We start from the raw sequence: 110,446 nt of genomic DNA, 5'->3' as shown, positions 1-110,446 counted from the left end.
GCATCACCGCGACCCAAGGCCCCCAGCGCGCCGCGGCCTACGGTGACCTGCAGGACCTGCTGATTGATCAAAGCTCGGCGTTCCCGGTGTATGAGCGCGTGTGGCAAGCGGCGACCTCGGCCAAGGTGAAAAACTTCCGCTGGACCGCCGAGGGCTTCGCGCTGCTGGGTGATATCGAGGTCGGCACGCCATGAGCCGCTACCTGATCGGCCGCGTCGGCCAGGCCCTGCTGGTGCTGTGGGGGGCCTACAGCATCACCTATTTCATTTTGTACCTGCTGCCGGGTGACACCCTGTCGATCATGCTCAGTGCCTCGGGCATGGAAGCCGATTCGCTGTCGGTGGCGGACCTGGCCAAGGCGCGCGCCTACTACGGGCTCGACAAGGGCGTGTTCGAGCAATATTTCGACCTGCTGCTGGGCGCGCTGCGCGGCGATTTCGGCCAATCCCTTTCGCTCAACCGCCCGGTAGCCGCGTTGCTTGCCGAGCGCCTGCCGCAGACGTTGTCCCTGGCCGGCCTGGCGATTGTGCTGTCGCTGATCGGCGGGGTGGGCCTGGCCTACCTGACCGCCTACATCCGTTGGCAGCCGTTGAAAAAAGCCCTGGCGCGCCTGCCGTCCCTGGGTTTCTCGGTGCCGGTGTTCTGGATGGGTCTGCTGCTGATCCAGGTGTTCGCGTTCGGCCTGGGCTGGTTCCCCGCCACCGGCAGCCGGGGCGTTGAAAGCCTGGTGCTGCCGGCGATCACCCTGGCGATTCCGAGCGCGGCGGTGTACGCCCAAGTGCTGCAGCGCAGTTTCCAAGGGGTGTGGCAACAGTCGTACATCGTCACCGCCTACGCCAAGGGCCTCACCCGTGGCCAGGTGCAGGCACGGCACGGATTCAAGAACGCCGCCCTGCCGATCCTCACCCTGATCGGCCTGCAAGTGGGCAACACGGTGTCCGGTGCGGTGCTGGTGGAAACCATCTTCGCGCGCTCAGGCATCGGCCGCCTGGCCCAGGAAGCTGTACTGCGCCAGGACATTCCGGTGGTGCTGGCAATTGTCGCCGTCTCGGCGGCGGCGTTTGTACTGGTCAACCTGTTGGTCGACCTGCTCTACCCCTGGCTTGACCCGCGAATCTCCCACACGCCAAAGGTGTCGTAGACCATGACCATCCTCGAGCAGAATCTTGGCCGCAAAACCCTCGCGGCCAGCCCCGTATGGCGTCGGCGCAGCCGCCTGCAGCGTGCACAAGCCAGCGTGTTGCCGTTGTTGCGCCGGCCGGGTTTCAGCCTGGCGGTGCTGATCGTGCTGTTCGCCCTGGTCGCGGCCGTCGCGCCGCACTGGCTGACCCACTTCGACCCTTACGCCACCGCGCCGGCGGTCAAGCTCAGCGCGCCGAACCCGACGCACTGGTTCGGCACCGATGAGCTGGGGCGCGACCTGTATACCCGCGTGGTCTACGGCTCCAGCCTGTCGGTGCTGGCGGCCTTCCTCGCGGTAGGGATCGCGTTGCTGGGCGGGCTGGGCCTGGGGATTGTCTCCGGCTTTGCCGGTGGTCGCATCGACGCAGTGATCATGCGCTTTGTCGACGTACTGTTGGCCCTGCCGGGGCTGTTGCTGGCGTTGGCGATCGTCACTGCGATCGGCTTCGGCACGGTGCCGGTGGCCATCGCGGTAGGCGTGGGGATTATCCCCGGCTTCGCCCGTACGACCCGCGCCGAGGTGCTGCGGGTCAAGACCCTGCCCTACGTCGAAGCCGCACGCCTGGGCGGCGCCAGTTGGCGGCGTACCTTGCTGCGGCACATCCTGCCCAACGCCTGGGGCCCGGTGGCAGTGTTGGCCACCCTGGATTTCGGCGCGGCCATACTGGCCACCGCCGGCTTGAGCTTTCTCGGTTTCGGCGCCGCACCACCTGCGGCGGAATGGGGCACGCTGATCGCCAACGGCCGGCACTTCCTGATCACCGCACCGTGGGTCTCGCTGCTACCCGGCCTGTTCCTGGTCGCGGTGGTGTTCAGCCTTAACCATATCGCCCGCACCTTCGAGGAGATCCAGCGATGAGCGCCCTTCACCCGTTAGTCGATGTGCGCCAACTGAGTGTCAGCTACCGACACGGCCAGACGGCGGTCAATCGCCTGTCGCTGAGCCTCGCCCAAGGCGAGACACTGGCGATTGTCGGCGAGTCCGGCTCGGGCAAGACCACCCTGGCCAATGCAATCCTCGGCCTGTTGCCGGACAACGCGCAGATCAGCGCCGGCGAACTGTGGATCGACGGCACCGATCTCACCCACGCCAACGAGCGCCAGAAACGCCACCTGCGCGGGCGTACCATCGGCCTGGTGCCCCAGGACCCGATGGTCAGCCTCAACCCGACCCTGCGCGTCGGCCGGCAGATCGGCGAAGCGCTGGTGTTGGCCAAGGGCAAGCGCTACCCCGGGGTTGACGCCGACATCGTCGAGTTGCTGCAACAGGTCGGTATCGACAAGCCGGTGCTGCGCGCACGCCAGTATCCCCATGAGCTTTCCGGCGGCATGCGCCAGCGCGTGCTGATTGCCATCGCCCTGGCCGGCAACCCGCGGCTGATCATCGCCGACGAGCCGACCAGTGCCCTCGACGTCACCGTGCAGCGCAAAATCCTCGACCACTTGCAGCGCCTGGTCAGTGAGCGCGGGATTTCGCTGCTGATCATCACCCATGACCTGGGCGTGGCGCTTGACCGCGCCGACCGCATCCTGGTGATGCAACAAGGCGAAGTGGTCGAGCAAGGCCCACCCCGGCAGATCCTCGTCGCCCCCCAGCACGACTACACCCGCGCGCTGATCGCCGCAGCGCCGGCGTTCGCCAGGCGCCGTGAGCCGCCTATCCATATTGATCCCACCCGGCAGCCGATCCTGCGCCTGCAAAACGTCGGCAAGACGTTCGTGCTGCCCAAGGTCAAAGGCGAAGACCCAGCGTTTGTAGCGCTGGAAGACCTGACCCTGCAGGTCTACCCCGGACAAACCCTGGCCATCGTCGGTGAGTCGGGCTCGGGCAAGAGCACCGCGCTGCGCATCGCCCTGGGGCTGGAGAAGCCCAGCCGTGGCCGGGTCTGGTTCGAGCAACAGGACGTGACCGACCTCAGTTGGCGCGACTTCCGCCCGCTGCGCCAGCGCCTGCAGCTGGTGCAACAAAACCCGTTCGCCGCGCTGGACCCGCGCTTCACCGTGTTCGACAGCATCGTCGAGCCGCTGGTGTCGTTCGGTCTGCTCAAGGGCCCCGCCCTGGAACAGGCCGCGCGCGAGTTGATCAGCCGTGTGCACCTGCCGGTCAGTTACCTCGACCGCCTGCCCCGCGAGCTATCCGGCGGCCAGTGCCAGCGGGTGGCCATTGCCCGGTCGTTGGCGCTGAAACCCGACCTGTTGCTGCTGGATGAGCCGGTCAGCGCGCTGGATGTGTCGGTGCAGGCGCATATCCTCGACCTGCTCGAAGAGCTGCAGCGGGAGATGGGCATTGCCTACGTGCTGGTGTCCCATGACCTGTCGGTGGTGGCCAACTTTGCGCATCAGGTGCTGGTGTTGCGCAACGGCCGGGTGATTGAACAAGGCTCGGTGGAGCAGATTTTCAACACGCCGGCCAGTGACTACACGCGTGAATTGATTGCCGCCATCCCAGGGCGGCAGGTCACGGCGACGGCGGCGTGATCAGCCGCCTGACCGCTCACGCAGCAAACTGACCCTGGGTGTGAGGTTGATCCGCACCCGCTGCCAGTCGACGAATTGAGCCGCCTTGCCGGCCCAGATCGACCTTGCCGTCGGCGGCGCATGCAGGCTCATCTGCGGCGGCATGCGATGGACCCGGCTGGCGCGGGTGAACCAGCAGAGTCTGGTGTAGCGCGGCAGCTCATGAAGTTTGGCCGCGTGCACAGCTACCGGGCAAATCAGCAACAGGTCGCCGAATGCAAACAGCTGGTACGCGTCCACCTGCACGCGTGCGTCGTCGCGCAGGTGTGTGTGCCATTGGAGTGAATCCAGATCGCCCAATTTGACCTGGTCTTCCAGGATGAATCGGGCGGCGTGGTTCTGGCGGATTTCCAACGTGCCCGCGACGATGTAAGTAATGCTCGACATCGGCCCGCGCGCGGACAGCAGGAACAGGACGAAGAACATCACTACCGATGCGGCCACTGTGGATACCCGGCGCAACAGGCTGCCCTTGACCACGAAAAACAACAGCGCCGGGATCAGGCTGAACACAAAGGAACCAATCGAGAACAGCGCGACAAACCTGACCGCCGCGGCATCGTCCTGGCCGACATAGCTGTCCAGGATCAACAGTGTCGGCAATGTCCCGGAGACCACGGTAAACAGCAGCATGATGGCAAGGGGGACGTACACCCACTTCCGATGACCACGGGGCGCCCCTTGCGCGATCAGCACCCGCACCCGCCTGATCCGATTCAGGCCGAACAGCGCCAGCAAGGTCATGCCCGAAACAATCAGCAGGGCCTGCCCGGCGCCGACGGCTTCGTTCCAGTAAAACGCCAATGCCATGAAGGTGGAGAACCCGACCACCAACGGCACCAACAGGCACAACGCGATGCATCGGGTGCTGTCGCGGCGGCTATAAAGCAATGAAACCGACATGCCATACAACCACGCCGACACCATCAGCACCGCCAACTGCAGGGTCATCATGAACATCACGACGAGCACCCACACCAGCAGGGCCTACTTGGCATCCAGCGTGGACATGAAAATATCCGCGCGGCCAATGGCCTTGGTGTAGATGTAAAGGCTGAGCATGCCAAAGCCTGTGCCCAGAAAAATCACCGTCACCGTAAACGGTGTCCAGTGCTCAAGCAGGTGCTTGAACCCTCTGCGAAAAAATACCTGGAACGTTGAAGCGGTCGCTGCGGACATCAGATCTCCTTGAAGTAAACCATCCCGGGGGGGCTGTTTTAATCCACAAAGCGCTGCACCGCAAACAGTCTCGACCTTGCATCCTTGCCGTGGGCCGTCGGCGGCCGAAGCCTTCAAGGCCCAATCAACCGTTGATAGGCTGACGCAGCCCGCATGCCGATATTGCCGGTGGCCTCACCCGCCAGCCGTAACGGCTTGAGCGGCTGCCGGTTGGTAAGCGCGCCACTGGCGGGCACTTGCACGTATCTGCGCATCCAGCGCCTGGCAGTCGGACTCGCTGCCCGGCGGCTGCCCTGGAAGCAGATGCGGCAGTACCAGCTCGATGGACACATCGCCGCTGAAACCGTTGGCCACCAATGCCTGGTACTGGGCGGCGAAGTCGATGTGCCCGGTGCCGATAGCGCCTCGTCCGGAATCCGAGATGTGATAGATCGCGGTGAGGTGCGCGCAGTCACGCAGCGTCTGCACCGGGTCGGGTTCATTGATGTTCATGTGGAAGCTGTCCAGCACCATGCGCAGGTTGTCACTGCCGACCGCGCGGATCAGCTCCCGGCATTGCTGCGCCGTATTGATCAACGGCAATTCAAAATGGTTGCACGGCTCGTACAAGGTGGGCACGCCGCGGCGTTGGGCATAGGCGTCGATGACCTTGCAGCACGCCAGCAGTCGCGCGTACGCCGAGGCAGGATCCGGGCAATTACGTGTCCATAGCGACAGGCCTTGCAAGGTCACGGGCACGTTGCCCAGCTCGGCTGCGAAATCGATGACCTTCCGGTAGTAATCCACGGCCAGGTCCTGCGTGGCGTCGGCGCGGTGCTGCGGCCCGGCTTTGATCGGGTCGACCGCGAGAATCGTGATGCCTGCCCGACGTGACTGCTCGCGCAGGTCTACCGGGCAGGCGTCGCGGTGATCACCTGAGTACTGGATGCCGTCCAGCCCCAGCGCGAGCGCCTTGGCCAGCACCGCTTGCGGCTCGCTGAGCCCGAGTGTCCAGGTCACTACAGCCAGTTTCATAGACATCCCCTCAGCCTTTTGGATGAAACTCGATTGCCAGCCAGATCGCATCCGAATCCGACCAGTAGCGATGCCACGGATAGGTAGGACTGCCCTCGCTATCCACAAGGGTGAAGGGGTCGTGCGTGTAGCCCGGCGCCATGCTGATCTGCCGGTACAGCGTGCTTGCGTCGCGCTCGCGGAATAACTGGATGCGCCCTGCCCCGTGGATCTGGGTATGAATTTCCACAAAAGGGTGTTCATTGTGCAAGTAACAGTCGGTGTTGGTCGGCGCCCACCACAGGTTGAGGCGAATCGTGTACTCGCGTGCATCCACCACCGCCTCGCGCTGATTGGCGAAGGCAAACGGGTCCAGGTGCACGGCGCCAATCTCGTCGTAGCGCGAGATGTACAACGGCGTGGTGCGCGGAAACTTGGCAAAGCGGTTGCCAAACCAGTCCCACTCCCCCAGCACGATGCCGCCCAGGTCGACCTCGCTGCGCACGCGGAACACCGCCATGCGTGCGGCCTCGGCGACCACGGCGTTGAACAGCATGGTGGATTTCCACGCAGGCACCACACTCGGTACCGGGCCGCCGATGCTCATGGGGCGGTGATCGAGGTTGACCACCACGCCCGCCTCGACGGTAAAGTCTTTTACGTTCTCGACCAGGTAACACTCGACGAACTGGTCACTGAATTGCAGCGCTCGCTGTTGATTGAATCGCATCACTTCGCAGGCCCTATCGGTTCTGGAATAAAGCCCCGCGCTCGTCCATGAGCGCAGGGAGTTGGCATCAGCGCATCAGAAACCGCGGTTCTTCACATACTCGTCGCGATACTCGCCCAGGTAGTCGGGCACGGTGATGTCCCACCAGCCGGTGGGGTGCATGTTGCTCCAGGGGCGCTCGATCGAGCAGATCGCCTCGATCACGTAGGGCTGATTGGACGCGAGTGCGCGGTCCACTGCGGCGCCGATCTGCAGCGGGTCGGTCACCCGCTCGGCGGCGGCGCCCAGCGACTTGGCGAAATCGGCAATGTTGGCCGACCAGGACGCGCCGTCCGGAGTGCGGAAATCGGTGATGATTTCGCGGTCCTCGCCGAACATGTTCAGTTGCAGGTTGCGGATCGCGCCCCAGCCACCGTTGTTGATGATCAGGAAAATCGCCGGTACGCCCATCATCACCGCCGTCGCCAGCTCCTGGCCGGTCTGCAGGAACGCGCCGTCCCCGCAAATGGCAACCACCGGCTGATTCGGCGCGCCCATCTTCGCGCCAATGGCGGCTGGCAGCGCAAACCCGATCCCGGAGAAACCACCCGGCGTGATGTGCTGCTTGGGGCCATACACCGGGAACTCGTTGAACACCTGGTTCTGCGGGTTGCTGGAGTCGGTCACGACAATGGTGTTGCGCGGCAGGATCTTGCGCGCTTCGAACAACACCTGGGACACCGTCATCGGCGACTGATTGCAGGTACGCAGCGGCGCCAGGTGTTCCTCCCACTTGGCCTTCAGGTGCTGCAGGCGCTGGAACATCGGCGAGGTGCTGTAGTCACGCGCCGCCCCGTTGTCACGCAATGCGGCCAGCAGCGCCTGCAGGATCGGCCCGGCGTCGCCGACAATGCCGACTTCCACCGGGTAGTTCTTGCCCAGCTCGAAGCCATCGATATCGATCTGGATCAGTTGGGTCTTGTTCGGAATATCGAAGGTCACGCCGGGCCGGTAGGAGGACGTGATTCGATCACTGAAGCGGCAACCGACGGCGAGGATCACATCGGCCTCGCGGGTCATCGCATTGCCGGGGATCGAGCCGAGGTCGCCGCACGGCCAGGCATACAGCGGATGGTCCTCGGGGATCGAGCCTTTGCCCATGAACGAGGTGGTCACCGCGGCGCCCAGGTGTTCGGCGATGGCGACCAGGTCGTCACTGGCGTTCGCGGCGATCACGCCGCCGCCCGCCATGATCACCGGACGTTCCGCCGACATCAGCAGGTGCACGGCACGCGCGATGTCGGCCGGGTCGCCGTGCAGGCGGCCGTGGCCACGGTGCGTCTGCGGCGCTGGCAACTCGATTTCCGCACATTCGGCCTGCAAGTCCTGCGGCAGGTTGATCAAGGTAGGGCCACGGCGCCCTTCGAGCATCACGTTGAATGCTTGGGTCATGACCCCGGGCAACTGCGCCACCGTGCCCGGTTGCCACCAGCGCTTCACCACGGGTTCCGCCATGCGCGGGAAGTTATCGCCGTGGGGACGGTCGAGTTCCTGCAGCACGCCTTTGCCCAGCATGTAGGTGTGCACACCGCCACTGATCACCAGTTGCGGCAGCGAGTCGGCGAACGCAGTGGCGATCCCCGTCAGGGTATTGGTCGCCCCCGGACCAATGGAGGCGCAGACAGCCGCGATTTGCCCGCTGGAGCGGTAGAAGCCGTCAGCCATGTGTGACGCACCTTGCTCGTGCATGGCCGGCACCAGGGTGATCTCATCCTTGCGGTCGACAAAGGCGTCCAGCAGCGCGGTATTGCCATGCCCCGGGATCCCGAAGACATAGGGCACTTTCTCGCGGATAAGGTACTCGACCACGATTTGCCCACCGGTCATTTTTTTTGTTTTCGTATCAGTCATGCTGCGCTCCTGCTATGGCGTAAAGAGAGAGTGTCGCGGCCTGTTGTTCATCAGGCCGCCGGATAGAGGTGATGCCGAATTCCGTCGCGAGAATATGTTCCGCAGCCCGCAGCGCCTGGGCGGCGATGGTCAAGGCCGGGTTGACCGCGGCGGACGACGGCATGAATGACGCATCGATCACGAACAGGTTCGCGTGGTCATGGCTGCGGCAATAGATGTCCAGGGCCGAGGTCGTCGGGTCGCGACCAAATCGCACGGTGCCGCACTGGTGAGAGGTGGAGTGCTTGAGCAACGGCTTGGTCAATACGATCGGGTAACCGCTGGCACGCAGCAGCGCCACCATCTTCTTGATGAAACGACGGTGGGGGCGCAGGTTGTTGCGGCGGATCGCCATCTGGATCTGGCCGTCCTTGATCAGGATGCGGCTGTCGGGGTCCGGCAGGTCTTCCGAGAAGGCAATCCAGTCCATGCTGTGCTTGGCCATGGTGGCGCCGACCACCTTGGGCATGAACGGCACATTGGCCGAGAGCATCCCGCCCTGGAGTTTGCCGAGCATCTGCGCATGGCCCAGTGGGAAGGGATAATCCGGCGCGCCGAAGTAGAACTCGTTCATCGACACGGTTTTCTGGAACACCGTGTCGTTGGGGCGCAGCGACAACCCCATCAATGCGGTCTGGTTGTGTGCCATGTAGTAACGGCCAACTACGTCCGAGCTGTTCGCGACGCCATTCGGCGCGGCTTCGCACGCCGACCGCAGCAGCAAGGCCGCACTGTTGACGGCGCCACAGGAGACCACGATGAGCCGGGCGGTCAGTACTTCAGTCTGGCCGTCACTTTCCACCACGACCCCGGTCACTTGCTTGCCGTCCTGGCTGAGCAGCAACCGCTTGACCAAGGTGTTGGTACGCAGGGTCACATTGCCCGTTGCCAGCGCAGGCTGCACCAGTGCGGTCTCTGCCTCCATTTTTGCCGAAATCCGGCAAGGAAAGCCGTCGCAGGTCTTGCACAGGGTGCAGTGGCCGTCAGCCGAATAATCGACCGCCAACGGCATCGCCGAGGTGCGCGCGCCCGCCGCCCGCATGCCCTTGCACATGTGCTCGACGATAGGCGCCGACGCCACCGCAGGGTACGGATACGGCTTGCTGCGCCACGGCGCCGACGGATCGTCGCGGTCGTCACCGTGCACTTTGAAAATCTGCTCGGCCTGGGTGTAATACGGTTCGAACTCGGCGTAACTGACCGGCCACGCCGGCGACACGCCCTCCTCGTGCTGCAGCACCTCGAAATCCCGCTCGCGGTAGCGGATCATCGAGCCGCCGTAGAACTTGGTACAGCCGCCGACGTTGTAGTAGATGCTCGGGCGAAACGGCTTGCCTTGGGCATCCAGCCAGGTGTCGTGGGCGGTGTATTTCTTGTCGAAGAACACCGAGGCCACGCGCCAGTTGTCGGCTTCCTTCGGCACCCAGTCGCCACGCTCGAGCATCAGCACGTTCACCCCGTGTTCGGCCAGGCGGCGGGCGGTCATGGCGCCGCCGACACCGCTGCCGATCACAATGACTTCAGGAGTGGCTTGCATTTAAATCTTCGCCTCACTGTTGTTGGCGGCTGCGGGTGCAGCCGGATGGCCCGCCGAGGCGCCGGGTTTGACCCGCATCAACAGCGGGCCGAAGATCGCGATCAGGCTCATGAGCACCAGCGGCATGTAGAACAGCGCGCCGATGCCGTAGGTGCTCACCAGGTACGAATAGACCGCCGGGCCACCGAGCATGCCGCCAAACCCGATGCCGTTGACGATGCCGACATTGCGGCCCGAGTTGGCCGGGTCCTTGCGCCCCGCCGCCGACAGCATGAGCGGCGCGATACAGGCGAGCCCGAGCCCCAGCAGGGCAAAGCCGGCCATGCCCATCACCGGGGCGTGGCTCAGGGTTGCCAGGAAGATGCCGACAATCGAGATGGCGCCGCAGCAGAACACCATCGCCGCCGCACCGATACGCTCGGCCAGCCAGTCACCGGTCATGCGCGCGATAAACCCAGCGCCGGTAAAGAAGCTGATGGCCAGGCCGGCGGTCGAGATGGTCATGCCGGTCTCGCGCACCAGGAACTCCTGGCCCCAGTCGCTGACCGAGCTTTCACTGATCATCCCGGCAATCAGCAGCGCGCCGAAAGCCACCATCAACATCAGCACTTTCCAGTTACGCGCGGTGGGCGCGGCGGCGCTGCGGGTCGGTTCGTGGTTGACCGGCAGCAGCTCGTCCTTGCCGAGCATGAACTGGCTGGTCAGCAGGCTCAGCAGCGCCAGCGAAACGCCGGCCACCGTGAAGGGAATAATCGCGCTGTCGGAAGAAAAGCCGGCGAGGTAGCTGGCCAGGATTCCAAACAGAAAGCCGCCCAACGAAAAGTACGCATGAAACGCCGACATGATGGAGCGTTGATAGAACCGTTCGACCTGCACACCGTGCGCATTCAGGGCGGTATCGACCGACCCGCGCAAGGCGCCCAACAGGCATCCGAACATCAGCGCGAAGGTGTATTGCGAGGCGAACCCCAGGGCGATGAGCGAGAGTGGATAGGCCAGCAAGGTGGTGCGGATCACGGTCCGTGGGCCGAAACGGTCGACGAAATACCCGACGATGAATGCACCGAAGGTGCCGCCGATGGCAATCCCCAGGGCGACCATGCCGAAGTTCAGGTCGCCGAGGCTTCCCTCCATGCCTAAATGGTTTCGAAACGCGCTCACCCCGACCGACCAGGTGTAAAACAGCGCCCCCATGATCATGAAGCCCGCGAACGTGGCCATTCGCGCTTTCTTGATTCTGGGCGTAACCAGGGAGTTGTCGCGTTTGCTCGATAACATGGATCACCTGTCGAGGGGCTGAGGCCCCTTCGTTATTGGAATTAATGGCCGCTGGCCATCAGTATTTAGACAGTGATGTTGCAAGGTGCCCCACGTGGAAGGTCGCTCTTGATGGCTGACATGCACGCGCTCATAGACTGCCGGCGAGCAGGCCACGTGGACGTTTCGAGTATCGAGAGATCGGGCGCGCGGCTCAATTTCGCAGATGGCTGTGGTGTGACGCAGACCGACGCACATGTGCAGCAGCGACAGTCCGGCAAGTGCGTGCTGGACGCTCGGTTGCAGACTATCTAGCATGCTCGGCATGCAGCTCACGCCTGATCCGCTGCCCGAAAAAAAACTAAAAAAGCCGCTTGCGAGGAGATCCACGCCCCCATGTCAGTTGTAATCGCCCCCTCCCATGGAGAGCGCCATCAAGTGCGCAATGACCTGCAAGGCAACGTGCAGAGAAACCTCGCCACGCTGGTGGAGTCGTGCCGGTCAGTCGCTGACATGTGCCGCAAGATCGATGTGAACCGCCAGCAGTTCAACAAGTACCTGGCCGGCCAGCATGTGCCGTCGCAGAAGATCCTGCAGAAAATCGCGCGGTATTTCATGATGGAAGCCGAGGACCTGTTTCGTCCCCCGGCCGACTTCAAGCAGTTCTACGAAGGGTTTGAAAACGAGCTGCCGATCGGGCTGCGTGCCTCCGCGCAGTTCAATCATTTCCTGCCACTGGCCAAGGCTTCGGCGCACGCGCTGGACGACTACCTGGGCGTGTATTACCGCTACCACAACTCGTCGATCTATAAAGGCCGGATCCTGCGCTCGGTGACGTGCCTCTACCGCGCGGACACGATGGTGCAGTACGTGACCGTCGAGCGCTTCCCATTGCAGGATGGCAGCGGCAAGACCGGCTACTCGTTCACCTATCACGGTTTCTGCCTGTTGCTGGGCGACCGGTTGTTCATGGTGGATTTCGAGGGCAAGCAGCGCAACGAAATCACTTTCTCGATCCTCACGCCGCAGCACCGGCGGCCCATACGCTTTCTGCACGGGCTGGTCACCGGGGTGGCGTCATCGTCCTATCGCCAGCCCTTCTCCACCCGGCTGACGTTGAACTATGTGGAAAAAGGCCTGATTCGCAAACGGCACCTGCGCGCGGCAACAGTGCTGCTGCCCGACGACCTGTCACTGCCGGTGGAGGTGCGCGAGTACATGACGGGAGACAATGCGGCGATTGTCTGGGGTGGGCAGGACTAAAAGCAACGCCGCCCTGCTGCCCATTGCGAGCAGCAGGGCGTGACTCAAGCGGTGGTCTTGTAGCGACGGATGCGGATATCCGCCTGCTCCTTGTGGCCGGCAAACCCTTCCATCGCGCAGAGTCGCGAGCAGTATTCGCCCACCAGCACCGAGGCCTCATCCGTCAGCACGCGCTGGTACGTACAGGTCTTGATGAACTTGCCCACCCACAACCCGCCGGTGTACCGCGCAGCTTTGGTGGTCGGCAGGGTGTGGTTGGTGCCAATGACTTTATCGCCATACGAGACGTTGGTGCGCTCCCCGAGGAACAGCGCGCCGTAATTGGTCATGTGCTCGAGGAAATACAACGGATCACGGGTCATGACCTGGACATGCTCGGAGGCGATGCGATCGGCCTCCTCCACCAGTTCTTCAACACTGTCACAGAGGATGATTTCACCGTAGTCACGCCAGGCGATGGCAGCCACCCCGGCCGTCGGCAGGACCGCCAGTTGGCGCTCGATCTCGGCTGGAATCGCCTCGGCGAGTGCACGGCAGTTGGTCAGGAACACCGCCGGAGAGTTCACGCCATGCTCTGCTTGCCCCAGCAGGTCGGCGACCACCAGTTCTGCATCGGAGGTTTCGTCAGCGATAACCAGGGTTTCGGTGGGGCCGGCGATCAGGTCGATACCGATCTTGCCGTACAACTGGCGCTTGGCTTCTGCCACATACGCGTTACCGGGGCCCACGACCATGTCGACCGGCGCAAACGTGTCGGTGCCCAAGGCAAGCGCGGCAATGGCCTGCACCCCGCCGAGGCAGTAGATCTCGTCAGCGCCCGCCAGGTGCATCGCCGTGACGATGGCCGGATGCGGGCGGCCATCGAACGGCGGCGCCACGGCCACCACGCGCTTGACGCCGGCGACCTTGGCAGTCAACACGCTCATATGCGCCGACGCCAACAGCGGGTATTTGCCGCCGGGGATATAGCAGCCCACCGAGTTCACAGGAATGTTCTTGTGCCCCAGGATCACGCCCGGCAGAGTCTCGACCTCGACATCCACCAGCGCAGCCTTTTGCACCTGCGCAAAGCGGCGCACCTGCTCCTGGGCAAAGGTGATATCGCCGATCTCTTGCGCCGAGAGGCTGGCGACGCAGGCGGCAATTTCCTCATCGGTCAGACGAAAGCTGAGCGGGTCCCACTGATCGAACTGCCGGGAATACTCACGGACGGCGGCATCCCCCTGGCGACCGACGTTGGCAATGATGTCAGCCACCACATCGCGAACCTGGCTCGCGATCTCGGCCTGTGCAGCCACCGGTTTGGCAGTCTTGAGGTATTGAATCATGTCTTGCTCCAGTTTAAGTACGCGTCGTCAGCCAAGCCTCGAAGCACGGGCGTGCTCGACAGATACCTGGCAACTGGAGTCGATTTTCCGGGCTGCACGGCCCTGTCCACAATTTCGCACTGACGACCCAGGTGACGCACGATGACGCACGGCGCCCACGGCAACAGGCGCGCCTGGGGATGACCGCCTCGCACAGTCCGGCAGGTAGCAATTGATAACATTCCGCTGTCGGAAAATTGGAATCAAACCTCACGGTGACTCACTCACGCTACGAGCCCAGTCGATAAAACCCGCGCTGGGTGACTCTGCCTGAACCAGACCGCGAGATAACACTGCATGAGCCTATCAGCGACCGTCACCCAGCCGACTGTCACGCCAGCACGCCCTCTTCCGCCAACAACCGCCATCCCCCCTCTCCCGGCAGCCGGCACCGGCAACGCGGCACACACCGCCGATCAAGCCCCGGACGCCCGCCCCGAAGCCAAGGGCGACAAAGCCCTCGCGCTGTTATTTGCCACGGCCGCGCAGACCATCGCCCGGAACGGGCCTTCATTTGACGGTACGGACACTATCAACGGCATACCGCCGCAATCGACATTCGGCCAGTGGTGGGGCCACCTGCACAAACTGCTTGAAAACCCCCAGTTCGTGGAATGGGCGAGCGCCAAACATATTGATCTGTCCAAGCCGCTGTCGATCAGTTCCTTCGGCCATCTCACCGCGACTGCCAGTGGCCGTCGCGAGACGTTCAGGGCCGCGGATAAAGACCCGTTATGGGACACGCTCGTTGCCCCCGTGCTGCGCGCGGCAGGCGTTGTGGCGGCAGGCAACAACCCCTTGATCGTCACCCCCGGCAGTCACTCATCCGCGCCTCTGTTTGTCGTGGCGAATTTCTATGGAGAAGACGCCAATGGCAATGCGGCGCGAGCCAATGAGTTGGCGCAGACCCAAGTGTTCCGGAAAAACGCGGCTAACGATCCAGACAGTCAAATGGCACCTGCAGCCGACCTGGGCATACTTGACGACGAAAAAACTGCGCGAGGTGATCTCGCCGATATGCATGGGTTGTCCGCCAAATTGACGCACCTGGTGAACAGTGGGTTTCGCCAGGTCGAAGAGGCCTTGAAGAACACCACGATGGCGGTGGATCCCGACTCGTCGTTCAGCCAGCAGAGACAATTGGGTGACACCACGGCGCCGACCCTCGAGCAGTTTATGCTTGCGAACAATTGGATCCTGCCAAAAACCGTGGCAGAACTCGAGAACGTCAGGAACGTCATCAGCAGCGCACCGCTGCCGGTCTCGAAACTCGGCAGCCTCGGCGGAGCCTTGTCCTGGCCCGTGCCGCTGGAGAATTACGAACAAAAAACCGTCTACAGCCACTTCAACTACAACCTTAACCTGCCGACCCTGAGCAACGATGGGACGTCACGTCCGGATCGACGCGGTGCGCTGGGCTACCTGGCGAAAAACATGCAATTTTCCACCAGCGAATTGCGCAATCCTCTGCAAGTCATAGAAAAAATAGTCAATACGCCCAAGGCCCGCGAACTCGAATCCGCCCTGAAGGCCAAGATGGGCGACACCTGGAAAACCAGCACGCCCCATGACTGGGTCCTGACCGCCATTGCGACCACCCTGGACAAGGAAAGCCTGTTTCATCCAAAGCCAAACCATGTGGCGGGATACAACCTGGCAGACGACCGTTTCAGTGGAAAGCCCCTGGTGACGATCAAACAGGGCCTCGCCGACCATCTCGTCCAGCTCAACCGGGTATCGCCCGAGTTGGCACCCGTGGCCGCGCACCTGCTGCTGGCGCGGGCGGCGCCTGAGCTGCTGGTCCAGAACATTCCCAATGACGTGAGTTACGGCTCGACTGCCTGGGTCGCGTTCAAGGCCGCAGTGGCGCGCATTGAAACCTACAGCCCTGGCGCCACCGCAGATATGACCTTTGCCCAGGTGTTTGCGCAGGATGCCAAGGACCCGATTACCGATTTCGGCCAAGCCATACAGGAGGGGACATCCCGCCTGGCGTTGATCGAATGGGGGAAACTGCACGGTACGCTCCCGCCCCGGGAGGACGGCGACTATCCGCAAGCGCAGATCGATCAGACGAAAAAAGCATTCAAGGACAAAACGTCGACGCTGGAAACAACCCTCGGACACCTTGCCGCCAAGGTGCCGACCCAACGAGAGCTTGCCTTGGAGGCGCTGAAGAAAAAATTCGGTGTCGAATTGCCTTACGAACTCAAGTGTTTCCGGGATAACGGGCCTGCAGGGCGAGCCCACGGTGCTCATGCCTATCTCACCCCAATCAGATACTCATTGGTGGATTTCTATCTTTCAAATCCTGAGTCAAATGTCTTTTCACGCTGGATTTCCGAAGACCGCCGGTTCCCCACCAGCATGCTCACTCAACTGGCAGACCGACCCGACCCAATACTCGAGCATAAAAACAAGTTTACTGCCTACAAAAACAACCTCATCGGCGCACACGCCACCGTTATAAAAAACCAGATATCCAGGCTGCCTCTGGAAGATCGAAAAAATCTCGAGTTCGGGAAAATTCGAGTGTTCGTCGAAGGCCAAGTCAGTAAGACAACGGTGTTCACTCGCGCAGGCAGACAAGAAGATGAAGATCTCACGCCGGCGCAACCCATGGACAACCGCAGGCTGATTGTCCATACCCTGCGTGACGGCAACCCGGAATTCTATGAAATGTCATCGCAGAAAGGCCAAATAACCAAGCGCGACGACCTGAAAGAAAACTTCAAGGAAGGCCTTCAAGGCGAATGGGTCGAAACCCCCACTGATGTTGGCCAAGCCTGGGAAAGCTCGGCGATCCAAGAGCTGACCCCTTCGAAGGATCAAGCCGCCAGGCAAGCAGCCAGCCCATTACCCGTCACCATCCCGGCGTCCTTCACCAGCGCGCGCAGCAACTATATTGCCGAGCGGGTTTCCAGCCATTCCCTCCCCTCCTTCAGCTTCGATAAGCTGTTCGAGTTGACCAAGACAACCAGCACATTCGAGGACGAGGCGGCCAAGGACAAGGCCAGGCTCAAATTCATCACTGGCCTGGCACCCGGTGGATCCGCCGCCATGAACCTTGTCAACGGTGATTGGCTGGCCGCGCTTAGCGATGTGATATTCGATGGTGTCATGTACATGACAGGTGCGGCATTCGGCAAAGGCGCGGGGGCGCTGCGTGGGGCAGGACGAAGTGTGCCGGCCGGGGCTGCCCGCGGGGTTGGACGGGCCGGAGCGGCAAGCAGGCCATTTGGTCGCGGTGTACTGGGGAAGGCACCCGGCCTGCCAGCCAGCCAAGTGCCAAATGCCGCAACCGGAAAATTCCCCACTCTGCGCAAGTTGCAACAAAGCGGGATGAACAATGCGCAGTTCAATGAGTTCGTCAAAAGAGCGGATATTGCTGAAGGTACCTATAAAGTCGGCACGCGCACTGAACGGATCAAAACGACTGCCATACAGGATGAGAAAACCGGTGATTGGTTTCACTACGACGCTGCCAGGAACCGTGCCTACGGGGCAAAGATAGAGCACTTCGCCGCTCAGGCAAATGACCCGGTCTCGGCCACCGCTTCCGCGTCTGCGTCCCCGGGCAATAACTTCCAGAAAAGCCTGGCCAAAGACAAAGCCATTAAGCCGAATCACATGCAAGACCTCAAAATGATCGCCAACGAAGTGCATACCTATGTTGACAACTACAAGGGGCCGCAGCGTCTTAACATTGTGGCCCACGGGCATGGGCGCGACTTTGTTGACAAGTTGCTGAGACAAGGCACCCATGTGGTTATCGACCAAACGCAGTACTCCGCTAAAGAGTTGGTTGCGTTATTAAAAAGCAAGGGTGTTGACCCCTCGAGTTACGACAACATCAGGTTGTTGATTTGCCACTCCGGTGAGGGCGGAAGTCATTCGTTTGCTCGATTGCTACAGCAAGAGATCAAGCGCCCCGTCAAGGCTTTCGAGGGCACGGTGACCATGAACTATGGTTCCACCTATATGACCCAGAGGCGAAACGAGCTGGCAATCGGCCGTCAAGATAAGTTACCTGGCCTTTCTGCCGAAGGTGCCGAAAGATGGGCGAACGATAAGCTCAAAAATGACCTGATTAACAAGATCACCCCAAAAGTCACCAAAACGCATGGCGTGAAGCAAGAGTTTAATGTGGCAGGTTTAGGCGAAGAGCCACGCTACGTGACCAAGACAATTTCCTACAAGCCGGTGTATTTCCAATAGGGCCGGCCGCTCACTCGGGCGATTCATCACCCGCTGCTATGCCCGGTCCCGGCATACTCGGCGGGTTTGGCGTCGATCAATCTGGTGCCACTCGACTTCCAATGGGCATCACAGGCCTATTCGCCCAGCCGCTGTGGGGCCACCTATTTAGCGCTTCCATGCGCACGCTGCACGGAACACCGAAATCTACCCCCCAGAAAATCCTGAGTTGCACCGCACGCAATAGTGTTTTGTCATCAAGCCCATTGATAGCACCCTAACGAAACCCCCATGCTAGAGGGCTAATCTCGCGCTTATATCATTCCGAATGATAGTTACCTTTGCTTCATTCGATTCGTGACATAGCACAGCGCCGCGCATGATCCGCCCATCTCAAATACATTGGCGGATGCACCTCATGGAACAGTCACTCAAACATTTGCGCTTTCCCCTGGCGATTTTGGCCGTGGTGGTGATGAGCGCATGCGGCAAGACCCCGGAACAAGCGGCCGCCATGCCACCTGCAAAAGTCAGCGTGGCGAAGGTGCTGGAGCAACCGGTCAACGAGTGGGACGAATTCACCGGTCGCCTGGAAGCACCGGAAACCGTGCAGATTCGTCCACGCGTCTCGGGCCAGATCGATCAGGTGGCCTTCATCGAAGGCGCCCTGGTGAAGAAGGGCGACCTGCTGTTCCAGATCGACCCGCGTCCGTTCCAGGCTGAAGTGCGCCGCCTCGAAGCCCAGCTGGCACAAACCAAAGCCGCCGCCTCGCGCAGCGACAATGAAGCCCAGCGCGGCGAACGCCTGCGCCAGAGCAATGCGATCTCCGCCGAACTGGCCGACTCGCGCACCACCGCCGCCCAGGAAGCGCGCGCCGCCGTCGCCGGGATCCAGGCGCAGTTGGACCTGGCCAAGCTGAACCTGAGCTTCACCCGCGTGACCTCGCCGATCAGCGGCCGCGTCAGCCGTGCCGAAATCACCGCCGGCAACCTGGTGACCGCCGACGTCACCGCGCTCACCAGCGTGGTCTCCACCGACAAGGTCTATGCCTACTTCGACGCCGATGAGCGCGTATTCCTCAAGTACACCGAGCTGGCTCGCCAAGGCCGTCGTGGTGCTACCACCCCTGTCTACCTGGGCCTGTCCAACGAAACCGGCAACCCGCACCTGGGCCAGATGAACTTCGTCGACAACCAGGTCAACCCGGCCACCGGCACCATCCGGGGTCGCGCCGTGTTCGACAACAGCAAGGGCGAATACACCCCTGGCCTGTATGCGCGCCTGAAACTGGTCGGCAGCGGCACCTACTCCGCCGTGCTGATCAACGACGAGGCCGTGGGCACTGACCTGGGCAAGAAGTTCGTGCTGGTGATGGACGGCGACAAGCCGGCGTATCGCTCGGTGGAACTGGGGCCGAAGATCGAAGGTTTGCGCATCGTACGCAGCGGCCTGAACAAGGACGACACCATTATCGTCAAGGGCCTGCAGCGCGTGCGCCCTGGGTCGCCGGTCGCTCCGGAAACCATCCCGATGGCCAGCAAGGAAACCCTCGCGGCCTTGGCACAACAACGACAAGCGCTTGAAGCCAGCAACCTGGAGCAAGTGGCGCCGGAAAAAACCGCGCCCAAGCTCGCAGCCGTTGCGACTCCACGCGGTTAAGGGATACGACTCAAGATGAATTTTTCCAAGTTCTTCATTTCGCGGCCGATCTTCGCAGCGGTGCTCTCGCTGTTGATCCTGATCGCCGGCGCGATCTCGCTGTTCCAATTGCCGATCAGCGAATACCCCGAAGTCGTGCCGCCGACCGTGGTGGTGCGCGCCAACTTCCCGGGCGCCAACCCCAAAGTCATCGGTGAAACCGTGGCCGCTCCGCTCGAGCAAGCCATCACCGGCGTCGAGAACATGCTGTACATGTCCTCGCAGTCGACCGCCGACGGCAAGCTGACCCTGACCATCACCTTCGCCCTGGGCACCGACCTGGACAACGCGCAGGTGCAGGTACAGAACCGGGTGACGCGGACCCAGCCGAAACTGCCTGAGGAAGTGACGCGCATCGGTATCACCGTGGACAAGGCCTCTCCCGACCTGACCATGGTGGTGCACATCACCTCCCCGGACCAACGCTACAACATGCTCTACCTGTCCAACTACGCCATCCTCAATATCAAGGATGAGTTGGCACGCCTGGGCGGCGTGGGCGATGTGCAGTTGTTCGGCATGGGCGATTACTCCCTGCGTGTGTGGCTGGACCCGAACAAGACCGCTTCGCGCAATCTGACCGCTACCGATGTGGTGACGGCCATTCGTGAACAGAACCGCCAGGTGGCCGCCGGTGCATTGGGCGCGCAGCCTGCACCGAATGACACCAGCTTCCAACTCTCGGTCAACACCCAGGGCCGCCTGGTCACTGAGGAAGAGTTCGAGAATATCGTCATCCGTGCCGGCGCCAACGGCGAAATCACCCGCCTCAAAGACATTGCGCGGGTGGAGTTGGGCTCCAGCCAATACGCCCTGCGCTCGTTGATCGATAACCAGCCGGCCGTGGCGATTCCGATCTTCCAGCGCCCTGGCTCCAACGCCATCGACATCTCCAATGAAGTGCGGGCGAAGATGGCGGAGCTCAAGCAGAGCTTCCCGGAAGGCATGGATTACCGCATCGCCTATGACCCGACCGTCTTCGTGCGCGGCTCCATCGAGGCAGTGGTCCACACCTTGTTCGAAGCACTGATCCTGGTGGTGCTGGTGGTGATCCTGTTCCTGCAGACCTGGCGCGCCTCGATCATTCCATTGGTGGCGGTGCCGGTATCGTTGATCGGTACGTTTGCGGTGATGCACCTGTTCGGCTTCTCACTCAACGCCCTGTCACTGTTCGGCCTGGTATTGGCCATCGGCATCGTGGTGGACGACGCCATCGTGGTGGTGGAGAACGTCGAGCGGAACATCGAATTGGGACTCGAACCGTTCCCGGCCACTGAAAAGGCCATGAGCGAAGTGACCGGCCCGATCATCGCCACCGCGTTGGTACTGTGTGCGGTGTTCGTTCCAGCGGCCTTCATCAGCGGCTTGACCGGACAGTTCTATAAGCAGTTCGCCTTGACCATTGCGATCTCGACGGTGATTTCGGCGTTCAACTCGCTGACCCTGTCGCCCGCGCTGGCAGCCGTGTTGCTTAAAGGTCACGACGCACCGAAGGATCGCTTCTCCAAGTTCCTCGACAAGTTGCTCGGCGGCTGGTTGTTCAAACCGTTCAACCGCTTCTTCGACAAAGCCAGCCATGGTTACGTCGGCACCGTGCGCCGGGTGATTCGCGGCAGCGGCATTGCGCTGTTCCTGTACGCCGGCCTGATGGTGCTGACCTGGTTGGGCTTCGCCCACACGCCGACCGGTTTCGTTCCGGCCCAGGACAAGCAATACCTGGTGGCCTTCGCGCAATTGCCGGACGCCGCGAGCCTGGACCGTACCGAAGACGTGATCAAGCGCATGTCTGACATCGCCATGAAACAGCCCGGTGTGGAAAGCGCTATCGCCTTCCCCGGCCTGTCGATCAACGGTTTCACCAACAGCCCGAACAACGGCATCGTGTTCGTGACCTTGAAGCCATTCGAGGAGCGTAAAGACCCGAGCCTGTCCGCAGGTGCGATTGCCGGTGCACTGAACGGCAAGTACAGCAGCATCGAAGAAGCCTACATGGCGATCTTCCCGCCGCCGCCGGTACAGGGCCTGGGGACGATTGGCGGCTTCCGCCTGCAGGTCGAAGACCGTGGCAACCTGGGTTATGACGAGCTGTACAAAGAAGTGCAGAACATCATCACCAAAAGCCGTGGCGTACCTGAGTTGTTCGGCCTGTTCACCAGCTACACGGTCAACGTGCCCCAGGTCGATGCTGCCATCGACCGTGAAAAGGCCAAGACCCACGGCGTGGCGATCAGCGACATCTTCGACACCCTGCAGATCTACCTGGGTTCGTTGTATGCGAACGACTTCAACCGCTTCGGCCGTACTTACCAGGTCAACGTGCAGGCTGAGCAGCAGTTCCGCCAGGATGAAGACCAGATCGGCCAGCTGAAAGTGCGTAACAACAAAGGCGAGATGATCCCGCTGGCGACCTTTATCAAGGTCAGCGACACCTCGGGCCCGGACCGCGTGATGCACTACAACGGCTTCATCACCGCAGAAATCAACGGCAACGCCGCACCGGGCTACAGCTCCGGCCAGGCCCAGGCGGCGATTGAGAAACTGTTGAAGGATGAACTGCCCAACGGCATGACCTACGAGTGGACCGACCTGACGTATCAGCAAATCCTCTCGGGCAACACCGCGCTGTTCGTGTTCCCGCTCTGCGTACTGCTGGCGTTCCTGGTACTGGCCGCCCAATACGAAAGCTGGAGCCTGCCATTGGCGGTGATCCTGATTGTACCGATGACGCTGCTGTCGGCCATCACCGGGGTGATTATCTCGGGCGGCGACAACAACATCTTCACCCAGATCGGCCTGATCGTACTGGTGGGCCTGGCGTGTAAGAACGCGATTCTGATCGTCGAGTTTGCCAAGGATAAACAAGCCGAGGGTCTCGACCCACTGGCGGCGGTACTCGAAGCATGCCGTCTGCGTCTGCGGCCGATCCTGATGACCTCGTTCGCCTTCATCATGGGTGTAGTGCCCCTGGTGTTGTCCAGCGGTGCCGGTGCCGAGATGCGTCATGCCATGGGTGTGGCGGTGTTCTCCGGGATGATCGGGGTGACCTTCTTCGGTCTGTTGCTGACGCCAGTGTTCTACGTACTGATCCGACGTTATGTGGAGCGCCAGGACGCGCGCAAAGCGGCCAAGGCCTTGAAGCTGGAGACACAGCAATGAGCGTGAAAATATTCCTGCCGAGCCTCCTGGTACTGGCGCTTGCCGCCTGTGCCGTGGGCCCGGACTACAATACCCAGACCCCGGAGGCGGCCAATATCACCGCCGCCGTGGACGCCAAGAACTACGACCACGCCAAGTTCGAAGGCATCTGGTGGCAGCAATTCGAGGACCCGACCCTCAACCAGTTGGTGACTCAGTCGCTGCAAGGTAACCGTGACCTGCGCGTCGCCTTTGCCCGCCTGCGTGCTGCCCGTGCGATTCGCGATGACGCCAGCAACGACGCCATGCCGGTAATTACCAGCCGCGCCAGCAGTGACCTGGGCAAAGGGCAGATCCCTGGCCAGACCACCAAGCGCGTCAACAGCGAGCGTTACGACCTGGGCCTGGACATGGCCTGGGAACTGGACCTGTTCGGTCGAATCCAGCGCAACCTGGAAGCCACCGACGCCGACCAGCAGGCTGCCGAAGCCGACCTGTACCAACTGCAAGTCACCATGATTGCCGAACTGGTGGACGCCTACGGTCAACTGCGCGGCGCACAATTGCGTGAACGCATTGCCCTGGACAACCTCAAGAACCAGCAGGATTCGCGCACCATCACCGTCAGCCTGCGTGATGCCGGGGTCGGCGACCAACTCGACGTCGAGCGTGCCGACGCACGCCTCGCGGCGGTGGAAGCCAGCGTGCCGCAACTGCAGGCCGAACAAGTGCGCGAGCGCAACCGCATCGCCACCCTCCTCGGCCAGCGCCCCGACAAGCTGACCGTCGACCTGAGCCCCAAAGACCTGCCGGCGATTGCCAAGGCGTTGCCGATCGGCGACCCGGGGCAACTGCTGCAACGGCGCCCGGACATCCTCAGCGCCGAACGCAAACTGGCCGCCGCCACCGCGCGTATCGGCGTGGCCAAGGCCGACCTGTTCCCACGGGTCAGCCTCAGCGGTTTCCTCGGCTTTACCGCCGGGCGGGGTTCGCAGATCGGCTCATCGGCCGCCAACGCCTGGGCCCTTGGCCCGAGCATCACCTGGGCCGCATTTGACCTGGGCAGCGTGCGCGCACGTTTGCGCGGTGCCGATGCACAGGCCGATGGCGCCCTGGCGACCTACGAGCAGCAAGTCCTGCTCGCACTGGAAGAGTCCGAAAACGCCTTCAGCGATTACGGCAAACGCCAGCAACGCCTGGTCTCGCTGATCCGTCAAAGCGAATCCAGCCGCGCCGCCGCCGACCTCGCGGCAATCCGCTACCGCGAAGGCACCGTGGACTTCCTGGTACTGCTCGACGCACAACGTGAACGCCTGGCCGCCGAAGACTCCCAGGCCCAGGCCGAAGTAGACCTGTATCGCGGGATTGTGGCGATCTACAAGGCGTTGGGCGGCGGCTGGCAGCCGGATACGGTGGTAGCAACCGCCAAGTAATTCAAGCGCTCCTTTGGTTGGTCGCATCCAGCCAATTTTTAGCCCCGTGGTCCATTCGGTCACGGGGCTTTTTTTTGTTTGGAGGGTCCTAAAATGTTGAAAGTTATCTCTGTAAGACAAGCAAGTAGTTCTTCGTAGGAAACATCCTAACATCGTACTGTGCCTGACAATCAGAATTAATTTTTTTGTAGCAGCGGCTATTCCCTCTAGTACGAAGGCACTGAGACGTAAAAAACCATGGAATGGCTATTTGCGTAATGCTCGCAAAATGATCTTTACTCCAGAGGCGCTGATTGATTCAGCAATTCCGAGGCGCTTCTCTCGTCAATGAGTAGCTGCGCATAGCTCTAGAGAGATCGGAATGTGGGATTAGTCAGTTACTGCTAAATCCAAAGCAGTTATTACTCACAAACCCAAAGCGAGAATACAAAATGAAAAACGATGAAGTGATCGAATCTGCAGTTGAAACAGACATTGTTTTTGCCGTGACCAATGAAAGTGAAGATATATCTTTCTTCTTAGATTCGGCAGATGATGAATTGATGCTTCAAGCCGTTTTTAGCCGTTGTTAACAGCACGCTAGGAAGCTCGAAAAAAGGTCATTCATTAGTTTGACCTTTTTTCAAAGAACGATAGCAACTCATCAATGAGGATTATCCATTTGCTAAACAAAAATATAATTTTTCTTGATGAAATTGATGCCGACGAAACAGCACTATTTCAAGAAAAATATCTGATGAATGAAACGCCAGTCATTCTAAAAGGAATGGGTAAGGATTGGCCTGCAATTAAACGGTGGTCTGCCGACTTCTTCAGAAACACTTACGGGCATGTTGAGGTTCCTGTCTGCCACTACAAGACAAAAAAGCAAGAACTTTATAAGAATCAACGTAAAATGCTTCTAAACGTCTATTTAAACTTAGCAGAAGGAAATTACCTTTCAGATGAAGTCAATGACCCACCCTACCTGGGAGGATGGATCTATCACACAGAGTTCCCTGAACTCTTAGATGATATAGATATGACGCTCCCCTGTTTCCCTGACAACTGGCTATACAAACTGCCTTCTTCGATTTCAATACCGCCGACGAATTTACTTATAGGCTACCAACAGGTATCAAGCCCTCTCCACACAGATTCTTTTTTTGTGAACTCTGTGTTAACCATGATTGTGGGCGAAAAAAAAGCACGTTTGGTGTCACCCTCTCACACATTTGCAGTTTCGAATGGACAAGACTTATTTAATCCTGACATTGCTAATAACGTATTGGAGCAAGGGGCCGAAATTTTCGAAGGTACGATATTGGCAGGTGATGCCATTTATATACCCCCGGGATGGTGGCATAACGTAATCAATTGCGGGTTCACTATCGCCGTTCAAAACTTACATGTAGACACCTGTAGATTTCTGCTCTTCGAACAGCAAATGCGTGCGCTCGTGCTACCCATGTTAAGAAAAATTGATGATCTAGGAACGGCCGCCAGGCAAGAATTGCTTAGCGCAAAAACAACAATGCCTTCCCTGCTATCCCATAAGATTGGCGGCTTTATTGAGCATGAAAAAAAATACATTTTACTCCTTAAAAAATCCGCCAAAAAATCTCAAGAACACTTAAAAATCTACTGCATGCAAAACTCTAACACCGAACAACAAGAGCATCCATTAATCGGTGATTAAAAGCGCACAAATCAAATGCTATTGCACTGTTCTAAGCAGCCTACCCTTTAATAAAATTAGCACAAAACAACTCGACCCATAAAAACATCACCCTCTAATTTTTTACAAAACTTCCATCAGGGTGTCAGGAGGCTATATGGCGGAGCATCATAAATTGATTAGAATTGCTGTGGATGCACCTCCTGGACCATTAAGATCTCCTCGCAACTATGGAGCTCTGCAATTAGCGAGTTTGGGAGCGCTTCCTCCACGCTCACCGCTGTCTGTACCACTCCCAAACGTAAGTGTGGAAGGCGGCTGTGACATAAGTATTGAGGATGATGGGTATACGTACATTCTTTCCCCCAAAGCCAGTGGAAACTTCAGCCTGCGTGATATTTCAGGGGCGGATTATTTGAATGGGCTTAATTATCTAGCCAACCATGATTTGATTGTTCGTCATCTAATCTTACGCAATGCGAATTTAGCGTTAACACGAGATGGAAGTGCGATTATTAGATTTCAAAATAAAGTCCCGGCTTTTGAAGGGTTGCTATCATCTCCCGCATGGATACCATTTCGTACTGATAAATGGCCAGGAGCACGACAAATCTCTGAAATTGCTCCTAATCGCTGGGAAGCTTTTTGCCCTTACAACACTCTTCCCACTATTCTTGTAGAAGTTGTGCGCAATCCTGAAGAAAATATCACTCTTTACGAAAAAGGAATTATTAATCAAACTGCAGATACCGCCACCCCATTTAACTCAAGCACAGCCAATGGACTGCGTATTATTAAGAAAACATCTCTAAGAAGTATTCTTGTATTTTCAGGCGAGCTTATTGAAAGCGACAAGAATTCACTTCGCAAAGAAATTAGAGATATTTTAAAAGAAATCAACTGTGCAGAACATGTAGGTTGGGCAAAAGTTTCTGCACCATCTGATGATCCGTTGCCATTGAAAAATTTGGTACATCTGGATTGGTCGCCTATAGCGTCGAGAAGTGGCCTTACTCTAGCATTCTCCGATTATTATCCCAACGCCATAGTAGCGTGGTCTATTGCGACAATCCTTCATAAAAATGGCATACCCTGCACGCCCGTATCTGATAGCTATTCAAATCCTAAAGTCAAAGCTTCTATGCGACTGATGATCGTATCCGGCCCCACCAATGACGCTTGGGGCAGATATGCATCGCTAATATTATGCCCAGCTTGGAGAAATGCGCCACACCTCCAAAAACTATATATTGATATATTAAACTCCCCCATATTTAGTAATGCGCGCCAACAACTGCTTGATGACCTGTTAGACGACTTGTGTCCAAGCGTGACAATTGGTGCCATCCCGAGCATATGTCTTAGCAATATCAATCATAAAAACTGATACGCCCATTATAGTTAATAAGCCGAGGCGAACCGCTCTATGAATATTATAAATACAAAAGTAGACATACATATCCCACCACCGAATAGCTCAAACAAAGTATGCCAAGACATAATTAAAACCTTTGGCTTATCTGAAGACGGGTGGTGGGAGTCGTTATCAAATCTAGAAATCCCACGAAACGGAATTACCCTGATAACAGGGGCAAGTGGGGTAGGTAAAAGCCTGCTATTGAAAGATATTTCTCGACAGTTCTCAGCCATAAAACAAACACCAAGCCATGTTGATAAAGAGAAGTCGATAGCGGAAATTATACCTTACGACGATGCCGGCGAAGTTATCCGCTATCTTTCAAAATTCGGATTGGGAGAACCGCGCATCCTTATAGTTCCTTATTCTCACCTTTCTGATGGGCAAAAAGAGCGCTTTCTTATTGCGTCAGCCTTACTCCACGGAATGGGGCCTCTAGTCCTTGACGAGTTTACTACACGACTCGATAGACGCACTGCTCAAATAGTCGCTATAAACTTAGGAAAAATTCTTCGCACCAGCAGACAAAGTGCATTTATCGCGACTTGCCATGAAGATATTGTCGACTATTTAAAACCTGATGTTCATATTGAGCTTTGCACGGATGGAAAACACCGCATTTCAAGTAGAAAAACAAAAAGTACGAACATATTAGAAAGTTTAGAAATAACAATCAAGAAAGGCACTATAGACGACTATAAAAAACTTTCACGCTATCATTATGAAAATGACAATCCGAATGACATCGATATTTTAGCGCCGTTAGTTGACCATGTTGTGGCTGCTTACGCTAAAGGAGTGTTGGTCGGCGTTAATTTGTGTATTCGGCCGTGGCCAAAAGCCTTTGAAGTATTTCCTGAGTTCTCAGAGATCAATAAAAAAATCTTACAATCATTTCGAGTTATTGTACATCCACAATATCGTGGCATTGGATTGACTAAAGCATTAGATATCATTCCTGACTCAGATACGAAAACGCTATTATCTTGGTCTGCATTTTCTATATATTACTCTTTTCCTGTTCTCGCAGGCTATCAGCGGGTGAATAGCCCGTTTGAAATAATGAGCCACGCGGAGATTTTGCTTCAAGCTTTCGTTGAACCACGACAAAAAAACAAAAGGAAATCGCTCCACCTCCTCAAAGAGTGCAGTCAACTCTGGCAACACCTGACAAATAATGAGAGGACATTATTGAAGACACTACTCGTCGATGCCGCGAGTGAAAAAAGTTTGCGTCTGACTGTATTTCAAAGAAAAGTGTCTGGCTTGGATACCTCCACTGAATCAATAAATCTTATCAAATCTATTTTTCTAAAGCTGTACTCCAAATCCAGTAGAGACGTTCTACCTATGCTATTGGCTGAAACCGTTTATAGACCAATGGCTATGTTTGTGAAACATATAAACGATATGCATATGACAAAGGATTCTTCCAATGCTAAAAAATAACAGCCATTGGATATTACGTAGTGACATTGTCATTCTCAGTGATGAGGATCAAGTGAAACTTATCACAGAGAATGGTATAAAAATCATCAAACCCCATAACCCCGATATTGTGAAACTGCTTCACTTGCTTAGTACAACAGGCGTGATGTTCGAGTTTGATAATGAGCCACAAAAAAGTCTTCTTCGAAGATTGAAAGACGCTAATCTCATTCATGCTGCCCCGCCCTCCGGAACGACTCCACTACAAACGATACATTGGCTTTGGAATGAAGCTGTCGCACCCAATCAAGACGTGAGTCAACGGCTAAAAAACTCCTCAACAGTAATTGTTGGATGCGGCGGTACTGGATCATTAATTGCACAAAGCCTCGCAGGCTCCGGTGTTGGTTCTTTTACCTTGATTGATTTCGACAAAGTGAACTCGAGCAATCTTAATCGTCAATTTGTTTTTAGCGCACGCGATATCGGACAATACAAGGCGGATATACTTGCAAAGCGATTGATAGAGAATCAAAAAGTCGTCGAAGCCAAACCCGTAATAGCCGAGATAACTTCCAGTCGCCAGCTAGCAAAGTTAGCCAAAGGGGCGGATTTAATAATTTGTTGCGCTGACGAACCCAAAGGCGCCATTCAAAATTACGTAGCTAACGCAGCAATAAAATCAGTCACACCAGCACTGTTTGGTGCCGTTGGTATTAGCAACGGTATAATTGGGCCGCTCCTTAAAGATAGTTCCTCATTTGCAGCCTATCTAAACTGGATTAGAGAGGTACGCCGCGCGTGTAAAAAAATAATCGTTCCTGCACGGTTTCCGTCCAATGGAATAACAAATTCGATTATTGCTAACCTCATCGCTTGGGAAGCTTTTCAGCATTTGGCAAAAACCGGTCCCTCAAAGACAGAGTCATGCATTTTAAACTTTGACTTCAAAACTTTTGAGCTTACCAAAAAACAGGAGTTTAAATGAAAACCAACCTGTTTAAGTCATTAAAAAATAAGAACGACAACCTATATTATACCCTATCGATATTCATGAATCTGGATGTTCAAAGAAGTTTGTTCGTGCTTTACCTGCTGCAGCTAGGTATCACACAAGGAGAGATAGGCATCCTTCAATCTTTTTTATTCTTTTCTTGCGTAGCCCTAGAAATTCCCTCTGGTTTACTTGCAGATAGATACGGTCGAAAGCTTTCTCTTGTCATCGGTTTTTTAGGGCTATCGATCAGCGGCGTTGGCTTTTTGCTATTTTCCTCTTTCATCCCTTTCGCAATCATTTTTTGCTTATTCGGCGCCAGTATTGCTATGGCCTCCGGTTCAGACAGAGCATTATTGTATGATAACTTATTAGCCGAGCATCGAACTGAATACTACCCTAAAATATTATCACGCGCCCGCGCTATTGGTGCAATTTCACTAGGCTTCTCTATGCTTCTTGGTGGTGTATTACAAGACAATTGGTCTTGGGACATTGTTTATATTTCCTTTGCAGCCTCAAAGCTTATTGGAGCTTTTGTTGTGACATTAATACCTGAAATGACGCCCCCACCAACGCCACTAAACCACGACAAAAAAAGCAGCATCGACAACGATAACGCAAAACCTATTTTTACTTCACTAATAATTTTTTTCCGCTCTAAAAGAGGCGCCTTTCTTATACCTTTATTTATTGGATATGCTTTATTCGAGCTTTCGACCGTCCCTTTGTTTATCTATGGCCAGCCATTTTTCTCTATACAGGGTTTGGAGGTTTCATTAATCGCTGGCATTTATGCTGCAGTAGAAGCGATATCGGCAGTGATGTTCATCGCTGCTGGTTTTATTTGCTCTAGATTCTCTCTCGGCATCATTGCTTTCACTACCACAGCCATTGTTGCGCCCCTTCTTTTTATTCTATCATTAAACATCGGAGTCATTACCTCGACTATAAGCTTTTTACTAATTATGTCGATACCCGCCATATATGAAACCTCATATGAAACATATATTCACCAAAACATTGAGTCACACATACGAGCCTCTTGCATCTCTGCTGCAAATTTAGTTAACTCAGTTATCATTGGCATCTCCTATACTGCTTTCGGCGGATTATTAGAGGCTTACGGTTTTTCGCAAACTTTGATTATAGTTGCAGCCTGCTGTTTTATTGGTTTACTTTGTGCAAGCGTAACGTTGATACTAGGCGGACAACAAATATTTGAAAAAAACACGCCTGGATAGTTATGGACTCACTAAACATTCCGCATGCTCGCTGCGTAACACTATTCAAACTTCATCGGTGACAGCTGATTATTGAAAAGTATTTCATCTGCGCCCTTACGTGCTATGTAGGATCACCCACAATCAAACTCCGATAATGCCCCGGATTCGATCCGCTCCATTTACGAAACGCCTTATAAAACGAACTGGTATCGGCAAACCCCAGCCGCTCGGCAATCTGCGCGAAGCTGATCTGCGGTTCTGCCAGCCAGACAATCGCCAGCTCCTTGCGCACGCTGTCCTTGAGGCCTTGGTAGGTCTGCCCCTCTTCCGCCAGGCGCCGGCGCAGGGTTGATGCAGAGATACACAGGCTGATAGCGAGGCCCTCGGTTTCCGGCCAGGTGTCGGGGGGCATTCGGCGCAGGTCGTGCTTGATGCGGTTGGCCAGGCTGTCGGGGTCGCGGTATTTGACCAGGATGTTGGCCGGCGCATGGGCCAGGAAGCGTTTGAGTTCCTCTGCGCTGCGCTTGATCGGCAGGTCCAGGCAGTCGGCGGAGAAAATCATGCGGGTGCGTGGCCGATCAAACCGTAAGTTATCGGAAAACATCACCTGGTAGTCATCGCAGAAATCCGGCCGGGGGCAGCGCAGTTCGATGGCCAGGATCGGTATCCGTCGCCCTGCCAGCCAACAGGCCACGCCATGTACGATCATCCAGTAGGTGAAGTAGGTAAACGCCCGCTTGGGCTCGACCTCAGGCTCCAACAGCACGATCTCGGCCAGGCTTTGCTGGCGCACCAACTGGGCGGGCAGTTGCTCGAACATCAAGGATAAAAACCCCAGGCCGGTTTCCAGGCTGGCGTCCAGGCTCGTTTGCGCCATGGCTGCGCGACACAGGAACGCCAGGCTGCCGGATTTGAGCTTGCGTGGGTCCATGCCGAAGAACTCATCGTCCAGGCGCCGCGCCAGCAGGCGCCACAAACGTGCGTAGGTGGTGGCCGACACCCGTGCAGCGGGCTGGTCGAGCAGTGCCGGGTCGATGCCGACTTTGTTCAGCACTTCAACGCTGGCCGCACCCGGCGCGCAGCTCTGCAACAAGGCTTCGCGCACGAGGTGGATGGAAATGGTGTCTTTTTCCGACATGGGAGGTTGGGCAATCCGATCGCGCACAAGATGGCCTGCATCATAAGGGCGGTTGCGCTTCGCCACCACCGTTCAGCCGCTGTTCAGCAAACGTCAATATTCCTTGTTTAGTAATGAGTATCATTATGTTACAACTTAGCCTCCTATCTAGTTATGATGCGGTGCCGAATGCTTGTTCCTTTTCTCATCATGCTGCGCGAAGGCATTGAAGCCGCGCTGATCGTCGGCATCATCGCCAGTTACCTGCAACAGACCGGCCGCGGCCAGTGGATGCCCGCCGTCTGGATCGGCGTCTTCCTCGCCGCCGCGCTCGCGTTGCTGGTGGGTGGTGGCCTGGAATTGGTCAGCGCCGAATTCCCGCAAAAACAGCAGGAATTGTTCGAAGGCATCGTCGGCCTGGTCGCCGTGGGCATCCTCAGCTCCATGGTGTTCTGGATGCGCAAGGTCGCGCGCTCGATCAAGCACGCCCTGCATGAATCTCTCGACCACGCGCTGGCCGGCTCCAGGCACCAGGTCACGGCGCTGATCCTGATGGTGTTTTTTGCCGTGGCCCGTGAAGGCCTGGAAACCGTGTTTTTCCTGCTGGCAGTGTTCCAGCAGAGCGAAGGCCCGGGCGCTCCGATTGGCGCCCTGCTCGGCCTGATCCTGGCGATTGTCGTCGGCTTCCTGATCTACTCCGGCAGCATGCGCCTGAACCTCGGCGCGTTCTTCCGCTGGACCGGCCTGTTCATCCTGGTGGTGGCTGCCGGCATCCTGGCCAACTCGGTGCAGGCCCTGCACGAAGCCGGCGTGTGGAACCACTGGCAGACCGTCTTGTTCGATTTCAGCGCCGTGCTGCCGATGGACAGCCCGCTGGGCTCGGTGCTGGCCGGGATGTTCGGCTATCAGGAAGCACCGACTATCAGCACGCTGGGCGCCTACCTGATTTACCTGGTAGTGGCCCTGGTGATGTTCTTCCTGCCTGCGGCACCGGCCAAGCCTGCCGCCACCTCCTCTTCCGTTTCCAGCCATTAAGGACCGTCTCTTGTCCAACCCAACTCCTCAACCGGCTTCGCCACCCCGCGCCTTGCGCTGGGCCGTGGCGGGCTCGGTGGTCGTGATGATCGCCGCCGGCGGCCTGTTCTATTACGCCTCGCAGCTGGCCGCCAGCAAGCGCCAGGCCAACCACAATGAAATCGCCGTGACCATTCATGGCCACGCCTGCGAGCCCAACGAGCTGACCGTACCGGCTGGCCGTGCGAGCTTTCGCATCATCAACCGCTCGGACCGGGCGGTGGAATGGGAAATACTCGACGGCGTGCTGGTGGTCGAAGAGCGCGAAAACATTGCGCCGGGCCTGAGCCAGGTGATCAACGCCAACCTGTTGCCCGGCGATTACGCGATTACCTGCGGCTTGCTGAGCAACCCGCGCGGCACCTTGCATGTGACGCCAACGGCGGAGTCCGATGCCCAGGCCAAGGCCAAGCCGTCGATGGTGGCGTTTATCGGCCCGCTGTCGGAGTTTCGCGTGTACCTGAGCAGCCAGGGCAGCGCGCTGGTCAAGGCGGTGACCGCCCTGCAGCAGGCAATCGACGCCGGTGACCTGGCCCAGGCGCAGGCCCTGTATGTGCCGGCCCGCGAGGCTTATCAACGGTTGGCGCCGGCGTCACAGCGCCTGGCCGAGTTAGACAACGCCATCAACGCGCGTGCCGATTACTTCGAAAAGCGTGAACAGGACCCGGCCTTCAGCGGCTTCCACCGCCTCGAATACAGCCTGTTCCAGCAACGCACCGTCGAGGGCCTGGCCCCGGTTGCGCAGCGCCTGCTTACCGACGTCACCACCCTCAAGCAGCAGTTGCTGGCCCAGTCGCTGCCGCCGGAGCAACTGGTGGGCATCGTGGTGCGCAACCTCAACAGCCTCGCCGACGTGCGCGCCCTCAGCGGTGAGGAAGAGCGCTACAGCCATATCGACCTGAATGGCTTTGCCGCCAACCTCGAAGCCGCGCACAAAGTGGTCGAGCTGATGCGTCCGCTATTGACCAAATCCGCCGCTGACTTGCTGCCGAAAGTCGACAGCGCCCTCGCCGCCTTCGATGCCGAGTTGCAAGGCTTCAAGGTCGACAAAAGCTACGCGACGTATGACAGCGTCACCGCCGATCAGCGCAAGCAGATCGCCGACAAGGCCAAGGCTCTGGCCGCTGCACTCGATGGAATTGACCCAGCCCTTGGCCTCTCCGGCCTGCAGTGAAGACGAACGTACCCATGAGTGATTCAGAACAATTTTCCGCACAGCGCCGCCGTGTCCTGCTGGGCATGGCCGCGACCGGCGCCGCGATTGCCGGCAGTACCCTGACCTGCCCGGCCATGGCGGCCGCCGCCGAGCAAGTCACCACTGCACCGCGCAGTGACAAGACCCAGGACCACCACGATTATTTCGGCAAGCACCAGAGCGGCATCGTCACCCCGCGCCCGGCCTGCGGCATGCTGGTGGCATTCGATGTATTGGCCAGCGACCGCGAGGACCTGGAGCGCCTGTTCCGCACCTTGAACGAGCGCATCAGCTTCCTGATGACCGGCGGCACTGTGCCGCAAGTCGATCCGAAGTTGCCGCCCATCGATTCCGGGATTCTCGGCCCGGTGGTCACCCCGGACAACCTGACCATCACCGTGTCCGTTGGCGAATCGCTGTTCGATGAGCGCTTTGGCCTCACCGCCGCCAAACCCAAGCGCCTGAGCCGCATGGTCGGTTTCCCCAACGATGCGCTGGAACCGGCGCAGTGCCATGGCGACCTGAGCCTGCAGTTCAGCTCCAACACTCCGGACACCAATATCCACGCCCTGCGCGACATCGTGAAGAACCTGCCTGACCTGCTGCTGGTGCGCTGGAAGCAGGAAGGCAGCGTGCCGCCCCAGGCACCGAGCAAACCCGGAGAGCCCGCGCAGAGCGCGCGCAATTTCCTCGGTTTCCGTGACGGCTCGGCCAACCCGAACTCCAACGACGACACGGCGATGAACCAGATCGTCTGGGTGCAGCCTGGCAGCGACGAACCCGCCTGGGCCGTGAATGGCAGCTACCAGGCCGTGCGCATCATCCGCAACTTCGTCGAACGCTGGGACCGCACGCCGCTGCAGGAGCAGGAAAGCATCATCGGCCGCGTCAAGACCACGGGCGCGCCAATGGACGGCCATCAGGAAACCCAGGTGCCGGACTACAGCAAGGACCCCGAAGGCAAGTTGACCAAGCTCGATGCCCACATCCGCCTGGCCAACCCGCGCACCCCGCAGACTCAGGCCAACCTGATCCTGCGTCGGCCGTTCAACTACTCCAACGGCGTCAATAAAAACGGTCAGCTGGACATGGGGCTGCTGTTCATCTGCTACCAGGCTGACCTGGAGAAAGGTTTTATCAGTGTGCAAACCCGGCTCAACGGCGAGCCCCTGGAGGAGTACCTCAAGCCGGTCGGCGGCGGGTATTTCTTCACCTTGCCAGGCGTCACCGGGCCCAAGGATTTCATTGGGCGCACGCTGCTCGCTGCAACGCATCCTCAAACCACTGCCAACACCTAAAACAAACCCAGAGCGGAAACCGTCCCATGAAAAAGTCGACCCTCGCGTTGTCGTTGTTTATGACCCTCTCGCCGCTGGCAGCCTTCGCCGCCACGGCGCCGTTGGACCTGGTAGGCCCGGTTTCGGACTACAAGATCTACGTCACCGAAGAAATCGGCGAACTGGTGACCCAGACCCAGGCGTTCACCGACGCCATCAACAAGGGCGACCTGGCCACCGCCAAGAAGCTCTACGCGCCGACCCGTGTGCACTACGAGTCCATCGAGCCGATCGCCGAGCTGTTCAGTGACCTGGATGCCTCGATCGACTCCCGTGTCGACGACCACGAGAAAGGCGTGACGGCCGAAGACTTCACCGGTTTCCACCGCATCGAGTACGTGCTGTTCTCGCAGAACACCACCAAGGGCCTGGAGACGCTGACCGCCAAGCTCAACACCGACGTCAATGACCTCAAGACCCGCGTCGATGGCCTGACCTTCCCACCGGAAAAAGTCGTCGGCGGCGCCGCAGCGCTGCTGGAAGAAGTCGCCGCGACCAAGATCTCCGGCGAAGAAGACCGCTACAGCCACACCGACCTCTACGACTTCCAGGGCAACATCGACGGCGCGAAGAAAATCGTCGACCTGTTCCGTGGCCAGATCGAGAAGCAGGACAAGGCGTTCCTGGCCAAGGTCGACAAGAACTTCGCCACCGTGGACAAGATCCTGGCCAAGTACAAGACCAAGGACGGCGGCTTTGAAACCTACGACAAGGTCAAGGAAAACGATCGCAAGGCGCTGGTTGGCCCGGTCAACACCCTGGCCGAAGACCTGTCGACCCTGCGCGGCAAGCTGGGCCTGAACTGATCAGGCGCACCTGACCTCCCGCGCCGGGCGCGGGAGGTCGGCGGCTCAACGGGCCGGCTGGAACCCGTTCAGTGGTGTGCCGAAAGGTTTGCCACTGCGCGGGTCAATCGCATACCAGCGGCCATTGTAGGGTGCCGCGTGCACGTCCACTGCCTCATAGCGCCCAGCCCTTCCCTCTGTCGGCATGCCGCCAGATGCTTCAGTACTGCTCGCCTGCCCGGCAGCGATGAGTAAATAGGCGCGGAGCTTCTCCTCGGCCGTGACCATATGCGGCATCACCTTGCCCCACTTCAACGCGCCCCCGGCCAGCAATACCGGCAACTTCACCACCCCCTTGATCGCGGCATTGATCAACTGCGGGTAACCATCCAACGGATTCAGCGCCGCACTGCTGAACAAAGCGGACTGCCGGACGAAGTCGAACGCACGGTCGCTGAAGCTTGCTGCAGGCTTTAGCGGCGCCAACGTTACAGCAGCAGGCTTGAACCGCGTGCCCAGCCGGCTCGGCACCAGGGCCTTGGCCGAGCGAATCAGCCCACGCGCTTGCCCGCCCGCACCAATGGCCACGCCGACAACATCCAGCGCCAGGTTAGCCAGGCCGGCACCGATATTGCCTTGCTTGAACTCCTGATACGCGCCCACGAAGGGTACGAACCCCAACAGAAATCCATGCTCGCGGGCCCGCTCTTCGCGGCGTCGCTCCAGTGGCAGCGGTTCGCTTGCGCGTTGCAACATCGACTCGGTAGATTGGTAAAAATTGTCCTGGGCGATCCTGTCGGCAATGCTTTGCGTCTTTCGTGAGGCATAAGTGTCCGGCACGTAGGATTGCGCCGTATGGTTGGCGGGCAATTCGCGCGCAGGAAACTGAGGTCCCAGCCGCTCCACGATGACCGTCGAGGGCTTCACATTGGGTCCCGTCGGAGCGCCGCCGGCATAGGCCTCGAGATCGAAAGGCATCCGCGTAGCGCGCACCACCGGCAAATACACAAAGCCACGCGGAGATGGATAGCGCTCATGACGAATGACGCCATCCAGCTCGATGGTCTTGGGCAAATCCGTGCGCTTGATGATCTTGCCCTGGGCGAACAGCTCGAAATACACCACCTCGGGTCCATGCTCCACACGCATCAAGGTGCCTTGTCGCGCCCTGCGCGCGAGTCTCAGCGCTGCGGTTTCGCTGTGTTCGGTCACACCAGTTTCGGCACGCAAGGTGAACAGCTCGACCTTGCCCAGTTCCAGCAACCTTCGATCATCCAGCGGCAATTCGGCAAGCATCAGCTTGAGCTTGATGGCATAGGCCTGCTGAAGCTGATCCTGATGCTGGCCGATTGAAGTCTTCAGCGCCCCGTCGAGTTCAGGCAGGCGACGAATAAGCGTGTCGAGCCGGGTGCGCGCCGCTTCGGGAATCTGCGGTGTGCTGGCGGGCTGGTAAGGTGTCCTGGTCGCAGGCGGCGATGCGGGCATGTCTTCGCCGAGCACCCATTTGCCCGGCGTGAGGTCGCCCGTCATGTAGGTTTCGACCAACGAGCGGGTGCGCGGCTCCGAGATCGGCAGGTTGCGCCGGTCCTCGGCGCTGGCCAGTTGCACACTGAGGTTTTCCAGCTCGGCCGGGGTGGTGCCAGGAAACACACGCTGCAGCTCCTTGACGGCCAGGGCCCTGCGCGTCGGCAGCGGCGCGCTCGCACGCGTGAAGGCGCCGGCGGCCTCTTCCCGCTGTTTGAAAAATGCCCGCGCGGCGTCCTCGATATCCGCCTGCGAGTATTCACCGTCACTGCGCTGCCTGACGCTGCCGTTCAACACCCCCCAGTCCGCGAGGATCTTCAGCGCATTGAGTTGCATCAGCGTGGCCTGCTCGTCGCTGGTGGGCGCCAGCGTGGTCAGGGCACTGACCTGTTGCTCGTTCATCCTTCTCGACGTCCCCGGCGCGTGGTGATCCGCCAGTGCGCAGCCCAGGCGCAATTCCATCCAGGCCGGGGTGCCGAGGTGCACCGATTCCGGCACATCGTGCACCAGCATTTCCGGCGCTGCCTGGGCCAGGCAGAGCTGGGTCGCCACGACCGCCAGCTTGGGGTCCAGACCTTTGTGCTGCAGATGAAGCTCGATATCACGGCGCACGGCGCTGAAACTGCGGCCCATGTTCGAGGGCTGGTAGATCGAATAACCGCCGACCTCGCCAGGCTTGCCGGGCATCGCGGGGTCGACCTGCAGCTTGATCGCGGCAATCACCAACTGTTGGCGCAACACCTTGGGCAACGCCACGGCACCGCCTGGGCCGACCGGCCACTGCAGCGCGCTGGCCAGCTGTTCGGCGAATGCCAAGGCGTCCTCGCTGTCGAGCAGCCTGTCCAGGTGGCTCTGCGGATCCGCCTGCAGCGCTTGCAGCGTGACATTCGACAGTGCACGAAACTGCGCGCCGCCTAGGCGGGTACTGGCCATCGCACTCACATTTTGTCGGTCCTGCTCGGTCAGGGCGCCGGGCGTCCATGGCTGCGTGAGCAAGGCGCCGTAGTCCCCCAGGGGTGGCGGCGTCGGCAAAGAAGTGCGTAGCCAGGCAATCACATTGCGGGTTTCTTCCACGTTGCGCGGCGAGCCCAGCCCCTTCAGATCCAGCAGTTGGCGAATATCCTGACGGGGCGTCGAATACACGCTATTGCCCAACGGCACGCTGAGTGCGGTCAGCGCCTTGAGTTCCTCGCCCAATGCACGCTCTGCGTCGATGTGGTGGGTCAGGTCCAACCAGCCGCCGACCGGGCTCAGGCATTCCAGGCGGCCTTCAGACACTCGAAACAGCGCGTCCGGCCAGGCGACACCTTCGCGCTCAAGCAGGCGGGTCATGTCTGCGCGCGCGACGAACTGCTGCAAGCACTGCGTGGCAGCCTCGCTGTTCCGCGGCAAGGCCGAGGCCGGTGCGACGTCGCTGGCATGGCTCGACCAGTCCGTGCGCGCTGCCGGCGGCAGATGCTCAAGCTCGGCTTCAAGGCGATCGGCCAGGTCATCGCGCTCCTCCAGTTCGCCGATCACCTGCCATGTCTGCTCAAGGGCACTGGCGTTGACGTGGCTGACCAATGGGTGCGGCAGCCATAGCGCGTCGTCTTGCCCGATAAAAGGCAGCCCCTGGTCGGTAGGGTCGAGCAGTTCGCGAAGCGGCCGCAAGGTGCGCGAAACCTCGTTCCAACCGGAGTTGTCGGTCAGGCTGAAGCGGACTGCGCTGCGCACGCCCTCATGGTCGGCATAACCCTCGACATGGTCACGGTGGAACGTCAGGGTTGCCGGTTCAAGGCGCTGCTCGACCATCCACTGCTGCAACAGTGGGCGATTGAGCAACTGCTGGTACAGGCGCAGCGCAGGGCCCGGGCGGCTGTCCGGCGGAACCTCGACCAAGATGTGGCCGCTGATTTCAGCGGCAGCGATGCGCTCAGTCAACTGGGCGTCGGCAGCGGCGGCACGGCCGCGATCCTGGGCGGGTAATCGCGTCCACTTGTCATCGGGTATGGGCGGCTGCGCGACGGCGGCGCGCCGCCGGCGGGGGCTGGAGGGTTGAGCCCAGGCGGGCTCAGGTGCAGCAGTCACTGCGCTCGGAGGCAGCGCAGCGTGAGGAATGGGAAAAGGATTGCTCAGCGACATCAGCATAGGACAGGGCTCTCTCGGATACGGCCATAAGGACCAGGTCCGCCCATCCGTGAACGGTGAGAGCCACTGTAGGGACGCTACGCGCTAGCTGACTGTAAGCGCTATCCGATGCCCTTTACCCGTGCATTGCTGATGATTTCAGCGCGGGCCTACAGGATTCGGTACAACAACCGCTCGATCCGCACGCGGCTGACGCGACGCAAAAACTTGCCCACCGCTTCCGGATAATCCACCAGTGTCTGCAGATCCTGATAACGCTCGATCCGCGTGGTGTGCTGGAAAATCTGCGCCAACTCTGTCCGCCGTGGGCCGAGCCACTGGCCTTGCGGGTCGTCGAGCAGCAAGGCGTTTTCCAGGTCGAGACGGAAGGCCCGTGGGTTGAGGTTGTTGCCGGTGAGCAGGGTGTAGCGCTGGTCGATCCACATGCCCTTGAGGTGGTAGGTGTTATCGCCGTCTCGCCACAGGTGCAGGTTCAATTGGCCGCTGTCGATCATCGGCTGATGGCGCTTGGCGAAACGGCGCAGGCTGATTTCATACAGGTAAGGCAGGGCCGAGATCACCTTGAATGGCTCGCTCGGCGGAATGTAGAAATCGTTGGCGGTCTTGTCGCCCACGATAATGTCGACCTTGACCCCGCGCGCCAACGCACGGTTGATTTCCCGGGTGACCGGCAAAGGCAGGTTGAAGTACGGCGTGCAGATGGTCAGTTGATGCTGGGCGCTGGCGATCAGCTCGAGAATCACCCGGTTCAGTGGGTTGTTCTTGCCCACCCCCAACAGCGGGCTGACAGACAGGTGGCCATTGGGCAATTGTCCCGCCGTGGTGTCGTAGGCCGCGTGTTTGAGGCGGCTGCGCAGGTCGCCGATGTCGTTGCGCAGGCTGCGCGTCGTCGGCGGGTTCGGCAGGTCCAGGCGATGCACGGCCTTGGACGCCACCAAGCCATGCTCCACCAGATGTTGCATGGAGTCGGCCAGCGGTTGGCTGTGGATCAGGTGGTAACGGTCGAAGCGGTATTTGTCGAACTTGTGCAGGTACACGTTGTTGAGGCTGGCGCCGCTGTACAGCACGCTGTCGTCGATCACAAAGCCCTTGAGGTGCAACACACCGAACAGTTCGCGGGTTTGCACCGGCACGCCGTACACCGGTACTTCGCTGCTGTGGCTTTGCGTCATGGCCTGGTACCAGGCGCTGTTGCCCGGTTGTTTGCCGGCGCCGATCAGCCCGCGCTGCGCGCGCAGCCAGTCGACCACCACCACGATGTCCAATTCCGGCCGCGCCGCCTTGGCGGCGTGCAGGGCGTCGTAGATTTCCTGCCCCGCTTCGTCCTGCTGCAAATACAGCGCGACGATGTAGATACGCCGGGTGGCCCGGGGGATCTGTTCCAGCAGGCAGCGGCGGAAGGCGTCCGCGCCGGACAGCACGTCGATAGCGTCGGGAGAGAGAGGAAAACCGCGCAGTTTGGGCAACAGGGAGCGTTTGAAGAACGACGGCATAAGGCTCGCAATGGGTCGAATCCGAAGAGGCCTCGAGCTTACACCATGGGGGTGCTCAGGTCTCGTCGTCGCCGATGGAAAAAATTTAATTGATTAAGAAGAACGATCGTTCTACTGTCCGTCACATGAACGACTCACTGCGCAATGATACCCACGACATTATCCTCGACGTCACCGAGAAGTTGATCTATCGCCATGGCATCGCCGCCACGGGCATGGACTTGCTGGTGAAAACCGCCGGGGTCTCGCGCAAAAGTATTTACCGTTACTTCGCCAATAAAGATGAACTGGTCATTGCCGCCCTGCACCGCCGCGATGAGCGCTGGATGCACTGGTTGCGCACTGAAGTGGAACGTACGGAGGGCAGCGGCGAACGTCTGCTGGCCGTGTTCAGCGCGCTTGAAACCTGGTTCGGCTCGGCGGACTTTCGCGGTTGCGCCTTTATCAATACCAGTGGCGAAACCGGCGACCCGCAAGACCCGGTCCGCCTGCTGGCCAAAGCGCACAAACAGAAACTGTTCGAGTACGTACTTGAACTGTGTGAAGCACATGGCACCCCCGACCCCGAACGGCAGGCCGCGCACTTGCTGATCCTGATCGATGGCGCCATTACCGTGGCATTGGTCATGGGCGATTCAACGGCTGCCGATAACGCGCGCTGCATGGCGCGAACGCTACTCGGGCTTTAATCCCCCAGGTCCGCCACTTTCGATCAATCCGTCCAAAGAGCTGCCCCCATGTCTTCTGCCGCAGAATCACGCCCACCGTTGCCACCGTTCACCCATGCCTCGGCCATCGAAAAGGTGCGACTGGCTGAAGACGGCTGGAACTCCCGGGACCCGCAACGCGTGTCGCTGGCCTACACGCCGGACACCCAATGGCGTAACCGCGCCGAGTTCGTGCACAACCGCGAGGAAGCCCAGGCTTTTCTCACGCGCAAATGGGCCAAGGAGCTGGAGTATCGGCTGATCAAGGAACTGTGGGCTTTTACTGATAACCGCATCGCCGTGCGCTATGCCTATGAATGGCATGACGACTCGGGCAACTGGTTCCGCTCCTACGGCAATGAGAACTGGGAATTCGACGAAAACGGCCTGATGGCCAACCGTTTTGCCTGCATCAATGACCTGCCGATCAAGGCAAGCGAGCGCAAGTTCCACTGGCCGCTGGGCCGGCGCCCGGATGAGCATCCGGGGTTATCGGAGCTTGGGTTGTAGGCCCGACGCTGCCCACCTGTGGGAGCGGGCTTGCTCGCGAAGGCGATGGTTCAGCCAACACTTTAACGACTGACGCAGCGCTTTCGCAAGCAAACCCGCTCCCACATTGGTATATGCAGTGTCCGTCAGTCCTGGTTCAGCCCCACCCGATACAACACGCCGTTATCTTCATCCGTGAGCACATACAGGTAGCCATCCGGCCCCTGCCGCACGTCGCGAATCCGCGCCTTCAAGTCGCCGAGCAAACGCTCTTCGTGGATCACCTTGTCGCCATCGAACTGCAGCCGGATCAACTCCTGGCTGACCAGTGCGCCAATAAACACGTTGTGCTGCCATGGTTTGAAGCGATCGGCATCATAGAACGCCATGCCGCTGATGCCCGGTGATTTTTCCCAGACGTGATGCGGCGGCACGGTGCCTTCCACGGTCTTGCCCTGGGCCTCGGGGATCGGTGTCAGCGAGTAATTGATGCCGTGGGTTGCCAGCGGCCAGCCGTAGTTCTTGCCGCGCTCGATGATATTGATTTCATCCCCGCCGCGCGGCCCGTGCTCGTTTTCCCAGATCGTGCCGCTCCACGGGTTGAGCGCCAGGCCCTGAGGGTTGCGCTGGCCGTAGGACCAGATTTCAGGGCGTACCCCGGCTTGGCCGACAAAGGGGTTGTCGTCCGGCACGCGGCCGTCCGGGTAGATGCGCACGACCTTGCCCTGCAGTTTGTCGAGGTCTTGGGCGGTCGGTCGATCGTTGTTTTCACCCAGGGTCACGAACAGGTAGCCATCGCGGTCAAACGCCAGGCGCGAACCGAAATGGTTGCCGGTGGAGAGCTTCGGCTCCTGGCGCAGGATCACCTTGAAATCGGTCAAGCCGCTGAGGTCTGGCGCCAGGCGGCCACGGCCGACGGCGGTGCCGGCTTTACCGTCCTTGCCGCCGCCTTCAGCGTACGAAAGATAGACCAGTCGATCCTGCTTGAAGTCCGGCGACAGCACCACATCGAGCAAGCCGCCCTGCCCCTTGGCCCACACCTGCGGCACGCCCGTCAAGGGTGCCGACAGCTTGCCGTCCGGGCTGACAAAGCGCAGGTGGCCTGGCCGCTCGGTAACCAGGAAGCCTTGCTTATCGGGCAGAAACGCCACCGCCCACGGATGGTCGAGGCCCTTGGCGATAGCGGTGGCGGTGATGCTGCCTTGTTCGCTGGGGAACTGCTGGGCATCGGCCGCATACACGGCGGTCAGTGGCAGCAAAGTGGTTGCGCACAGCGCGGCTAACAGGGTTTTACGTACAAACATAAGCAGAGTCCTTACCGGCGATTGCCGTTGGCATCATAGGTGGGGGCTTTGGTTTCGGTGGCCGGACGGCTCGGCGCGGCGTTGCGCTGGGGATAGCGATTGCCGATGCCACCATTTTCCAGGGTCGGGGTGCGCTGGGTCGGGCCGGTCTGGATACCCCGGGTCAACGGCGCAGTGGGCTGGGTGCCCTGCATGCTGTTGGGGTTGGCCCGGTGAATCGGGCTGTTATTGGAGTCGCTTGAGCCGGGCAGGCTTTTCGCCTGAGCCAACGGCAGCAGTGCCAGGCCCAACGCCAGCACTGCGAGGTGACGCACACAGCTGTTCATGACAAAGCCTCTCTGGGGCGAGGGTTACGTGCTTTCGATAACACGCTACGCCTTGGGTTCGGCTTTCGACACTAAATACTTTCTCATCAGGTGTAACACGATCTGTCCGCGTATCTGGCGGGGGAAACTTTTCCCGCGACCTTCGAGTCACCAGAACACAGCCCCTGCTTAAGGAATCGTACGTATGCCACGCTCTATCTGGAAAGGTGCCATCAGCTTCGGCTTGGTACACATCCCGGTGTCACTGGTCTCGGCCACTTCCTCCCAAGGTGTGGATTTCGACTGGCTGGACAAGCGCAGCATGGACCCGGTCGGCTACAAGCGCATCAACAAGACCACGGGCAAGGAAGTCACCAAGGAGAATATCGTCAAAGGGGTGGCCTTCGAGAAAGGCCGCTATGTGGTGCTCAGTGAAGACGAGATCCGCTCGGCCCACCCCAAGTCGACCCAGACCATCGAAATCATCGCCTTCGTCGACAGCGACCAGATCCCCCTGCAGAACATCGATACGCCCTACTTCCTGGCCCCGGACAAACGCGGCGGCAAGGTCTACGCCCTGCTGCGCGAAACCCTGAAGAAAACCCGCAAGGTCGCCCTGGCCAATGTGGTGCTGCACACCAAGCAGCACCTGGCCGCGCTGATGCCCCTGGAGTCGGCGCTGGTCCTGGTGATGCTGCGTTGGCCCGCCGAAGTGCGCAGCCTGGATGAACTCGAACTCGGCAGCGACGTGACCAAGCCCAACCTGGCCAAGGGCGAGCTGGACATGGCCAAGCGCCTGGTGGAAGACATGAGCGCCGACTGGCAGCCCGAGGAATACCGCGACAGTTTCCAGGAAAAAATCATGGCACTGGTGGCGAAGAAGGCCAAGGCCGGCAAGATCGAAGATGTGGAATCCCAGGAAGGCAGCGAGGAGCGCAAGTCTGCCGACGTGATCGACCTGACGGAATTGCTCAAGCGCAGCCTGGCCGGCAAACCGGCGGCGAAAAAACCGGCCGCGAAAAAATCCACCAAAAAGGCTTCTTGAGCCTGCCATCCGCTGGAGCACGCCATGGCAAAGCCTTTGAGCGAATACAACCGCAAGCGCGATTTTGAAATCACCGCCGAACCGTCAGGCAGCACGCCGACCGGCAAACGCAAGGCCTCGGCGCTGAGCTTCGTGATCCAGAAACATGCCGCGCGCAACCTGCACTATGACTTTCGCCTGGAACTGGACGGTGTGCTGCTGAGTTGGGCGGTCCCCAAGGGCCCGAGCCTGGACCCGAGCCAGAAACGCCTGGCGGTGCACGTTGAAGATCACCCGCTCGGCTACGGCAGCTTCGAGGGCAGCATCCCCGCCGGCCAGTACGGGGCCGGCGATGTCATCGTATGGGATCGCGGCGTGTGGCAACCGCATGACGAGCCGCGCAAGGCCTACGCCGCCGGCAAGCTCAAATTCACCCTGGTCGGTGAAAAACTCTCGGGCGACTGGACGCTGGTGCGTACGCGCCTCAAGGGCAGCGGCGACAAAGAACAATGGCTGCTGATCAAGGAAAAAGACCCGCAGGCGCGCCCCGCCGCCGAGTACGACATCGTTGCGGCCGAGCCTGACAGCGTACTCAGCAACGCATCCCTAGGCACTCCCAAGCCAACCGCAAAACCCAAACCCAAGGCCAAGGCCAAGCCGAAGAAGGCTGCAACCGCCCTCCCCGAGCAATTTTCCCCGCAGCTGGCGACATTGGTCGACCGCGCCCCCGAAGGCGACTGGCTGTATGAAATCAAGTTCGACGGCTACCGCATGCTGGCGCGCATCCGCGATGACGAGGTGCGCTTGTTTACACGCAACGGCCACGACTGGACCGAGCGCCTGCCGCGCCAGGCCAAGGCCTTGCAAGCACTCAAGCTCAAGGACAGCTGGCTCGACGGCGAAATGGTAAGCCTGAATGGCGACGGCCTGCCGGACTTCCAGGCGTTGCAGAACGCCTTTGATGTCGGCCGCAGCCTGGATATCGTCTACTACCTGTTCGACGCGCCATTCCTCAACGGCGCGGACCAACGCGAGGCGCCGGTGGAGCAGCGCCGGGCCGCACTCAAGGCTGCGTTGTCCGGCAGCCGCAGCAAACTGCTGCGTTTCTCCGAAGCGTTCGCCGCCAACCAGCGCGATATTTTCGAGAGTGCCTGCGACCTGGCCCTGGAGGGCGTGATCGGCAAACGTGCGGGCAGCCCGTATAGCTCCAGCCGCAATGCCGACTGGATCAAGCTCAAGTGCCGGCTGCGCCAGGAGTTCGTGATCGTCGGCTACACCCGGCCCCAGGGTTCGCGCAGCGGCTTTGGCGCGCTGCTGCTGGCCGTCAATGATGACAGCGGCCTGGTCTATGCCGGGCGCGTCGGCACCGGCTTTGACCAGGCTGCGTTGAAAACCATCTACGCCCAGCTCACGCCCCTGGAACGCAAGGCCTCCCCATTGGAAAAACCCCTGACCAGTGCCCAGGCGCGTGGCGTGCACTGGGTGGAGCCCACACTGGTCGGCGAGGTGCAATTTGCCGAGTGGACCCGCGAAGGCGTGGTACGCCAGGCTGCGTTTGTCGGGATGCGTAGCGACAAGCCCGCGGCACAGATCATCCATGAGCAGCCGCGCACGGCGAAATCGCTGAAAGCCCCCAAGGCCTCCAGTGCCAAAAAAACCAGCGACGGGGTGAACATTACGCACCCCGAGCGGATCATCGACACCCAAAGCGGCACGCAAAAGCAGCAGCTGGCCGCGTTTTACCAGAGCATCAGCGAGTGGGTCCTGCTCTTCCTGCGCCACCGGCCCGTCTCATTGCTGAGGGCACCCGAAGGCGTCGACGGCGAGCAGTTCTTCCAGAAGCACTCGGAGCGCCTGGCCATTCCCAACATCAAGCAACTTGACCCGTCACTGGACCCAGGCCACGCCCGCCTGATGGAAATCGACAGCCCTCGCGCGCTGCTCGGGGCCGTGCAAATGGGCACCATCGAGCTGCATACCTGGGGCGCCACCACGGACAAGATCGAGACGCCGGACCTGTTTGTGCTGGACCTCGACCCGGACCCCGCACTGCCGTGGAAAACCATGCTGGAAGCGGCGCAGCTGACCCTGTCGGTGCTTGACGAACTGGGCCTGGAGGCCTACGTCAAGACCAGCGGCGGCAAGGGCTTGCACCTGATCGTCCCGCTGGCGCGGCGCGATGGCTGGGACACGGTGAAAGCCTTCGCCAAGGCTGTCGCGCAGTTCATGACCGCTCAACTGCCCGAGCGTTTCACCGCCACCTCCGGGCCAAAGAACCGTGTCGGCAAAATCTTTATCGATTACCTGCGCAACGCGCGAGGCGCCAGTACGGTGGCGGCCTATTCCGTACGGGCACGCCCGGGCCTGCCGGTATCGGTACCGGTAAGTCGCGAGGAGTTGAAGGGGTTGCGCGGTGCGCAGCAATGGACGGTGGCCAACCTGCAGGAACGCTTGAATAGCCTGAAGAGTGACCCGTGGGCGGGCTATGCCAATCGGCAGAAGATCACCCGCAAGATGTGGGACAAGCTGGGCGCGACACCACCGGAGTGAGTCGTGCCCTTGCGCGGTGTCAGATCAGCACGAAGATCAACGCCAGTGCAGCGAAGATCGTCCACTTTTCCAGGTAGTAGCGCGTACGGTTGCGCTTTTTCAGTTCCTTGCCGCGCAGGCGGATCTTGTACAGGCGCGTAAACGCACGGTTCAGCCCGCCGGTCTTGTCCCCATCGTCGTTGGGCGAGCCGGCGGCGGCCATCACGTTGCGGCTGAACCAGCGATTGAAGGCGGCGGCCCAGCGGTATTTCATTGGCCGCTCGATGTCGCAGAACAGGATGATGCGGTTCTGCTGCGTGGTGTTTTCGGCGTAGTGAATGTAGGTCTCGTCAAACATCACCGGCTCGCCATCGCGCCAGTAGTAATTCTCGCCATCCACATTGATGTAGCAGCCAGGATCGTTCGGCGTCTCCAGGCCCAGGTGGTAGCGGTACGACCCGGCATACGGATCACGGTGACGCACCAGTTTCGAGCCCGGTGGCAGCTCGGCGAACATGGCCGCCTTGATCGAGCCGATGCTCTGCACCAGTTCGGTGGTGCGCGGACACAGCTTCATCGCCGACGGGTGGCTGTCGCCATACCACTTCAGGTAGAAACGCTTCCAGCCAGACTTGAAAAACGAGTTGAAGCCGACGTCGTTGTATTGGTCGGAACGCTTGATTTCGCCGGCCCGCATCAGGTTCTGGCCTTCCTGGCGGATTTCCTCCCAGTGCTCCTGCAACGGGCTCAGGTCGGGAAAATCACTCGGCGACAGGTACGGTCGGCTGGGCAGCTTCGAGAAGAGGTAGAGAAAGCAGTTGATCGGTGCAAGGAAGGTCGAGTGATCGCTGAGCTGACGGCCCAGCTTGTGCCGTACTCGACCGCGCAGGTGTACATACGCGATGGAGGCAACGTAGAGAACAACAATGATGAGTTTCAAGGGATTTCGTCACAAGTCAGAAGAGAACAGGCTGCTCCTGCGCGCCCACAACGGCCGAGGATGGATAGCAGCACCTGAAATCACAATTCACACAATCGGCACCAAGCCTGGTTGACAACCTGGTTCGTGGCCATTGGCAGTTATTTAGCCACAAGTTGTAACCAAAAGTTAACTAAGAATTGTGAAAAGCTGTCTTGTGAATGTGATGGGCGACGACCTCGGCGGGCAGGCTTTACAGCGCGCCCGCGAGGTTTCTGGCCCGTGCTAGCGCAGCGGGAGACGGCGATCGGCGGTCACCGAAAAAGGCCCGTTTTCACGTCGCACCTGCGCGAAGTGGGTAATCAATGCCAGCAATATACCCAGCAGCAGCCCGGCCACCACGCTAAGGGCGATAATCAACGCGCCCTTGGGTTTTATCGGGTTCAGCGGTTCCTGGGCCTGGCGGTCCACCGTCACCAATTTCAACGTACTCATGTCGATGTTGAGGCTGCGCAGCCGGGCCTCTTCTGCCCACAAGGGCTCCACGTTCTGCAGGAATATATCCTCATTCTTGCGATCGTTGAGCACCTCGACCTCACGATTCACATCAAGCATGCGCAGTTCCTTGCTGATCTCGGCGACACGACTGTTGGTGAAATCATCGTTGGTACGCCGTTGCAGTGCCTTGCGCTCAGCTTCCAGGACTTCCGTGCCCATGAAATACAGCGGCAGCTTCTGGTTGGTCACCACGGTGCGCATGACCTGGCTGGATCTACCGGAAGCATCAGCGCCCATGGCCGAGGGCGCAGTGGGAGTCCGGATGCCGACAGCCCTGGCAATCGAGATCGCCTCGTCGAGTTCCGCCAGGTGACTGGTACGCTCCATCTTCAGTTGCAAGTGCAAGGCGCTGAGTTCGTCCTGCAGTCGTGCGCGCTTGACCTTATCGTCCTCCAAAAGCCTGGCGATTTTCGCCGCCTTGGCGGTTTCGTAATTGCCCCGCGCCGCGTCAATTTTGCCCTTGAGCTCATTGAGACGGTTGTTGACGATCACCTTGAAATCCGCGCCCACCTGGCTGCGCTCCTGCGCAATCGCGTAGTCGACGAATCCGTTGAGAATCGCCACGCCGTCAATGCCCGTGGGGTACTGCATCTCCACCCGGATCGAACTGTTGAGGGGTTCGGATTTCTTCGGATCCGGCAACATCAGGTTGATGGCATTGCGATTGAACGCTTCAAAGCTCTGCTCCAGGCTTCGCCCTGGACGCTGGAACGCTTCGAACAGTGCCGGGTTAGCCCGGAAAAAACCCAGGCGGGCCTCGTAAGAGTCCAATTGCATGCCCACCTTGGCCAATGCCTCGGCGGGCGGCAGCCGGTAGACGTCAGAGCGATTCAGGGCATCCAATTCATTGATCGCTGCAGGCCGAAGCACACTGCTCACCTGGTAAACCCTCGGTGCCAGAAACGCGTAGCCTACTCCCAGAAGGCCCGCCAGAATCGTGCAACCGATGACCCGTTTCTTTTGCTTCCAGATCGCGTGAAACAGTTCAAATAGATCAATCTCGTCCGACGGTAAATGTTGATGAAGCTGGGGAGTGTTATTCAAGATTCATACACCCTGATGAGTTGAAATCCAGTGCCCAAAAAATCAAACCTGGATAACGACTGAATAAACAGGGGGCAACGTCCGGGCACACGATACACATGGCCCTCTGCCGGCAGAGGGACCACCCAATTGATTGAACCTTCACACCTGACGGCGTGACGTTTCATTTCAGTTACCCGGGTGTCATGACTGGCAGACACCCGGAGCATAGACGGTCCGTTACGAGACGTTACCCGGCGGCCAGGCAAAGTAACGCTAATTGCCTGTCGGGAAAGGAAAAATTACATTTAAACCTGAAAAATAAGACAATTCCTACACGCGGTTAAGCTTCTGGTACGCAAACCTGCCACATTGTCCCTAACGATCAGCGATTGGTCCTTCAGCAAAAAGGAATTTGTATGTCATCCATTTCAGACCCGGATTTTCTAGCCCTGCAAGGTGCCTGGGAGCAGACCTCACTCGAAGACAACGGCGTGCTCAATCCCCCCGACGCCCACACCGCTCCTGGAGCAATCACCACGATTACCGGCGAGCACTTCGAAGTGAAGACCGTCAGTGGCGAGGTGTTGCTGGCTGGACGGTTTTCCCTGGACAGCACCACGTCTCCCAAGAGCATTACCTGGGTGGACTCCATGGGAGAGGATGCCGGCAAGCAATTGCCCGCCAGTTATCGCCTCGAAGGGGATGAGTTTGTGTTTATTGCCGCAGATGAAAGTATGCCCAGGCCCCTCTCGTTCAGTACTGGCCCAGGTCAAACCATGCGCACTTTCGTACGCCGTACTTGACCCCGGTTCATCCGAACTTGCGACAGCATTTTCACAAAGCCTTCACTTGCGGGTCTATAGGGTGAAGCCTACCTACTCCAGTGATTCCCTTAGCCCGCCTCTCCTCGCGGGCTTTTTTTGGCCGGTCGGAAAGCCCCGACTCAGGGCGCACGCTTGGTCGCGGCGAGGGTAAAACACAGGGGTAATTGCGCAGGCTGGTGCTCGTACTGGTCGTAGAGTTCTTCGCGATTGGAGTGGGCGTATTCCTGCAGGTGGTTGATCTGCAGCTGCGCGTCAATCGCGGCACTGACCACATCCCCCAGCGTATGCACATACCAATAGGAGGTCGGCCCGGCCACTTCGCCCTGCCCTTCATAGACAATCGACTCCTGCAGCACAAACGGCTCACGCTGGAAGTACGAATGGGCGGGCAGCAGCGGATTTTGCGCGCGGGGGTCGAACACCTCCAGGAACGGATGGGTTTCATACATCACCAGCGTGCCGCCAGGCTTCAAGGTGTCGGCGACATGATGCATGAACAGTGCCACATCCGGCATCCAACCCAGCACACCGATGGTCACCAGGGCAATATCAAATCGCCCGTGCAGATGGTGCGGCAACTGGTGAATATCGCTTTCGATAAATTCCGGGCTGTGCGGAGAAACCGCAGCCAACTCATGGGCCTGCTGCAAAAACGCCCGGGATTGGTCGACTCCCACTACCGAACGCGCGCCGAGGCCGAACAGTGAGAGGCTTTCGCGACCGTTGTTGCAGCACAGTTGCACCACGTCCTTGCCCGCGACGCCGATGTCGTGCAGCAAGCCGGTGATGGTGGGGTCCAGGCAGGAAAAATCCGCAGCGCCGACCCGGCTGAGCAGCGCGTTCCAGGTGTCGGTGGTCTTGTGCAGGCCGGCGGATTGGTCCCAGGCATCCTTGTTAGAGGTGATCGCCTGCTGAGCTGAGGGCATGTCCATTGCGTCTCCAGATAATTGTTACAGCGAGGGACTGAAAATAAGCCAAGAGCTTGCGGATTAAAACCCCGGAAGACGTACGAAACTTAACGCAAACCTTGCAGGTCACTACGCCATGCAGTGTTCAGCCGTTGAACACCCTCTGCGAAGACCGCGCCATGGCCAAGCCCTCCGATCTGCGTAATACCCTATCCCTGGACGGCCTGAATTTCTTTCTGGCAGATGTGCGCGACGGCCTCGGTCCGTACCTGGCGATTTATCTGCTGGCGGTACACAAGTGGGACCCGGCCAGCATCGGCGTGGTCATGACGCTGGCGGGGATTGCCGCGCTGATCACTCAAGGTCCGGCGGGCGCACTGATTGATCGCACGCGCAGTAAGCGTGCGGTGATTGCAGTGGCGGCGATTTTGGTGACGGTCAGTTGCCTGCTGCTGCCATTTGTGAGTTCTTTCAGCCTGGTGGCCGTTACCCAGGCGGCCAGCGCCATTGCTGCCTCGGTCTTCGCCCCCGCCATCTCTGCCATCTCTCTGGGAATCACCGGGCCGCGCGCCTTTACTCGCCGCACCGGGCGCAACGAGACCTTCAATCATGCCGGCAATGCCGTGGCCGCGTTGCTGGCCGGGGGCCTGGCGTATCTGTTTGGTCCGGTGGTGGTGTTTTACCTGATGGGGTTTATGGCGGCAGCCAGTATCGTTGCGGTCAGTTGCGTCTCGGCGAAGGCGATCGACCACGAGGTCGCCCGTGGTTTCGACCCGGCCCACACCAATGACCACGAACAGCCGTCTGGCATTAGCGTGTTGTTGGCCAACCGCCCCCTGCTGGTGTTTGCCATTTGCTGTGCGCTGTTTCACCTGGCGAATGCCGCCATGCTGCCGTTGGTCAGCCAGAAGCTGGCGCAAATCAACCTGCAGATGGCCACACCACTGACGTCGGCCTGCATCGTCGCGGCGCAATTGGTGATGGTGCCAATGGCGTGGCTGGTGGGCCTCAAGGCCGATGTGTGGGGACGCAAGCCGCTGCTGCTCGCCGGTTTCCTGATTCTGCCCTTGCGCGCAATGCTCTATACGCTGTCCAACGACCCCTACTGGCTGGTGGCAGTGCAGATGCTCGATGGCATCGGCGCAGGGATCTTCGGCGCGCTGTTCCCGGTGATCGTCAAGGACCTGACCCAGGGTACCGGACGCTTCAACGTCAGCCTGGGCGCGCTGTCGACTGTTTTTGGCCTGGGCGCGGCATTGAGCAGCAGCCTGGCCGGCCTGGTGGTGCAACAGGCTGGCTACAACGCGGCGTTCCTGACCCTCGCGGGCGTGGCTGCGGTGGCCTTGGCGCTGGTCTGGCTGGCGATGCCGGAGACCTTGGTGAAAGCATCTTTCGCCTGCCATACAACTGTCGCCTGACATATGCGACAATGCGCGCCAAATTCCAACACACATCCCCCATTTTTTGCTCAGCGACCGGGTTTCGCGCCTTGATGTCGCTGTTGATGCATGCCTGAAGGCTCCTGCCGCCACGCTCGCAACCCATTGATAGGTAAAGTAATTGATCTCCACAGCTAACATCACCATGCGGTATGAAACGCATCATGGTGATTAGCGGTGATCAGTGTTTGCTGGGCCAAGTCGGCATGAGTAATCACCCGTAACGCACCGAAATGCACCCGTTGGTTCCAGACCTGGTCCCAGCGGGAAATTTCCAGGCCATGCCGCAAATGCATAACAACCTCCCCCGGCGTCCAGCCGACCGAACACAAATTACTAAACTGCCCACGCTTCATGAGGTATATCGTACGGCCGCGTTCGGCCAAAAGCGGTCGTTTTCCAACGTCACAAATAGGTTAATTGAGCTGTCATCTTTCACTACGTAATTCCTCCTCTAGCCACCCGATCAGCGCGCCCACCTCAAGCCGATCTTCCCCTCCCTGTCGTCTAAAAACGGATATCGCATCAGCTAAAGGGACACTTTCTGCGCAAGGTCTCACCAGCGCACCGCTTTCAAGAAGCCTCGCGGTGGTTCTGCGCCACCCCATTGCAATGCCGTGCCCCTCGACGGCGGCCTGGAGCATTAAGGGGTAACTATCAAACACCGAGCCCTGGGGATAACCATCTGATGTTTGTCCAAACGCCTGCAGCCAGCTATCCCACTCCATGAAGTACGGTGGCGTGGTGCGATGGTGTAATAGCGTATGGAGGCGAAGATCGCTGATATCGAGCGACTGTCGGGCAGTCAGGTAATCGGGACTACACACTGGAAACACTTCATCAGCGGCGGTGAACGCCAGAACATGCAAGCCGCTGGGGCGTCCGGTGCTTTGTAAGGCCACGTCAAAATGATCATTGAATTCCGTCAGCGGTCTAGTGGACGTCGCGACCTGGATCTCGATTTCCGGGTGTAGCTGGTGGAACGTCGAAAGACGCGGCATTAGCCAATAGAACGCTTCGCACAGCTGACACAGTAAAACGACACGGTTTTTGCGAGGTGATTTACGAAGGGTGACGGCACTATCGCTGATACTTTGCAAGGCGGTACTCACGACGCGGCCTAGCTCGCGCCCCTCCTGCGTCAAAAATACTGCGCGGTTGCGGCGGCAAAAAAGCTTCAATCCGAGATTCTCTTCAAGCCCACGGATCTGGCGGCTAATCGCCGCTTGCGTGATGTGCAATTCATCGGCGGCCTTTGAAAAGCTTTCCAGTCGAGCAGCAGCTTCGAAGGGCAGCAAACTGGCAAGCGGCGGCAATGACTTTCCAAGCGTATTCATAATCAGACGTTATGCATCCAAGACTGAGAACTCGTTTGTAGCATACCCTTGACGCTGTGCAACATGGGCTAAACACCTAACGGATACGTCTGATGGCCACTGCTCACTTAAACATCATCACCGGAGTGACCCTTGCCGTGGTCGCGACCCTGAGCTGGGCTCTGAATTTCGTGGCGCCTTACGTCACCGGCCCCTACAACATCTACGATTTGTTGGTCATTCGGTTTCTGATTGCCGGTGCGCTGGGTGTGGGTGTCGTGATGCTCTATCGAACCCAACTTCGGCTCCTGCGTCGCGATCAGCAGTTTCTCGCCGCAAGTCTGGGTGTTATCGGATACCTCGGATACAGCACCTGTATTGCCGCAGGTGTCATTTTTGGCGGGCCAGTGCTGACTCCAGCGTTTATTGGAATGGTGCCCGTCTTGCTTGCACTGCTCAGCAACGCTAAGAAAAAAACGATTCAATGGCGCAGACTGACAATACCGCTGACTTTTTTGACGGGTGGGCTTTTACTGTCGAACATCAGCAGTATCAATCAACCCGTGAGCGGCGACGGTTCGTGGTTTATGGGGTTGGTTTTTTCGATCAGTGCCGTTGTCTTGTGGCTCGTATTCAGCTTGCTGAACCAGAGTGCCCTAGGAAAACTCCGCGGCAATGCGTCAGGTATCTGGACAGGTCTCATGATGGCGGGCGCAGGAATGGGCACCTTGTGCTTGTTACCGGTTGTGCAAGCACTCGACCTTCTCAAGCTGCCAACCCTTGGTTTCAGTGTTTCCCTGGCAGGAAATCTGTACGTCTGGGGCTTCGTTATTGCAGTGACGTCCTCACTAGTTGGGGCCTGGGCGTGGAACGCAGCGTCTCGTCGCCTTCCCATGGTGCTTTCCGGGCAACTAATCTCCCTTGAATCGCTGTTCGCTACGATACTCGGCTTGGTGTTTCATAGCCGGTTGCCAACGCCTATAGAAGTGTCAGGTCTTGCCGCCGTTCTCGTAGGTGTGGTTATGGCTGTGCGTATCATCCTAACTTCAGTCGATAACCCGCCCAGCACGATAAGAAAAATCCGCTCCATTTGCTCCTGACAGTCGTTATCCAGCACTGAAACGGTCTAAAGAAGATAACCATATTGGATTTAGCTGACTGTTTTGGGTCTAGAGCGGACATTCATAACGTTGAGTGGGCTCCCACGCGTCAAATGCTAAGCTGTTCACTCCACCAGAGGAACGCCGATGCCCAACTCAGACCTGCTCCCTTCCCTGCTCTCCAAACTGTACGAAAACCAGCTAGCCCTTGAGGCTTCCATCATGGAGCTATCTAACTGGGTCGAGCAGCGCGGATCCGCTGATGTGGCTGAGAACATACGCGGCGCTCTGCATACGATCGACGAGAACGAAGAGTTCATCAAGCTGACTCTGGCCGTCCTCATGGCGCCTGACTGATCGTCGGGTAAACGTGCAGTTCGTCGGCGAACGACTAGCGCATTACCGCGCCTCGATTACTGTATGTACATACAGCATTCGGAATCACACCCCATGAACATCGACGAAGACACCTGCGGGTGGCTTGGGATACCCACGCCTCTCGAAATGCACAAACAGCACGCCCGCTTACTGGAGAATGAGATCAAGGAACTTAACCTGCAGCTACGCAAGGCCAGGGCGGACATCTTCGGCCTGGTCGCGATGCTGGCTGAAGCGCAGGCAAAGAAAGACGAATTCTCAGGATATCTAAGGCAGCGCGGCGCCGAAGCAGCGGTCATGCGTAAGCAGATCGACACCCTCACAACATCAGAAAGAGTCAACGTGCGCGAAGTCGAGAGGCTGCGCGGGATGCTGAACGACCTGATGTCCCGCCCGAAAACCATCGTCTAAGCTCAGGTTTCAGATTGAGGGCTTGGCCATGTGCGGAAGACTTTCCCAGTACAGCGGCATTCACGACTTCGTTGCAGCGCTGAGCATGCCCAATGCACTGGCGAACTCCGTCGGTGAATTGCCGCTCGAGCGCTACAACGTCGCCCCGACAACCCAAGTCGCCCTGCTCCACCTGCAGGGCGATCTGCTGCATGCCGACCTGGTGCGATGGGGATGGCGGCCGCACTGGGCCAAGGACCGCGCAGCGCCGATTAATGCCCGCGTCGAGAAGGTGGCCCACGCCCCGTTCTTCAGGGCGATCTGGCCACACAGGGCAATCACGCCGATCGATAACTGGTTTGAGTGGGTGGACGAAGGTGGACCGAAGAAACATCCCTACCTAATACGCCGGTGGGATGGCGAGCCCGTGCTGTGCGCCGCCATAGGCCAACTGCCCGACAGCGATGAAGGCCCAGGCGAGCATGACGGCTTCGTGATCATCACCGCCGACAGCGCCGGCGGAATGGTGGACATCCACGACCGGCGCCCGGTAGTGCTGACGCCAGAGTTCGCGCGGGAATGGCTGGACCCTGCCACGTCGAAGGAACGCGCAGAACAGATGGTGCTGCACCAGGGTGAGCCGTCGGATGTTTTTGAGTGGTTCAAGGTCGACAGTGCCGTTGGCAATGTGAAGAACAAGGGCTCGAGCTTAATTGAGCGATCAGGTTGACAGTGGCACTTTGCCTTACTTATAGTTTTGCTACTCCGTCTTGCACGGTAAATGGGGATTTAGCTCAGTTGGTAGAGCGGCGGCCTTGAAATCCGCGCGTCGGGGGTTCGATTCCCTCAGTCCATTCAGAAGCCCTGGCTAAAATGCCGGGGCTTCGCTTTTTCGGGGTTAATTTTTGGTCAAGGGACTTATCGCTCTGACGTAAGCCTGACACGCCCGTAGCGCGATCAGTCCTTGGTCGCCTGCGTCGGTGATGGCGATAATTCGTTGAGCATGCGCTGGGTCAAGCTGGGCTCGACGGGCAGCATGAACCACGCCGACGGCGCCGGGGGTGGTAGGCACGTTGCAGCCAATGGCTGGATCCTCGGCAAGGAGGACTGACAGGCGCACATCAGCAGTGGCAAGGCGATCGCGCAGAAGAGCCTGGCTGCGTTGGGCATCGGATAATTCCTTGGTGTGTTGTTGGTCTTGGGCGGCGAGCTTCTGCTCTGTGGCCAAGCGCTTGTCCTGCTCGGCGCGAGCCCCCGCCGCTGCGGCATTGCCGATTGAGGTCAGGTCAGCCTCAAACTGGGCGCCCTGCTCTGCCAGTAACTTCCCGAAGCGCCAGTCCTGCACCTGCCAGGTGCCCGCGGCGCTGATCACCATCGCCAGCAGTATCGCGGCCAGGATCTGCCCGGGCGTCATGCCAGCACCTTCAGTGCCTTCTCGTACAGCGCCTGACGGTCGGCCAACCCATTCAGGCCGCCATTGATGCGACGGGTGATCTTCACGAACTCGCCTTGATCCGCCAGCGTGTTCAGGCCTTTCGTAGACCAGAACCAGGCCGCCGACATCGCAGCGTACTGCGGCTGTTCCAACAGTGTGGGTTGATTGATCAGGTCCAGGCCCAGCGCCTCGCCGCAAGCCGCATTGTTCGCACGGCCCGTGATCTGGATCAGGCCCCGCCCACGGTATTTGGAGCCATCACCCGGCACGGTATTGCCAAGGTCAACGCGGCCTTCGTAGCCGGCCTGCTGCGCCGTCGGCCCCCAGATCTCACGCACGTAGCGCAACTGGCCTGACTCATGCCCGGCCTGGGCGATGAATGCGGCGATACGCAGATTGGTAACGATCCCATACTTGCCCATGGCGGCGTTGAGCACAGGAACAAAAACGCCGGCTTGGCGGCCGGCGTTCGGTAGAATCTGCAGCAACTGCTGCTCAGTGATCGGCATGCTTTTCTCCAGGCAAAAAAATACCCGCTCATGGCGGGTGACGGTGTTCTTGTGGCGATCAGCTTGGCGCCACTGGACGCTTGCTGCTATCTGGAAAGTCGGGGTTGGTGTCAGTCCACTTGCGCAGGGCCAGCCAGTATTTCTGCCACTGCTGCGCGGTGCCGGGGATGCCCTCCTCGCCGTACTCAATGGCCGTTACGTTCTGTTGGGCCTTTGGCATTTCCGAATCACGCCAAGCGTTTTCGGTTGGTGCCAATTTGGCGTTTCGCGTTTCCAGTGTGACGCTCCATGTACCGTCTACCTGGGCTGTGTAATCGAGTGTATTTTCTCCATCAGGCCTGGCTTCCGACATCAGGATGTATCCATCAGGAGAATCACCTCCGGTCTCGTCAACGATTTGGAAACTTTCACCAACCTTTGCAAAAACCCTCATGCTTTAACCCTCCATACGCGCACGCGACAAGGCAAAGACGACACACCAGAACCCGTGTTTGATGATGTTGAGCCCCCACCCCACTGATACCCGATCAGAAGAGAGCCAAGCCCTGTAGAGGTCCTGATAGCGTCCACACCCTGTGCCGACCGTACGCCTGATGCGCTGCTGTTATTGCCATACCATCCAGGTGAAACCCACTCTCCAGCATGCAGCACTTGTGCTTCGCAAATTACCGGATGACCCGGAAACGGGTTTGGGTTGGTGTACTGGGTAGATACAGCAACTACGGCGGGGGATGCTTCGTTACCGCCATTTGGATACACATACGCAAACCCCAGAGAGGTATCCAAAGTCTGAATCTGACTCGACTGATTACTCACCGTCGTAGCCAGCGCCGTCACGTCTACCGATCCTGGGTTTACCGCCTTGCCCGCCCCGACCGTACACCAGATAACGGTTTCGTTTGATCCACGTGTTTCAGTGCCTGTGCGGGCAACACGAGATGCGTCAAATCCCCATGTATACCCAGCCGCCGAAACTGGCGATGGGCGGGCTCCTACAGAAACGGCATTTCCTACAAACGCTCCGGTTGCATCCGTAGGATTGATCATTGCCACCGAGCTTGAGACAACCGAGCCCGTAATATTTTGCAACTGGTCTGTCTGGTGCAACCCTGGCGTGCCCGCCGAGTTCTTGCCATCTCCCCGCAATACCATGGCCGCAGTCGTGTTGCCGTCGGCGTGCCTCGCATTGGTGTCCGGCATGCGGAATGTGGTCGATCCATCGCCGCTGGAATACCTGCCGCGGGACGTGTAAGGCGACGCAAGCCAAACGGCATCCGTCACTGAGCTTGCAGAAACCAGCGCCCAAAGATCAGGCCAATCGGCCCGATTGAGCAGTTGGCCATCACGGGCAATCCAACCGGCAGGTATTGTCGCCCGAGAAACGGACCATGGCACGATAGATCCAACAGGAATTCCTCCGCCTGCTTCCTTGTATACGCCTCCCGCAGTTAGAAACTTATCCTGGTCGCCAGAAACAGCAGCGGGAACCAGCCCCTTTTTGCCCGCGACAGTTGCCGTGGCGCCGACCATAGTTGCGATGCCTTGACGCAGCTTGTCGAATCCGTCCGTAGTAATCGCGAGAAGCGAAGTGATGTCGTTATTATCACCGCTTGCTGCTTTACCTTCAGTGACCTCCTCAGCGCGATCTGCTGAGTCTTTAGCTGCAGCCGCCGAAGCTGCCGCCGCTTGCTCCGACTGGATAACAGAATCACGCGCTGTTTCAGACCGTTCGGCAGCCTCACCGGACGCCTGGGCCGAGTTCTGGCTTTGCTGAGCCGCCAGTTGCGCGGCGTTCTTGTTGTCGGTGGATGCCACAGCGGCAGCGGTTGCGATGTCCGCCTGCTCAGTGGCCACAGCCTTCGACTGCCCTGCTGACTGTGCCGCCTCGGTTGCAGCCGCAACCTGCTCCTGCATGTCAGCAACGCCACTGGCGATCACCTTGGTGGCGGCTCGCAACGCGTCAGCTGAGTCTTTGACGTAACCCTGCATCGGCGCGAGGGAGTAGCCGCCCGCGGTCACAGCAAGGCCCTGGTAATCTGGCGCAATCGAGAGCGCCGTATTACTGGCGATATTGATGACTTCGTACCACTCACCGTCAGGCCCGCGGAACGCATCACCGACGCGAGCGTTCGCGATGAAGGATGTGCCGGTGCCGAGCACGGCATTGCTGCCAGGTGTCACAGCAACTGTGCCTGTTTTGTACCAGGTCATATAAATCCCCTAAGAAATAGGCTTGGCAAATACAATAGGAATGAAGAAACTGACCGAGTTATTTACACCAATAATGTAAGGCTCAAGTCTATTAGTGCCGTAATTCCACACAACATATAGCTTTGCTGCTCTCGTCGAATTGCCCCCTACATCCATGCCCACATTATTTATAAGCATGTAATCTCCAGTATCTAATGGAGAATATGCTGTCCAATTAGATCTGGTCGTACCCTGCCCCGTCTGACTCGAACCCGTATATGTCCAACTGGTAATTGTCCGTGTGAACTGCGCACAGGGGGTTCCGCTATCGAATAGTAAATTGGAGGCGCCATCCCATAGCCGAAGACCATATTTTGCAAGCTCACGCGATTTGAAGGCGGCACAAAAGTAATTACCAGCACCTGAAGACAAGAATGAAAACCCAGTCCAATTTCCCGGTCCGCCACTGATGGTGGTGTACTGGAAGGTAGTGCTACCGTCTGGACGGACAAATACCAAAGGAGGCTCAGTCGTTGTAATGGCGGGGGAGAATACGGCGCCACCCGAGTATCTGCCAGACTGTACAATCACAAGCCTGGAGAACTCAGAGTCGAGCGTTACCACGTCGTTATTGTTGGTAAACGTCAAGCCGAATGTCATCTACCTATCCTTCATAACTAACAACCGCTGAGGACCAAGTCCATTAATTGCATTAACTGCCCCGGTACGATTGCCGAACCAAACTGTCACCCCGCCAGAGTAAACCGCTGGCTCGTACTGAACTGCGTAGTTGTTTTGGGCATTTGGGTCTTGGGGGTAAGCGCCGATCGGGATACAGACTGCGGAGTGTGTTGCTGGCGACACGCCAGGGATAGAAATATTGATGTACCTCTCACCTCCTGTGATGAATGCAACTACTGCAGAATAAACAATCCTCACGGTGAATGAGTTCTCATCCAGTTCCAACTTCCCTGTTGGCCCCCAAATTCTCATCCCAAAGCTCATGCCGTCAGATCTCCGAGCTGTACGCGCTTAACGTTGTTTTCGTCATAGACCTTGATCGCGCGATTGGTCATCGTCAGGCGCCCACCACCAGGTGCGGGTCCGTTGAACTCCAGGTTGCCCGCCTTATCAAGACGCCAGCCTTTTACCCCCGCAACGTAATCGTCGGACTGCAGCGCCTGTCCGATCTTCAGCATGGTGATGCTGCCGTCCTGGATGAAGGCCGAGCGCATGAAGACTTGCCCATCCTGCACCGTGAACGGCGTGAACACCTGGCCTCCGGCCAACGTGCTGACAATGGCGAAACGATCGGCACTCACGAGGAACTGGCTTTGAAGCACACCTTCTTCATCCTGCTCGATACCCAAGCCAAAGCCGGCAGCAACCAATTGGCCGTCGGCATTCACCTGCATCTTCACGGAGTACATCGTTTTGAACTTGCCGTCGGTATCGGCCTGGGCCTCGCTCACGACCTGCACGGCCGCCGAAGTCTCTCCGATTTCTGCCCTGACCTGCTGAATTGCCTGAGAAGTCGCCTCGCGATCCGTAACCACCACGCTTTCAAGCTCGCTCACCGAGCCACTGACGTCGCCCACCTCAGCAGTGAGCTCGGTCTGCCGCTGCACCATGGCCGCATTCTGCGAGGCGCGCGTCTTCACTTCTTGCGCAAAGCTCGCCGAAGCGTTGTAGCCCTGAAGCGCATCTGCGAGGTCGCCCTCCCCGGTGTCATCCCGATATGCCGCCTGCAAAGCCTGAAGGCTCGACGCGGCCGCCGTGACCACTCCATCCAGCTCGGTGATGCTGGTGGTGTTGATCTCAACCTGGCGCGCCAGTCCGTTGGCAGTGACAAGCACCTGGCCCACGTCCACCCAGTACGCAGCGTTCGGCGGCGAAGTATCGACCGGCACTAACTGCGTGGCCTGGTAGATCCGCTTGCCAACCACCACCAGGTCGCCTTCGAGGTAGACAGACTCAGGGTCGTAGGCCGACAGCCCATCAAGCGCATCGATCTGCGCCTGCAAGCCTGGGATCTTGTCGATCTCATCCGTGATGTCCTGGCCGAGCTCCGTGCGCCCGATCTGGCCGGCGATCAGGTCCAGCACCGGCGCCGCATCGGCGCTGGCCATTCCCATTACACCGTTGCCGACTGGATAGAACGGCCCGATATTCCCAGTCCGGTCCACCAGGCGCGCCCAGAAGAAGAACTGCGCGCCGGCCTTTAGGGCCTGCATGCTGTAATCCGACTGGGGGTAGGCCAGGTCTGCCAGTTTCGATGCCACGGACAGGTCATTGGCCTGGCCGTACCACAGCTCGGTGCGCTGGGTATCTTCTGCACCTGGTGGAAAACCAACTTTCAAACCGATGCCGAACAGTTCGCTGCTGGTGGACAGGAACGCTACCGCCGGCGGCAATCCAACCTTCCCTTCCAGGTTGGTCAGATTGGAGTTCTTCCAGATCGAAGAGATCTCGAAGGCGCTCACCGAGCGCACCCGGGCCAGGTAGGCGCCCGAGTAAATGCCGGTGACATCAACGCTCGTCGCGCCCGTACGCTGCAGCTTGATCCAGTTGCCACTGTCCTTTCGCCACTCCACGTCATACGCGACAGCGCCCGCCACGGCAGGCCATGAGATGTTCATGGTGCTGATCGCCAGGCCCTGATCCACGGAGTAGTTCGACGTGATGTCGACGCTCGCCGGCGCCGGTACTACGGTGATAGGCACAACGCTGATTGGCCGCTCTTCCAGCCGGGCGCCGGTGTCGATGTGATCGAACTTGCTCGGGTCGTACTGCACAGCAGAGATTTCGAACACCCCAGGCTCCGGCCGCGCCACGCTCACAACGCGATAAAGCGGGATGGCCAGGTCGTCAGCGTCCAGCGCCCACACCAGTTCGCGCTCAGGCGGCACGGAGTAGGCAACGGTCACGGTGACCTGGCGCCCACTGACCAATTGCACGGTGCGGCCCTCGCACTTGCCGTCGGGCAGGTTGAGGATAAGCCTGTCGCCGGGCTTGGCCTGGGTATCGCGGTCCAGGGTGATGACCTTGCCGGTCACCGCTGAGATACGCCCGCCCACCGGCCGGCCGGCCAGCAGTTCGTCTGCGATGGGGATCACGTATCCAGGCAGCGGGATGCACCCGTCGAGGCCGACCTTGAAGGTAACCGCCCGATCCTTGGAGTTCGTGAGCAGCGCCCACTTGCCCCGGCGCTGGGCCTCGGATTCGCGGGTGCAGCCAATAGCGCTTATCTCCAGCGGGTTGTCACCGTAGCGCCGCTGCAACTTGGCATCGGTCACAGCTGTGACGTCAGTGTCGAAGTTGTTCCCCGGGTTGTCGTAGCTGATCAGCGCCCGCGTGTAGCGGGTGCGCTCCGATGCGCTCGAGTAGGTGAACTTGCCATCGATGACATTCGCCCGGGTGTAGGCAAAGTCGAAGTCGGTAGCGCGCGGCATATCCGACAGGGTGAATACCTGGCCCTGGGCCCAGTAAGTCATGCCCCGGTAGACGGCCGAGATATCACGCAGCAGCGACCAGGCGTCGGCTTTGCTCTGCAGATTCAGATTGCAAATGAATCGCGGCTCCTGGCCACCCTTCCCGTCCGGCACCAGTTGGTCGCAGTACTGCGAGATGCGGTAGAGCTCCCACTTGTCCACCATCCACGGCTTGATACGACGGCCAAGGCCGAAACGGTCGTTCGTGGTGATGCCGTAAGTGTGCCAAACAGGGTTGTCGGTCCAGGCCTCTTTGAATGTTCCGTCCCAGACGCCCGTATAGGTTCGCGACCTGGTGTCGTAGTTGCTCGGCACCTGCCATTTCCGCCCATCACATTCGATCGTTACCGCAGGGATGCTGCGGAACTGCTCGGCGGAAAACTCGATGTAAAGCAGCGCGGTGTTCGGGTATCGAATCTTCGCGTCGATCACCTCGGTGAAGCCGGCAATCTGCATGGTGTCCGAGATTTTGTTGTTGTTCTGGTTTGCAGTCAGTCGAGTGATGCGCAGCAGCCACCCGGTTGTCGCGCGAGGCAGATTGATGCGGCGGGTTCGCTCGTACAGGCTGGTGGTCTTGCCGGATACTGCCTCGTTCAAAACCTCCTGGTAAGTTCCCCCATCCGTTGCCAACTCGACCTTATAGCCGATCGCGTAACCGTTGATGTTGCCGCCGGCGTCCACCGATTGGAGCGCAGGCCAGGCAAAGCGCACTCGTACAGCTGAGAGCTGGGTATTGGTAATCGCTCGAACCCACGGCGTTCCGCTGCGGAGCTCGGTGCTGATGGTAGTTTCGTTCTCGACCGATGGGATGCCCTGAATATAGGACTGATCCACAGCCCCGCTGCGCCACTCCCATTTCACGTTCGGGAAGTTCATGTTTCCCTGCGGGTCTTGCAGCGGTGTGTTGTCGAGAAAGATGTCTTTGGCGGTGGGGGCACCGTCAAACTCACCCTCACCCACCGCAATGAGCATTTTCGCAATGGCGACGGAACGCAGGCTGTCTGGTGCCTCGGTTGGGGTTTTAGGCTTCTCGGAACCGCCCTTGGCACCATAAACATCGATCTTGCGTGCTGCGCCCATGCTTTTCTCCAGGCATAAAAAAACCGCCTCTTGGGCGGCTTCAGTTTTTCGGGTGTTGGCTACATCTGGTCTTCGGCGTAAATGGCGGCGCTGATGATCGCACCACCCCAGCGTCGCCGGCCTGCACACAGTGAAACAGGATTGCCGGAGGCCGTTGTGTTCTTCGCGCTGCCGAAGGCGTAGCCGGGGGTGTTCTCGGGCGCTGCGCTTGTCTTGAGTCCGCCGGCCTGGGGGCTGAGCATCTGGATCACGCCACCGGCTACAAGGCCGATACCCGCGCCAATCAGTGGCGTACCGAAGGGTGTAGCGGAAAAGATGACACCGACAACGATCAGGATCGCGCCGACGATGGTCTGAAGCACGCCGCCGCGCTTGCTGCCCACTACCACGGGGGCAATACGAATGTCGCCGGCACCGTTGTAGCTCAACTCCTTCTCACCAATGTTGCGTTTGTCGCGAAATACAGCGAATTCCAGCCCTCGCGACTTGGCGTTTGATAGGAAGCGCTCAAAACCGGGGATCTGGATACACAGCGCCTTGATTGCCTCTGCCGGTGACTTCACGGCGAGCCTGAAAGACTTCCCGAACTGCCGTAACTGCCCGTGCAGACGAATTGTTGTCATCGGTTGGTAGTTGATCGCTGACGCATGCATCTTTTTCTCCAGGCGATAAAAAACCGCCCGGAGGCGGCTTTATGATTTTCGTTTTTCAGTTGTAGTCGACATAGGGTCCAATGTAGAAACCGGCCATATCTCCGCTGATTCGATAAAGGCTTTCCTTACCTGGCTGCACCGTTGCTGCGATGGTGCGGATTGCGGCACCTGCGCAGAGACCTGATCCGGCGAGGCCGGCGCCTATATTTGGCGAGCCTGGCGGAAGATAAAAGGTCGCTCGCTGACCCGTACCAATTTTCGCAGCCTTGCGCCCATCTACATAGACAACGATATCGCAGCCAGAACCTACGGCGCCGGAGTCACGCACAACAGTAATTTTCCCGCTTTCGCCAGATGGCTTGGTCTGGAAAGCATAAACCTCATCAGCCGGCACCGGCTTTGCGTCTCGCACTGAAATTGCCGTGGAGGCGCACCCCGCCAGCATCGCCACTGCTACAGCCGCTATCAAAATTCGCATGTCATTCCCTCTTTGGTTTGGCGGGACTATTTCGTTACGCTGGGCTTATGGCGAATGATGATCTCTACTTGGTCGGGGTCGACACCATAAGTCTCGGATAGACGGACAGCTGCACTTTTGATACTCAGAGGGCCATAGCTATCAGTGCGAGGGATAGACGGCAGGAGCTCACCAATGGTGAAGAAAGAGTCGTCCTCAAACGTCGTCAGCTTGGGGTTGGCTGTGTCACCCCGATGAGGTTTAAATGCCGCTCCATAGTTAGGATCAGTTCCCTTGCCCCAGACGTCCCTGATCTCAGAGAACTTAAAAATCAAATTTCCATCGTCTTTTCTCGAAAGGGCAATATCTTCGATCTTTGCGACCCACATCGGGATGTGATTTTGGCAGAGGATTACATAGTCGACGTCTATCCAATTTCCAAAGCTCGAAGCAAGAACAGAGCGCTTAATGCACCTATCAGTCGGAATAGACTCTACTTCACCATTCGAAAGCGTGAATGAGATTGCGTTGACCATGGTGTTCCCTCACTGGGTAAAACACAGAGCGTACCGCGTACCTGTCCAGGCATCCAGCGTGGATGGAATGCCAGTGGCGGCTGATCCGGGAGCGATAGTAGCCTCCGCCAACTCAAAGTCGGCCAGGAGGCCCTATGTCCTCGCTTTTGTTCTACACGGATGAAAACGAAGCAATCGTAGCCACGGATACGCTTTTACATTATTCCGTCGACACGCCCCCAGGGTTCGCCAGCAAAGCGATCTCGATCCCGCACATCCGTATGATCATTGCCGGCACCGGATCGGCCCTGCTTTTCAGTCGATGGATCGGCCTTGTGAATAACCAAGGTTTTGCCCTCGATGTAGATGCGGTCGATGCTCATGCCACCCAAGAGCTTCAGGCCCTCTGGAGCGAACTGAATCGCCATGTCCCCGCCCTCCAAGACCAAACTGCAACGATCTATCACTTCGGGATTTCCGACGATTCTGGAAAAATCCATGGATTCGCTTACCGTTCTGTGTCGGATTTCAAATCCGAGCGTTTAGATTATGGGCTTGGCGTAAAGCCAGAGCTTATGGACAAGGCGGGAATCGACCTCAATTCGTTCCCCGCATGCGCTCCCGATATGATGCGCGCCCAGTCACGACAGGAAGAACAAAAGGCCCGAGATCGCGTTTATATAGGCGGGTCGGTACAAGTCACCCATTTAACCAATCACGGGTTTTCCATTTACTCATTGGGCGATCTGGACTGAGCATCTCCGTGCCTGAGAATCAGACGGGTCCGGTCATGCCAAGGACCACCGTAGACGATGATCTCGGACGGCCTGCCATACAGGTGGTGCAGCAGGAACGGCCCGGGGCCGAAGGCGCCCGACACTTCGCCAGGTAGCGCCGGATCAGTGCCCAGGTAGATCCCGGCATGGTTCGGGTGAACTGTCCGACCCACATGCATCACGATCAGATCACCGCGCTGCGGCTTGTCCACCCGCACGAAGCCCGCGGCCTCGTAGTGCTGCTCGTACAGGCTCGCGTTCTCCGCACTTTCCCACCAGCCATCGGTTCGCTGGAAGGCTTCGAACTCAATCCCCCATTCGCGCTGGTACCAGTCAGCGCAGACCTGCCAGCAATCCCAGGCGCCGTGCACGAACGGACGCCTTAGCAGCGGCGTGCTATCGGTTGGAGTGATCGTGCGCATGTCGCCCTCGGGCCAAGACAGAATGTGCCAGGGCAACGCCGTGGCCTCGCACATGGCCAAGTCATGGGGTGACGGCCTGCTGGTGGCGTCCGGGTGCGAGTGAACGATGCCGATCACTTCACCCAAGTCTTCCGCCGCGGCGTAGTCCTCGGGGTCGAGCCGAAACTCTTCGTTTGGCTCCGTGGAGATGTTCGTGCACGGGAAGTACTTCTGCTTGCGCCCGATGGCCAGCAGCAGGCCGCAACATTCTTTCGGGTACTGGGCCGCCGCATGCGCCTGGATGGCCGCAATGATGTGTTTACGCATGGTCAGCTCCGGGCGATGAGGGAAACAGCAGGAAAGCCGCCGAAGGCCAATTCGTTGTTCTCGCCGTAGCGCAACTTGCAGGACGACAGGCACCCCTTGCACTGGTCCAGCGCTGGGTCGTCCGTGGGGTTGTCCTCGTCGTCGAACATCGCCGTGCCGGTGTACCCACAGTCCGGCCCTCTATACCCATTGGTCATGGCCCAGTGGCAAAAGGTTGTCATCTGCCGGCCGGGCAAACCGTGGTTATCGATCTCGCCAGGGGAAGACAGCTCCCAGACCACGGCCTCGCCGTCCTCACTGGTTTTCTGGTCGATGTACCAGATCTCCAGCGCTTCCTGGGTTGGGTCTGCGGTCGGGTTGCCTTCGGGGAAGTTCGCCGCGTCCAGGTACTGGGCCAGCGTCTCGCGAACCGTCAGTTTGAACTTGAGCATGTCTTCGAAGGCCAGGCAAAGCGCAGTGACACGCCCATTGACGTTGCCGGCGGCGAAGGTGGGTCGAGAGGCGGTGCCGTCGCTGCTGGAGGAAATACCCTCAATCTGCACCGGCCAGGCCGTGTACTCCTGGCCCTGCCAGATAATCGACTTTGCGGGAAGATCCTCTTCGGAGCCCTCATAGGCCAGCAATTCCTCTGGCGTGTGCGGAATCGCGTGACCGTGAAAGCGCAGGTAATCCGCGCCGTACTCGGTCCCGTCAATTTCAAACAGGCGAATCTCGCCGCCGGGCTCCAGTTTCTGGATGTCCGTGATCAGTGCCATGGGCGGTAATCTCAGGGATGAAAGGTTTGCTGGAAAGTAGCGGTGATGGCGTAAACCTGGCCGCCGCGGTGGACTGGCTTGTAACCGTTGCACTTATAGAGCCCCAGCTCACCGAGGGGCGGCTCCCAGAGGAAGCCCTTCGCCCCTTTGTGCCGGTCCAGGAACGCCATGATGTCCTTGATGCGCTCCTTCAAACCGGTGAAGGTCACCGGCCAGGATTGCGACCGGTTGTTGAGGCCGTCCTCTACCGACTGTTCGTATCCATCGCCGAACTGCTTGGAGCGGACGCGCTGGGCAATATCGCCCTCAGCGCCCTTCTCTGTCGCCCAGGTGAATCGTTCGATAGCCATCATCGCCCCTTGATTGCGTTGTTGATCACGCCACCCTGGCGCATGTCCCTACTCCGCAGCTCCTGATACTTCTGCTCAACGAACGTCGCCAGCTCCTTGCCGAAGAGGTCATAGCCAGGCGCGTCAGCGGTTGACGATGCGTTTCCGTCGCCGTCAATATGTACCTCGACATTGATCTGCGTTCCGCCAGCCCCGCCGCCGCCCATTGCCATAACCCCAAGCTTGCCGCTCGACGTCCGGGTCAGCGGCATGATCGCCTCCTCACCAGCTTCACCCATGACGCCGGTCTTGCCGTTGGCCATGCCAAACGCCGTGGGTTTGCTGACGATGGAGTTCGTGAATGCGCCGCCATCGGCAAACAGCTGCACGCCACCCGACCATGCGCCACCGTTGGCTTGCGGAAAGTAAGTGTTGGAGTAGCCGGCCGAAGAGGCGCCGAGGTTTGACGATGTGGCGCCAGCAGACCCGGCAGCCAGTCCATTGCCGCCGCCAGCAGCACTACCTCCGAGGTAGCTTGCCGCCGCGCCCACGAGACTGCCCAGCAACGCGGAGCTGGCTTGGCGGGTCGCGATGCGCGCCATGTCGGCCAGGATCGATTTGGCGAAGTCCGAGAACGACGCCTTACCGGTCACGGCAAAGTTGACGATGGAATCCTCCATGGAACTGAAGGCGTTGCCGAACAGGCTTTTGGTTTGCCCGGCGATGTTGCGCGCCGAATCCAGGTAGTTATCCCAGGCTGCCGTTGCGCCCCTCGTCCAATCGCCCTGGGCATTCTCCACATCCGCATAGTTCTGCCGGATCTGGTCGGTGGCGGCCTTGTTCGCGTCTGCGAGCGCCTGCGACTTGCGCTTGAACTCTTCCTCCGACATGTTTCGGGACGGATCGGACTTCTGGTTGGCCAACTCCAACGACTGCTGAGCAAACCGGTCTTGCTGGCTGTTCAGCTCGCCGCTGAGCGCGTTCTGACGATCTCCCTGCCCTACGCCGATAACTGCGCGCTGGCCGGCCAGTTCCAAGGCCCGCTGTTGCTGCCCCAGCGCCTGCACGTAAGTGCTGATCGCCCTCTCCTGCTTGGCTAGGCGGCCGGTCTCGTTGGTCGCCAGAACCTCCAGCTGGCTATCGGCATCCTTCTGCGCCTTGACCATGCCTGCGCGCGCGTCAGCGATTTTCTGGTCCAGCTGGATGCTTTGCGCGGCCGACGTACTCTTCTTGCCCTTCGCGGCCTCCAGCGCAGCAATCTCGGCCTCGTAGGCCGCTGTCGTTTGGTCGAGTTGGTTGCCGATCAGCGCCTGGCGCCGTAGCAGATAGTCTTCCTCAGACAGCAGGCCAGCCTTCTGCGCCGCTTCCAGTTCCTTCTGGTAGTTTTTATAGGTGTCGGTGATCGCCGCCAGGTCGTTCTTGGCGTTGTTGAAGCCGGTCAAGTCGACTTGCGTGCCAGCTGCTTTCGGGTCCTTGTTCTTCTCGGCGATGTTGGCCAGGCCTTTGGCGACAGCCGCAGGGGTGACGTTCTCGTCGTTCGGGTTGGCTTTCCGCAGCGCCTCAACGTCGCGCAGGTACTCCTTCTGCAGCTTGTTGCGCTTCTCTAGAGGCGTGAGATTTGCGTCGTTCTGAGCTTTCAGGCGAATTGCCGCCTCAAGACCTGCCTTCTGAGTCTCACCCTCAAGCTGATGAGCAGATCCAATCGCCCGTTCGGTATCCAGTTGCTGCTTGCGGAATGTCAGCTCCTGCTCAATGTCCGCGATGCGCTGCTTGGCGTCGCCGTCCTCGAAACCAGTGCCCACCGTCGATTTCAGATAAGCGAGCTTCTGAGTCAGATCAGTGATCTGCTTTTGAGCGCTCTCTGCACGGCCGATATCACTCAGCGCGTCCAAAGTCTTTTTGGTCTCGTCGCCGACACCTTTCCACGCCCGCTCCCACAGACTTAGGTTCTGGATGATCTGGCTAGATCGGTCTTTGATCGTGTCTGCGTAGGTGTCGGTCAGCAGCTTGGTAGCGCCGATCGTGTCGCCCTGCTCCTTCAGCGCAACGATCTGCGAGTAAACCGAAGCTGTCAGGAAGTGGTATTGGTCGTTCAGCGACTTGGCGGCAGCTACCGGGTCGTCTGCGATCTTCACAAACTCGGCGATGGTTGAATCGACTGACTTTCCGGTCGCCTTCTCCATCTCCAGTGCTGCTTCGGTGATCTCCTGGAAGCTGCCGCTCGCGATCTTGCCTGATCCAGCCAATTGGGCCAGAGCCGAGGCAGCCGCGCCAGTGGTACCCACGGTTGCACTGACCTGACGCGCTACATCGGCGAGCTGGCCAGCGCTTGTACCTGCGTAATTTCCGGTCAAGATCAGCGATTTGTTGTAGTTGTCCTGCTCCTCGCTGCCCTTGTAGTAGGCATATGCGAGGCCGCCAACAGCAGCCGTTGCAACCGCCATCGGCCCCAGGATTGCGAGCAACCCGGCGGCGCCTGCTCCAGCGCCGGCACCCAGTTGAGCAACCGCACGCACACCGCTACCCCAGTCGCCCGAGGAGAGAGCATTGCCCAACTGCACTACGTTTTCCTGCGCCTGGCGGGTGCCGAGGCGAAGTTTGTCGAAACCGGTGGTGGTCTTTTCGAGTTTGGCGTAGTCCTTGTCGATCTTACCCAGGGCAGTGTTGTATTGGTCCTGGCTGATGCGGCCGGCATCCAGGTGTTTGCCCAGTTGCTCGACCTGTGTGTCCAGCTTGGCCAGCGCCGCGCGGGCCGGGTCAATCGCCCCCAGCAGGCTGTTCAGCGCTTTCTGCTCATCCATCGCAGACTTGGCCAGGGCGATTTGCTGCTTATCGAGCTGCGCCGAGATCTTCGCGGCCTCGGCCTCGCCATAGGCACCGGTCTTGGTCAGCTTCGCCAGCGCGTCACGCTGCTTTGCCAGGTCCTGTGTAGTCTTGGCGCTGCTGGAAAGCGATTTCTCCAGCGCCTGCATTTCGTTCATCAGCGAAACGGCGGACTGTTCGGCCCGGCCGCCGGCCTTCGCCATCTCATCCAGGCTCGTTTTCGCCTGGATTGCATCGGCCGAGTCGATCTTGACGCCGAGTTCTGCAATGTTCATCGACTCACCTTGAATAAGTGCCCGTGGTCACGGGCTGTTTTCCCTTTCCTCCGCCATAACGCGCAGGGCTTCGCCTTCCAGCACCTGAAGGTCAGGGAAGATTTCAGCGAGTTTCTTTTTCTTGATGCCGAGGAAACCGGCCACGTCGCGTATGCAGCTGTAGTCGAGACCGATCGCGCCGCCGGCGCCTGCTCGCCACTGGGTGGACATGCGGTTGAAAAGGAGGAAGGCCGGCCAGTTGCATGGCCAGACCTCCACTTCCTCAACTAGATCACCAGGGGCAAGGCCGAACATGCCGATAATCGCGTCGGGCACGCTTGGCGAGTACATGGCGCGGGCGGCGTCGGTCAGTTTCCCAGGCGGGCCTGGCTATATGCGCCCTCATGAGCCTTAACGACAGCCTCGGCGGCACCCTGGCAGGACTTCACGAATGCGACGATGTTGTCGTCGTTGTATTCGTCGTCAAAGCCCCAGCCGACTACCAGGTCCTTGATCTGCTGAGTCTGCTGCTCGGTATCCACAGCCACAATTTCCGACCATGACGGCTTATCGCCCAATGCGGCCTGTGCCTTCTTCCGCTTTTCGTTCCATTCATCGAAAAGAGCGGCAAGCTCGGCGCGATCCCGGTACTTGAAGGTGAACTCGACCTTCTCGGGTGCGCTGCCGACGATCGGAATCAGCACCGGCGCATCGAACGTAGCGTTCTGCGCAATACGGATCTTAGCCATGGGTTAAACCACCGCAGTCAGGTAGCGGGTCGGCTCGGCCTGCAACGCCAAGCTGACGGTGCGGGTCAGCAGGTTGTTACGGGACACCGCTGGCTGTTTGGAGAACGACGTGTAGGTGCCGTACAGCAGAGTGTCGTTGCCTGGCAGGTTCAAGCGCGCGGCTTCGATCTGCTTGCCGGCGTCAGCCTTCAGCAAAACGCTATTGAACGCCTGGGCCGGATCGTCGGCGATGGTGAGCACCATGCTTGCCGCCGATTTGTCGGTGGGGATCTGCTTGCCCTGGTCATCCTCGAGGAACACCACATCCAGATAGTTCTGTTCGCCTCCGGAGAAGGCCACGTCGGAGATTTGCGGGATCTGCACCCAGGTCAGCACCTTGCGCATCGTGCCGGAGCCGCCCGCGACCGGATAGACCTGCGTGTCGGTAGTGTCGATGCCTTCCAGGGTAATCGCCGTTGCCGTGGCTGCCTTCACACGCACCACCTTGCTATCCAGCTTGCTCCAGCCAGACGTCAGCAGAACAATATCGCCGGCAGCGATGGTGCCACCTACAACGGTAACCACCGCTTCGGCAGCGTTGCTGATGGCAGTGAACGCCAGTGCGGTCGCGTAAGTTGCGGCGTGCTGGAAGGTGCCGCCGTTCGGGAGTTTGTAGCCCATGGGGTATTTCCTCTTTGCAGATGTGAAAAAACCCGCTCAGTGGCGGGTCTCTGGGTTTGCCCAATGGGCGGGATCAGTTCGTGTCGGCTCGGTACAAGAACGAGACCGGCACGGTGTAGGTGGAATCTCCTGTGATGCCAGGCCCTTGGTCATCTGGCGACATTGTCACCACGGTCACCGCGCCCTTCGTGTCCCGCGCGTACAGAGGGAACAGGTTGGTCAGTTCTGCTGCGATAGGATTCGTCTTGGCCTTGCCGGTGCCGGCCGGCGCAATGATGCTCACCTGGAACACTCCGGTGAACAGACGGTGATCACCGCCGAGCGTGTTGCTCGCCGTGTCGCCCGGGATAGTGAAGGCTCGCATGTAGGTCTCGCCCGCCGCCGGCGTGTACGCCGTGTTCTCGAAAACGATCTTAAGCTTCTCCGACCTGGCAGCATTCCAGGCGATCAGCTTGGCCTCATAGATCGAGGCGATGATTGCGTGACTCATACCTGGTTGTTCCTGATGGCCTCTAGCACGATCTGCTGGAAGCGAGCCACAGTGACCCGGACCATGCCGCCGGGGGCCTGGGTGGAATGGCCGAACTCCAGCGGGATGGCATAGGGCAAGTTGTTGATGATGTAGGCCATCTGGCCGGCAGTGAAGTCGCTCATTGCAGCCACCAGTGCGGCAGTGGTTTCGGCACCGCTCGGGTCTACATCGTCGAAGGTGACACTCTCGACAACGCCCAGAGAGATGTGCCAGTTCGCGCGGAACCGGCCACCGACGTAGGCCTCGGGCGCTTTTACGTCCATGCCGTCGTTGAGCTTACGGCCCTTCTTCAGCCTGCCACCCTTCGTGAGGTTGGCCGGATCACTGCGCAGCGCGCTGTTGTGATCGTCGACGGCCTTGTTGTACTGCGTCGCCTCTGCGTTCTGCGCCCAGATCTCCGGGTTACCCACGGGGGACATGCGAATCAGGCTGCTGCCCACCTCGATGATGATCTCGCGCACGCTGGCGTCGATCGCTTCGCTGGTCTGGGCGGCGAACTCGGCCAGGCTCAGGGCGAAGCTGCCGGACTGGGTCGCCATGTCATTTCCTCAGTTGCGCGGTCCAAGTTGCATCAGCCGGGTCGGCGGACACGTTCATCACCCGCAGCCCGTTGACGATATCGCCAATGGCTGGGGCAGCCGGTACCGCCGTCGGAACGCCGGCCTCCGACACGAACAGCTCGTTTTGCAGTACCAGCAGCTTCTTGTCGCTGGTCTGGATGAGGGAGCCGTCGATTTCTTTGGACAAGTAGCTGCCAAGAACGCCGCGGCCCGAGTACTTCACGGTGGTCTCAGGCGTTTCGCCACCTAGGTCGGGGTCATACTCACCCGCCACCTTGCGCAAGCCTGTGAGCGGTTTGACTGCGTCGGCGAGGCCATCAGGATCGTCGAACGCTTCGGCCATTTCTGCCTGGATATCTTCGCGCATGCCCATGATCAGATCCTTTTCAGCATCATCACGCCGGAGCGCTTGATCCACGGCTCCAGCAGGGCCAGGGCGAAGTTGACGCCCGCCGACTGATCGGTAGAGCCCGCCACGTAGGTCTTGCTCACCGACGTGCCGGATTGAGCCGAGACTGTTTTGCTCTGCACTTCCTTCTGCGTGGCGGTGTACAGCCTGCCCGCTGCCGCCTCTTTGGCAACCTGGGCGCCGGCTGTTTTGATCTCGGCCGGGACCGGATCTGGAACAGCCCGCTTAATCTTGGCTGTGAGCCAGGCATTGGCCATGGCCACAGCAAGGACCGGATCACCGGTGCCGGCCCAGTCAGGACCGAGCTGAGCGTCAACATCGGCAACGGTGATGAAGTCGGTCATGTGCTTGTCCTTATTCCGCCGGCACCAAGGCCTGCAGGTCTTCTTTCTTGGCGGTCGCGTCGAAGGCAATGCCTTTGGCGGTCAGCCACTCTTTCAGTTCGGGGACCTTCATTTTCAGAGGGTCGGTTTCCGGGGCTTCCTGCTCCTTGCCGTCGGAGACCTTGATGCCTGCCGCCTGGTAGGCATCGAAGATATCAGGTGCATCGCCATCAACGACCACCTCGGTAGCAGAGCCGATGACACCGAAGAATTCGCTCAGCAGGCGGTAGCACACGCCGCGCTCTTTGCCCGGCTTGTCCGTGTAGATCACTTTCATGAGTCACCTCAAAAGCATCCCGGCGTCCATATAGACGCCAGGTTGTGTGGGCCGGATTACGGCGTGGTGGTACCGCTGATGACAGCAGCGAAGGGAACCTGCTTGCGGTTGAAGACACGCTGCCAGTTCGCAGCCGCGGCGTACTGAGTGGCGGTTGGGCTGAGGTTCTGAGCATCGGAACCCTTCCAGCTGAAGCCGGCAGGCTGGAGGATGTAGGTCTTCCGCTCCCACAACACTTCGGCACCGCCACCGTTACCGCCGCCAGGCTTGCGCTCCAGCTCTACCGGCACCTTCGGCGTACCCTCGCCGTAGCCGAAAGCGCCTTGGCCGAAGAACACGGACAGGTACTTGCCCGCGCCATACACCAGGGCATCGTCCATGAACACTGGCTTGCCGAGGTAGGTGGCCAGGATGATCTTGCCGTCAGAGTCACGCAGGTACTCGATGAGGTCCTGCTTGACCATCTGGTTCATCACCACCGAGTGCACGCCGATCGCTCCGAACTGGTCGGCCGCATCACCGGCGGTGAACGCAGCGTCCTGGAAGGCGTTCGCACTGATGGTTGCGCCCGCGTCGATGACCATGTCACCGCCGTTGTTCGCGATGTTCGAGGCGATGATGCCGCGAGCCGCGCCCAGGGTGTAACGCTGCCACTGCCTGGTCCAGTAGGTGCCGAAGCGGTTGCGGATCTGCTGCTGAGGCTCGGTGTTTGCCAGTTCGGCGGTCAGGTCGGTTACGCCGTAACCTTTGTTGAGGTACAGGACGCGGGCACGCATGCTGTCCTGGGTGACCTTGCCGACTTCGCCCTGGTCGTTAGGGTCGTCGTTGCTGATGTTCGGGTCTTCATCAGCGTTCAGATCCTGCCAGTAGCTGATCTCGGCGGTACCCTGGCTGTCGGAGGCAATCGCGTCCAGCACAGGGGAGCGAGTCACGATGCCCGACTCATAAACAGCGGTCTTTTCCGGGCTGTTAACCGGCGCCAGCGAGGCGTAGTAGTCACCGACGAAGATGTCGGTCAGTTGGGTAGTTGCCATGGATTAGGTTCCTTTGGTGGCCTGGATTTTCTTGAAGAGCTCAGGGTTGTCACGGGCGATCGCAGCGCGTTCGGTTTCCGTGTACTCACCCCACTTTTTCGTGGCCTTGCCACCGTTGTCGCCGGTCTGCCCGGCACCCTGAGCCCTTGGCCACAGGTGTGTTGCTGTTTCACGCAGAGATTCCGCCCATTCGAGCGGCGACAGCGGGGTCTTCCCGTCCTTCCCGTAAACGACCTCGCCGTCACGGTCGGTGGCGATCGCTTCGCCATCTTCACTGAGTTTGAAAGTGCCCCGGGCGCGCAGGATGATGTCCTCGGCAGCCTCAGGGAGCGCGCCGGCCTTGATGGCAGCAGCGCGGATGGAATCGGCCAGCACCTTGTCGCTGTACTTGGCGGCGAATTGCTCGGCCTTGTCGGCGCGGGTCTTCTCGGCGCTCAGCTTGGTGTCGTAGTCGCTGCGCAGGCGCTCGGTGCGGCGAGTGATCACCTCGTCCAGCTTGCCTTCAGCGATGAGCTTGGTTTCTTCGTCCTGGCCAACCTTCGCAAGCAGCCCCTTAACCGCTTCGATGTCCAGGCCTTCGAACTGCCCCTTCAGCTTGTCCAGTTCGGTTTTGATGGTCCGGTTTGAGCCCAGCAACTCCTGGTTCTTGGACTTGAGGCCGGTTACTTCCTTGTCCAGATACTCCTGAACCTTTCCGCCTAGCGCCTCCTGAAGGGCTGCGGTCTGAGTTGCGTCGAGGGTGAGGCCAGCGGCGGCCGGGTCAAATTCAAATGGCATGGGTATCCCCTGGGGACTTGGTTGGCCCGCCTGACGGGCATAAAAAAACCGCCCATTGGGCGGCTTGGTGTGAATTATGTGGTTTATCGGACTATCGAAAGCCCGCGCATGACCAGGTAATCAGCGAACTGCGTCCTGCTCGGGGCATATGGTGGCGGGCGCATGCGCAATCCGGGCGTATCGCGGTTCAACCGTGTGCGCCGGCCGTTTGGTTCAGTGCAGTGAGTTGGCTCTTCGAGCTGGAAGCCCTGCTCGGCGGCGTATAACTCGACCGCCAGCCGTACTTGGCCCCATTCCAGCTCAAAGGGCACGAATGTCTCGGAAAGCGTTTGGTATTCGATCTTGCAGTCACGCCGAGGCCAGGCCATTGCCTGTTCAGGCTTGGCCTTGCGCCCTTTCCACTGGCGACCGTTGATGTCGGCCGCAGCGCGCAGCAGCAATTCGACCTGCTCAGCCTCAGTTTCAGGTATCCGGAACCCGTAGTAGTCGCGGTAGAAGGTCAGCTTCTCCAGCGGCACGAAGCTATTTGCGTCTGGCCTGCCGTTCCCGTCCTCAACAATGATCTGCATGTGCTATCTCAACTTGGTTGAGCGCCGAGTGTAACGCCTGCTCGGATGAACATGTCAGGCTCTGCATCCTTCAGCTGCGCCAGGGTCAGCGGCTTGAACGACTTGTCGAGCTGCAGCTTGGCAAACTTCTCCGGCGTCAGGCCACCATCACGGAACAACTTACCCCGGACCGGCCCGAGGGCATGATCCTGGAAGCTCGCCGGCTGCGTTGCCAGCCACTCGTAATAATTCAGGCCAGCGTCGACCTGGGCCCCGCCATTATCGCCCACCGAGGCGCGCGTGGAGTCCTTGGCGAACATCTCCGAAAGCCTGGTGGTGGGCACCGTAGTTGATCGGCAGTTGATATGCGCCGGCGGCAGCGGGCCTTTACCCAGGTCGAAACGCATCCCATCCAGGCCCTTGCACTGCTGAGAGGTCTTGCGGTCGAGCGTCGACACCCAGCGGTAGCCCAGAACCACGTCACTGTTGGCCTTCAGCGTCTCCATTCGCGCCGTGGTAGCCACGTGCTGGATTGCCGTCTGCACCACGGCGGCAGCATTGCGGTTGCTCACCGCCAGGACGCCGTCAGTGAAGTTCTGCGCCGCGGTGCCGCGAATCGCCTGGATGATCTGAGCATTGGTCTGGCCCTGGCCGAAGCCGAGCCGGATCGTGTTCGTCACACGCATTGTCTCGGTCCGCGTCCAGCCACTGACGAAGCTCTTCAGCAGCTTGCCACCGTCGATACCTTTCACCTGCAGCGGATAGGAGAACACCGCCGCACGGATCACCGTGTTGGTCGGCACCACCGCGTCGATGGAGAGCGCATTGCTGAGGCTTTTGGCCTCAAAACTCGACTCGTAAAGCGCGATGTCGACCAGATCAGCCTGCACCAGGTCACCGTAGGCCTTGTAGATCTCCAGCAGCTTGCCGTCCACCCGGGCCAGGAACTGCTCAAGGCGGTCCCGGCTGTAGGTGGTCAGCTCCTTGCGGGTGAGTTGCTCCCGTACCAGCTTGTCGATCTGGCGCAGGTACTTCTCGAACTTCTTGACCTCGCCGGCCTTAAGCCGTTCCAGCATTACCGAGTGGCGGGTCGTCTGCTCCAGCAGTTGGCTGTCCGCCTGCGCCAGGCTTGTCGATGGCATCGTCGTTGTCCAGGTTGATGCCGGCCGACTCGCGCTCATCGCTGATCAGGTCGGCCTCTTCGTCATATGGGCGGTCCGGCAACTTGCCGGTGGTGAGGTACTGCCAGTAGGTGTCGGCGCTGATCGTGCCGGCCATCACGCCTTTCAGCAGCTCGGCGAGCACCTGGGCGTCGACCACCGGGGTCACGAACTCAGGGTTCACCTTGAACTTGACCTGCTTAGGGTCGTATCCCTTCCACTCGGCGGCGTAACGCAGCCCCTGCTCCACCGCCTCGGCCACGGTAATGACGATGCTGTGCAGCGTGGCGTGCTGATCGTTCTGGCGCGTCTTCCGCGCCTCGCCCGACTCGGTACCGCCGACGTCCATGACCTTGGCGCCCGCCTCAAGCGCGGCGTTCTTCTGGTCATCCATGGCCTTGCGCACGGCTTCGATGCCGGCGCCCTGGAACTCCAGGTAGCCGCAGGAACCGGAAGGCCCAAGATCCCATGCCGCCGATGGGCCGGTAACGCTCAACTCCACCGCCTCATCCAGGCCAGAGACCCACGGCTGCGGGTGGCTGGTCTGATGCAGCGACGTGAAGTAGTCAGCGCTCAACTGGTAGGACTTCAGCGCGGCCCGCGCCATGGTCAGCAGCGGCACCTCATCGACATCTGGAGAATTGTCGGTCGAGCCGCAGTAGATCACGGGCAGGTATGGCAGGCCTTTGACCAGGCGGTTGTCCGTACCTGTTGTACCCAGCGACCTCTCGTCCTCGACCAGCTCACCGCCTTCATTCCGCACTGCGGTGTAGCAAACATCGCCCAGCATAAAGAACTCACGAAACACCGTGTCGCAGTCATGGCTGTAGCGATCGCCGCCCTTCTTGCGGAACTCGCGGAACACCGAGAGGACCAGGTCCTGCCGGCCGCCTTGATCAGCAGTGTCCCAGTTGATGGCGTTGCGGGTGGCGTACGTCGAGAAGTACGGCTCGCCGCTCTCGTCAATGTTCACCACCAGCGGCACCCGGCCGTGGGAGATCGCCTGGCGCACCATGCGGAAAAAGAGTTGCTTCAGGCCGAAGCCATCGGCAGTTGCGTTGTCTTCCAGCGCCTTCAGGCCGCCGGGCAACTCGATCTCCGGAATCAGCCGCGAGACCAGGCCCATCATCGAACGCAAAGAGTCGCGTACCCAATGCTCGTACTGAGCCCGGTTCGTGTAGTTCTCGTAGAGGTACTTGTTGCCGGCGCCGTCGATCTTTTCAGCCTCAACCATGCCGCTCGGCTTGGGCAGATTGCGCTCGTTGCGCTTCACGGCGCACTCGCCCTCGAGCGCGTCGTCCATCATTTCCCACTCCGCGATGTGCGCGTCGTAGTCGGGGTTTGTCGATTGCACTGGCATCAGGCCAAGCCTCCAATTCGGCGTGTTCCGCCTGTGCGTTTGCGTCGGCCCATCGAGACGGCGAAGTAGCGGAAGGCGTCCGCGCCGTGCGATGACCAGTCGTGAAGTGGTTTGTCTTTCCAGCAGCCCCGCTTGTCGTCCCACTCCTTTCGGTAGTTCTCCAGGCAGGAAATACCCAGTTCGCACTTGGACTCATCGAAGGCACAGGCAGGAAGGATCTCCCGAACCTGCTCAATGCCTTCGTCGATGCCGAGCTTTGGAACAACGCTGAACTTGAGGCTGTATTTTTGCCCGTCGATCTCGTAGCCCTCCCGGGCCAGTTCTCGCCGAGTCTTGCCGTCGCTGCCGAATTCGCGGTTATCGATGTCGTGCGGCCCCCAGTGATCGCCGTACGTGTACTTGCGATCCTTGAGGACCTTCATGTAGTGCCGCAGGCCTTCACCGCTGTTCTCGTAGAAGTCGATGATGTGGTATTCCTCGCCGACGATCCGAACGAACCAGATCGCCGTGGAGTCGCCGACGCCGATATCCCATATCGTGTGCACCGGCAGATGACTGTTGTCCGGCAGCGGGCCGATCCTCTGGGCGCTGTACAGTTTGGTGAACTGCTTGGCGTAGTAGGCCCCCTCGATCGACTGCTGAAAGGCTTCGGCCGGCAGTGACGGGTATTCCCGCTTCATGTCGTCGCCGAGCGTCTTCTCCTTGGCTGCGTACCACGCTCGCTGGCCGTCGTCTGTGACGATCCCGTGCTTGGCGTGTAGTTCGCTGAAGTAGTCGGTCAGGCGCTGGGGCAGCACCACGTCTTTCGAGTCAAGGCTGTAGGCCTTGTTGTTCCACCAGCTGAAGAAAAAGAACTTCCAGTCGAGCAGGCCCAGCGGCACGCCCGAAAGCTGCTGCCGCTCTGCTGACTGGCTGTAATCAAAGAAGTATCCGGCCCGGCCTTCTGCCGTCGACTCAATGGTGACGAAACAATCAGCGGCCACTGCCTCGAAAGCACCGGTGACAATCTCCCGCGCCTTGTGCGGGAACTTAGCGCAGATCTTCCCGAACTCGGATACGTGCAGGTAACGCAGCGTGCCGCCCCGGAAGGAGGTGGAGACGTAAAGCGAACCGCCCTTGCTGAATACCAGTTCGCCGGCGGCGTCATTCCTCGCCGGGTTGGCAGCGCGCAGCTCTTTCGGCAGGTTGTCGTAGGCGTACTTGACCTTCTCCCGAAACAGGCGCTTCGCGTCGTTCAGTGTGTGAGCGATCAAAGCACACTTGGCAGCCTCAAACAGCGCAGCGTCCAACTGTACGATGCACACCAGCGTCGTAAAGCCAAGCTGGCGAGCTTTCAGGATGATGTTCCGGGTATGCATCCCCTGGAAGTAATCGATCTGCTCCTGCGTCATGCGGAAGCGAACCTTCTTTCCCTGCTTGTCGGTGATGAAGTAGAGATTATTCAGTCGCCAGAACCGATCCCGAAGCAGCTTCATGTGCTCGGGTTTCATATCAGGCGTCCTGTGATAGTTCGTCCATCATCTTCGAGATCTCGTCGGCGTCGTCCGTCTTCTCCTTCTCGTCCAGGCTGAATGCCTGACGCTCCAGAACCTGCAGGTTCTTCATTGCAGAGGAAAGCTGAAACAAGGTTTTGGAATTGCTGGGTAATGCGACAGCAGCGAGCATCGAGGCCCGGCGCATGCCGTTATTGTCCTCGTCAGTCTCGTCGATGATCGCGTCTTCGATCTCTTCGCGGCGCTGGATGGTATTGAGCAGATCATCCATCAGCAGGTTCGCAAGGTTCGTGGCTTTGCGAATGTCTCTACGGTGGCTGCGAACCACCCGAGCGCCTTCCTCTGCGGCCTCTTCGATGATCTCGGCATCAAGTTCGCAGTTCGCGCCTTGGTCGTTGCGAACCTCTCCGCGAACCAGCTTGCTGCGAACCTCTTTGCGCACCTGGTCAGAAAGGTCTCTCGCCCATCCTTGGACCTTGGCTTTCTTCCTGATTGCAGTGTCGCTCACGCCTTGGCGCTCTGCGATAGTCCTGATGGAAAGCGAACCGGCCCGGTAGGCACGTTCGATTGCCTCCCAGTCGGGTTGCTTGGTTGTCATGGGAATCCTTGCACTTGAACTATGTGAAAAACAGCACTAAACCTAAGAGTCTGACTTAGGGAGCAAGTGAAATGTCAGATCGATTTATCGTAGTGAACGCAAGGCCGTTTGATGGAGGCAAGCATGCGGCGGATGCTGGTCAGAACCACTCAAAGGCCAGAGGTTTCGTGATTCTCGATAGAGAAGAGAACAAACGGCTTTCCGACGCATTCTTAATCCGTAAAGAAGCCCAGGAAGAGTGCGACCGAAGAAATGGCCGGTAAGTCCGGCACCCGTGCCGCACTCACCTGCGGCACACCTACTCAGCAACCTCGTACTGGAATGCCCGGTCGGCAGGCATGGCCGTCACAAACCGGCAGCGGTGGTCGTCGAACGACTCATTTAACGCAATGGTGCGGCGGTGCTCGGAGGTGACTTTGCCGGTGAACCGCTCGCGATGAACGACCACACCCTCACGCAGGAACTCGACCTCAGCCGATCCCAAGAGCTTGGTTACGATTACTTTCATGGCGTCACACGAAGCTGAAGGCCGCCACTGCGAGGACGATGATCACAAGCGCGATCCCGCCCAACAGGGTGACAGTCTTGGAGGAGTTGGTATTCGAAGCCATGGCGATGCCCTCGGCGCATTCCGCGCCACGATTTGACGCATTCGAAAACGTGGCGCGGATTACTTACCCCGGCGGTCGACACCACCAGGTGCATTATCACAGTGCAGGCAGTGCTCGCAGTTCAGCGTCCGGCACAGCCAGACCTTAACCCGCTGCCAGTACGTGACCATGAAGATGTGCCGGGCGCCGGCCAAGGCCAGGGCAACATGCAGCGTCAGTCCGGCACTGGTCGGGCCGAAGAAGATGTTCTGGCTGCGCGCCATGACGACGAAGCCGCTGATGGAGATGGCCGAGTAGATCAGCTTGCCGAGAATGCCGTCCCTCACCTTCCCGCTCAGTACGCACCAGGCTGCCCACAGCGCGATTAGGCCGCAGGCGATGGAGTTGATCAGTTCAAGATTCATGGTGGATTGCCTCCCCCGAACCGCTGGCGAATAAGCGCCCAGAGGTCAGCGGATTTAATGGCTCGATTGATGGCCGCCAAGAGCGAGCCGCCGAAGGCACCCAGCAGGAAGCCGATACCGGCGACGATCTTCGGCTCGGTCACGCCCAGGTAGGTGCTGACCATGCTCGTCAGGTAGATCGAGCAGGCCATGCCGGTGATGAGGAAGATCATCCAGGCACGCCAGTCGTTCAAGTCGTCCTTATGCCACCAGCTAGCAATCACCGCCCCTACAAGGCCCGCAATCAGCAATTCGAACCTGTCGATCTTGTCGAGCAGGCGCTGTAGATACTCCATGCGCTCGACTCCGTGGGGCATGTTTGAAATAGGTCAGCCCCGACGGCACTCCCTGCTCAGTGCGAAGGGTGTGGCGGGGCCGAAAACGAAAGAGCCTCGCACATTGGCGAGGCCTGAAGTAGGTGCGCGGCCTGTACCGCGCAGATGAGTCGTGCGGGCAGCATTATTCCGAAGAAACTTGCTTGCTACCCGCTGAGGCCCCTTAGATCGGCCAAGTCCACTCTTTGAATGTCGGCAGAGGACCGGTGCCATGATCAGGGTAAATCACGCGTGGCCGAGGAGCAGCAGTTGGCGTGAAGCCAAATCGTGCCCAGGTAGGAACCCCATCTACGATTACAATATTGCCATCGTCTTGCAGCTGCAAGAATGCACGTAGCGGTGCTCCCGCCTGGTCTGGCACCGGAATCCAGCTGGTAGTGGCGATCCACATTCTGTTATGCACATGATCCATCAGGACCCCTGAGCTATGCATGTAGAAACAGCTGACCAGGTTCTTGTTCGGATTGGAATCCACGTATGTGTAAGGCACGGAATTATCCGAAACCCACTCCCTCACTCCATTGTTGTAGAGCACAAGGTTGGCATCAGCCTCAAAAATCAGCTTGTACTGCTTATTTGGAGACTCCAGGTACTGACCTGGGAGCATGAAGTTACGAGGAGGAAGGACAGAGCTTCCGTTTTGAGTGAACGGAAAAATCTGAAATTTAAGAGCCATATAATTCACCTTTGAATCGAATGATTGTTAACGGAGGATTCCGCTTTCATGTCGCTCAAAGGCGATTGCTCGAGGCTCGTGGCCTTCACATGATTCAACGTCCCGCATCGGGAACATTTGATCTGGAGCTCTGTACACCCACCCATACGGGCGAGAAGTCTTTTGCAGTTACCGCATCTGAATTCTTTCAACATCTGCAAATTCCTTTTGCAAATTTGCGCGCCCTAAATCGCGCCCATAAAAAAGCCCGACACTTTGGCCGGGCTTTCTATCCAATCCTAAACACGTAGGAATGACAGGATGGGTTGATAATGGCTCAATGGCGCAATCGTAGTCAAGCAGCTTTTGTCTCAATGAGTCCCTCTGCGTCCAGAAGCTCTTGGGCAGACACCAAAGCCTCGTCCACCTCCCGCTCTAGTGTCTTGCGTATCTCGCGTCGCCACCGCTCCTGGGTCTTGATCGGATGCGGTTCGTCAGACCAGTTGTCCATCTCGTACCAGCCAGCCGGCAACACGTTGGTGGATCGCTTGCCATCCACGCCGGGTAATTTTGGTAGCGCCCACGTCACTACTGCGCAATGCAGGAACCGCCCAGGCGCCGGTGATCGTACGGACCGCGTCAGCTCCAGAATGGCGCCGTGCTTCCGCTCCTGGTGCGTCGAGTACTTCGCCACCAGTGCCCGCCAGTGCGCAGGGCTGAGCGCCTTGTGCAGCCGACCGAACACCCAGCAGTCCTGGAGAAACGCAGCCTCCTTACCGACGATCTCCCCCTTCTGCTTGGCGCACTGCACCTTCGGCTCGAAGTCGCAACCGCCGGCGGAACTGATGGTCTCGGCCGCAAGGGCTCGAACTACTGCTGAAACAACGTTGCGATAGGTCATGCGGCTTCCCCTTTTTTCAGCTCTCTGGTCTTTGCCCGGTATTCGGCCTTGATGGCCTGCAACTGCTCGATGGTGTAGCACTGGGGCTCATGAGGCCCTTCCAGCCAATCCACTTTGTCGGCGCCGATGCGTTTCACCAGCTCCAACCGGTAATTCACGATGTCGCCCGACTTGTGGTTGTTGCACGGTGCACACTGGCGCCACACATTCAGCGGTTCGAAGCGAAGCTCTGGGTTGCCACCGACAGTGCGGTAGTGCCCGGCGTGCCATTGGCCGTTGTGGTGCCGGCCGCAACTTACGCACGGCAGGCCGATATCCCGCTCGCGAATCCAGGCATTGAAGGCGGCCTGCGCCTCTTTCATGTGCTGGGCGCGCGACTTGATCTTCACCTTTGCCGCGCGCAGCTCCTTGCGGCCGATATCGGCCAGCGACTTGCGCGCCTTCGCCTGGTTCACGTCCTTGATGGCCAGGCCGCACTTCGGGCTACATACGGCTTGGCCTAGGCGCTGCGGCGGGAAGCTGATGCCGCATGCCGGGTTCTTGCACTTTTTAGGCTTGGGTTGCTTGGCGATCATGCAGCCTCCTTGCTGAGTAGATCAGTGAAAACCACACCTTGGCCTGTGAAATAGGCGACGATGCGGTCGGTGTAATTGATGCCTTGAGCGCGATTGAACAGGCTGGTCACCGGGAAGCCATCAGGGCCGAACAAATGACACTCCCCCATCATGGCCAGCTTCGTTTCATAGGGCAGATGGCGCATGACCCGGTACCACTCGGCCTGGAACCCTGCGTCCTCGTTCAACAATATCTGCACGCCAAAGTGCAGCTTGCAGTAGCGTCGAGCGTCCGCCGCATCGCCGATCTGCGTCATTTCGGCGATTCGCTTGTACATCCCGAACCACAGCCGGTTCTGGTCGAGGGTGCGGTCCTTGCCCGGGCGCAGGGAGACCACCACAAACTTTTTGTCCCGGTACATGGTGGTCAAGCATGTGATGGCCTCGGTGAGCTTGGCCTGACAGTTGACGCTGATCTTGTCGGTCATTGCGCCGCCCTCTTCTCTTCCAGTTCCTGCGCCTGCTTGATCAGCAGGGCCCGGCGATCAGCCAACTCATTGGCCGCTGCAATCCGGATCTCATCCTTTCGCTCTTCGCTGGCTTTCCGCATTTCCAGCATCGAACTCTTCACGACCTCCAGTTTTTGGCGAAGCAAGGGCTCTGGCCGTGTGACGGTGCCAGTGAGCAAGCCGGCGATGGCGCGACCGTCCTCAGTGATCGGCTCGACGCTCAGGTCCGTCAGGTACTTCTGGGCGTGTTCGCGCGGGATTCTCTTCAGCTCCATTGCCTTGGTCACAGCCTGCACGCGACGGTTTGCGTCAAAGCCGACGGACACGTGCCAGTTGACCGGTTTCGCATCCTCCCGGGCCTGGCCTACGAAACGCTGGTAGGCATCGATGAACGCCATGCGCGCACCGATTTTGTCGCCGCCATCCAAGATGGGCTTCGCAGCAGCCAGGGCCAGCTGGATCTCGTCGGTCAGCACCACTGTTTCAAATTCGTCGTTGGTGGTCATGGCGATGGCCCAAGCCTCGTCCTTGCCCGGGCGCCCGTCGGAGGACTGGACGCGTTGCAGGATGTCGGCCATCGCCAGCTTGCCCTTCACCTCGAAGCGGCAGGCCTTCAACGCGGCTTTGACGACGGGCACCGGGTAGGCGCAAAGATCTTCGGCCATCATTGCGGCAGTGCCTGGGTTCATTTCCTGGCCCATGGCCTCGGCGGTGGCGCAGATGGCGGCGGCCAGCCCGGCAACCTGCTGGTCATTCATTTCAAAGGTATTCATTGCGGTCACCTGCTTGCCGTTTGGCCAAAACTATCTGGGCGGCCTGCTCCGCTGCGGAGTGGTTCGCTTCTGTCCGCTCCATTTGGCGGGCGGTTGTGCCGTTGACTCGCTGCCCGGTCACCCACTGGGTGTGATAGCTCTCGGCGTTGGCCAGCAGCTCGTTGAGGCTGTGGCACTTGCGCAGCACAGCGGCATCGCTGGTTTTCAGGAAGTGGGCAGCGACGTGATGGGCGACATCGGCGCCGAGGCGGTCGACCAGTTGGCCGAGCTGGCCGCCGACCTTGGCGTTCCACACCGGCCAGGCGCTGTAGCGTTTGCGGTAAGCCATGGCGTAGTTCGCCCAGACCTTGAAGGTTTTGCAGGTCTGGTCTTTGGGGCCCGGCATGTCGGCGGGGATCTCGACCCGTGGGGTATCGGTGCGATCAACCACCAGCACCAAGCCGCGGGACTGAGCCGGCTTGCCGGTGGCGTCCTGCAAGTCCTGACTGGTGTCCTGATTGGTACCCTGATGATTGGTATCCTGATTTGTCGGAGATTTATCCGACCCTTGCTCGGATTTTTTTCCAACCTTGCTCGGAGATTTATCCGAGGTAGATCGGATTTTTTTCCGACCCTTGTTGTTTGGTGGGGTCGGATATTTTTCCGACCCGTCGAGCTTCTGGTTCCACTCGATCGCTTTCTCTGTGAGGCGAAAAAGCGTGATGTTCGAAGTGCTGGAAAGCTCAATCAAACCGGCCTCTTCCAGGGCCTTCAGCATGCGATAAGCGGTGTCCGGCTTGTCAGTGAGTAGCGGAAGCTCCTCAGTGATCTTGGCCTTGCTCAGCGCGAAGAAGATCCCGTCATCAGTCTTGATTGGCTTGGCCCAGCTCGGGCAGCCGTAGACGAAAGCGAACAGCAGGGCCTGCTGAGAATTCAGCCCCCACTCCAGCGCCTTCACCTGGTTAATCGTGACGGTGTACTGCATGTCAGGCCTTCCCGACCTTAGCGGCCAATTCAAGGAAGCGATCCACGTACCAGTGAGGCTGCGTCTCGCGGGGGCATTGAGGGCTGGTGAGGTTCTTGCCGTAGGCCATGCCCTTCTCGGTCACGGACCAGAAGTCGACCATTTCCTGTTTGGAGTTTTTGCGCTGAAGAACCTTGAGGAAGCCGTGGGCCTCCAGTGAAAGGTTGAAGGCGCGGGGGGTGCTGGCGATGGCGTGATCTTTGATCAGGGCGGTGATTGCCTTGGTAGGCATCGAAGAGCCGCCAGCAGCGTCCGGGGCGGCATCAACGGCGTAGCTTGGGAGGAACTTGGCGTCCAGGCCGTTGTTGGCGGCGATCTTGGCCAGCATCAGCATCTTGCTGGAGTTGGCAGGCTTCAACAGGCGGTCAAAGCATTCCAGGATGGCCAACTCGCCGACGATTTTGGAGTTGTTCGGGCCTTGGGCAGAAAAGTTGCCGGTCTTGCGGATGCTCGGCAGGACCTGGCCAACCACCCACTCTTCGAACCTCTCAGCGGCCGGCAGCTTGGACTTCATCACCAGCCGGTACAAGTCCCGCTCCGGGATGATCGTCATGAAACCACCACCCTGTTTCGGGGTAGTGGTCGCAGCCTTGCAGTGACGGGACACAGCGTTCTCTGGCTTCGAGTAGCCCAGTGCGTCAGCGACATCGCGCGCGACAAACCACGGATCGCCGAGCTTGTCGGTGATGACCCGGATTGCGGCGCCGTCGAAGTCGAACGGAATTACTGCTGAATTGCGCGCCACGTTTTCAGATTGCGAAAAACGTGGCGCGAGATTGGTAGTGCTATTGATATGTGGCGGCGTTTGCATATAATCGACCTCGCTAAGTTTTATCGAAGAAGCCGACCTCGACCGTCGGCTTTTTTATTGCCTGTAATTCGGCGCCGAAGCGCCAACCACCTCGCCCTACTCCCCGCATCGCCTCTCTCGAAACCCACTGGATAAAACACCAGCGACCTCAGGTTTCTTACTTCACAAACCGGCTGGGCCGATACTGGCTACATGGGCAGAAGGGTTTGCCTGTCAGGCGGCTTGGTCTTTCTTTGTCGCCTTGAACTTACCCTTGGAAAGGACGTGGATCTGGTACTGCCGGGATTCGGGGATCGTTTCCCCCCACATGGTCACGGCGCTTGGGCGGATGCCCAAAGCGAGTGCCAGCTTCGTCTTGCTGCCGAAGAATTCGGCGACTTCATGCGTATTCATTGCGCATCCTCGTTCGAGCCTGCCGCAATTTAAGCATGCTTAAGTTAGGGCATCAACGGTGATTTGCACCTACTGCATGCTTAAATTCAGTTAACTTAATATTGAGTCCATGGAAAGACACGAACGTATCGCCCGCGCCATACAGGTCAGCGGTAAAAAGAAAGGGGAAATTGCATCGCTTTGCGGCGTTGCAAATTCGGCCGTCACTCAGTGGATCACCGGCGAGAGCAAAAGCCTCAGGCCGGAGAACCTTTACGCCCTGGCGAAAGCGACTGGCTTTCGGGCTGAGTGGCTAGCCATTGGCGAGGGCAATGAGCGGGAGGCTACCGAATCAAATATCTCCCCCGCCGCCCAGCCCACCAAATCATTCCGCTACCCGGTTGTGAGCTGGGTTGCCGCCGGCGCCTGGGCGGAAGCAGTGGAGCCCTACCCGGCCGGAATCTCGGACACCTACGAGTTTTCGGAGTACGACTCCAAAGGCCCGGCGTTCTGGCTGACAGTTAAAGGTGACTCGATGACCGCACCCGCCGGCCAGAGCATCACCGAGGGCACTCTGATCTTGGTGGACACAGAGGCTGAAGTTGCACCAGGTAAGCTGGTCGTGGCCAAGCTGCCAGACAGCAATGAGGCCACATTCAAGAAGCTGGTCAGCGACGGAGGTCGGCTGTTCCTGAAGCCGCTGAATCCGAGCTACCCCATCGAGGCAGTCGACGAGAACTGCCGGATCGTGGGAGTGGTGGTGCAGGCGCTGCAGAAGTTTTACTGATGCTACTCAGGAGGCACCCATGCCCCTCACCAAGCCCAACCAGCAACTGCGCCGCGATTTCAAGTCGATTGCTTATAACCTCGAGCAGCACTGCATCGACCTGGGCAGGCTTGCGAGTCGACTCTGCGACGAGGATGCCATTGCACTGATGAGGCTCGTTGGATCCCATTATGAGGATATTGACACGCTGGCGGGATATGCGCGGGAGGTAAAAGCGGGAAGGATTGTGCGAGGAAAGCTCGACTAACCGCGACAACTGCCGTTTTTCACACTAAGGATGGTTATGGAAAGAGCGTTGATGTTTCTCGCACTCTCGCTGCTTGTCGGTTGTAGCTCTCACGAGAACGACCCCATTCCTCAGGGAAATATGCCGATGACCGAGCAAGAGTATCGCGAGTACCAGTTACATTTGCGCGAGTGCCCGCGACATATCGGAGATGATGCATGCCACTGAAAGAGCCCAACCAGCAGCTGCGCCGCGACCTGAAAGAGGCTGCGGCCCTGCTCAAGTGGTCAGGCGTTGATCTGATGCAGGCTGCCGTGAAGCTATCCGAGGCCGGGCATGAGGATGACGCCCAAGAGCTGATCAAGATCGCGACCAGGTTTCAGGCTGTCGAGGATCTGATGGCGGGGTATGCGGATGAGGTGAAGGAGGGGCAGATAAATCGAAGCAAGCCTGAATAGGCGCATAGTTTGGCGCGGAGGGATGCTGTAGCCTCTCGCTTTCGGACGGGCAGCCATAGGCTTAAATAGACAGAATCACGCACGGAAGCAACAATGGAAGACATGAGCAAAGCATCGCTACAAGTCGTTTATGACGGGCCCGCGCTTCAATCGCACGAGATGGAGGTGCGTGATCTTGCGCCCGCCCTTCTGGCTCTCGGGGAGCTTTTCGAAGAGGCAAACGCCACGCTCAACGATGGCCGAACCAAGCTCTCCGTCAGCGTCAAAGGATCATTTAAAACTGGCAGTTTTGGAATTGATCTTGGCGTAACGCAGAGTCTGATTCAGCAAGCCCAGGATCTTTTTGCCGGTAGCCCGGTTACCGCAGCGGCGAATCTGATCGCCCTGCTCGGCTTTACGAGCCTAACAACGAGGGGTGTTTTTCAGCTCATCAAGTGGGTTCGCAATCGAGATATCACAAAAGTTGAAATCCTTAGCGATGGCGTTGTCAGGGTTTTCTGCGATCAGGAGCATTTCGACACCGAGGAAAAGGTGTTAGCGCTGTTCCGAAATTGGAAGCTACGCAAGGCTTTCCAAGACGTAGTGCACAAACCGCTCCAGCGGCCGGGAGTTGATTACTTCGCCGTTCGCGAGCCTGATGGCGATTTCGTAGCGGCATCAGAAACGGAAGCCGAAAACTTCATCGCTCCCGAGCAGGAAGAGGAGCGACTTGATGAGAGTGAGCGAGTGGCCAGCCTTCAGTTGGTGAACATCGCCTTTCGCGACGAAAATAAATGGAGATTCCACGATGGCGCGTCCACGTTCTACGCGTCAATTGTTGATCCAAGTTTCCTTTCGATGATTGAGAGTGGCGATCTGCGATTTGGCAAGGGAGATATCTTAAGGGTTCGCCTAAAGGAAATTAAAACCCTTGTGGGCGATCAGTTGAAGGCCGAGCACCAAGTTTTGGAAGTACTTGACCATCGCCGCTCTGGCACTCAGCTAAAGCTTCCAATTCAACACCCCGATTGAATCAAGCCCGGCCCAGCGCCGGGCTTCTTGTTTTTGCCCTCATCATCCCGCTGCAGACCAGTCAATTTGACATCATTTACAACCTCTCCAAAGGGTATAGGCTAGATACTTCATGACACGAGCTCGGAGGACGCATGGACACGCTTAGCCGAGCCGAGATCGAGACCGTTCTCGCAAGCCGCCTGCCGAACTGCACAGTCTTCTGCTCGATGAGTGCGGACAACACCCTGTCCATTGACGTGGCGGGGTTGGAGGGTGACCAGTTCACGGCCGTGAATATAGATCGCCGCCAATATCATGGTGAAGCGGGCATCAACAGGCTCGTCAGGGAAATTCTCGAGGAGATGGTTATGTCTCGACAGTTATTCCGCCGCAGAGCCACGCGCTGAATACTGAAGTTCACTCCTCTATCTACTTGGCCAGCAGGCGCTTTCTGCACTCCCTGATTATAATGAGCGTATAACTGAATGAGCGGGCTCACCTGGGCCCAAGGCATTCGCAATGTTCATTCACGAAAACTCGGTCCTTCTACAGAGCCTGATCTCTCAGCTCTCGGACGTTGACGGTCGGTCTTCGCTTTCGCTGACCGGCGACGCTACCGAAAATCTGATGGGCCTTCGGGATCTCCTCCAGCTGGAAATGATCACCGGTGAGTTCGGCTACGGCGTGATTTCCGATCCGCTTGGCTTTCTTCTGACCTCTGCTGAAGCAGTTCTTCTGACCAAGCGCGGCAAGCTGTTCTCTGAGTAAGCCTCACCGGCGCATTCTCCCCCCGCCTTGAACTCCATAGCTCCTGGTCTACACTCCCCGTGCCGGCAACTTATTACACCTGCGCTCGGCATTTTTGCCCGCACATGCGGGCTTTTCTTTGCCTGGTGGAAAGTGGCCCTGCACTGCACTCGGCTTCTGCCGTCACCCTCCCCGATCTGAATGAGCGTATAACTGATTGCTAAGTATTTTTTCTAACTGAAGCTCTTTTCTTAATACCTCATTGGGATATTATTTCGCCGCATACACCACACCCATAAAGCCGAACGACCGGCGCTTGACGGACAGTCGATGAAAGAGATCACACAACGCTTGAGAGAAGAGCGCTTGCGCCTTGGCCTCACCCAGTCAGAGCTTGCAGCCTTCGGCGGAGTAAAGGTAAACGCACAGAATGTCTACGAGCGAGGTATCAGAGTTCCAAATGCAATCTACTTGGCCAACATAGCCAAGGCCGGCGTGGACGTGCTCTACGTTTTAACTGGCGGGCGAAAGTTCGCACAGTAGGCTTCGCCTCACCATGCAAATACTCGAACTATTGTGCAACTGCGGCACCCCGCTCCAGACCGCTTGCAGGGAGGCCGGATTGAAACCCCGCCCCCCTTAACCGAGGTCAGGCACGCCGATAAAGCTTGTCAGGCAGCTCAGCCCTCATTCGCATCTCTTCCTTGACCTCCGCGACAAACCTCGCAATCTCCCGACTGGATCCCAAGCTTCGCGGGTCAATCCCCGTTACCGTCAATTCTTCTTTTTGGCTCGTAGGATTGATCAGTTGGATGACAAGCGAATTGCTAGAGTCGACGATGCAGACGCAGCGAGTCGGAAGGAACGCCGTCTCGATAATATGGCGCAATTCCAGGGAAGAAATCATTGTGCAGTCCTTAGGCATTTGTTGTTGATGGGTTACCAGTCATCACTGGACCAGGTTATCCAATATAGTCCGTTACGCATGATTTTTCGTTCAAGTTTGTTCAATTTGAGACGTATACATCACTGTCCAGCGATTACCTGCTGACGGTAGAGGCCTACAAAGCCCGCCCTGCGCGGGCTTTTTTATGAGTGCCAGAACGCGCCCCTTCAAAAATATGCATTTGTGCATGAAACTTTTTGCGCCCTCTTGCCAATACATGACAGCATCAATACTGTGTATGCATACAGTTATCGCAAGGAGCGAAGCATGAACCAGGCACCCTACCCCACATCCAAACCGAGAAATTCCTACGAACTTGTTGGCCGCCGCCTGCAAGGCTTGATCGCCTCTCCCCGGGTACAGCGGATTCAATTGGTCGAGGTTTCCAGGCGCGACGACGAAAGCCCTGAAGCCTGGCGCCGGGTCATCCAAGACATCGGCGACACCGCCGGCATAAAAATCGAGCATTTGGATGGCGGTGCCGTCCGGATCGGCTGGCGCGAATACTGCGACGCATAAAGGAGCCCGCCAATGAGCGGGCTTTTTATCGACCGCGAATTTCAGCATTCTGAATTTATTTATTCAGCATGCTTGACACTTTAATTTCAGCTTGCTTAAATTCATCTCAAGCCAGCGACGAGCACCGCCGGCGAGCAGCGAGAGCTGCGCCGCTCTTTAACAGTCAGCGCAATACAGAAATACCAACAGACCGCATTGCCTCTACCGGCGACCGGCGATCAGACGGGTCAGATAGCCCGCCCACGACAGGAGAACCCTGTGCGGCTGATCGAGAGCGAAACGCTCGAACCGTGCGAATGACCTGGCAAGCAACGCGCCCCGCAAATCCCAGCGGTAGAAGGGAGATTCAACTGATCAGAATTAGCGCTCTGAGCTTCGGCTATGAGGAGCGCCGGACCTCATGTGGTGTGCCGAACAAACTAACCAGGCACAGGGCTGTACGCCGCATGTTGTAAATACCCGATGACCACGCCGGTAACGCTGCTGATCCAGCCGGAGTGACCAGGGAAGCCCGCCGCCGCACACGACTACCGAAACCTGCAATCAGCAGCGGGGAATAGGCACCAGCAACACGCACTGCTGACGCAACAACCCCGGCCTGTCGCCAGTAGCGAGGCCGGGGGTTTCACCGATAGTCCTTGGCAACAGGGCCTAATGGGAAACCAACCGAGGGTTACCACGATGGAAGCAACAATCATCAACGGTTCATGGAAAGGCCACCTCGGACGTGGCCTGGCGCCGCGAGAGCTTCAGTTCCTGCTTTGGATTGCCCAGGGCTTCACCTCGAAAGAGATTGCACGGGAAGCAGGCATTGAAGCAGGCACCGTCAAGAAGCGTTTGACCAATGCGATGTTCAAGCTGGGCGTGACGAAGCGCACTGCTTTGGTGGCCGAGGCCGTGAAACGCCAGATCATCACGCCGGTGTGCTTTGTGCTGGCGGCGCTGATCGCCATGCACTCGATGATCAGTGACGACTCGCTGCGTCGTGATCGCCGGGCGCCGGAACGGCGAATGGCTCAGGTGCGGATGGTACGCCGGGCTGAGTGCGCTGAATTGACTGTATGAGAAGGTGCTACCGATTTTGCCGAGAGCTGATTAGCTGCTGGCATCTATCAGCCATCTGAGGGAGGGACTCAGCCACATCAGACAGCACGCGGTACATCTCATTCTCGTCCGGAAACGGGTATACCTCGAGGTTAAGAGCGATCTGAACCTTGCGCAGATCTGTACCTTCGACGAGCCAGCGCTCAGCTGCGCGAGTCATCGCTGATCCGTTGTCATCCGTCTGCCAAGCAAGAAAGTCAAATAGCCTAGCGACCTGCAGAAACGATATCGAGTCAGGGATATCGGCAAAAAGCCGATCAGCCAAATTCTCCTCCCCAAACTCAACCACTACTGCACGGACAGCGCTGAACGCTTCAGTGTATTCGGGCTGGCTGCTCTCTGCTGCGATCACGTTTAACGCCCTTTCAACAACCTGATGCATAGCATTTCCTTGCTCCGATAAGGAGTGTCGATGCTACCAGCCTTCAGTACGACTCGCTAAACGGCCAGCGCCGCGGCAGCCGTGAAAGACCGGCACCTTTCCCCACCTCTATTACGTCAGCACTCCTCCCCCGCGCCCATCGGCAACCAGCGGGAGGCATGAGTGTTGACGAATACAGGTGAACAACCCGCCACCTTGGAGGCGACCATGAACGCAGCATTGAATATTTGCCAGGAGCGTTTCGACGCTGAGTTGCCTCCAGAGGTCAGCGAGAGCGACGAGGTGGCTGACTGGCTTGAGCATTCGGCGGAGCGCCTGGTGTGCGGCGTCGACATTAAGTGGAAGCGCCGCTACGGCCAGCCGCAGGTGGTGACGTTCGACCGGTTCTGCACGGTCCTGCAGGGCCACCTGAACCAGCGCCAGATCGACGGCCTGGACCAGCGCGATTCGTTTGCCCGCCTGCTGCTGTCGGCAATGCTCGGCAGCCAGAGCGATGCCCGCGCCCACGCTGCCGACTTGCTGGGCCAGCAACGCCCGATTGAAGCCGTCGAGAAGATCGCTGTAGCGCTGCTGCGGCCCTACGCCGAAGACGCGGTAGCAGCGGAACGGGAAGAGCGCGAAGACGACGTGGATGCAGATCTATGAGCCCTCACATCCTGATCGATGAGGCGCTGGAGGCACTGCAGCATCCCGCCAGCGAGCCCGGCGCCCAATCCGTCGTCGTGCGGATGATCACCAACATGCTCACGGGCGACGCAATCACCGTCGAAGAATTCAACCACTACTGCCAGCGCCTGCTGAAAATCACCAGGCACCGCAAGGAGGCCGCATGAGCACTGCACCGGTTAAATCGCTGATCGACGAGCAGCTCGACGATGTTGAGTCGAAGCTGATCATGCTGGGCTTTGGCCTTCCCTTCAATGAAGTGATCGGCCAGCCGCGTGAGCGTGCCGTGGCGACCTTGCCGAAGCGCCTGGCGGCAACCATGAAGGGCGGTCGAATTGCGGTGAGGGTTCGGCCGTGACCACCCGCCAGCGCACCAGGCGCCTACTGATCTGGCGCGGCTCTTTCCCGGCCCTCGCCCTCTTCACCTTCCTGATGTTGCTCAGCGCCCTCGCTGACCGAATTACTCAATAACCAACACCTTCAATCGCTGCGAGCATCGCGGCAAGGATTCCTCATGTCCGCAGTAATGAAGCAGGACGACAGCACGCCTGCGATGTCGGAGGCCGCGCTAGTTGAGGTTCTGAGCAGCAGCCTCTATCCCGGCGCAGAAAAGAACTCTGTAGTGATGGTGTTGGCTTACTGCCAGGCGGCGCACCTTGACCCAATGCTGAAGCCGGTGCACATCGTCCCGATCTGGAACTCGAAGACGAAAAAGATGCAGGACACGGTGATGCCTGGCATCGGCCTGTACCGCATTCAAGCGGCACGCACCGGCCAGTACGCCGGAATCAGCGAGCCTGAATATGGTCCTCCAGTAACGGCGAAGCTGAGCGGCGTCGAAGTCACGTATCCCGAATGGTGCCGCGTGACGGTCAAGCGGCAGATGAGCAACGGCCTGGTTGCCGAATACACGGCCAACGAGCGCTGGCTTGAAAACTACGCGACATCTAGCAAGGACACTGCGGCGCCCAACGCCATGTGGAAGCGCCGGGCATTTGCCCAGCTCGCCAAATGCGCCGAGGCCCAGGCCCTGCGCAAAGCTTTTCCTGAAGTCGGATCAGCGCCAACGGCCGACGAGATGGAAGGCAAAGCATTCGAGGAGCCGGCGCGCGATGTCAGCCCACGACAGCAAGCCCAGCCTGAACCGGAAGGGCTGCCCGCCTACTCCGACGAACTGCTGACCGAGAACATCGATAAGTGGCAGCCACTTATCGACTCGAACCGAACCAGCCCTGAACACCTCATTGCGACCATCAGCAGCAAGTACACGCTGAGCCCGGCGCAGATTGAAAAAATCACCAACCTCAAAGCCATCGATGGAGACGCAGCATGAAAATTCACAACGTAGCTCAAGGCTCCGCCGAGTGGCTTGCCCTTCGCGCCGAGTACCACACCGCCTCCGAAGCCCCGGCAATGATGGGCGCGTCGAAATACCAATCCCGCACGGACCTGCTGGCAGCCAAAAAGACCGGCATCACGCCGGACGTCACGCCCTCTCAGCAGTTTATCTTCGACAAAGGCCACGCAACCGAAGCCATGGCCCGGCCGTTGGCCGAAGCACTGATCGGCGAAGAGCTTTATCCGATCGTCGCCACGGAGGGCAACCTGCTCGCCTCCATGGACGGCGCCACGATGCTCGGCGAGACACTGTTCGAGCACAAACTGTGGAATGAGTCGGTCGTGGCCCAGGTGAGGGCCGGCGACCTGGCTCCGCACTATTACTGGCAGCTTGAGCAGCAACTGCTGGTGAGCGGCGCTGAGCGGGTCATCTTTGTTTGCTCGGACGGCACGCCGGAGAACTTCGTGCACATGGAGTACCGGCCCGTCGCCGGGCGCGCGGCCCAGTTGATCGAAGGCTGGAAACAGTTCGAGGCAGACTTGGCCCACTTCGAGATGGCCGACGCGCCTTCAATCGTCGTCGGCAAGGCACCTGACGAGCTGCCAGCCCTGCGCATCGAGCTGACCGGCATGGTTACCGCCAGCAACCTGAAGGTGTTTGAAGATTCGGCTCTGGCCGTCATCGACTCGGTGAAAACCACGCTCTCCACCGACCAGGACTTCGCCGATGCGAAGAAGGCGGTCAAGTGGTGCGGTGATGTCGAAGAGGCCGTGTCGGTCGCCAAGAAACAGGCTCTCTCGCAGACCCAAAGCATCGACGAGCTGTTTTCGTCGCTGGATCGCATCAGTGCCCATGCTCGCGAGACTCGACTGAAAGTCGACAAGCTGGTGAAGGCTCAAGAGCTGCTGGTGAAGACCAACATCAAGCAAAAAGCCGAGCTCGCCCTGGCGGATCACATCGCCGCAATCAACAAGACCCTTGGCAAAGTCACGCTGCCTCATGTCGTTTCGGACTTCGCCGGCGCCATGAAGAGCAAGCGCACTATCGCCAGCCTTCAGGATGCAGTTGATACCGAACTGGCCCGGGCGAAGATAGATGCAAGTCAGGCAGCGGACAGTATTCGCTTGAACCTGACCAGCCTGGCGGAGCTCGCCGTTGATTACGCCTTCCTGTTCAGCGACGTGCAGCAGCTGGTCACCAAAGCCAACGATGACCTGGTGACGCTGATCAAATTCCGAATCTCCGAACACCAGAAGGCGGAGAAGGAAAAGGCCGACGCGAAGCGCATTGCTGAAGAACAGGAAGCCCAGCGCCTGGCGGCCGTCAAGCCGGAGCCGGTCGTTGAGAAGGTGGCAACACCAGAGCCTGTCCGCACTGCTCCGGTCCAGGCAGCGGCACCCGTTGGACAGACCACAAAGCCTGTGGCGAGCCATACCGTCGAGCAGGTAACGCTGCAGGCCAACGTGACTGACTTCGAGGCCCTGGTGAAAGCCGTGGCATATGGTCAGGCGCCGATCACCGTTCTCTTGGTCAACTGGGAAGTGCTCGACGCTATGGTCGCCGAGCAGGGATCAACCTTCAGCATGGCCGGGGTGACGCTGGCCAAGGCGGCAGCATGATCAGCAACCTGAAATCAGACATCGAGTTTCGGCGCGAGAAAGCGCTGGAGCTTTCCAGTCAGGTCCGGCGTCATCTGGCCGCCGGCGGCAAGCTCACCATAGGCGATAGTCCGCCGATGAATCCAGACCCGGCGAAGCGTTCGGAATTAATCGACCCGACAACCATCCTCAAGCGCCGCAAGCCGCCCATCACCCGGGCCGAGCGTGAAGCGCTGCGCAAACTCGCGGAGGCTTTATGAGCAAGCGCAAACCCCACAACCTCAAAGCCCGCATTGACCGGTCCTGCCGGTCGCTGCTCGCCGCCAATCACGTCGCCGTGGTCAACATCGACCCCAGCGGCCGCCAGGGCATGATCAATTACAAGTCGCTGAAGAACATCGCCCCAGGGAAGATTGGCCAGGCCGTCTGCGGCATACCCCACCGGTGGACGATCTACCTAAGCGCGCTTTGCATCGACGCCTGCGGCGACCGCTACAGCAAGTCAGTGGAGGTGGCGCCCGACGGCGTCTACCTCTCCGACCACCTGGAAGACGTGATTGAGCATTGCTACAAGGAACTGCGCGACTCAGCCAATCAAAGCCAGATGGTGGCTTCGGGTTGGATTGCCATTCCGGAAGCGATGTCGCTCGAAGAGGCGCACGCCGCACGGATCTTCGAAGCGGTCGGCGCCTGGAATCTGCAGAAGGTCGCAGCGTGAAGCGAATCAATAAACAGGTCAGCGCGAGACGCCGACCAACCTGGCTCGCACTGCCGGCCAGCGGAATAGAAGAGGTAGGCCATGGCCATGGATCAAAAGACGCGATCTGCAAAGAGCGCGGCGAAACGAAAGGAGCTTGGCGAGGAAGAGCTTCGGCACCGAGTGCGAGCTGGCGAGAAGCAGATGCTAGCCGACCTCATGGCTTGGACTGAAGACACCGAACAGGCATCAGTGATGGCCGGCTCCCTTCGCTATGTTCACTCACTCGGCAGAGACGGTGCGCGTGAAGCGCTTCGTTCGCGCCACAAAATCGAAGTTAACGAAAACGTGGCGGCAGAACTCTACGCCATCGGCCAGCGCCAAGCATCACGGCTCGACGCCGAAGAAGTATAACCCACCCGACTCGCTGCATCCGGTAACCGGAGGGCGGCGCTTACCCGGAGTAACCCCATGACCAAGCAAACACAGCAAACAGTACTCGCCGCAGAACTCCCCGAGCGCGGCCAACCTCTGGCCGGCGGCGTGTTCGTCACCCGTTACTGGCTCAACGGCGCCGAGCGCGCCCTGATCCTCCTGCCTGACGAGCTCAGCGGACCGTGGGGCGAGTACGGCGTCGAGATCAAGGGTGCAGGCAGCTACAGCGACGGCGAAGCGAACACCCGGGCAATGGCCGAGGCTGGCAGCATGATCGCCAGGAAGGCCCTGGAACTGGATGGCTTCATACCTTCCTGCCTGGAAGGCCAGTTGCTGATGGCGGCCAAGGCCGATGGCCTGGTGGATCTTCGCGAGGACCGCTATCACTGGCTGAGTTCGCAGCGCTCCGCCGACACCGCCTACCTCATGGACTTTGGAGATGGCTGGCTCGACTACGGCGGCAAGAACGTCGAGCGGCTCGCGCGCCCTGTCCGCAGCCTCCCTATTCAGTAATTCATTCCTTCATTCGTTTTTCGCAGGTGATTCCCGGGAGCGCCAGGACGGCGCTCAGACCAGAAGCTCGTCGGGAAGCGCCGGCTACCTGCAACTTATCTCGCTCACAGGAGCATCTCATGCGTGCCAATGAACTGACCACGTACACCCGTGGAGATCTGACTATCAGCAGCCCGGACGAAGGGGTGGTGCTGAAGCTGGCAACCCTGGCCATCGCCGCGGCACCAGCCATTGCGGCAAGTGGCACCCCGGCCATTGGTGAATATTGGCCAGGCGAAGGCGGCATCAACGGAGGCCTGTTCCCGGGCGGTGAAAAGCCCTATTACCTGATAGTGGCGTCCGGCGCCGATGCTGAAGCATCCCATGAGTGGGGCGGCTGCGGCGAGGAGCTCGGCGGCGCCAAATCCCCATGGGATGGACAGGCCAACACCGCTTACCTCGCCAGCAGCAACCGGGAGCACGACCACCCGGCCGCCCAGTTCTGCGCAGCCTTCGAGCGCGACGGTCACAAGGACTTCTACCTGATGGCTCGCCGTGAGGCGACCTTCCTCGAAATCACCGTGCCGGAGGTGTTCGCCCAGTCATATCACTGGACGAGCACGCAGCGCTCCGCCCACCTCGCCTACTACATGGACTTTGAAGGTGGCTGGCTCTTCAACTACGGCAAGGTCAACGAGCGGCTCGCGCGCCCTGTCCGCAGAAAGTTTATTTGATCATTCAATTCTTCATTCGTGGGTGCGATAGCACCATCGCTTTTCAGGAGGCCAGGGATGGCGCTGCATACGGATTTGGAAATCCACAAGGTTGCCGAGGAGTTGCTCGGGCTTTCGCTTGATCTGGTGCGCAATATCCCGCGCGACCTGAAACAGGTTGTCGGGGCCAAGATTCGGGACGAGTGCCTGCAGGTCCTGGTGCTGATCGGCCGGGCCAATATGACCCGGGACAAGCTGCCCCAGATCAACCTGCTGCTGGAAAGCATTTGGATGCTGAACTACTTACTGCGCGCCCTTACCAACCGGGGGTTGATCAGCAAGGGGCAGCACGCCAAGGCAATGAAGATGACGGCCTCTGTAGGCCGGCAGGCAAACGCCTGGAAGAAGTCCGCAACCGCGCCCGCTGCTTGAGGGTCAAGGCCCTCTTGCCTGTGCGCCAAATCTGGTCGAGCCGCTGACCTCTGGTCACCGCCATGCGCACAACAGAAACCGCCGGTCTAAAGCGTCCACGTAGGTCTCGCGCAGTTTCCAAGCTGATCGGCACTGCCTTCGGTTTGGCGATGTAGATAGCTCGACAGGTCGCAGCGCTCCGCCAACAACGCCTACAACATGGACTTTGAAGATGGCTGGCTCAACAACAACGACAAGAACAACGAGCGGCTCGCGCGCCCTGTCCGCAGATTTAAGTGTTGCTCCCTTCCAGTTCGAGGATCTCGTCCAGGCTTACTACGACTGCCGACGCAACAAGCGGAATTCCGCGAGTGCCCGGCTGTTCGAGAAGGACATGGAGATCAACTTGCTGGAGCTGCACGACGACCTGATTGCCGGCACTTACCGGCCAGGCCGATCCATATGTTTCGTGGTCACCCGACCGAAAGCCCGCGAGGTATGGGCAGCCGCATTTCGGGATCGCGTCGTCCACCACCTGCTGTACAACCATGTGGCACCGCGCTTCTACGCCAGCTTCATAGCGGAAAGTTGCGCATGCATTCCAGGGCGCGGAACGCTGTACGCAGCCAAGCGCCTTGAGTCGAAGATCCGCAGCGCCTCGCAGAACTGGTCAAAGCCGATCTTCTACCTCAAGTGCGACCTGGCCAACTTCTTTGTCGCCATCGATAAGGCGGTGCTGCGCAAGCAGCTGGAGGCCAGGATCACCGAACCCTGGTGGCGGGCACTGGCCACGCAGACCCTCATGCACGACCCGCGCGAGGATTACGAGACCCGCAGCCCGGCGCACCTGTTCAACCGGGTACCGCAACATAAGCGCCTGGTAGCACAGCCTGCGCGCCTGGGCCTGCCGATCGGCAACCTGTCCTCGCAGTTCTTCGCCAACATTTACCTCGACGCCCTGGACCAGTTCGCAAAGCACCAACTGCGCGCCAAGCACTACATCAGGTACGTCGATGATTTCGTGTTCTTGCATGAGTCACCGCAGCAGCTCAACCAGTGGCTGGCCGAAGTCGAAGCATTCCTGCCCAGGCTCGGCGCCAAGCTGAACCCCAAGAAGACGATCCTGCAGCCCGTGGATCGCGGCGTAGACTTCGTCGGCCACGTCATCAAGCCCTGGCGGAGAACCACCCGCAAAAGATCCCTGGCCCAGGCGCTGAAGCGCACCGCCGCCGCGCCAGCCGAGGATCTGCGCGAGACCGCCAACAGTTACTTCGGGCTGCTCAGCCAGGCCAGCCACAGTGAGAAAGACCGGGCGGCACTCGCCCGCGTCGTACTGAAGCGCGGCAACAGTGTCAACGCCGCAATGACCAAGGCATTCAGGAGGAAGCCCCTCATATCCACGAATCACGCCAACTGGCGATGATCAACAAATCGCTGCCAGAGGAACGTTGTAAATCACCTGCAGCACAGCCGTCAAAGCTGCTGCCAAGGCCGCTCGACTGTTCCACTTTGCCTGTTTCCGCATCGTCAGTTTGACGTCAGCGCCATCAATGATCTGTCGATGATCTGTCATACCAATTTCATTTTGAGTTTCGGGGCCTTCTTTAACCGTCGCAAGAGCCGAAATAGCCCAGAAGACCGCGGAAATCAAACCGGTTACCAGTGAAGCGTATAGAACGACGTCCTTCATCGAATTGCCCATTCCTAAAACTTGAATCCTACCACTCCCCACCGCCCGGGCATGGCCCGGCAAGGACTCCCCGTGATCAACTTGTTCTGGCGCCTGGTCGCCAAGCTGCTCGCGCGCCCAGCGGTTGCCGCCTGGATCATCGCTCGCGCCCAGCGCACCCCGTACCTGCACATCATGTCCGCCGACGGCGCCGAGATGTACATGGGCCGCTGGTGGCTGTTCAACCCCTACTCCCGCGAAACGCACAAGCCGGCGCTTTGGTGGTGCCCGTGGTCTTTCCGCATCCACCACATCATGCGGCCCGACGAAGACCGGGACCTGCATGACCACCCGTGGAACGCCCGCACGGTCATCCTGCGAGGCTGGTACACGGAACAGCGCCTGCTACAGGCTGATGATCCGGCGCTTCAGCAGTTGTTGTTGAGCGCGGCAGAGCACGGAATGCCACCCGACGCAGCTTTCCAGGCAACCGAACACATTGATCGACGCGCCGGCGACACCGCCCGCCTCAACCACGGCGAGTACCACCGCATCGACCAGATATCACCAGGCGGCGTCTACACCCTCTTCATCACCAGCAAGTGGCGTGGTGACTGGGGCTTTCTGGTCAACGGCGTGAAGGTGCCATGGCGCACCTACACCGGCACCGACAATTGAGGTTCTAAGCATGAGCAAGGTAATTCAAACGGTGGAAGAACTGGACGCCGTGCTGCACTGGCGTGGCAAGCACGCTCAGGCGATCCGCGAGCGTGATGCCTTGCAGCAGCGCCTGACCGCAGCCGATGAGCGGGAGGATGCACTGGGAAGCCTGGTGCCGGAGGCTGAGTTAGCCTTGAAGGCGCTGAATGTTGCCGTCAGCGTTTACGACGTTGAGCTGGCAGACAGCGCCCGGCGAGGTTTGCGCTTGATCATCGCCGCGCTCAAGCCAGCCGAGCAGCCCGCGCCGGTATCGGTGGTGCTGCCTGTTGATCCAGAGCGCGAGCGCCTGATGGAAATCGTTCAGCAATACCCAAACGTCGATCCGCTCAAATACGACGCCGCAGTTCGAGCACTCCGCAAGTAACCCCTCCCCCTTCAAAGTCAGCCGCTATAGCGGCAAGGACGAAGTTATGCCTGAACAAAAGATTACGTTCGTCAACAGCGCGCCCGCCAAGTGCGGCTGCAAGATGGAATTCAGCTCTGGCGGCGGGCACTACTCCGACGTGGTTTACGTAACTCCGTGTGAGGCGCACAGCGGCAGCAAGCCGTTCGGGCCGGTAGAGGTGAAGCGCGATGCAGACGGCTGGTGGTATCACCCGAACATTCCGAGCTTTGGCGAAGGCGAAGACCCGGCGCCCTACATTGCCTGGGTTAAGGAACAGGGACTGGAACTGAAAGGCTGGCACTCTGGCGACGAACTCGAGGATCTTCCTGACGAGGATGCTGCGTGCACCGCCTGGAATCCCGAATCGCCAGGCCCTGAGTGGTTCCTGATGGGGATCTTCGATACGGATGATGGCCCCTATGTGCAGTGGGCGCGCCGGGTGACGCCATGATCGCCACACCGCGAAGCGTACCGGACGCTGGCACCGGGATGCTGCCGATTCGCCTTCAACGGCATGGAGCGCCCGGCGAGGTGTATCCGTGCCCGACTCATACCGGCGACAGCTGCTCCTACTGCGGTGGTACCGGCATGCGCGCCATCTGCGACAAGACTGATTGTCATGAGCACGGTTGTCAGGGTGGCGGCTGCTCCCGAACCGCCGAAGACTACCGAATCCAGCAGCTGCACAAATCGCGAGCGGAGGCAAAACCATGATCGCCACCCTCTGGTTCGCCTACGTCTTCATCTATCGAGGGCCCAGGCAATGATCCTGCGTGACGGATTCATCCGGCGAAAGTTCGAGGCGGCCATGATCCGACTGGCTATCGCAATTCTCATGGGCCGGAATGTTCAGCGCTCCCTTGTCGTGTCACGCAGCGACAACAACCAGATGTGGAGCATTGCCGAAAGGCTTGACGCCATCGCAACGCGCATCAGCATGAACTACCCCTAACCACATTCCCCCTACATGCCTTCCGGCGCAGAACTTCAGGGCAACTGACTGTCGACCCATCGCTCAGCTGCAGCCATCGCCTCATCAATTGCAGCCGGGTAGTCAGGCCACGGCCCTTCCAACTCGGCAGCGACTTCGCCCAGACCATCAATTGGCGCTGGCTCGATGATCTTCGCGGCAACCGGTGCTTCGTCGTTCGGGCGTCGCCAGTCGAACTTGAGAAACATCGTGTGACCGCGGTAAGCATGCGCTATCGGAGAATCGAAGTTGTGTGACACGTCCATGCCTCATCACGAACAGTTTTGAACTCTTTTGTACACCAATCTCGACGCAGTCGAAATCTAGGCAAAACGCCACTAGCCCATCCCCCTTAAATGCCCGCCGGTGAGCGGCGGCCGAGGTGCTCACCCAGAAGGATCAGCCTCGCCATCCATGGGCCGGTAAAGAGCCTCCCTTCTGGGTGAGCGCGGCAAACATACCCTCGAATGACAATCACTATCAAATATTTCCGATAGCCGCCCAGCGCGGCAAGGACACGTCCATGCCAGCAGCAGAACAGCTAAACGACGGGATCACCGGCGACAAGGTCCCCGAGGCGCAAATGGCCGAAATCCTCGGCACCACCCTCGCCGCCTTACGCTCCAAGCGAGCCCGAAACCAAATCCCACTCGGCGTGTGGAACAAGCAAGGCAGCCGGGTCATGTACAGCATCAGGAGATACTACGAATGGCTCGAAAGCCAATGGGTTTGCCCGCAGGAATGGACATCCACCACGGATCGATCCGCATCCGCTTTATGTGGAACGGCAGCCGGCGGAGTGAAACGCTCCCCTATCCCCCGACACAGAAAGGAATCAAGTCTGCCTCACAGGTTGTTGATCAAGTAAAAGGTCTGATTAAGCTGGGGCTGCTCGACGACGATAAGTACGCCGAGCTTTTCCCCAGTTCCAGTAACGTCGCTGGGGGGAAGATCAACTTCGGCGAGTATGCCCAACTCTGGCTAGACAGTCGTGAGGTGGTCGGTGGAACGAAGGCGAACTACAAGGGCGCACTGAACCGGTACTGGATGCCCGGCCTGGCCCTGGTGCGGATCGACCTGATCACCACCACGCTGCTCCGCCGGGTCATGGCCACCAGCGAGTGGAAGTCGCCGGGCGTTAAGCGCAACGCAATCTCGAAGCTGTCCACCATCCTGAATTCAGCCGTATCCGAAGAGCTGATCCAGAAAAATCCGGCGGCGATTCTGGAGCTGCCCAAGCGCAGCAAAAAGGAGATCGACCCGTTCACCCTGGACGAGGCAAACCAGATCATCGCCAAGATGTACGAGCACGATCACTGGCCCAGCACGATTTATGCGGCATTTTTTGAGTTTGTGTTTTTTACAGGAATGCGTCTCTCCGAAGCCCTGGCGATGCGCTGGGATGAGGTAGACGAGCAGAAGAAGACGGCCCACGTGTGTCGTGGTGTCGCACTGGGGGAAGTGGTGGAGCGCACGAAAACGGGTGGTGACCGCTTTGTTTTGTTAAATGACCGCGCCCTGCATGCCTTGGATTTCGCCAAGGAATACGCAGAACGTCGGAAAAAGGGCAAAGGCAAGGTGCTGGAAACCCCTTACATCTTCCCGCCCTCAAAGAACGCAGCCTACGTCCGACAAACGTCCGACCTGCACAAGCAATGGGTTCCTACCCTAAAAGCACTAAACATCCGTCGTCGCCCGCCATACAACTGTCGTCACACCTATGCGACAATATGCATTATGTCTGGCATGAACCCCGCCTTCATCTCCCAGCAGCTCGGCCATAGTGTGCAGATGCTGCTCTCGACTTATGCGCGTTGGATCAACTCAAGCTCGGACTGGAGCGAAATGCAAAAGCTCCAGATTGGTCCCAAATTGGTCCCAGTTCAAATAAGCGCACCCTAAGCTATTGATAGGTAAAGTAATTGATCTCCACAGCTAACATCACCATGCAGTTCGGCGCCAAGCCGCTCTTCGAGAACGTTTCGGTCAAGTTCGGCGCCGGCAACCGGTATGGTCTGATCGGTGCCAACGGTTGCGGCAAGTCGACCTTCATGAAAATCCTCGGTGGCGACCTCGATCCGTCGGGCGGCCAGGTCATGCTGGAGCCGAATGTTCGCCTGGGTAAATTGCGCCAGGACCAGTTCGCTTACGAAGAATTCACCGTACTCGACACCGTGATCATGGGCCACGAGGAACTGTGGAAGGTCAAGGCCGAGCGCGACCGCATCTACTCGCTGCCGGAAATGAGCGAAGAAGACGGCATGGCCGTCGCCGAGCTGGAAACCGAGTTCGCCGAGATGGACGGCTACACCGCCGAATCCCGCGCCGGCGAACTGCTGCTGGGCCTGGGCATTCCCCTGGAACAGCATTTCGGCCCGATGAGCGAAGTGTCGCCCGGCTGGAAACTGCGCGTGCTGCTGGCCCAGGCGCTGTTTTCCGATCCTGAAGTGCTGTTGCTCGACGAACCGACCAACCACCTGGACATCAACACCATACGCTGGCTGGAAAACATCCTGACCCAGCGCTCCAGCCTGATGATCATCATCTCTCACGACCGTCACTTCCTGAACAGCGTGTGCACCCACATGGCTGACCTGGACTACGGCGAGTTGCGCCTGTTCCCGGGCAACTACGACGAGTACATGACCGTGGCGACCCAGTCCCGCGAGCAGCTGCTGTCGGACAACGCCAAGAAGAAAGCGCAGATCTCCGAACTGCAATCGTTCGTCAGCCGCTTCTCGGCCAACGCCTCGAAAGCCAAGCAGGCCACCTCGCGTGCCAAGGCGATCGACAAGATCCAGCTGGCCGAGGTCAAGCCGTCGAGCCGCGTGAGCCCGTTCATCCGTTTCGAGCAGAACAAAAAACTGCACCGCCAGGCGGTCATCGTCGAGCGCATGGCCAAGGGTTTCGACGGCAAGCCGCTGTTCAAGGACTTCAGCTTCCAGGTTGAAGCCGGCGAGCGCGTGGCGATCATCGGCCCGAACGGTATCGGCAAAACCACCCTGCTGCGCACCCTGGTCAACGAACTGACCCCGGATGCCGGTAGCATCAAGTGGACCGACGCCGCGGAACTGGGCTACTACGCCCAGGACCACGCGCATGACTTCGAAGACGACGTCACCCTGTTCGACTGGATGGGCCAGTGGACGCAAGGCGAACAGATGATCCGTGGCACCTTGGGTCGCATGCTGTTCTCCAACGACGAGATCCAGAAGTCGGTCAAGGTGATTTCCGGTGGTGAGCAAGGCCGCATGCTGTTCGGCAAGCTGATCCTGCAAAAGCCGAACGTGCTGATCATGGACGAACCGACCAACCACTTGGACATGGAGTCCATCGAAGCGCTGAACCTGGCGCTGGAGAACTACCCGGGCACGCTGATCTTCGTCAGCCACGACCGCGAGTTCGTATCGTCCCTGGCCACCCGCATCATCGAGTTGAGCGCCACCGGCGTGATCGACTTCAGCGGCACCTACGACGACTACCTGCGCAGCCAAGGCGTGGTGTTCTAAATCGCGTCGTTGTGGTGAGCAGGCTTGCTGTGACTTGCAAGCCTGCTGTAACTGACAGGCCTATTGTCGCTGACAGACTTATTGTGGTGAGCAGGCTTGCCCTGCGTTGGGCTGCGAAGCAGCCCTAAATTCAAACACCGCGCTCTGTCTGGCAGAACGCGGTGCTTTTT

General features: G+C 59.1%; 119 protein-coding genes, 1 tRNA gene and 1 pseudogene (1 of these 121 cut by a window edge). 59 read left to right on the top strand and 62 right to left on the bottom strand.

Annotated features, from left to right (window positions below; genetic code table 11):
• The 4 genes in view from QMX97_RS02640 to QMX97_RS02625 are tightly spaced (at most 3 nt apart) and all read left to right on the top strand, a layout consistent with a single transcriptional unit that may run on beyond the window.
• Nucleotides 1–194: the final stretch of an ABC transporter substrate-binding protein gene (locus tag QMX97_RS02640; protein ID WP_282395920.1), read on the top strand. Its footprint begins 1,417 nt before the window's first position; the window shows 194 of its 1,611 coding nt (coding positions 1,418–1,611); the start codon falls outside the window, past its left edge; its stop codon occupies nt 192–194.
• Nucleotides 191–1,141: an ABC transporter permease gene (locus QMX97_RS02635; RefSeq protein ID WP_201144324.1), complete on the top strand. Its 951-nt coding sequence runs from the start codon at nt 191–193 to the stop codon at nt 1,139–1,141. Before QMX97_RS02640 ends, QMX97_RS02635 begins: the two co-directional genes overlap by 4 nt.
• A gap of 3 nt (nt 1,142–1,144) precedes the next feature.
• Nucleotides 1,145–2,041: an ABC transporter permease gene (locus QMX97_RS02630; RefSeq protein ID WP_065905050.1), complete on the top strand. Its 897-nt coding sequence runs from the start codon at nt 1,145–1,147 to the stop codon at nt 2,039–2,041.
• A complete protein-coding gene (locus QMX97_RS02625) occupies nt 2,038–3,660 on the top strand; it encodes an ABC transporter ATP-binding protein (RefSeq protein ID WP_282395863.1) in 1,623 nt (540 codons plus the stop codon). Before QMX97_RS02630 ends, QMX97_RS02625 begins: the two co-directional genes overlap by 4 nt.
• Here the strand turns inward: QMX97_RS02625 and QMX97_RS02620 are convergent, their stop codons facing one another.
• The 7 genes from QMX97_RS02620 to QMX97_RS02590 all read right to left on the bottom strand — a co-directional run bounded on the left by QMX97_RS02620 (nt 3,661) and on the right by QMX97_RS02590 (nt 11,288).
• Nucleotides 3,661–4,677: a hypothetical protein gene (locus QMX97_RS02620; RefSeq protein WP_282395862.1), complete on the bottom strand. Its 1,017-nt coding sequence runs from the start codon at nt 4,675–4,677 to the stop codon at nt 3,661–3,663. It abuts the gene before it with no gap.
• A gap of 9 nt (nt 4,678–4,686) precedes the next feature.
• Nucleotides 4,687–4,878: a hypothetical protein gene (locus tag QMX97_RS02615; RefSeq protein ID WP_282395861.1), complete on the bottom strand. Its 192-nt coding sequence runs from the start codon at nt 4,876–4,878 to the stop codon at nt 4,687–4,689.
• Nucleotides 4,879–5,052: 174 nt separating this feature from the next.
• A complete protein-coding gene (locus tag QMX97_RS02610) occupies nt 5,053–5,892 on the bottom strand; it encodes a sugar phosphate isomerase/epimerase (RefSeq protein WP_282395860.1) in 840 nt (279 codons plus the stop codon).
• Between the two features lie 10 nt (nt 5,893–5,902).
• Nucleotides 5,903–6,601 (bottom strand): hypothetical protein, encoded by a 699-nt coding sequence (locus tag QMX97_RS02605; RefSeq protein WP_282395859.1) that lies wholly within the window; start codon nt 6,599–6,601, stop codon nt 5,903–5,905.
• Nucleotides 6,602–6,676: 75 nt separating this feature from the next.
• On the bottom strand, nt 6,677–8,491 hold the full coding sequence (locus QMX97_RS02600; protein WP_282395858.1) for a thiamine pyrophosphate-binding protein: 1,815 nt from the start codon (nt 8,489–8,491) through the stop codon (nt 6,677–6,679).
• Nucleotides 8,484–10,067, bottom strand: a complete 1,584-nt coding sequence (locus QMX97_RS02595; RefSeq protein ID WP_282395857.1) for a GMC family oxidoreductase — start codon at nt 10,065–10,067, stop codon at nt 8,484–8,486. The genes QMX97_RS02600 and QMX97_RS02595 overlap by 8 nt, the downstream gene beginning before the upstream one ends.
• A complete protein-coding gene (locus QMX97_RS02590; RefSeq protein ID WP_282395856.1) occupies nt 10,068–11,288 on the bottom strand; it encodes an MFS transporter in 1,221 nt (406 codons plus the stop codon).
• Nucleotides 11,289–11,720: 432 nt separating this feature from the next.
• On the opposite strand from QMX97_RS02590, the gene QMX97_RS02585 reads away from it, so the two are divergent.
• Nucleotides 11,721–12,587 carry a helix-turn-helix transcriptional regulator gene (locus QMX97_RS02585; RefSeq protein ID WP_282395855.1) on the top strand — a complete coding sequence of 289 codons (867 nt, stop codon included), beginning with the start codon at nt 11,721–11,723 and terminating at the stop codon, nt 12,585–12,587.
• Nucleotides 12,588–12,631: 44 nt separating this feature from the next.
• Here the strand turns inward: QMX97_RS02585 and hisD are convergent, their stop codons facing one another.
• The gene (gene hisD, locus QMX97_RS02580; RefSeq protein ID WP_065905032.1) at nt 12,632–13,915 is read right to left on the bottom strand and encodes a histidinol dehydrogenase; all 1,284 of its coding nucleotides are present in this window, start codon (nt 13,913–13,915) and stop codon (nt 12,632–12,634) included.
• Between the two features lie 336 nt (nt 13,916–14,251).
• Here hisD and QMX97_RS02575 point away from each other — a divergent pair, with 336 nt between their 5' ends.
• The 10 genes from QMX97_RS02575 to QMX97_RS02530 all read left to right on the top strand — a co-directional run bounded on the left by QMX97_RS02575 (nt 14,252) and on the right by QMX97_RS02530 (nt 31,158).
• Entirely contained in the window at nt 14,252–18,172 is a 3,921-nt protein-coding gene (locus QMX97_RS02575; protein ID WP_282395853.1) for a hypothetical protein, read from the top strand.
• Between the two features lie 397 nt (nt 18,173–18,569).
• Nucleotides 18,570–19,811 carry a multidrug efflux RND transporter periplasmic adaptor subunit MexE gene (mexE, locus tag QMX97_RS02570; RefSeq protein ID WP_282395852.1) on the top strand — a complete coding sequence of 414 codons (1,242 nt, stop codon included), beginning with the start codon at nt 18,570–18,572 and terminating at the stop codon, nt 19,809–19,811.
• Nucleotides 19,812–19,826: 15 nt separating this feature from the next.
• Nucleotides 19,827–23,006: an efflux RND transporter permease subunit gene (locus QMX97_RS02565; protein ID WP_120448513.1), complete on the top strand. Its 3,180-nt coding sequence runs from the start codon at nt 19,827–19,829 to the stop codon at nt 23,004–23,006.
• Nucleotides 23,003–24,418, top strand: a complete 1,416-nt coding sequence (locus tag QMX97_RS02560; RefSeq protein WP_282395851.1) for a TolC family protein — start codon at nt 23,003–23,005, stop codon at nt 24,416–24,418. Before QMX97_RS02565 ends, QMX97_RS02560 begins: the two co-directional genes overlap by 4 nt.
• A 431-nt stretch (nt 24,419–24,849) precedes the next feature.
• Nucleotides 24,850–24,990, top strand: coding sequence for a hypothetical protein (locus QMX97_RS02555; protein WP_282395850.1), 141 nt, complete (start codon nt 24,850–24,852; stop codon nt 24,988–24,990).
• 89 nt (nt 24,991–25,079) lie between these two features.
• A complete protein-coding gene (locus QMX97_RS02550; protein WP_282395849.1) occupies nt 25,080–26,096 on the top strand; it encodes a cupin-like domain-containing protein in 1,017 nt (338 codons plus the stop codon).
• A gap of 136 nt (nt 26,097–26,232) precedes the next feature.
• Nucleotides 26,233–27,462, top strand: coding sequence for a hypothetical protein (locus QMX97_RS02545; RefSeq protein ID WP_282395848.1), 1,230 nt, complete (start codon nt 26,233–26,235; stop codon nt 27,460–27,462).
• Between the two features lie 39 nt (nt 27,463–27,501).
• Nucleotides 27,502–28,941: a hypothetical protein gene (locus QMX97_RS02540; RefSeq protein ID WP_282395847.1), complete on the top strand. Its 1,440-nt coding sequence runs from the start codon at nt 27,502–27,504 to the stop codon at nt 28,939–28,941.
• A complete protein-coding gene (locus tag QMX97_RS02535; protein WP_282395845.1) occupies nt 28,928–29,908 on the top strand; it encodes a ThiF family adenylyltransferase in 981 nt (326 codons plus the stop codon). The genes QMX97_RS02540 and QMX97_RS02535 overlap by 14 nt, the downstream gene beginning before the upstream one ends.
• Nucleotides 29,905–31,158: an MFS transporter gene (locus QMX97_RS02530; protein ID WP_282395844.1), complete on the top strand. Its 1,254-nt coding sequence runs from the start codon at nt 29,905–29,907 to the stop codon at nt 31,156–31,158. Before QMX97_RS02535 ends, QMX97_RS02530 begins: the two co-directional genes overlap by 4 nt.
• 103 nt (nt 31,159–31,261) lie before the next feature.
• Here QMX97_RS02530 and QMX97_RS02525 read toward each other — a convergent pair whose 3' ends face one another.
• The gene (locus QMX97_RS02525; protein WP_282395843.1) at nt 31,262–32,278 is read right to left on the bottom strand and encodes an AraC family transcriptional regulator; all 1,017 of its coding nucleotides are present in this window, start codon (nt 32,276–32,278) and stop codon (nt 31,262–31,264) included.
• A gap of 168 nt (nt 32,279–32,446) precedes the next feature.
• Here QMX97_RS02525 and efeU point away from each other — a divergent pair, with 168 nt between their 5' ends.
• The 4 genes from efeU to efeO (QMX97_RS02505) are packed head-to-tail and all read left to right on the top strand — an operon-like array spanning nt 32,447 to nt 36,669.
• Nucleotides 32,447–33,292 (top strand): iron uptake transporter permease EfeU, encoded by an 846-nt coding sequence (efeU, locus tag QMX97_RS02520; protein ID WP_120448511.1) that lies wholly within the window; start codon nt 32,447–32,449, stop codon nt 33,290–33,292.
• Between the two features lie 10 nt (nt 33,293–33,302).
• Complete coding sequence (gene efeO, locus QMX97_RS02515) at nt 33,303–34,505, top strand: iron uptake system protein EfeO (RefSeq protein WP_262132329.1); 1,203 nt, start codon at nt 33,303–33,305, stop codon at nt 34,503–34,505.
• A gap of 14 nt (nt 34,506–34,519) precedes the next feature.
• Nucleotides 34,520–35,824 carry an iron uptake transporter deferrochelatase/peroxidase subunit gene (efeB, locus tag QMX97_RS02510; RefSeq protein WP_282395838.1) on the top strand — a complete coding sequence of 435 codons (1,305 nt, stop codon included), beginning with the start codon at nt 34,520–34,522 and terminating at the stop codon, nt 35,822–35,824.
• A gap of 26 nt (nt 35,825–35,850) precedes the next feature.
• A complete protein-coding gene (gene efeO, locus QMX97_RS02505; protein WP_106804004.1) occupies nt 35,851–36,669 on the top strand; it encodes an iron uptake system protein EfeO in 819 nt (272 codons plus the stop codon).
• A gap of 45 nt (nt 36,670–36,714) precedes the next feature.
• On the opposite strand, the gene QMX97_RS02500 is transcribed toward efeO (QMX97_RS02505), so the two are convergent.
• Both QMX97_RS02500 and pssA read right to left on the bottom strand, forming a co-directional pair.
• The gene (locus QMX97_RS02500; RefSeq protein ID WP_282395837.1) at nt 36,715–40,239 is read right to left on the bottom strand and encodes a hypothetical protein; all 3,525 of its coding nucleotides are present in this window, start codon (nt 40,237–40,239) and stop codon (nt 36,715–36,717) included.
• 209 nt (nt 40,240–40,448) lie between these two features.
• Nucleotides 40,449–41,792, bottom strand: a complete 1,344-nt coding sequence (pssA, locus tag QMX97_RS02495) for a CDP-diacylglycerol--serine O-phosphatidyltransferase (RefSeq protein WP_120448508.1) — start codon at nt 41,790–41,792, stop codon at nt 40,449–40,451.
• Nucleotides 41,793–41,917: 125 nt separating this feature from the next.
• Between pssA and QMX97_RS02490 the strand changes: the two genes are divergently transcribed.
• Both QMX97_RS02490 and QMX97_RS02485 read left to right on the top strand, forming a co-directional pair.
• Nucleotides 41,918–42,481 (top strand): TetR/AcrR family transcriptional regulator, encoded by a 564-nt coding sequence (locus QMX97_RS02490; protein WP_282395836.1) that lies wholly within the window; start codon nt 41,918–41,920, stop codon nt 42,479–42,481.
• Nucleotides 42,482–42,529: 48 nt separating this feature from the next.
• Nucleotides 42,530–43,009, top strand: coding sequence for a nuclear transport factor 2 family protein (locus QMX97_RS02485; RefSeq protein WP_106804008.1), 480 nt, complete (start codon nt 42,530–42,532; stop codon nt 43,007–43,009).
• A 125-nt stretch (nt 43,010–43,134) separates the two neighbouring features.
• Here QMX97_RS02485 and QMX97_RS02480 read toward each other — a convergent pair whose 3' ends face one another.
• A complete protein-coding gene (locus QMX97_RS02480; protein ID WP_282395835.1) occupies nt 43,135–44,292 on the bottom strand; it encodes a PQQ-dependent sugar dehydrogenase in 1,158 nt (385 codons plus the stop codon).
• A gap of 11 nt (nt 44,293–44,303) precedes the next feature.
• Nucleotides 44,304–44,618 (bottom strand): hypothetical protein, encoded by a 315-nt coding sequence (locus tag QMX97_RS02475; protein WP_282395834.1) that lies wholly within the window; start codon nt 44,616–44,618, stop codon nt 44,304–44,306.
• 184 nt (nt 44,619–44,802) lie between these two features.
• Here QMX97_RS02475 and QMX97_RS02470 point away from each other — a divergent pair, with 184 nt between their 5' ends.
• The gene (locus QMX97_RS02470; protein ID WP_065905007.1) at nt 44,803–45,642 is read left to right on the top strand and encodes a Ku protein; all 840 of its coding nucleotides are present in this window, start codon (nt 44,803–44,805) and stop codon (nt 45,640–45,642) included.
• Between the two features lie 24 nt (nt 45,643–45,666).
• The gene (gene ligD, locus QMX97_RS02465) at nt 45,667–48,171 is read left to right on the top strand and encodes a DNA ligase D (protein WP_282395830.1); all 2,505 of its coding nucleotides are present in this window, start codon (nt 45,667–45,669) and stop codon (nt 48,169–48,171) included.
• A 19-nt stretch (nt 48,172–48,190) separates the two neighbouring features.
• On the opposite strand, the gene lpxO is transcribed toward ligD, so the two are convergent.
• Both lpxO and QMX97_RS02455 read right to left on the bottom strand, forming a co-directional pair.
• Nucleotides 48,191–49,090: a lipid A hydroxylase LpxO gene (gene lpxO / locus QMX97_RS02460; RefSeq protein ID WP_282395829.1), complete on the bottom strand. Its 900-nt coding sequence runs from the start codon at nt 49,088–49,090 to the stop codon at nt 48,191–48,193.
• Nucleotides 49,091–49,354: 264 nt separating this feature from the next.
• Nucleotides 49,355–50,671, bottom strand: coding sequence for a Wzz/FepE/Etk N-terminal domain-containing protein (locus tag QMX97_RS02455; protein WP_120448503.1), 1,317 nt, complete (start codon nt 50,669–50,671; stop codon nt 49,355–49,357).
• A gap of 398 nt (nt 50,672–51,069) precedes the next feature.
• Here QMX97_RS02455 and QMX97_RS02450 point away from each other — a divergent pair, with 398 nt between their 5' ends.
• Nucleotides 51,070–51,456 carry a TIGR03067 domain-containing protein gene (locus tag QMX97_RS02450; protein ID WP_213551499.1) on the top strand — a complete coding sequence of 129 codons (387 nt, stop codon included), beginning with the start codon at nt 51,070–51,072 and terminating at the stop codon, nt 51,454–51,456.
• 140 nt (nt 51,457–51,596) lie between these two features.
• On the opposite strand, the gene QMX97_RS02445 is transcribed toward QMX97_RS02450, so the two are convergent.
• Nucleotides 51,597–52,409: a class I SAM-dependent methyltransferase gene (locus tag QMX97_RS02445; protein WP_282395828.1), complete on the bottom strand. Its 813-nt coding sequence runs from the start codon at nt 52,407–52,409 to the stop codon at nt 51,597–51,599.
• Between the two features lie 155 nt (nt 52,410–52,564).
• On the opposite strand from QMX97_RS02445, the gene QMX97_RS02440 reads away from it, so the two are divergent.
• On the top strand, nt 52,565–53,803 hold the full coding sequence (locus QMX97_RS02440) for an MFS transporter (RefSeq protein WP_106805676.1): 1,239 nt from the start codon (nt 52,565–52,567) through the stop codon (nt 53,801–53,803).
• 161 nt (nt 53,804–53,964) lie between these two features.
• Here QMX97_RS02440 and QMX97_RS02435 read toward each other — a convergent pair whose 3' ends face one another.
• Nucleotides 53,965–54,120 carry a hypothetical protein gene (locus QMX97_RS02435; RefSeq protein WP_003218462.1) on the bottom strand — a complete coding sequence of 52 codons (156 nt, stop codon included), beginning with the start codon at nt 54,118–54,120 and terminating at the stop codon, nt 53,965–53,967.
• 132 nt (nt 54,121–54,252) lie between these two features.
• A complete protein-coding gene (locus tag QMX97_RS02430; protein WP_282395827.1) occupies nt 54,253–55,161 on the bottom strand; it encodes a LysR substrate-binding domain-containing protein in 909 nt (302 codons plus the stop codon).
• A 92-nt stretch (nt 55,162–55,253) separates the two neighbouring features.
• Here QMX97_RS02430 and QMX97_RS02425 point away from each other — a divergent pair, with 92 nt between their 5' ends.
• The 5 genes from QMX97_RS02425 to QMX97_RS02405 all read left to right on the top strand — a co-directional run bounded on the left by QMX97_RS02425 (nt 55,254) and on the right by QMX97_RS02405 (nt 57,862).
• The gene (locus QMX97_RS02425) at nt 55,254–56,240 is read left to right on the top strand and encodes a DMT family transporter (RefSeq protein ID WP_003218464.1); all 987 of its coding nucleotides are present in this window, start codon (nt 55,254–55,256) and stop codon (nt 56,238–56,240) included.
• Between the two features lie 147 nt (nt 56,241–56,387).
• Nucleotides 56,388–56,597, top strand: coding sequence for a hypothetical protein (locus QMX97_RS02420; protein WP_134326553.1), 210 nt, complete (start codon nt 56,388–56,390; stop codon nt 56,595–56,597).
• A gap of 93 nt (nt 56,598–56,690) precedes the next feature.
• Nucleotides 56,691–57,029, top strand: coding sequence for a hypothetical protein (locus tag QMX97_RS02415; protein ID WP_282395824.1), 339 nt, complete (start codon nt 56,691–56,693; stop codon nt 57,027–57,029).
• 28 nt (nt 57,030–57,057) lie between these two features.
• Nucleotides 57,058–57,738: an SOS response-associated peptidase family protein gene (locus QMX97_RS02410; RefSeq protein ID WP_282395822.1), complete on the top strand. Its 681-nt coding sequence runs from the start codon at nt 57,058–57,060 to the stop codon at nt 57,736–57,738.
• 53 nt (nt 57,739–57,791) lie between these two features.
• Nucleotides 57,792–57,862 (top strand) — tRNA-Ser (locus QMX97_RS02405).
• 44 nt (nt 57,863–57,906) lie between these two features.
• Here the strand turns inward: QMX97_RS02405 and QMX97_RS02400 are convergent.
• The 9 genes and pseudogenes from QMX97_RS02400 to QMX97_RS02355 form a co-directional block, all read right to left on the bottom strand.
• Nucleotides 57,907–58,422, bottom strand: coding sequence for a lysis system i-spanin subunit Rz (locus QMX97_RS02400; protein ID WP_282395820.1), 516 nt, complete (start codon nt 58,420–58,422; stop codon nt 57,907–57,909).
• A complete protein-coding gene (locus QMX97_RS02395) occupies nt 58,419–58,952 on the bottom strand; it encodes a glycoside hydrolase family 19 protein (RefSeq protein WP_282395818.1) in 534 nt (177 codons plus the stop codon). Before QMX97_RS02395 ends, QMX97_RS02400 begins: the two co-directional genes overlap by 4 nt.
• A 58-nt stretch (nt 58,953–59,010) precedes the next feature.
• Nucleotides 59,011–59,385: a hypothetical protein gene (locus QMX97_RS02390; protein WP_282395817.1), complete on the bottom strand. Its 375-nt coding sequence runs from the start codon at nt 59,383–59,385 to the stop codon at nt 59,011–59,013.
• A 1,514-nt stretch (nt 59,386–60,899) separates the two neighbouring features.
• Nucleotides 60,900–61,163 (bottom strand): annotated as a pseudogene (locus tag QMX97_RS02380) (phage tail protein); the annotation flags it as partial.
• A gap of 9 nt (nt 61,164–61,172) precedes the next feature.
• The gene (locus QMX97_RS02375) at nt 61,173–61,802 is read right to left on the bottom strand and encodes a hypothetical protein (protein ID WP_282395816.1); all 630 of its coding nucleotides are present in this window, start codon (nt 61,800–61,802) and stop codon (nt 61,173–61,175) included.
• Between the two features lie 341 nt (nt 61,803–62,143).
• Nucleotides 62,144–65,713 (bottom strand): phage tail protein, encoded by a 3,570-nt coding sequence (locus tag QMX97_RS02370; RefSeq protein ID WP_282395814.1) that lies wholly within the window; start codon nt 65,711–65,713, stop codon nt 62,144–62,146.
• A gap of 59 nt (nt 65,714–65,772) precedes the next feature.
• Nucleotides 65,773–66,366, bottom strand: a complete 594-nt coding sequence (locus QMX97_RS02365; RefSeq protein ID WP_282395812.1) for a tail assembly protein — start codon at nt 66,364–66,366, stop codon at nt 65,773–65,775.
• A gap of 55 nt (nt 66,367–66,421) precedes the next feature.
• The gene (locus tag QMX97_RS02360) at nt 66,422–66,844 is read right to left on the bottom strand and encodes a hypothetical protein (protein WP_282395810.1); all 423 of its coding nucleotides are present in this window, start codon (nt 66,842–66,844) and stop codon (nt 66,422–66,424) included.
• Nucleotides 66,845–66,870: 26 nt separating this feature from the next.
• Nucleotides 66,871–67,359 (bottom strand): hypothetical protein, encoded by a 489-nt coding sequence (locus tag QMX97_RS02355; protein ID WP_282395808.1) that lies wholly within the window; start codon nt 67,357–67,359, stop codon nt 66,871–66,873.
• 134 nt (nt 67,360–67,493) lie between these two features.
• Between QMX97_RS02355 and QMX97_RS02350 the strand changes: the two genes are divergently transcribed.
• The gene (locus QMX97_RS02350; protein WP_282395806.1) at nt 67,494–68,093 is read left to right on the top strand and encodes a hypothetical protein; all 600 of its coding nucleotides are present in this window, start codon (nt 67,494–67,496) and stop codon (nt 68,091–68,093) included.
• On the opposite strand, the gene QMX97_RS02345 is transcribed toward QMX97_RS02350, so the two are convergent.
• From QMX97_RS02345 to QMX97_RS02255, 19 genes are all read right to left on the bottom strand, one after another.
• The gene (locus tag QMX97_RS02345) at nt 68,069–68,842 is read right to left on the bottom strand and encodes a C40 family peptidase (RefSeq protein WP_282395805.1); all 774 of its coding nucleotides are present in this window, start codon (nt 68,840–68,842) and stop codon (nt 68,069–68,071) included. The genes QMX97_RS02350 and QMX97_RS02345 overlap by 25 nt on opposite strands.
• A 2-nt stretch (nt 68,843–68,844) precedes the next feature.
• Nucleotides 68,845–69,597 carry a phage minor tail protein L gene (locus tag QMX97_RS02340; protein WP_282395804.1) on the bottom strand — a complete coding sequence of 251 codons (753 nt, stop codon included), beginning with the start codon at nt 69,595–69,597 and terminating at the stop codon, nt 68,845–68,847.
• An 11-nt stretch (nt 69,598–69,608) separates the two neighbouring features.
• Nucleotides 69,609–69,947, bottom strand: a complete 339-nt coding sequence (locus QMX97_RS02335) for a phage tail protein (RefSeq protein ID WP_282395803.1) — start codon at nt 69,945–69,947, stop codon at nt 69,609–69,611.
• Entirely contained in the window at nt 69,947–73,024 is a 3,078-nt protein-coding gene (locus QMX97_RS02330; protein ID WP_282395802.1) for a phage tail tape measure protein, read from the bottom strand. The genes QMX97_RS02335 and QMX97_RS02330 overlap by 1 nt, the downstream gene beginning before the upstream one ends.
• A 27-nt stretch (nt 73,025–73,051) precedes the next feature.
• The gene (locus tag QMX97_RS02325) at nt 73,052–73,354 is read right to left on the bottom strand and encodes a DUF1799 domain-containing protein (RefSeq protein ID WP_012724063.1); all 303 of its coding nucleotides are present in this window, start codon (nt 73,352–73,354) and stop codon (nt 73,052–73,054) included.
• A gap of 17 nt (nt 73,355–73,371) precedes the next feature.
• Nucleotides 73,372–73,752 carry a phage tail assembly chaperone gene (locus tag QMX97_RS02320; RefSeq protein ID WP_282395798.1) on the bottom strand — a complete coding sequence of 127 codons (381 nt, stop codon included), beginning with the start codon at nt 73,750–73,752 and terminating at the stop codon, nt 73,372–73,374.
• A 3-nt stretch (nt 73,753–73,755) separates the two neighbouring features.
• Nucleotides 73,756–74,412 carry a phage tail protein gene (locus QMX97_RS02315; RefSeq protein WP_282395797.1) on the bottom strand — a complete coding sequence of 219 codons (657 nt, stop codon included), beginning with the start codon at nt 74,410–74,412 and terminating at the stop codon, nt 73,756–73,758.
• Between the two features lie 73 nt (nt 74,413–74,485).
• On the bottom strand, nt 74,486–74,902 hold the full coding sequence (locus QMX97_RS02310) for a phage tail terminator-like protein (RefSeq protein ID WP_282395796.1): 417 nt from the start codon (nt 74,900–74,902) through the stop codon (nt 74,486–74,488).
• Nucleotides 74,899–75,483, bottom strand: coding sequence for a hypothetical protein (locus tag QMX97_RS02305; RefSeq protein ID WP_282395795.1), 585 nt, complete (start codon nt 75,481–75,483; stop codon nt 74,899–74,901). The genes QMX97_RS02310 and QMX97_RS02305 overlap by 4 nt, the downstream gene beginning before the upstream one ends.
• Before the next feature lies 1 nt (nt 75,484).
• Nucleotides 75,485–75,877, bottom strand: coding sequence for a hypothetical protein (locus tag QMX97_RS02300; RefSeq protein WP_282395794.1), 393 nt, complete (start codon nt 75,875–75,877; stop codon nt 75,485–75,487).
• 2 nt (nt 75,878–75,879) lie between these two features.
• Nucleotides 75,880–76,257, bottom strand: coding sequence for a hypothetical protein (locus QMX97_RS02295; RefSeq protein WP_282395793.1), 378 nt, complete (start codon nt 76,255–76,257; stop codon nt 75,880–75,882).
• 10 nt (nt 76,258–76,267) lie between these two features.
• Nucleotides 76,268–76,573, bottom strand: coding sequence for a HeH/LEM domain-containing protein (locus QMX97_RS02290; protein ID WP_078048341.1), 306 nt, complete (start codon nt 76,571–76,573; stop codon nt 76,268–76,270).
• Nucleotides 76,574–76,629: 56 nt separating this feature from the next.
• Entirely contained in the window at nt 76,630–77,607 is a 978-nt protein-coding gene (locus QMX97_RS02285; protein WP_282395790.1) for a major capsid protein, read from the bottom strand.
• 3 nt (nt 77,608–77,610) lie between these two features.
• Nucleotides 77,611–78,384 carry a hypothetical protein gene (locus QMX97_RS02280; protein ID WP_183703379.1) on the bottom strand — a complete coding sequence of 258 codons (774 nt, stop codon included), beginning with the start codon at nt 78,382–78,384 and terminating at the stop codon, nt 77,611–77,613.
• 83 nt (nt 78,385–78,467) lie between these two features.
• Nucleotides 78,468–78,953 carry a DnaT-like ssDNA-binding protein gene (locus QMX97_RS02275; RefSeq protein ID WP_282395788.1) on the bottom strand — a complete coding sequence of 162 codons (486 nt, stop codon included), beginning with the start codon at nt 78,951–78,953 and terminating at the stop codon, nt 78,468–78,470.
• An 8-nt stretch (nt 78,954–78,961) separates the two neighbouring features.
• Nucleotides 78,962–80,074, bottom strand: a complete 1,113-nt coding sequence (locus QMX97_RS02270; RefSeq protein WP_282395787.1) for a minor capsid protein — start codon at nt 80,072–80,074, stop codon at nt 78,962–78,964.
• Nucleotides 79,992–81,452 (bottom strand): DUF4055 domain-containing protein, encoded by a 1,461-nt coding sequence (locus tag QMX97_RS02265; protein ID WP_282395786.1) that lies wholly within the window; start codon nt 81,450–81,452, stop codon nt 79,992–79,994. The genes QMX97_RS02270 and QMX97_RS02265 overlap by 83 nt, the downstream gene beginning before the upstream one ends.
• The gene (locus QMX97_RS02260) at nt 81,452–82,942 is read right to left on the bottom strand and encodes a terminase (RefSeq protein ID WP_282395785.1); all 1,491 of its coding nucleotides are present in this window, start codon (nt 82,940–82,942) and stop codon (nt 81,452–81,454) included. The genes QMX97_RS02265 and QMX97_RS02260 overlap by 1 nt, the downstream gene beginning before the upstream one ends.
• 1 nt (nt 82,943) lies before the next feature.
• On the bottom strand, nt 82,944–83,543 hold the full coding sequence (locus QMX97_RS02255) for a hypothetical protein (RefSeq protein WP_069022855.1): 600 nt from the start codon (nt 83,541–83,543) through the stop codon (nt 82,944–82,946).
• A gap of 71 nt (nt 83,544–83,614) precedes the next feature.
• Here QMX97_RS02255 and QMX97_RS02250 point away from each other — a divergent pair, with 71 nt between their 5' ends.
• A complete protein-coding gene (locus QMX97_RS02250; protein ID WP_282395783.1) occupies nt 83,615–83,806 on the top strand; it encodes a hypothetical protein in 192 nt (63 codons plus the stop codon).
• Between the two features lie 35 nt (nt 83,807–83,841).
• Here the strand turns inward: QMX97_RS02250 and QMX97_RS02245 are convergent, their stop codons facing one another.
• The 12 genes from QMX97_RS02245 to QMX97_RS02190 form a co-directional block, all read right to left on the bottom strand.
• Nucleotides 83,842–84,051 (bottom strand): hypothetical protein, encoded by a 210-nt coding sequence (locus tag QMX97_RS02245; protein ID WP_282395782.1) that lies wholly within the window; start codon nt 84,049–84,051, stop codon nt 83,842–83,844.
• Between the two features lie 162 nt (nt 84,052–84,213).
• The gene (locus QMX97_RS02240; protein ID WP_282395781.1) at nt 84,214–84,558 is read right to left on the bottom strand and encodes a hypothetical protein; all 345 of its coding nucleotides are present in this window, start codon (nt 84,556–84,558) and stop codon (nt 84,214–84,216) included.
• Entirely contained in the window at nt 84,555–84,893 is a 339-nt protein-coding gene (locus tag QMX97_RS02235; RefSeq protein WP_003218335.1) for a hypothetical protein, read from the bottom strand. Before QMX97_RS02235 ends, QMX97_RS02240 begins: the two co-directional genes overlap by 4 nt.
• 202 nt (nt 84,894–85,095) lie before the next feature.
• A complete protein-coding gene (locus QMX97_RS02230) occupies nt 85,096–85,608 on the bottom strand; it encodes a hypothetical protein (RefSeq protein ID WP_282395775.1) in 513 nt (170 codons plus the stop codon).
• Nucleotides 85,609–85,613: 5 nt separating this feature from the next.
• Nucleotides 85,614–85,808, bottom strand: a complete 195-nt coding sequence (locus QMX97_RS02225) for a Com family DNA-binding transcriptional regulator (protein WP_282395774.1) — start codon at nt 85,806–85,808, stop codon at nt 85,614–85,616.
• Nucleotides 85,809–85,942: 134 nt separating this feature from the next.
• Nucleotides 85,943–86,488, bottom strand: a complete 546-nt coding sequence (locus tag QMX97_RS02220) for a hypothetical protein (protein ID WP_282395773.1) — start codon at nt 86,486–86,488, stop codon at nt 85,943–85,945.
• Nucleotides 86,485–87,063 carry a recombination protein NinG gene (locus QMX97_RS02215; protein WP_282395772.1) on the bottom strand — a complete coding sequence of 193 codons (579 nt, stop codon included), beginning with the start codon at nt 87,061–87,063 and terminating at the stop codon, nt 86,485–86,487. The genes QMX97_RS02220 and QMX97_RS02215 overlap by 4 nt, the downstream gene beginning before the upstream one ends.
• Nucleotides 87,060–87,530, bottom strand: coding sequence for a hypothetical protein (locus tag QMX97_RS02210; RefSeq protein ID WP_282395771.1), 471 nt, complete (start codon nt 87,528–87,530; stop codon nt 87,060–87,062). The genes QMX97_RS02215 and QMX97_RS02210 overlap by 4 nt, the downstream gene beginning before the upstream one ends.
• Nucleotides 87,527–88,324 carry a hypothetical protein gene (locus QMX97_RS02205; RefSeq protein ID WP_282395769.1) on the bottom strand — a complete coding sequence of 266 codons (798 nt, stop codon included), beginning with the start codon at nt 88,322–88,324 and terminating at the stop codon, nt 87,527–87,529. The genes QMX97_RS02210 and QMX97_RS02205 overlap by 4 nt, the downstream gene beginning before the upstream one ends.
• Nucleotides 88,311–89,288, bottom strand: coding sequence for a phage replication protein (locus QMX97_RS02200; protein WP_282395768.1), 978 nt, complete (start codon nt 89,286–89,288; stop codon nt 88,311–88,313). Before QMX97_RS02200 ends, QMX97_RS02205 begins: the two co-directional genes overlap by 14 nt.
• Before the next feature lies 1 nt (nt 89,289).
• Nucleotides 89,290–90,138, bottom strand: coding sequence for a BRO family protein (locus QMX97_RS02195; protein WP_282395767.1), 849 nt, complete (start codon nt 90,136–90,138; stop codon nt 89,290–89,292).
• Between the two features lie 213 nt (nt 90,139–90,351).
• Nucleotides 90,352–90,531, bottom strand: coding sequence for a Cro/CI family transcriptional regulator (locus QMX97_RS02190; protein WP_282395766.1), 180 nt, complete (start codon nt 90,529–90,531; stop codon nt 90,352–90,354).
• A 109-nt stretch (nt 90,532–90,640) separates the two neighbouring features.
• On the opposite strand from QMX97_RS02190, the gene QMX97_RS02185 reads away from it, so the two are divergent.
• The 7 genes from QMX97_RS02185 to QMX97_RS02155 all read left to right on the top strand — a co-directional run bounded on the left by QMX97_RS02185 (nt 90,641) and on the right by QMX97_RS02155 (nt 94,264).
• Nucleotides 90,641–91,297: an XRE family transcriptional regulator gene (locus QMX97_RS02185; protein WP_177015849.1), complete on the top strand. Its 657-nt coding sequence runs from the start codon at nt 90,641–90,643 to the stop codon at nt 91,295–91,297.
• Nucleotides 91,298–91,316: 19 nt separating this feature from the next.
• Nucleotides 91,317–91,544, top strand: a complete 228-nt coding sequence (locus QMX97_RS02180; protein ID WP_282395765.1) for a hypothetical protein — start codon at nt 91,317–91,319, stop codon at nt 91,542–91,544.
• 197 nt (nt 91,545–91,741) lie between these two features.
• The gene (locus tag QMX97_RS02175) at nt 91,742–91,981 is read left to right on the top strand and encodes a hypothetical protein (RefSeq protein ID WP_282395764.1); all 240 of its coding nucleotides are present in this window, start codon (nt 91,742–91,744) and stop codon (nt 91,979–91,981) included.
• A 93-nt stretch (nt 91,982–92,074) separates the two neighbouring features.
• Nucleotides 92,075–92,992 carry a hypothetical protein gene (locus QMX97_RS02170; protein WP_056861762.1) on the top strand — a complete coding sequence of 306 codons (918 nt, stop codon included), beginning with the start codon at nt 92,075–92,077 and terminating at the stop codon, nt 92,990–92,992.
• Nucleotides 92,993–93,126: 134 nt separating this feature from the next.
• Entirely contained in the window at nt 93,127–93,381 is a 255-nt protein-coding gene (locus QMX97_RS02165) for a hypothetical protein (RefSeq protein ID WP_282395761.1), read from the top strand.
• A 112-nt stretch (nt 93,382–93,493) separates the two neighbouring features.
• Entirely contained in the window at nt 93,494–93,742 is a 249-nt protein-coding gene (locus QMX97_RS02160) for a hypothetical protein (RefSeq protein ID WP_282395760.1), read from the top strand.
• A gap of 309 nt (nt 93,743–94,051) precedes the next feature.
• Nucleotides 94,052–94,264 carry a helix-turn-helix transcriptional regulator gene (locus QMX97_RS02155; protein WP_282395759.1) on the top strand — a complete coding sequence of 71 codons (213 nt, stop codon included), beginning with the start codon at nt 94,052–94,054 and terminating at the stop codon, nt 94,262–94,264.
• Nucleotides 94,265–94,370: 106 nt separating this feature from the next.
• Here the strand turns inward: QMX97_RS02155 and QMX97_RS02150 are convergent, their stop codons facing one another.
• Nucleotides 94,371–94,628, bottom strand: a complete 258-nt coding sequence (locus tag QMX97_RS02150; protein ID WP_282395758.1) for a DUF1652 domain-containing protein — start codon at nt 94,626–94,628, stop codon at nt 94,371–94,373.
• A 306-nt stretch (nt 94,629–94,934) separates the two neighbouring features.
• On the opposite strand from QMX97_RS02150, the gene QMX97_RS02145 reads away from it, so the two are divergent.
• Both QMX97_RS02145 and QMX97_RS02140 read left to right on the top strand, forming a co-directional pair.
• Nucleotides 94,935–95,186: a DUF1654 domain-containing protein gene (locus tag QMX97_RS02145; protein WP_282395757.1), complete on the top strand. Its 252-nt coding sequence runs from the start codon at nt 94,935–94,937 to the stop codon at nt 95,184–95,186.
• 681 nt (nt 95,187–95,867) lie between these two features.
• Nucleotides 95,868–96,251 carry a helix-turn-helix transcriptional regulator gene (locus tag QMX97_RS02140; RefSeq protein WP_282395756.1) on the top strand — a complete coding sequence of 128 codons (384 nt, stop codon included), beginning with the start codon at nt 95,868–95,870 and terminating at the stop codon, nt 96,249–96,251.
• A 7-nt stretch (nt 96,252–96,258) separates the two neighbouring features.
• Here QMX97_RS02140 and QMX97_RS02135 read toward each other — a convergent pair whose 3' ends face one another.
• Nucleotides 96,259–96,672, bottom strand: a complete 414-nt coding sequence (locus QMX97_RS02135) for a hypothetical protein (RefSeq protein WP_242201477.1) — start codon at nt 96,670–96,672, stop codon at nt 96,259–96,261.
• 207 nt (nt 96,673–96,879) lie between these two features.
• Between QMX97_RS02135 and QMX97_RS02130 the strand changes: the two genes are divergently transcribed.
• The 12 genes from QMX97_RS02130 to QMX97_RS02075 all read left to right on the top strand — a co-directional run bounded on the left by QMX97_RS02130 (nt 96,880) and on the right by QMX97_RS02075 (nt 104,446).
• Complete coding sequence (locus QMX97_RS02130) at nt 96,880–97,317, top strand: hypothetical protein (protein ID WP_282395752.1); 438 nt, start codon at nt 96,880–96,882, stop codon at nt 97,315–97,317.
• Entirely contained in the window at nt 97,314–97,505 is a 192-nt protein-coding gene (locus QMX97_RS02125) for a hypothetical protein (RefSeq protein WP_282395750.1), read from the top strand. Before QMX97_RS02130 ends, QMX97_RS02125 begins: the two co-directional genes overlap by 4 nt.
• Nucleotides 97,502–97,696: a hypothetical protein gene (locus QMX97_RS02120; RefSeq protein WP_282395749.1), complete on the top strand. Its 195-nt coding sequence runs from the start codon at nt 97,502–97,504 to the stop codon at nt 97,694–97,696. The genes QMX97_RS02125 and QMX97_RS02120 overlap by 4 nt, the downstream gene beginning before the upstream one ends.
• A gap of 168 nt (nt 97,697–97,864) precedes the next feature.
• Nucleotides 97,865–98,671 carry a phage recombination protein Bet gene (gene bet, locus QMX97_RS02115; protein ID WP_282395918.1) on the top strand — a complete coding sequence of 269 codons (807 nt, stop codon included), beginning with the start codon at nt 97,865–97,867 and terminating at the stop codon, nt 98,669–98,671.
• Complete coding sequence (locus tag QMX97_RS02110; protein WP_282395748.1) at nt 98,668–100,296, top strand: YqaJ viral recombinase family protein; 1,629 nt, start codon at nt 98,668–98,670, stop codon at nt 100,294–100,296. The genes bet and QMX97_RS02110 overlap by 4 nt, the downstream gene beginning before the upstream one ends.
• On the top strand, nt 100,293–100,535 hold the full coding sequence (locus QMX97_RS02105) for a hypothetical protein (protein WP_282395747.1): 243 nt from the start codon (nt 100,293–100,295) through the stop codon (nt 100,533–100,535). The genes QMX97_RS02110 and QMX97_RS02105 overlap by 4 nt, the downstream gene beginning before the upstream one ends.
• Nucleotides 100,532–100,993, top strand: a complete 462-nt coding sequence (locus QMX97_RS02100) for a hypothetical protein (RefSeq protein WP_282395746.1) — start codon at nt 100,532–100,534, stop codon at nt 100,991–100,993. Before QMX97_RS02105 ends, QMX97_RS02100 begins: the two co-directional genes overlap by 4 nt.
• Before the next feature lie 81 nt (nt 100,994–101,074).
• Nucleotides 101,075–101,386, top strand: a complete 312-nt coding sequence (locus QMX97_RS02095) for a hypothetical protein (protein ID WP_282395745.1) — start codon at nt 101,075–101,077, stop codon at nt 101,384–101,386.
• Between the two features lie 57 nt (nt 101,387–101,443).
• Nucleotides 101,444–101,920 carry a hypothetical protein gene (locus QMX97_RS02090; RefSeq protein WP_282395744.1) on the top strand — a complete coding sequence of 159 codons (477 nt, stop codon included), beginning with the start codon at nt 101,444–101,446 and terminating at the stop codon, nt 101,918–101,920.
• A 119-nt stretch (nt 101,921–102,039) separates the two neighbouring features.
• The gene (locus QMX97_RS02085) at nt 102,040–102,633 is read left to right on the top strand and encodes a DUF1566 domain-containing protein (RefSeq protein WP_282395743.1); all 594 of its coding nucleotides are present in this window, start codon (nt 102,040–102,042) and stop codon (nt 102,631–102,633) included.
• A 57-nt stretch (nt 102,634–102,690) separates the two neighbouring features.
• Nucleotides 102,691–103,044: a four helix bundle protein gene (locus tag QMX97_RS02080; RefSeq protein ID WP_054917220.1), complete on the top strand. Its 354-nt coding sequence runs from the start codon at nt 102,691–102,693 to the stop codon at nt 103,042–103,044.
• Nucleotides 103,045–103,255: 211 nt separating this feature from the next.
• On the top strand, nt 103,256–104,446 hold the full coding sequence (locus QMX97_RS02075) for an RNA-directed DNA polymerase (RefSeq protein WP_282395742.1): 1,191 nt from the start codon (nt 103,256–103,258) through the stop codon (nt 104,444–104,446).
• Here the strand turns inward: QMX97_RS02075 and QMX97_RS02070 are convergent, their stop codons facing one another.
• Nucleotides 104,447–104,713, bottom strand: coding sequence for a hypothetical protein (locus QMX97_RS02070; RefSeq protein ID WP_282395741.1), 267 nt, complete (start codon nt 104,711–104,713; stop codon nt 104,447–104,449).
• A 72-nt stretch (nt 104,714–104,785) separates the two neighbouring features.
• On the opposite strand from QMX97_RS02070, the gene QMX97_RS02065 reads away from it, so the two are divergent.
• The 4 genes from QMX97_RS02065 to QMX97_RS02050 all read left to right on the top strand — a co-directional run bounded on the left by QMX97_RS02065 (nt 104,786) and on the right by QMX97_RS02050 (nt 106,749).
• Nucleotides 104,786–105,370, top strand: coding sequence for a hypothetical protein (locus tag QMX97_RS02065; RefSeq protein WP_282395740.1), 585 nt, complete (start codon nt 104,786–104,788; stop codon nt 105,368–105,370).
• 10 nt (nt 105,371–105,380) lie between these two features.
• Nucleotides 105,381–105,776, top strand: coding sequence for a hypothetical protein (locus QMX97_RS02060; protein ID WP_282395739.1), 396 nt, complete (start codon nt 105,381–105,383; stop codon nt 105,774–105,776).
• A 46-nt stretch (nt 105,777–105,822) separates the two neighbouring features.
• Nucleotides 105,823–106,248, top strand: coding sequence for a hypothetical protein (locus QMX97_RS02055; protein ID WP_348775360.1), 426 nt, complete (start codon nt 105,823–105,825; stop codon nt 106,246–106,248).
• A gap of 312 nt (nt 106,249–106,560) precedes the next feature.
• On the top strand, nt 106,561–106,749 hold the full coding sequence (locus QMX97_RS02050; protein ID WP_282395738.1) for a hypothetical protein: 189 nt from the start codon (nt 106,561–106,563) through the stop codon (nt 106,747–106,749).
• 35 nt (nt 106,750–106,784) lie between these two features.
• Here QMX97_RS02050 and QMX97_RS02045 read toward each other — a convergent pair whose 3' ends face one another.
• Nucleotides 106,785–107,033 carry a hypothetical protein gene (locus QMX97_RS02045; protein WP_282395737.1) on the bottom strand — a complete coding sequence of 83 codons (249 nt, stop codon included), beginning with the start codon at nt 107,031–107,033 and terminating at the stop codon, nt 106,785–106,787.
• A 442-nt stretch (nt 107,034–107,475) separates the two neighbouring features.
• Between QMX97_RS02045 and QMX97_RS02040 the strand changes: the two genes are divergently transcribed.
• Nucleotides 107,476–108,669, top strand: a complete 1,194-nt coding sequence (locus QMX97_RS02040) for a tyrosine-type recombinase/integrase (protein WP_282395736.1) — start codon at nt 107,476–107,478, stop codon at nt 108,667–108,669.
• Between the two features lie 20 nt (nt 108,670–108,689).
• Nucleotides 108,690–110,276, top strand: a complete 1,587-nt coding sequence (locus QMX97_RS02035) for an ABC-F family ATPase (protein WP_010210624.1) — start codon at nt 108,690–108,692, stop codon at nt 110,274–110,276.
• Nucleotides 110,277–110,446: the final 170 nt, after the last annotated feature.

This window comes from Pseudomonas sp. PS01298 (assembly GCF_029959745.1).
GTDB classification, from domain to species: Bacteria; Pseudomonadota; Gammaproteobacteria; order Pseudomonadales; family Pseudomonadaceae; genus Aquipseudomonas; species Aquipseudomonas aylmerensis.
This window is presented reverse-complemented; position numbering and strand designations above follow the sequence as displayed.

What these genes read in the sequence shown, in the direction of transcription:
- QMX97_RS02615 (WP_282395861.1), bottom strand. Translation starts at nt 4,878, where the DNA reads ATGTCCGCAGCGACCGCTTCAACGTTCCAGGTATTTTTTCGCAGAGGG.
- QMX97_RS02485 (WP_106804008.1), top strand. Translation starts at nt 42,530, where the DNA reads ATGTCTTCTGCCGCAGAATCACGCCCACCGTTGCCACCGTTCACCCAT.
- QMX97_RS02200 (WP_282395768.1), bottom strand. Translation starts at nt 89,288, where the DNA reads ATGCAGTACACCGTCACGATTAACCAGGTGAAGGCGCTGGAGTGGGGG.
- QMX97_RS02135 (WP_242201477.1), bottom strand. Translation starts at nt 96,672, where the DNA reads ATGCATCAGGTTGTTGAAAGGGCGTTAAACGTGATCGCAGCAGAGAGC.
- QMX97_RS02610 (WP_282395860.1), bottom strand. Translation starts at nt 5,892, where the DNA reads ATGAAACTGGCTGTAGTGACCTGGACACTCGGGCTCAGCGAGCCGCAA.
- QMX97_RS02280 (WP_183703379.1), bottom strand. Translation starts at nt 78,384, where the DNA reads ATGCCATTTGAATTTGACCCGGCCGCCGCTGGCCTCACCCTCGACGCA.
- QMX97_RS02315 (WP_282395797.1), bottom strand. Translation starts at nt 74,412, where the DNA reads ATGGGCTACAAACTCCCGAACGGCGGCACCTTCCAGCACGCCGCAACT.
- QMX97_RS02145 (WP_282395757.1), top strand. Translation starts at nt 94,935, where the DNA reads ATGAACCAGGCACCCTACCCCACATCCAAACCGAGAAATTCCTACGAA.
- QMX97_RS02120 (WP_282395749.1), top strand. Translation starts at nt 97,502, where the DNA reads ATGAGCACTGCACCGGTTAAATCGCTGATCGACGAGCAGCTCGACGAT.
- QMX97_RS02470 (WP_065905007.1), top strand. Translation starts at nt 44,803, where the DNA reads ATGCCACGCTCTATCTGGAAAGGTGCCATCAGCTTCGGCTTGGTACAC.
- QMX97_RS02635 (WP_201144324.1), top strand. Translation starts at nt 191, where the DNA reads ATGAGCCGCTACCTGATCGGCCGCGTCGGCCAGGCCCTGCTGGTGCTG.
- QMX97_RS02545 (WP_282395848.1), top strand. Translation starts at nt 26,233, where the DNA reads ATGGCGGAGCATCATAAATTGATTAGAATTGCTGTGGATGCACCTCCT.
- QMX97_RS02450 (WP_213551499.1), top strand. Translation starts at nt 51,070, where the DNA reads ATGTCATCCATTTCAGACCCGGATTTTCTAGCCCTGCAAGGTGCCTGG.
- QMX97_RS02360 (WP_282395810.1), bottom strand. Translation starts at nt 66,844, where the DNA reads ATGCGAATTTTGATAGCGGCTGTAGCAGTGGCGATGCTGGCGGGGTGC.
- QMX97_RS02260 (WP_282395785.1), bottom strand. Translation starts at nt 82,942, where the DNA reads ATGAAACCCGAGCACATGAAGCTGCTTCGGGATCGGTTCTGGCGACTG.
- QMX97_RS02275 (WP_282395788.1), bottom strand. Translation starts at nt 78,953, where the DNA reads ATGCAGATCATTGTTGAGGACGGGAACGGCAGGCCAGACGCAAATAGC.
- QMX97_RS02585 (WP_282395855.1), top strand. Translation starts at nt 11,721, where the DNA reads ATGTCAGTTGTAATCGCCCCCTCCCATGGAGAGCGCCATCAAGTGCGC.
- QMX97_RS02350 (WP_282395806.1), top strand. Translation starts at nt 67,494, where the DNA reads ATGTCCTCGCTTTTGTTCTACACGGATGAAAACGAAGCAATCGTAGCC.
- QMX97_RS02185 (WP_177015849.1), top strand. Translation starts at nt 90,641, where the DNA reads ATGGAAAGACACGAACGTATCGCCCGCGCCATACAGGTCAGCGGTAAA.
- QMX97_RS02600 (WP_282395858.1), bottom strand. Translation starts at nt 8,491, where the DNA reads ATGACTGATACGAAAACAAAAAAAATGACCGGTGGGCAAATCGTGGTC.
- QMX97_RS02630 (WP_065905050.1), top strand. Translation starts at nt 1,145, where the DNA reads ATGACCATCCTCGAGCAGAATCTTGGCCGCAAAACCCTCGCGGCCAGC.
- QMX97_RS02565 (WP_120448513.1), top strand. Translation starts at nt 19,827, where the DNA reads ATGAATTTTTCCAAGTTCTTCATTTCGCGGCCGATCTTCGCAGCGGTG.
- QMX97_RS02540 (WP_282395847.1), top strand. Translation starts at nt 27,502, where the DNA reads ATGAATATTATAAATACAAAAGTAGACATACATATCCCACCACCGAAT.
- QMX97_RS02425 (WP_003218464.1), top strand. Translation starts at nt 55,254, where the DNA reads ATGGCCACTGCTCACTTAAACATCATCACCGGAGTGACCCTTGCCGTG.
- QMX97_RS02160 (WP_282395760.1), top strand. Translation starts at nt 93,494, where the DNA reads ATGTTCATTCACGAAAACTCGGTCCTTCTACAGAGCCTGATCTCTCAG.
- QMX97_RS02305 (WP_282395795.1), bottom strand. Translation starts at nt 75,483, where the DNA reads ATGGCGACCCAGTCCGGCAGCTTCGCCCTGAGCCTGGCCGAGTTCGCC.
- QMX97_RS02095 (WP_282395745.1), top strand. Translation starts at nt 101,075, where the DNA reads ATGGCCATGGATCAAAAGACGCGATCTGCAAAGAGCGCGGCGAAACGA.
- QMX97_RS02190 (WP_282395766.1), bottom strand. Translation starts at nt 90,531, where the DNA reads ATGAATACGCATGAAGTCGCCGAATTCTTCGGCAGCAAGACGAAGCTG.
- QMX97_RS02215 (WP_282395772.1), bottom strand. Translation starts at nt 87,063, where the DNA reads ATGATCGCCAAGCAACCCAAGCCTAAAAAGTGCAAGAACCCGGCATGC.
- QMX97_RS02175 (WP_282395764.1), top strand. Translation starts at nt 91,742, where the DNA reads ATGCCACTGAAAGAGCCCAACCAGCAGCTGCGCCGCGACCTGAAAGAG.
- QMX97_RS02285 (WP_282395790.1), bottom strand. Translation starts at nt 77,607, where the DNA reads ATGGCAACTACCCAACTGACCGACATCTTCGTCGGTGACTACTACGCC.
- QMX97_RS02590 (WP_282395856.1), bottom strand. Translation starts at nt 11,288, where the DNA reads ATGGCCACGTTCGCGGGCTTCATGATCATGGGGGCGCTGTTTTACACC.
- QMX97_RS02310 (WP_282395796.1), bottom strand. Translation starts at nt 74,902, where the DNA reads ATGAGTCACGCAATCATCGCCTCGATCTATGAGGCCAAGCTGATCGCC.
- efeU (WP_120448511.1), top strand. Translation starts at nt 32,447, where the DNA reads ATGCTTGTTCCTTTTCTCATCATGCTGCGCGAAGGCATTGAAGCCGCG.
- QMX97_RS02535 (WP_282395845.1), top strand. Translation starts at nt 28,928, where the DNA reads ATGCTAAAAAATAACAGCCATTGGATATTACGTAGTGACATTGTCATT.
- QMX97_RS02060 (WP_282395739.1), top strand. Translation starts at nt 105,381, where the DNA reads ATGAGCAAGGTAATTCAAACGGTGGAAGAACTGGACGCCGTGCTGCAC.
- QMX97_RS02555 (WP_282395850.1), top strand. Translation starts at nt 24,850, where the DNA reads ATGAAAAACGATGAAGTGATCGAATCTGCAGTTGAAACAGACATTGTT.
- QMX97_RS02080 (WP_054917220.1), top strand. Translation starts at nt 102,691, where the DNA reads ATGGCGCTGCATACGGATTTGGAAATCCACAAGGTTGCCGAGGAGTTG.
- QMX97_RS02180 (WP_282395765.1), top strand. Translation starts at nt 91,317, where the DNA reads ATGCCCCTCACCAAGCCCAACCAGCAACTGCGCCGCGATTTCAAGTCG.
- QMX97_RS02265 (WP_282395786.1), bottom strand. Translation starts at nt 81,452, where the DNA reads ATGCCAGTGCAATCGACAAACCCCGACTACGACGCGCACATCGCGGAG.
- QMX97_RS02420 (WP_134326553.1), top strand. Translation starts at nt 56,388, where the DNA reads ATGCCCAACTCAGACCTGCTCCCTTCCCTGCTCTCCAAACTGTACGAA.
- QMX97_RS02445 (WP_282395828.1), bottom strand. Translation starts at nt 52,409, where the DNA reads ATGGACATGCCCTCAGCTCAGCAGGCGATCACCTCTAACAAGGATGCC.
- QMX97_RS02270 (WP_282395787.1), bottom strand. Translation starts at nt 80,074, where the DNA reads ATGCCATCGACAAGCCTGGCGCAGGCGGACAGCCAACTGCTGGAGCAG.
- QMX97_RS02090 (WP_282395744.1), top strand. Translation starts at nt 101,444, where the DNA reads ATGACCAAGCAAACACAGCAAACAGTACTCGCCGCAGAACTCCCCGAG.
- ligD (WP_282395830.1), top strand. Translation starts at nt 45,667, where the DNA reads ATGGCAAAGCCTTTGAGCGAATACAACCGCAAGCGCGATTTTGAAATC.
- QMX97_RS02240 (WP_282395781.1), bottom strand. Translation starts at nt 84,558, where the DNA reads ATGAATCTTGAACTGATCAACTCCATCGCCTGCGGCCTAATCGCGCTG.
- QMX97_RS02250 (WP_282395783.1), top strand. Translation starts at nt 83,615, where the DNA reads ATGTCAGATCGATTTATCGTAGTGAACGCAAGGCCGTTTGATGGAGGC.
- QMX97_RS02605 (WP_282395859.1), bottom strand. Translation starts at nt 6,601, where the DNA reads ATGCGATTCAATCAACAGCGAGCGCTGCAATTCAGTGACCAGTTCGTC.
- QMX97_RS02220 (WP_282395773.1), bottom strand. Translation starts at nt 86,488, where the DNA reads ATGACCTATCGCAACGTTGTTTCAGCAGTAGTTCGAGCCCTTGCGGCC.
- QMX97_RS02575 (WP_282395853.1), top strand. Translation starts at nt 14,252, where the DNA reads ATGAGCCTATCAGCGACCGTCACCCAGCCGACTGTCACGCCAGCACGC.
- QMX97_RS02440 (WP_106805676.1), top strand. Translation starts at nt 52,565, where the DNA reads ATGGCCAAGCCCTCCGATCTGCGTAATACCCTATCCCTGGACGGCCTG.
- QMX97_RS02085 (WP_282395743.1), top strand. Translation starts at nt 102,040, where the DNA reads ATGCGTGCCAATGAACTGACCACGTACACCCGTGGAGATCTGACTATC.
- QMX97_RS02335 (WP_282395803.1), bottom strand. Translation starts at nt 69,947, where the DNA reads ATGGCTATCGAACGATTCACCTGGGCGACAGAGAAGGGCGCTGAGGGC.
- QMX97_RS02365 (WP_282395812.1), bottom strand. Translation starts at nt 66,366, where the DNA reads ATGCATGCGTCAGCGATCAACTACCAACCGATGACAACAATTCGTCTG.
- QMX97_RS02050 (WP_282395738.1), top strand. Translation starts at nt 106,561, where the DNA reads ATGATCCTGCGTGACGGATTCATCCGGCGAAAGTTCGAGGCGGCCATG.
- QMX97_RS02395 (WP_282395818.1), bottom strand. Translation starts at nt 58,952, where the DNA reads ATGCCGATCACTGAGCAGCAGTTGCTGCAGATTCTACCGAACGCCGGC.
- QMX97_RS02195 (WP_282395767.1), bottom strand. Translation starts at nt 90,138, where the DNA reads ATGCAAACGCCGCCACATATCAATAGCACTACCAATCTCGCGCCACGT.
- QMX97_RS02255 (WP_069022855.1), bottom strand. Translation starts at nt 83,543, where the DNA reads ATGACAACCAAGCAACCCGACTGGGAGGCAATCGAACGTGCCTACCGG.
- QMX97_RS02210 (WP_282395771.1), bottom strand. Translation starts at nt 87,530, where the DNA reads ATGACCGACAAGATCAGCGTCAACTGTCAGGCCAAGCTCACCGAGGCC.
- QMX97_RS02560 (WP_282395851.1), top strand. Translation starts at nt 23,003, where the DNA reads ATGAGCGTGAAAATATTCCTGCCGAGCCTCCTGGTACTGGCGCTTGCC.
- QMX97_RS02375 (WP_282395816.1), bottom strand. Translation starts at nt 61,802, where the DNA reads ATGACATTCGGCTTGACGTTTACCAACAATAACGACGTGGTAACGCTC.
- QMX97_RS02435 (WP_003218462.1), bottom strand. Translation starts at nt 54,120, where the DNA reads ATGCATTTGCGGCATGGCCTGGAAATTTCCCGCTGGGACCAGGTCTGG.
- QMX97_RS02155 (WP_282395759.1), top strand. Translation starts at nt 94,052, where the DNA reads ATGAAAGAGATCACACAACGCTTGAGAGAAGAGCGCTTGCGCCTTGGC.
- QMX97_RS02595 (WP_282395857.1), bottom strand. Translation starts at nt 10,067, where the DNA reads ATGCAAGCCACTCCTGAAGTCATTGTGATCGGCAGCGGTGTCGGCGGC.
- QMX97_RS02290 (WP_078048341.1), bottom strand. Translation starts at nt 76,573, where the DNA reads ATGAAAGTGATCTACACGGACAAGCCGGGCAAAGAGCGCGGCGTGTGC.
- QMX97_RS02325 (WP_012724063.1), bottom strand. Translation starts at nt 73,354, where the DNA reads ATGTACTCGCCAAGCGTGCCCGACGCGATTATCGGCATGTTCGGCCTT.
- QMX97_RS02625 (WP_282395863.1), top strand. Translation starts at nt 2,038, where the DNA reads ATGAGCGCCCTTCACCCGTTAGTCGATGTGCGCCAACTGAGTGTCAGC.
- QMX97_RS02165 (WP_282395761.1), top strand. Translation starts at nt 93,127, where the DNA reads ATGGACACGCTTAGCCGAGCCGAGATCGAGACCGTTCTCGCAAGCCGC.
- QMX97_RS02390 (WP_282395817.1), bottom strand. Translation starts at nt 59,385, where the DNA reads ATGAGGGTTTTTGCAAAGGTTGGTGAAAGTTTCCAAATCGTTGACGAG.
- efeO (WP_106804004.1), top strand. Translation starts at nt 35,851, where the DNA reads ATGAAAAAGTCGACCCTCGCGTTGTCGTTGTTTATGACCCTCTCGCCG.
- QMX97_RS02110 (WP_282395748.1), top strand. Translation starts at nt 98,668, where the DNA reads ATGAAAATTCACAACGTAGCTCAAGGCTCCGCCGAGTGGCTTGCCCTT.
- QMX97_RS02105 (WP_282395747.1), top strand. Translation starts at nt 100,293, where the DNA reads ATGATCAGCAACCTGAAATCAGACATCGAGTTTCGGCGCGAGAAAGCG.
- QMX97_RS02100 (WP_282395746.1), top strand. Translation starts at nt 100,532, where the DNA reads ATGAGCAAGCGCAAACCCCACAACCTCAAAGCCCGCATTGACCGGTCC.
- QMX97_RS02340 (WP_282395804.1), bottom strand. Translation starts at nt 69,597, where the DNA reads ATGGCACTGATCACGGACATCCAGAAACTGGAGCCCGGCGGCGAGATT.
- QMX97_RS02045 (WP_282395737.1), bottom strand. Translation starts at nt 107,033, where the DNA reads ATGGACGTGTCACACAACTTCGATTCTCCGATAGCGCATGCTTACCGC.
- QMX97_RS02355 (WP_282395808.1), bottom strand. Translation starts at nt 67,359, where the DNA reads ATGGTCAACGCAATCTCATTCACGCTTTCGAATGGTGAAGTAGAGTCT.
- hisD (WP_065905032.1), bottom strand. Translation starts at nt 13,915, where the DNA reads ATGATTCAATACCTCAAGACTGCCAAACCGGTGGCTGCACAGGCCGAG.
- QMX97_RS02295 (WP_282395793.1), bottom strand. Translation starts at nt 76,257, where the DNA reads ATGACCGACTTCATCACCGTTGCCGATGTTGACGCTCAGCTCGGTCCT.
- QMX97_RS02345 (WP_282395805.1), bottom strand. Translation starts at nt 68,842, where the DNA reads ATGCGTAAACACATCATTGCGGCCATCCAGGCGCATGCGGCGGCCCAG.
- QMX97_RS02170 (WP_056861762.1), top strand. Translation starts at nt 92,075, where the DNA reads ATGGAAGACATGAGCAAAGCATCGCTACAAGTCGTTTATGACGGGCCC.
- efeB (WP_282395838.1), top strand. Translation starts at nt 34,520, where the DNA reads ATGAGTGATTCAGAACAATTTTCCGCACAGCGCCGCCGTGTCCTGCTG.
- QMX97_RS02130 (WP_282395752.1), top strand. Translation starts at nt 96,880, where the DNA reads ATGAACGCAGCATTGAATATTTGCCAGGAGCGTTTCGACGCTGAGTTG.
- QMX97_RS02300 (WP_282395794.1), bottom strand. Translation starts at nt 75,877, where the DNA reads ATGGGCATGCGCGAAGATATCCAGGCAGAAATGGCCGAAGCGTTCGAC.
- QMX97_RS02075 (WP_282395742.1), top strand. Translation starts at nt 103,256, where the DNA reads ATGGCTGGCTCAACAACAACGACAAGAACAACGAGCGGCTCGCGCGCC.
- QMX97_RS02055 (WP_348775360.1), top strand. Translation starts at nt 105,823, where the DNA reads ATGCCTGAACAAAAGATTACGTTCGTCAACAGCGCGCCCGCCAAGTGC.
- QMX97_RS02530 (WP_282395844.1), top strand. Translation starts at nt 29,905, where the DNA reads ATGAAAACCAACCTGTTTAAGTCATTAAAAAATAAGAACGACAACCTA.
- QMX97_RS02230 (WP_282395775.1), bottom strand. Translation starts at nt 85,608, where the DNA reads ATGGCTCTTAAATTTCAGATTTTTCCGTTCACTCAAAACGGAAGCTCT.
- QMX97_RS02370 (WP_282395814.1), bottom strand. Translation starts at nt 65,713, where the DNA reads ATGGGCGCAGCACGCAAGATCGATGTTTATGGTGCCAAGGGCGGTTCC.
- QMX97_RS02475 (WP_282395834.1), bottom strand. Translation starts at nt 44,618, where the DNA reads ATGAACAGCTGTGTGCGTCACCTCGCAGTGCTGGCGTTGGGCCTGGCA.
- mexE (WP_282395852.1), top strand. Translation starts at nt 18,570, where the DNA reads ATGGAACAGTCACTCAAACATTTGCGCTTTCCCCTGGCGATTTTGGCC.
- QMX97_RS02430 (WP_282395827.1), bottom strand. Translation starts at nt 55,161, where the DNA reads ATGAATACGCTTGGAAAGTCATTGCCGCCGCTTGCCAGTTTGCTGCCC.
- QMX97_RS02400 (WP_282395820.1), bottom strand. Translation starts at nt 58,422, where the DNA reads ATGACGCCCGGGCAGATCCTGGCCGCGATACTGCTGGCGATGGTGATC.
- QMX97_RS02415 (WP_282395824.1), top strand. Translation starts at nt 56,691, where the DNA reads ATGAACATCGACGAAGACACCTGCGGGTGGCTTGGGATACCCACGCCT.
- QMX97_RS02490 (WP_282395836.1), top strand. Translation starts at nt 41,918, where the DNA reads ATGAACGACTCACTGCGCAATGATACCCACGACATTATCCTCGACGTC.
- QMX97_RS02320 (WP_282395798.1), bottom strand. Translation starts at nt 73,752, where the DNA reads ATGGCTAAGATCCGTATTGCGCAGAACGCTACGTTCGATGCGCCGGTG.
- QMX97_RS02205 (WP_282395769.1), bottom strand. Translation starts at nt 88,324, where the DNA reads ATGAATACCTTTGAAATGAATGACCAGCAGGTTGCCGGGCTGGCCGCC.
- QMX97_RS02245 (WP_282395782.1), bottom strand. Translation starts at nt 84,051, where the DNA reads ATGAAAGTAATCGTAACCAAGCTCTTGGGATCGGCTGAGGTCGAGTTC.
- bet (WP_282395918.1), top strand. Translation starts at nt 97,865, where the DNA reads ATGAAGCAGGACGACAGCACGCCTGCGATGTCGGAGGCCGCGCTAGTT.
- QMX97_RS02070 (WP_282395741.1), bottom strand. Translation starts at nt 104,713, where the DNA reads ATGAAGGACGTCGTTCTATACGCTTCACTGGTAACCGGTTTGATTTCC.
- QMX97_RS02150 (WP_282395758.1), bottom strand. Translation starts at nt 94,628, where the DNA reads ATGATTTCTTCCCTGGAATTGCGCCATATTATCGAGACGGCGTTCCTT.
- QMX97_RS02140 (WP_282395756.1), top strand. Translation starts at nt 95,868, where the DNA reads ATGGAAGCAACAATCATCAACGGTTCATGGAAAGGCCACCTCGGACGT.
- QMX97_RS02235 (WP_003218335.1), bottom strand. Translation starts at nt 84,893, where the DNA reads ATGGAGTATCTACAGCGCCTGCTCGACAAGATCGACAGGTTCGAATTG.
- QMX97_RS02330 (WP_282395802.1), bottom strand. Translation starts at nt 73,024, where the DNA reads ATGAACATTGCAGAACTCGGCGTCAAGATCGACTCGGCCGATGCAATC.
- QMX97_RS02525 (WP_282395843.1), bottom strand. Translation starts at nt 32,278, where the DNA reads ATGTCGGAAAAAGACACCATTTCCATCCACCTCGTGCGCGAAGCCTTG.
- QMX97_RS02040 (WP_282395736.1), top strand. Translation starts at nt 107,476, where the DNA reads ATGGCTCGAAAGCCAATGGGTTTGCCCGCAGGAATGGACATCCACCAC.
- QMX97_RS02410 (WP_282395822.1), top strand. Translation starts at nt 57,058, where the DNA reads ATGTGCGGAAGACTTTCCCAGTACAGCGGCATTCACGACTTCGTTGCA.
- QMX97_RS02480 (WP_282395835.1), bottom strand. Translation starts at nt 44,292, where the DNA reads ATGTTTGTACGTAAAACCCTGTTAGCCGCGCTGTGCGCAACCACTTTG.
- QMX97_RS02125 (WP_282395750.1), top strand. Translation starts at nt 97,314, where the DNA reads ATGAGCCCTCACATCCTGATCGATGAGGCGCTGGAGGCACTGCAGCAT.
- pssA (WP_120448508.1), bottom strand. Translation starts at nt 41,792, where the DNA reads ATGCCGTCGTTCTTCAAACGCTCCCTGTTGCCCAAACTGCGCGGTTTT.